Below are 115,343 nucleotides of genomic sequence, written 5' to 3' on the forward strand. Positions count from 1 at the left end.
AACCTCATTGTCTCCCCATTGCGCGAACTTACTAATCAATTCTTTATTGGATTCGTTTGATTTTTCACGCTTATTTTTCTCTATAACTTCTATAGACTGCATACCACCAAAAACACAGTTCGAGAAAAAAAGCAGCAATATAAAATTAAATTTCATAAAGTGCCTCAATTTCAAAATTCAAATTGATAACCTAGTTCTACAGTGTTATCACTTGAAACATCGAATGGTAATTTTCCAGATGAGTAAGAAAATACGATGCCTGTTGGTGACAAAATCGAATAAGTGATCAAGTGATTGGTATCAAGATTGGCATTCTGTACTATCTCTGATGGAGATAGTTCTTCGAAGTATCGATAAGAGTAAGTAAACTTATAAGGCTTCCCCACCAAATTAGCCAAACTGAATGATATGGCTAACTCGCCTGATGCTCGCTGAAAATTAGAATCATCTCCTGCTTGAGCTCTTGGGGTATCGGCATTAGGTGAAATGTCATCAAGGGCGAGCATAACAGTAGTTACTATTTCATTCTTTGCCCAAAAAGAGTTATCGATCTTTTTCAAATGAAAAACTGCGTTTAGTCCGATGACAGAATTCTTTGCTTCAAACTTCTGGTCAGATTCGTACCCTAAGTTCACGCCTGCCAAGTAATTAAATACCGTCCCTCCTACTTTATTTATTTGCGTCTGTCTTATCGCATCAGCGGTACAATTTGGAAAGTCGTTTTGGTCGGAGCTTGCACAAGGATCGTCTTCATCATTTACAATGGCTGCATTGTAGTATTTTGTTCTGAAGGATGAATAAAACCCGCTCAGTTTAGTTTCGATAAAATTTCTAGGATTTTCCTCAGCATTTAAAGTGGCAGTACCTTTCAGAAGAAAATCCAAAGCATAGTTACTACCACGCAATTTTTCCGGACTATTAGCCCCCGGTATTGATTTAATTACCTTCCTAAATGAAAAATCAGCACCAATGACAGAATCACCGTTTTCTAAATCGATCATATTAATCTCGACTTTGAACGGTTGTGCTTGGAAATTTTCATTAGTTTTTTTATCTGTTGGTTTTAAATCGCCACTATCCTGACTCATTGCAGGCGCTGCACAAATAACTAAAAGTAGGAAAGAGCTGAAAATAATTTTCATCAGATTTCTCCTATGCAGCGAAAAACTGCATCCATAACGTCCCCACAATCGGCTACCGTGTTCGCTGGTTTACTAAATTCGGACATAAGCGCTTCCATTGCTTTATCATAATCTAGGCCTTGCTCAAAAGTAGCCCCCTTTATACTCCACATCCAACTGATAAGTTCGTGGCAAAAACTTGATGCGTTTTGTTCTATAACCCGTTGACCAGCTCCAGCTGGAAGTGGAATTACATATTGCAATGTCCATTTACCTACGTCATCAAATGAAGGTTTAAGCCCATTCTTGTGAATAGTTTGTAAGTTTTTAACAACTACAAAAGTTGCGAGGTGTCTATGAGCGATATTATTGTATTGCCAAGACATGATTAACTCCTTCTTATATTAATAATATGAAACGAAGTCTACTTTCATACCACTGACTTCCAATGTCGACATTTTGTTACGTAAATGAAGTTTAATAGAGGATTTACAATTTTCCATCTTTGTTACAAGATTTTCTCGAATACTAATATCAATATTTCCGAGCAAAAAATTCATCATATCTAGCTCTGTCATTTTACCAGCAAGTCGCTGGCCAATCCTCAAATACTCCTTCTAATGTGTCTTAGGCTGACTTTCCAAATAAGCAAATGCTTGGGCTATCAGCGCATCTAGCAGTTTGATCATCTTTGTACCTACAATGTACTCCAATATGGAGTACCTAACATCGTTAATCCACGGCCCATCCGACTGAACTATCACCACCTTCGTAGCCGCGCTGCCAAAAGTGATTTCCCCACAGCTTTTTCTTACGAAGGTACGGAAATTTATTAAACAGCCTGATTGCCGTTCTTCCTTTGAGGACTCCCATCAATTCCGACACGCTGACATTCGGTGGTGTTCTCACGACTAAGTGCACATGATCTATCTGCACGTTCAGCTCTACTACCGTGCAGCGTTTCATCGAGCAATATACATAAATGCTGCGGTAAAGTTCTTTGCCAAGATTACCCGTTAAGAGCTTGTATCTGTACTTTGGCGTCCAAACGATGTGATACTGACAACGATAGAAGACGTGTGAAGCGGATTCATATCTACTCATGTTATTTACTTCCTCATTTGCTGGTTACAAACGAGCGAAGTATCTAACATGGGTACTCTACGGGCATAGCCCCGACTAAACGATCACCACCTCCATAGGAGGTGGTTTAAGGCTGACAACAAAAAGCCCACTAAAAGTGGGCTTTAACTTTTAAACGACTTATTTCCGTTAAACGACTTATTTAATCCCATTAAACGACTTATTTCATGGGATCAATAAATACTGTCAGCATGTAATTAAGTTTGTGACTACCGGCATATAAATATCAATAAGTTACGAAGCACGAAATTTAATTAAGTTTGTGACGTTGAGCAACTTGCAGACCATTTTCAGAAAACGCAATTTAATTAAGTTTGTGACTTCACTTTAATGAGTGGTGATGCATATCTTCCTTCAATGGTGATATGCAGCCCATGCCATGCGGCTCAATTCCATGCTGCTCAAGAAGAATTTCCAATCAAGTTCCAAAGTGACTACAGAGGTACATTTTATGAGAACTCCCATATCGCACTTCAGCAGCCTATGATGCTTTTCGAAAACAGCACTGCAAATAGATCATGTCCAAAGCCCGAACCAACAACTGAGAACACAGAAAATCCGACTATCGTGGTGCCTTACAACTAAAACTTATTCTTCCAGCTTAAACAACACCGTTACCCTATCATCAAGAAACTGGCTTTCGACATAGCCAATAGCATTGGGCGTACTGGCAACCTTGTCTAATAAGTCGGTTTGATCTTTAGCGATTGCCGGCGATTTGAATTTGCCACTGATGAGTTGTTTTTGCCGGTTCATCAGCACCTGGTTTTCCGTTCTTTTGATCACTGACTGGTACAGTTGATGGTTCAGCGGGTGACCACTACCGTATTCAAACAGTTCGGCACTGTAGCCGGACGACAGCAGCGTCGCTTTGCCTAAATAGAGATCAATAATTTGCCTTCTGCTGAGCTCAGATTTGATAGAGGGGTTGCCTACCACGACCAACTCCGCCTGCACTAAGGCTGGCAGCAGACAGCACAGAGTCAAAAGAAGATTTTTCATCGTAACTGTCCTCAAAAAATTACGTCCAGGCTAACGCTGGAAACAAACACCGAATCGTGCGGAATGCTGAAGCCGCTTAGCTGGCCATTGCTGTATAACGGTATGCTGTTATTGCGCAGCAAGCCTCTGCTACCTTCAAAACTAAACAGTCTGGACAATTCGCTTTTTAGGCTCATACCCCTGGCCAAATCCCAGCGCAGCCCCACTGATAATGTCTGACGTTTTGCCTCTAAAAACTGCTGCGCTAAAACGTCGGGGAAATCTGAGGCATTGCGTGCTCTTGCATAGGTCAGATACGGCATCCAGTCATTGAAACGGCGACCCAACGTCAAATACACCGAGCTAATTTCCGACATGTCCTGCGTATCAATTTCTGCCCTGACGATTTCGGCCACGGCCAGCCAGCTACCGTCATCGTATAAAGCGCCAAGCCCGATAAAGCTGGCATCGCCCTGATATAAACCGGCGGGAATAGCGCTGCCGGTGCCCAGGGTTAAATCAATATCCGCCGTGGCGTAACTGACTCTTAACATCAGGTTTTCACCGGCCAGGCTCAGCGTTGTTCCGCGCAGCTGCGTCAGCTTAGAGGTTGCGCCAGACACCAGTTCCTCAGGCTCTGCCTCTCCCAGATACACCTGAGCAGTGAAGTTAAAATCTCCCACCGCCTGCTCATAATTCAGTTCTACGCCGCTGTAACCTGAGGTTGGGATCACGCTGTAAACCTCTTGCGGCGGGCGTACCCAGGGCAGGGAAAATCTGGCATCAAGAAAATCAGAATAAATAAACAGCGGCAGGCGTAATTTGCCGCCTCTGATCTTAGTTGCGGGCGTAATGGCATAGCTGAGATAGGCCCATTCGACATCATTAGACCAGTTGTTGTCGCCTCTACTCAGCAACTGTACCGAGGCATCGACTTTGTCATTCACATCAAAGTCAAACTTAAAGCCGAACAGGCTGTCGGACTTATAGTGCAGGCCGCTGTCGGTAGCCAAAAAGTAACCACTGTCATTGGACACATGGTTGACGCCTACCGAAGCGAAACCTGACATTTTTAGCTGCGTTTCTGCTGCCTGTGCAAGCGCTGAACTTACTGAAAGCAGGGTAAACCCTGCCATTAACAGCGCAGAATTCGAGTAATTCATTGCAAAATCCTGTGTATAGTTAGCAAATGCCGGTTTAGTTCGTCGTTGATGCTGATGCAGTCTGCGTTGCTGGCGCATCTTCTGTACTGACTACCAGCCTGAATGCCAACGGATACATGCCGAGAATTTTTGCCGCCGCTTCACGTTGGCTGGCGTGCGTCAGTTGCACCGTGACGATAAAGCCAAGGTTTTTCTCTTCGTTTATCTCAATCGAAAAACTGTCGACCCCGCCATCGTGCAGCGCAGTTGTCAGTGCACAACGGATCTGAAGTTGCCGGAGCGCCGGTTTAAAAATTTTACCGACCGCAGTGAGTGGAATGGCGGCAATAATTTCAATCTGCTTGGGGACTGCGGCCCTTTCTTCAATATTGGCTTTAGCAAAAGCCAGTAAATCATCCGCACTGACACTGGTCCCCGGCTTTAGCTGAACATAAGCCACCGGCAGCTCGCCGGCATGCGGATCCGGCCGGCCTACCGCAGCCGCAAGCTGTACCGCAGGATGCAGATGCAGCGCCTCTTCGATACGGCCAGGGTCAATATTGTGGCCGCCGCGAATGATCAGCTCTTTATTGCGCCCGGTAAGCCAGAAATAACCATCGGCATCTTGCCGGCCCAAATCACCGCTGTTGAGCCACTTTCTGCCGTTGCCGGCGTCCAGCCACAGCTGGCTGTTTTGCTCCGCCAGCTTGTAACCGGCAAACACATTGGGGCCGCTAATGGCGATAACCCCTACTTCATTGACTTCACAGTCTCTGACGTAATTTTGCTGCTGATCCAACACCACCGCTTTCATCAACTGACCGGGAATTCTCAGGCCAATCGAGCCGCAGCGACGCTCACCGTGCAGCGGATTGACGCTACTGACGCAAGTAGCTTCGGTCAGACCATAGCCTTCAAGAATTTTAATACCGGTGCAGTCTTCAAAGCGCCGCATCACTTCAACCGGCATAGGTGCGGCACCGCATAAGCCATATCGCAATGACGAAATATCCCGCTCAGCAATAGGCACCTGCAGCAGGTTGGCGTACAAAGTGGGTACAGCGCTAAAAGAGTGGATTTTGTGATATTCCACCAGTTCCCAGAAACGGCTGACCACACCCTCTCCCCGGTAGCCTTGTGGCGTACCGAGAATAACATGCCCGCCAGTAGCAAAAGGTAACAGCCCCGTCACCAACACGGCATTGACATGAAACAGTGGCAGGCCGCAGAACACCGTATTGCCGCTATTTCCGTCGTGGCCAAAAAACTGCGCGGCGCTCCAGGCATTAGCCACTTCATTGCCGTGAGTACGCATAGCAATTTTTGGTGTACCTGTGGTACCGCCGGTACAAAAATACGAGCTGTAGTCTGTCGCTGCAAACTGTCTGGCCGAGTTTAGCTGGTGTTTTGCCTGACGACTGATAGCCTGGCTAAAATCATGTAATTGGATGTGGTCAGGTGTTAACTGCAATGCTTCGGTGGCACCGTCAATCCGCTGCATTTCCAGCTGTTGTAGTTCATTACCAGCAAGTTTTTCGGCCTGCACATGATCACACAGGCTAACCAGTACCAGATGCTGCAGAGCGGAAAGCTGCGGCAAAATCTGGCTGACTTTAGCGAACAACTCGGTGCCGGGAAAAGGTGCCAGCGTCACCAGAATTGATGCGCCCGCGGCATTGAGCAGCTCGGCCATCGCTTTGGGCTCCAGCAGCGGATTAATCGCAGCCACAATGCCGGTGGCCTGACCGCCCCAGATAATAAAGTGCGTTTCCGGCAGATTCGGCAAAATATAAGCAATAACAGTATCTTTACCGGCACCAAGTTGGTGCAGAAAATTTGCCGTTTGGTGTATTTTTTCTATCAGTGCCTGATAACTCCAGCGCTGCGCATTTTGATGCTCATTTGTGTGCAGAAAAAAAGACAGGGCGCAGGCCTGTGGGTTAAGCGCTGCACCCTGCAAAATCAAATCATAAGTGCTGACCGGCAACGCTGGTTTGCCGGCCGCTTCCAGTGCTAACAAGTCCTGATAGTTGGCAATGCCAGAATTAATGTTCATTTATTCCGCCTGTATCACGTGCGATTGCCAGCCAAGATCAATTTTGCCATCCGGGCTGACAATGCGGCTTTCTACTACGTCTAACGGCTTCAGATACTGCGGCCGGCGCTTTTGAGCGTTGACAAACAGCGCCCATTTTTTCGCTTCAGGTAGCAGAGCCATTAATCTGACCACCCAGGGCGCAGGTAAGCCCAGCGCACAACCACTGGGAGTGCCTGTCATTACTACATCACCGGGTTCAAAGTCATGGATTTTCGAGTACTCGGTTAGCGACTCTGCCGGTTTAAACACCAGGTTTGCGCTGCTGTCTTGCTGGCGGGTTGCACCATTAACCGTCAGCGTCAGTTGCAATTCATTCAGATAATGCATTTCGCCGGCATCCAGCAAACACAGCACTGGGCCAAGCGGGCAAAAGGTGCGATAGCTTTTACCCTTATGAAACTGCATCTGTGGAATTTGAATGTCGCGGGCAGAAATATCATTACCAATACAAATACCGGCAACAAACTGATGCAGGTTTTGCTCAGTGATCTCAACGGGCCCTTCAGTCCGCTTACCCAGCACCAGTGTCAGCTCAATTTCATAGTCGAGCAGCGCTACATGCTTCGGTTTCACTATCACCCCATGCGGCCCGGTAATCGACGCCGCAGACTTAGTGAAAAACATATTGAATTTCTTCGCATCAGGGTCCATCCCCGAGTCGATCATGTGCTGACGGTAATTTGCGCCCTGACACAAAATTTTGCCTGATGCCGTGATGGGTGACAGCAGCTCTATCTCGCCCAGCGCCAGCGCAGTGGGCTCCGACGCCGCTGTGAGCTGACGCCGATCCATTTCCAACAGCATCTTTGTGGTGCTGCAAGGCAGGTTTAATGGATACACCTGCTGTTGTTCCAGTATGCCCCAGCCGATCTTGTCGCCGTGCTGATAACGGACAATATGTAAAGCCATCTAAGTCTCCTGCTGTCAGCCAAACAGCTTTGCCAGCGTAATTAATTTGCGAAAGGTCAGATCCGGGCTATGCCGCAGATGATGAAAAATAGCCCTGATCCCAGCCAGGGTTAATTTGGGTTTGGTAAAATTGGCCGGCATCGGCTGGCCCCACTGCGACATCGCCTGACGGCTTACCGGATGCACGCCCATCGGCACGTCGCTGGTAAACAGATCTCCGTCACAGTAATGTTCCAGCTTAAAGCCCCAGGGATCGCGCCAGTAATCAAAAATCTGGCTACCAAGAATATGCCGGCCTATACCCCAACTGTGGCTCCAGCCTTTTTCCCGCATTAGCCGTTGCCCCATGCCTACCGCATCGGCATCTACCAGTTCGAACGCGCTATGGCTGTAGCACGGCATAAACCCTTGCGCTATCGCCAGCGTATGGTGATCAGAGGGCGTGTCAGCCAGATCCAGCCGCATAAACACCACTGCAGGCGAGCCATCCGGTAACAGCTGTACATCGCTGGGAATAAAACCGAAATGTTGGCAATACCAGGCGCAGCTGGCTTGAAAATCGGCGACTTCCAACACCAGATGCCCCAGTTTCAGTATCTCAGGCGGCAACGCAGGCGGACGCTGTGTGCTATTGATGCGGGCTGCTTTACCGTCGAAATTAAAATCCAATGCAGTCCTGTGCGTTAAGGCCTCAGATTGTTGCTGGCCAAACAGCGCCGTGACATTAAAGCCGGACGGATCTTGTAATTGCACGGCCCAGCCGCCGCCGGGAGAGCTCAGGGCTTCAATAGCAGAGGCGCCGGTTAACTGTGCCAGTTTTTCTAACGCCGCCATACTGTCGACCACCAAACCGAAGCCACTGAATTTCGGCTTTTCAGCCGGTGCTACGCGGTAACAAAAAGGCGCAGCATCCGTGCTGCGCAAGTACAGGAAGTGTTCATCGCGTTGCACCCGTATCAGGCCAAAGTCAGTTAAAAACTGTTCAGCCTGCTCAAGGTCAGGTAGTTCAAATGCCAAGTACGCCAGTTTTGTCGCCTTCACTGTCGGCTCAGGATGGCGCTGCGGCTGCTCTGTCTTCAGTTGAAGCATAATCTGCTGAACCTCTTAATTCGGATAAATCAGCTTGCATTTCGCACAAAATAAATCAATATTGATATTTGTGTCAATATTGATGCATAATTAAATTAATCTGTTCTGACCACAGCTTTACTGATACCGCTGTAACCAGGAGTTGAAACATCACTATGCAAGAACACGCTAACGGGTCGTCAGAGCACGTCTTTGAGGTACTAATTGTCGGTTATGGGCCTGTTGGCGCAGCACTGGCGGCGTTACTCGGCCGTTATGGTGTGCACTGCCTGGTAATAGAGCGTCTGGCCGAAATGGTAATGACACCCAGAGCCATAGTGCTGGACAACGAAGCACTGCGGATACTGCAGCTGGCCGGTCTGGCGCAGCAAAGTTTCGACCTCTATGGCATTCAGGAAGTACGGATGCACTGCCCGTACCTTGGCCAGTTTGCCCGCTTAAATACCAGCGGCATTATTGACGGCCATCCGAAACTGGTTACTTTCTATCAGCCGGCATTGGAGCAGGCTTTACGCTCACAGGTGCAAAGCAAAACATCGGTAACGGTTTGGACACAGACTGAATTACTCGATTTGCAACAACACAGCAAAGGCGTTGTTGCCAGCGTTAAAACCGCCACCGGCGAAATCAAAACACTGCAGGCGCGCTATCTGGTGGGTGCCGACGGCGCCAGCTCACGGGTACGTAACCTGATAGGGCAGGCCTTTGCCGGCGAAACCTATGCTGAAGATTGGTTGATTGTTGACGTCGGGCAGCGCCAGCACCTTGCCATCGATCATATTGAATTTAATTGCGATCCCCGTCGGCCGTCACCGCATATCCCCGCGCCGGGTGGCCGTGAGCGCTGGGAATTTATGTTACACCCGCATGAAACAAGAGATGACATGCTACAGCCAGCAAAAATTGCGCAGTTAATGGCCCCCTGGCTGAAACCAGACGAGCTCAACATCGAGCGCCAGGCGGTATACCGGTTTCATGCCCGCTGCTGCACGGCATTTCAGCGCGATAGCGTATTTCTGGTAGGAGATGCCGCTCATGTTACCCCGCCTTTTGTTGGTCAGGGGCTGGTCGCCGGACTGCGGGATGCCGCCAATCTGGCATGGAAGTTAGCCTGGGTCACCCATGGCCAGGCTTCGCCGGCGATACTCAGCAGCTACGATACTGAACGACGGCCACATGCCAGAAAGATGATCAATCTGGCAAGATTAATGGGCAAACTGGTAATGCCCAGATCCAAAGCTAAAGCCATTATTCTGCACGGACTGACCCGGTTACTAGGCGCCTTGCCGTTCAGCCGCACATTCTTTGAAGAGCTGCGGATAAAACCGGCTAACCGTTTTAAGCAAGGTTTGTTCGACAGCGGTAAAAGCCCTGCCGGTTTGGTACGGGGTGGGCAAATTGCCCAGGACTGGCTGCGCACCAGGCACGGCGTTCAGCTAAGTGATGATGTATTAGGCGCGCAATTACTGCTGGTAGGTATTGGCACCGAGCCGAAACAGCACCTGGATACGGCCAGCCAGCAGGCCTGGCAAGCTGCAGGCGGCAGCTATCTGCAGCTTGGTTTACCCGGCCAGCAACCGTCGGGCGACACGCCTTTCGCTGAGATGTTAAGCAACGCTTTCGTTATTGGTAAGGCCAGCGGCTGGCTGGTTGTCGTACGCCCTGACGGGGTGATTATGCAGGATGGTGCGCCAGAACATGCGGTAGTGCTGTTAAATCAGGCTTTGGCACTGCTGAATGCTTAAAATTGTGTCAATATTGGTATGATTTTATTTTTAGCCGGGATAACGCCATGAGTCAGGATACAACACCACAGGTAACACGGGGATACAAGAAAAAGGCCCGCACCCGCCAGGCACTGCTGGATGCGGCGTTAAATATTTACGCCGAAAAAGGCGTTGGCGAGCTGATGCTTAACGAGCTGGCTGAAAAAGCGGCCGTGTCCAACGGCACGGTATACAACTACTTCAACAGTCGCGAAGCCGTGCTCGAAGCTGTCGGTATGGAACTGGCAGATCAGTTTTCGCACCAGATCACCCGGCTAAGCCAGGGCATAGATAACGGTGCTGAGCGCTTGAGTGTCGGGGTACGGTTATTTATACAGCAGGCCAGAAAAGACCCGACCTGGGCCGGCGCTGTGGTCAGCGTGTTTCATTATGACAGCCGGATGCGCACTGCGGTGGCGGACAACTTACGCCGCGACCTGCAATTGGGCTTGCAGCAGGGCTGTTTCCATTACCGCAGTGAAGCAATAGCCCTGGCATTGGTGGCCTCAGCCACCACAGGCATGATGACGGCGATACTGGATGGCTACGATCAGCCAGATGGCGATGCCCAACTGGCAGAAATGTTATTGCTGGCGCTGGGCGTAACTGCATCAGAAGCCGACCGGATAGCCTATCAGGCGCTACCGCTGTCAGAGCAGGCACCTGCAGACGCTAACCCAAAGAAACGCCGGCGTGGCAGGCCGCGTAAGACAGAGTAAAAGGTGCTGGCAGCAAAGAATAAGCCGCCGGCGACATAACAACGCAACATTGATATTGGCACAGGTGGTCATTTTTTATGCTTATAGTTCTGGGTGCAACGGGTAATATCGGCCGTGAAGTGGCCAAATTGATGATAGATAACGCTGAGCAGGCGGTGTTTTTGTCGCGGCAGCCGCAAAAACTGCAGCCGCAATTAAACGGTCATTTGGTCAGAGCGGCCGATCTGGACGAACCGGCCTCACTTGAACGTGCCATGGCGGGTGGAACTAAATTGTTACTGGTGTCGCCCAATTCAGCAGCGATGCAGCGCCAGCAAAGCAACGCTATTCAGGCTGCCTTAAACAGCGGCATTCAGCATATTGTTAAAATATCCGGTACACCAAAAAGCGTGCGGCAAGATTCTGTATCTGCCGTAGGCCGGGCTCACTGGCACATTGAGCAGCAATTGAAGGCGCAAGCTCCGGCATACAGTATCTTGCAATGTAATTTCTTTATGCAGAATCTACTTGGGCTGCAAGCCGGCATGGTACGTAAGTCCGGCAAAATCACCCTGCCTTTTGCCGCTGACACGGTATTTCGTTTTATTAACACCGCCGACATCGCCGCCTGTGCTGTGCGTTTGCTGACCGACGATAAGGTGCAAAGCCAGACTTATAATCTCAGCGGTCAGGCATCGTCCTTCCAACAGTTAGCTGATGAACTCAGCCGGCTATTAGCCAGTAGGGTTAACTACAAACAAATCCCGCTGTGGCTAACCCAGCTGGTGATGCGATTTAAAGGTATGCCAAAGACTCAGGTACAGCATCAGTTGGAAATGACCCGGCTGTATCAACAGGGTATTTCTGACGATGCGTCCGATGCAGTGCAGCTACTTACCGGCCGCCCTGCCATCAGCCTGCCGCAGTTTCTTGAACAACACCTGGCTGAGTTTAAACAGCAGTAGCCTGTATGGATGCGCAGGCAGCCGCAGCGGCTGCCTGCAGCTTATTTACCCTTAGCCTGGTAGATCTCAACCCGGTCTCTGCCGCCTGTTTTTGCCTGATACAGCGCCTGATCGGCAATCGATACCCAGCTGTCAATACTGGCCGCAGAGGTCAGCTTCAGCTCAGCTACCCCGGCAGAGAAGGTGTAGCTTAAACCCGGTACTATGTGATCCAACTGTGTCTGTTTTAGCTGCTTGATAATCCGTTCAATCATGACAGCCGCTTCTGCCTCTGTTGTCTCTGGCAGTAACAGCGCAAATTCTTCACCGCCCAGCCGGCCCACCGCATCTTGCTTGCGTAACTGTTGCTGCAATAAGGTCGCAAAATGCCGGATAACTTCGTCGCCTACCGGGTGGCCCAGGTTGTCGTTTATCTTCTTGAAATAATCAATATCCAGAATGGCTAAGCTGATACGGCTGTCATATCGTCTGGCACGATTATATTCATAATGCACCAACTGCATAAAATGACGCCGGTTTGAAATGCCGGTTAACTCATCGGTCAGCGCCTGCTGTTTCAGGATCTCCTTCGCTGCTTTTAGCGCCTGTTCAGCTTGTTTGGCCCGGGTGATATCGTTGCCGACCAACACCACTTCGCCATTCTCATTAACCTGTTCAGTCATTAGTAACCAGCGACCATTCACCAGGTCCACTTCAAAACTACGGAACGGTTTTTTCCGATATTGGCTATGCACATACGCCAGCCACTCCGGCAGAGTTGATGACTTGCAGTTGGTGCCAACACCATGGCTAAACATCCGCGTCAGCATATCATCAAAGCTATGCCCCAATGTTAAGTAGTCAGCAATACCGAACATTGCCGTAAAAGCGGGATTAAAAAAGATAAAACGGTCATTGGCATCCAGTGCGGCGATGCCGTTCTCGGTGTGGCTGATATGTTCAAGCATGAGCGAAACTAACTGCTCGGTGAATACTGGCGTCATGTTCAATCACCTGCGTTCCATGCACATCAAACTAACTGTAGTTGAACGAAGTCCCTTTCGCCACTACGAAAAACCTCAGCAACCTTATGGCTAAAAAGCTAATTTCGCCTGCGCTAAGGCCAGAAATTGCTCCGCCGGTATCGGTGGACTAAAAAAGTAACCTTGTAACGTGTTTACCCCCAGCTCGCGTAAGAACGCGGCCTGCGCTGCAGTTTCAACACCTTCGGCCACTGTAGTCATCCCTAACGCCTGTGCCAGCGCGACGATTGAGCGTACTATCGCTACCGCATCGGCATCTGCCGGGGTATCGGCGACAAAGGAGCGGTCAATTTTCAGCGTGTCAATCGGAAACCGGTGCAGATAGCTGAGTGACGAGTAACCGGTACCAAAGTCATCCAGCGCCAGCGACAGCCCCAGCGCCTTTAGTGCTTGCAACTGGGCAATAGCCTGTAGCGGATCTTCCGCTACCGCCGACTCGGTAAGTTCAATAATCAGCTTGTGCGGCGGGCAGCCGGATGCGGTCAGCGCCGCCTGCACATTGGCCAGCAGTTCCGGGTTTTTAAGGTCAATAGCAGACAGGTTCACCGCAATAGTCAGCTCAAGCCCGGCATTATGCCAGGTTGTAGCCTGTTGCAGCGCCGCCGCCAGTACCCAGGCACTGATTTTGCCGATGCTACCGTTTCGCTCTGCCAGCGGAATAAACTCCGCCGGTGCGACTGTGCCCAGATGCGCATCATGCCATCTGACTAACGCCTCAGCGCCGAGAATATGGCCACCGGAAGCACATACCTTGGCTTGCAGTGCCAACGACAGGTTATCGCTGAGCAAGGCTGAACGCAGGCGCATCTCCACCTGATACTGATGCTCCAACCGCTGCCCCAACACAGCTGTAAACACGTTAATGCCGCCGCGGGCATTGTGGCTTAGCGCATCTTTTGCTGCGGCATAACCGGCCTGTAACAGGCTTTCTGCCGAGCCCGCATGTTCAGCACCATTAACAACACCGGCAGCGACTACTAACTGCAACGGCTCGGCATGCCACAGCAGCGGTTTGTTCAAAGCTTGCCACAATTGCTGCGCCAGTTGTTGCGGCGCTGCATTGTCGCTTACCGCAGCGAATAAGCCGCCCTGCATCCGCGCTGCTAAACCATAATCGCCCAACGTGTCTTTGATACGTTTGGCGATAGTGCGCAGCGCATACAGCCCAGCCGCGACGCCGTGATGCTCGCCAATATCATTAATGCCGGTGATCATCAGTACAACAAGATGGCATCGGTGCCCCCGGCTTATGCGTTGCTCTACGCGCTCAAGCAACAGGTCAAGATTGGCCAGGCCGGTTTGCGTATCGTGCGTCGCCTGGTAGCGCAGTAAATCCTGGATCATCGGACAGCTGCAGTTGTTTTCCTGCCAACGTTTCCGGTCATCATCATTACTGTTAATGCTTGCAGCGTCGGTCGTCGCCGGCAAACCTGCCTCATCAGTATACGGTTGAGTGTCAATCATTGGGTTGTGCCTCAAAGCGAATTTTCGAAACGGCTGGTCATTTGTTGCAGCTGATGCGCGGTGTCGCTTAACTGCGCCGACGCGGTACTGATGGTGCCAATACTGCGGCTGTTTTGGTCCATCAATTTACTGATTTGCTCGATGTTACCGGCTACCTCAGTCGCCGCGACTTCTTGCTGTTGCAACATGTCGGCAATATCACGCGAGGAGTCCTGAATGTCGTCGGCAGAGCGCTTAATCAGCTGGTAACTGCGCTGGTTCTGTTCCATCATAGCGTTACTGTGCTGCACTTCTTGCGCGGCTATAGCGATAGCGTGCAGCGTATTAGCGGTGCAGGTGCCGATGCGTTCAACGGTAGCGGTGATCTCCACGGTACTGCCACTGGTGCGTGACGCCAGATTACGGACTTCATCTGCTACAACTGCAAAGCCACGGCCAGACTCGCCTGCCCGGGCCGCTTCAATAGCCGCATTCAGTGCCAACAAATTAGTTTGATCGGCAATCTCACGGATGCTTTGTGCCAGCTGGCGGATCGAGACAATTTCTTTGTCCAGCTCCGTGATCAGGGCCTGGGCGCCGTCCATCCGCGCCACCACGCCGGTCGACACTTGCAAGGTGGTGACGATTTGCTCCACGCCCTGCTCCACTTGCTGCGCAGCAGCTGTCGCCTGCGCTGCGCTATGGCGGGTGAACTGCGCAATGTCACTGACCGAGGCAGACAACTGTTCGACAGCCGCCGCCATGGTACAAATATTTTCTGCCCCCTGCCGGCTACGCTCGGTTGCCAGCTCGACCTGAGCATTCAGGCCGCCGCACTGGGTATCAATGTCGCCACCAATCACCACCATGTCTGCGATCATCGCACGCAGATTCACCGACATAGATTGAAAGCCAATCAAAATAGCGGCAAATTCTGCCGCTGCCCGGGTATCAAGCTCTGCGCTTAAATCGCCGGCAGAGATCCGGTTCATCGCTGCGCCAAGCCGCTGCAGTGGTGTCACTATCCCCAAATAGGTCCATAGCCCCAGTCCGGCGGCTGACACTACGCCGGCCAGACTAACAACCCAGCGCCAGGAATCAACAGCAAATAATTCCGCGCCAAAACACAGCACCGGCACCATCACCAACAGCAGCAGCCGTGTTTTGAACGGCATATCGCGTTGATAGCGGGTTGCGGCAAAAGCGGCCTGTTTACTGCGCACAGCGGCATATAAAGCTTCAGCCTGCGCGACCTGTTGCGGCTCGGGACGCCGGCGCACCGACATATAACCGGTCTTTTGCCCGCGCTCAAAGGTAGGCGTAGCATAGGCGTCGACCCAGTAGTAGTCACCATTCTTGCAGCGGTTTTTAACCAGACCACGCCAGGGCAGATCAGCCTTTAGCGTGCGCCACATATCGGCAAAGGCTTCGGCCGGCATATCCGGATGACGGATAATGTTGTGCGGTTGGCCGAGCAGTTCGGCGCGGCTAAAACCGCTGATCTGGATAAAACTGGCATTGGCATGCACTATTTCACCGGCAAGATTGGTTACGCTAACCAGCGGACGCTTGGGATCAAGCTGATGTTCCACCCGGGTTAGCGGTTGATTGTTACGCATGCTTATCTCGCTCAAAAATGTAGTTATCTAAAGTGTTGTTTATCCACTGTTCCGGGCCAAAACCAGCCCGGAGCAGTCGTCTTACTGCTACCAGTGAGACTAAAACATCCACGACACGCCCACAGTGCCAAAATTGGTGTTTTGCCGCTGCGTTTCGAAGGTATCGGTAAAAAAGGTTTTCGAATAACTCAGGGTAAAACCGCGCCGGCGCAGGCAGGCGCCAAAAGACGCCATGCCAATTAGCGGCTCTGAGCTTACTGAACGGCTATGCCGGAACAAAGTGCCGTCCAAAGGCAGATAATGGACGACGCCATAGGCGGCAACGCCGCCGTAAAACGAGACAGACCAGTTATCTGATGCTTTCACCCCGACGGTAGAGGCGGTATTTAAACCTGAGCGCAGCGCCGTTACACCCAGCGCTTCCAGGAGATTCCAGCCGGTTTCTGCGTAGACTCCGCCACCGACACCAGTGAAATAGTTACCTATACCTGCGGTAGCCATTGGTACCAGCCGCCACTGCGCGCTCTGGCCGACACGGCCTGCGGCAGCAAGATGCGCGACGGTGTAGTCGATATTGACGACAGGTTCATTCGGTAACTGGGTGTGCCAGCCTTGTGGCTTGTCATCGCCAATCAGCTTATGAAACTCACGCTGCACATCACCCGCACCGGACGCCGGGCCAACCACACCCAGCTTAAGCTGCCAGGCATGCGTCCAGTTGCCCTGCTTAGCGTATAAGGTGCTGTCAACATACAGTACTCCGGAATATGGCTGGTCATCTTCGCTCGGGTTAGCCTCAGTGATGTCATCCGGCGTGTTCATTTCCTGCACTACAGACCAGGCGGCGTAAGTACGGTAGCCGTCGTCTGCGACATAGGGCAGAAATGACCAGAACTGCGTCCAGCGGCCAACAAAGCAATCCTCTTCGGCCGTTATTTCATCCGACACCCAGGCAACACCTATACCGTTGGTATAATTGTTGTCAGAGGCGGTGAAAAAGTCGTTTTCCACGGTAACGGTCACTGCGCCATCGCCTGCCTGCGCCTGAGCCTGGGCGACCAGCGCCCAGCCTCCGACTAACAGGGCCAAAGTTTTTCTGGCCATCACTATATTGCCTTATCTGCTAATGCAGTGTTTGTTACTGACCCGGCAGCGCTATACTGTGGTGTAGCAGACGGCACTATTCTGAACCAGGCTGCGTACAGTGCCGGTACAAAGAAGATGGTCAATAGTGTCGCAACCGTTAGACCGCCCATAATCGCAATCGCCATAGGGCCCCAGAATACACTGCTGGTCAATGGCACCATCGCCAGTACTGTCGCAGCGGCGGTCAGAACCACCGGACGGGCACGTTGCACAGCTGCTTCAACTACCGCATTCCAGGGATCGTTGCCATTGGCGGTTTCTGCCTGTACCTGATCGATTAGGATCACAGCGTTGCGCATGATCATGCCTGACAAGGCGATAATGCCGAGAATGGCGACAAAGCCCAGTGGTGCATTAAACAACAGCAAGGCAGCCACTACACCGATTAACCCTAATGGCGCGGTCAGAAACACCATTGTCATCAGCGAGAAGCTCTTTAACTGCAACATCAGGATGGTCAAAATGGTGATCAGCATCAGTGGCGCTACCGCAGCCAACGCCTCATTGGCTTTCTCGCTCTCTTCCACGGCACCACCGGTATCAATACGGTAACCAGAGGGCAATTTCGCCTTGATATCCCGTAACAGTGGCAAAATCTGCTGGGTAACACTAACCCCCTGCGCGCCGTCTACCACGTCGGCACGGACAGTGATCGCCATGTCACGGTTGCGCCGCCATAACACCGGCTCTTCCAGCACGTAACGGGTCTGCGCTACCTGCGACAACGGCACCACTACGCCTTGCGGGCTGTACAGGTTGATATCTTTCAGGGTGGCCACGTCCAGCCGCTCACCCGGCACGGCGCGGGCCATGATATCAATCAGCTCATTGCCTTCACGCAACTGTGATAGTGGTGCGCCGTTTAGCAGCGACTGGGACACTAAGGCAACATCCGCTGAAGACAAGCCGAGTGCACGCGCTTTATCCTGATCTAATTCCAATTGCAAACTACGCACCGGATCGTTCCAGTCTAACTGTGTATCCCGGGTCAGCTTGTGGCCAGCGACAACCTGCTCCACTTCACGGGCGATTGAGCGCACCACCTGAGTATCAGGGCCTACCACACGGAACTGTATCGGAAAGCCTACCGGTGGCCCCAGCTCCAGCCTGGTAACACGCACCCAGGTTGCTGGAAATGCTTCATCGGCCATCGCCATCAGGCGGCTACGCACACGTTCGCGGGCAGCCAAATCGGTTGTCATCACAATAAACTGAGCATAACCGGGGTTAGGCAGCTCCGGGTTCAGTGACAGTGAAAACCGTGGTGCCCCGGCGCCGATATAGGCGGTAAAGAACTTCACGTCTTCATCTTGCTTCAGGATCGATTCCATCTGCTGCACCTGTTTGGTGGTGGCGGCAAAAGAGGCGCCTTCTTTCACCCGCAACTCAACAATCAGCTCAGAGCGGGTGCTGTCGGGGAAAAACTGCTGCGGCACAAATTTCATGCCGATAACCGCCAACACCAGCAATACTGCGGTAGTACCGATAACCCACCAGCGGTGCGCTATCGTGGTTTCAACCCAGCACCGCAGCTTGCGGAAAAACGGCGTATCATACGGGTTGCTATCACCATGCTGATGTTTCAGCTGATCAGGCAACATTTTCATCGCCAGATAAGGGGTGAAAAGGCTAGAGCAGATCCAGGACAACAATACTGCAGCACCAACAATCCAGAAAATACCGCCAGCGTACTCGCCGGTAGAAGACTGAGACAAACCGACCGGCATAAAAGCGGCGACGGTAATCAGGCCACCACTCAAACGCGGCATGGCTGTCGCCGTGTAGGAATAGCTGGCTGCTTTAACTTTATCCCAGCCACTTTCCATTTTTACTACCATCATTTCCAGCGCAATAATGGCATCGTCCACTAATAGCCCCAGCGCAATGATTAGCGAGCCTAGAGAAATACGCTCCAGATTCCAGCCCATCGCCAGCATCACAATGGCGACCATACACAGCACCAGCGGTACTGACAAAGCTACAACCAGCCCGGTGCGCCAGCCCAGACTTAACAGGCTGACAATCACCACGATCACCAGCGCTTCAACTAACGCTCGTTCAAAATCCCACACCGCTTCCTTAACGGTAGTCGGTTGATCGGCAATCAGTTCCAGTTCAATACCATAGGCCAGTTCCCGCTGAATTTGCTCTACCGCCGCTGCCATAGCGGTGCCCAGTTGGACGACGTTACCGTCGTTAGTCATTACCACGCTTAACATCAGTACTTGCTGACCATTATGGCGCACGGTATAGCTTGCCGGGTCCTCGTAGCCACGCGACACTGTGCTAAAGTCACCCAGGCGGACCACCCGCTCACCGGCTGCGATGGGCAAATTGCGGATATCGTCAATACTGTCGAATTGCCCGCTTACCCGCACGTACAGACGATCACCCTGAGTATCAATAGAACCGGCCGGTACAATCGCGTTCTGGCGCTGCAGGCTTTCGACTATCTGAAGCGGCTGTATACCTAATGCAGCCAAACGTTGATGAGAAAACTCAATGAAGATGCGCTCTGCCTGCTTGCCAATCAGATCGACCTTTTTCACCATCGGCACTTTGAGCAGGCTGCTTTTGATGATTTCAGCCTGATCAGCCAGCTCCGCCAAACCAACACCATCACCTTTGACGGCGTACATCAGGCTGTATACATCACCGTATTCGTCGTTGAATATTGGCCCTACCACACCGTCAGGCATTTCCAGTTTAAGATCACTGAACTTTTTGCGCGCCTGATACCAGGCTTCTTGTTGCTGCTCCTTCGTAGCACTGCCTTTGACAGTAATCGTCATACCGCCAAATCCCTGACGGGCGAAGGTCACTACTTTCTCAAAATGATCCAATTGCTCAAATTTTTTCTCCATCCGGTTCAGCACCTGATCTTGTAACTGCTGTGCTGTGGCGCCGGGCCAGACCACCATAGCGGTCATAGACGGTACGGAGAAATTCGGGTCCTCCAGCTGACCGATACGGCCGAAGCCAAGCACACCCGCCAGGGTGACCGTCAGCATCATAAATAGTACAACGGAGCGGTTATTCAGCGCCCACTCCGTAAGATTGAAGGATTTCATTGCGCTACCTCATACTTGTCTTCGATAATCCGTTCGTGCTCCGGCAACGCGACCCGCAGGCCAGGCGACATCTTCTGTACTCCCGCTGTTACCACCAGGGTACCGGCGTCAGGCCCGGAGATCAGCACCTCTTCACTGCGATAGCTATGGATAGCAACATTCACCAGCTCAACGGTTCCTGAGCCGATCTGATCACGGTTCACCGCCCACAAGGCCGGTTGTCCCTGATGTTGTGTCAGCGCAGCAGCCGGTACCACAGCTAATGGTTTGCCTGCTGACATACGTTCGATAATTAACGTTGCAGTGGCACCCAGCGGTAGCTTTCGCTCTGACACAGGTTTGAGCCGGGCGCGATAAGTGCGGGTCTGGGCAGCAGCCTGAGCCGACAGTTCCCGCAGCTCTACAGTAAACTGCTCGTCCGGTGCACTGGCCAAAGCAGCGCGGTACTGTGCTTGTCGAAAGGTATGTAAATGATTTTCCGGTACATCAACGACGATTTCCGGTTCTGCTTCGTTGGCAATAGCAATCACCGGTTGCCCCGCCGCCACGACCTGGCCCGTCTCCAACCGCAGACTGGTCACCACCCCGTTAATGGGCGCGCGCAGTACCGTGTACTGCAACTGGTTTTGTGCCAGCTCCAGTTGACGGGCGTCCGCTTCGGCCGTCGCCTGAGCGGTTAGCAAATTACTGTGTGCCTGCTCTTCATGAGAGGCACTAACCGAGCCGTCGCGTTTTAATGCCTGCAGGCGCAACCAGTCAGACTCAGCCTGCCGGGCCCTGGCTTGTGCCGCCTGCAGCCGCTGTCCGGCGGCGGCTTCAGCCAGACGATAGTCGGCATCGTCAAGTAGTGCCAGCACATCGCCGGCTTTTACCTGATGGCCAATATCCACTTTACGTTCGCGTATTTTACCGCTGACACGAAAAGCCTGATCCACCTCGGTGCGCGAGGCGACCGTAGCGAAATAGCGGTGAGCATCGCGTGCACCTTCATAGCGCAGCTCGACTGTGCTTACGGGTCTAATTGATGGTGCCGCCGACTCAGGTTGGCTGCAGCCACTCAGCAGCGAAGCGATGGTAGCGGCGGCTACCGCAGTAATTGAGCCTTTCATAGCGATTCCTTATTAATAGATGTTTGGTGTTGAGTAACTACAGTATCTTTAGTGCTGGCAGGGGCAGCTTCAAATGCCTGCCAGCCGCCGCCAAGTGACTTAAACAGCTGCACACTGCTGAGCAATAACTGCGTCTGGCTGTCGTTGGCACTGATTTGCACACCCAGCCGTGCCCGTTGGGCATCCAGCAGCGGCAGCAAATCTATTTGTCCACGGTGGTAAAGTGATTCAGCATGTTGCAATGCGGCCTGGGCTGACAGCGCCGCAGTGTCCAGCACCTGCGAGCGATGCCGCTCGTCACGCAGTGACACCAGCGCGTTTTCGACATCTTCCAGCGCGCGCACTATTGCATCTTCGTAGCGCAGCAACGCTTCAGACTGGGCGCTTTGTGCCATATCATTAATGGCCGCAGTGCGGCCCCAATCGAATACCGGCATCGACAGCAGGCCGGCAACATTGCCAAAGCGCGCACTGCTTAAGTCCATACCGTTAATTTCCAAATTCTGTCGGCCAAACAAGGCATTAACGAACAGCTTAGGAAACCACTCTAATTTAGCCTGCTGACGGCGCCAATTCGCGGCGTCCAGTTGGGCGCGCTGCGCCAGAAGATCGGGGCGCCGTTCCAGCAACGCGGCAGGCTGACCGGCTATCACCTCAGGTACCTGTATCGCAGTGGCAGGGCTCAACGCCGCAGCCGCTGTTGGCAGATCGCCCATCAGCACGGCAATGCGGTGACGTGACACCGCCACCAGCGTTTGCAGTGGCGGAATGGCCGCTTCGGCGCGCGAGGCCTCAGTACGGGCCCGCTCAACATCAAACGGCGATGCCAGGCCAGCCTGTTGCCGGGCGGTCACCTGCTGTAAGGTTTGTTGCTGGGTTTGTGCAATCGCCGTTACGGTATCAAGTTGTCGTATCGCGCCCATCAGCGTGAAGTAATTGCTGGCCACTTCCGCCACCACCAGCAGCCGTACGCCACGCACATGCGCTTCACTGGCCCGGACGTCTGCCGCTGCCGCCGCTTTACCCGCGCGTAAACGGCCGGTTAGATCCAGCTCCCAGGCCACCCCCAGGCCGCCGGAGAAAGACGTTACCTCAGGGGCCCCCTGCCTGGCCTGCGCGCTGTAACCATTACTGTTAGTGTCAGCACTGGCTGTTGCACTAAGGCTGGGTAACATCGCAGCGTTACTGATTGCGACACCGGCACGGGCGGCGCGCACGCGCTCTTCGGCAATTTTAATGTCGCGATTTTCATTAACCGCGCGGGTGATAAGTTGCGTTAGTACCGGATCGGCATAACGTTCCCACCAGGCTAGCTCGGCTTCTGTGGTGTCCGAAATTGTGGTGAACTGTGGTGGTAACTCAACCCGGGATTGCAGCTGCGTTGTGGTACAGCCGCTTAGGGCCAGCGATGCCGAGATTGCCAGAGCAACCAGGCATTTTGCCGGCGGGCTGTACAGTTGTTTCATCGAGGCTATTGTCAGCATTATTTACTCTCGTTCAGGTTGCCAATGCAGGGTGCAGCGTACCAGCGCCCCCGCCGTAAGTGGTCAGCGAAAGGTCAGGCTTTGGTTGGAAAACCATAACGGCAGCCAGCTCAAACATGGGTTGCCCGACCTGGGTAGCATCAGCTTAATCGTCCTGTGTTGCTGGTACGTCGGCACGGGGCGGTTCTATATCGCTCAACATCAAGCGCAGCAATTGCTGGCCGGAGATAAAGTCCTGGTGCTTACCCGAAACCAGATTTTCCAGGCGGCCGCTCAATAGCTCCGGCGTGGCACTGCTGCTGAGCTTGACGACGTAAGTTCTGTCGATGGGGAATTTCGAATCAGTTCTGAGGATCATTACAGTTTGTCCGGTGTTGTTAGGTAGCCGGCAGTGTAAGCGTCCTGCATTGGCGAGTTGTCAGGGAAAGGTGGCTTTTTGGTAGCGATTAGCGGTAGTAACAGGCGAACGGTGCAACCCGGCGAAACACTATCCTGACCAATTACAGATGGTTCACTGACCACTATCTGGCGCTGAATCGTTATGCTGGCAGGCGAATTTCGGGCAACTTTTGTAGGTCTGTATGCAACAACATATTCAGCGGAGTAAAGCTCCGATACTAAGTAAAAACCAAATTGATCAGCTGGGCAGCAGGCTTCGGACTGAGGATTACTCAGAGGACGATTTACGTACGTTAGACCATTTCCGCCGTGCCTATGTGGCGTTATACGAAGATACCGTCAATACCATCAGGCAGACTTTGCATTTGGCACCAACCGGCCGACCGGCAAAATCCACCAGTGCAATTCGTGATAAGCTGTGCCGTTCATCTATGCGGTTGAGCCAGATGCAGGATATCGCCGGCTGCCGGATAGTGGTGGAGGATCACCGTTTACAGGATGAAGTCGTAACGCAACTGCAGGCGCTATTTCCTGCCAGTACGGTGGTTGACCGGCGTAAAACTCCGAGCCATGGCTACCGGGCTGTACATGTCATTGTCTGGCATCAGCACCAGGCGGTCGAAATTCAGATAAGAACCGAGCTGCAGCAAGCCTGGGCCGAATATGCCGAGAAGTTGGCTGACACTGTCGACCCGGCGCTGAAATACGGCGGTGGGCCGCAAGGCCCGCGCGATATTCTAAAAGCACTGTCCAAAGTGGGTGGCTTTGTAGAACAAATCGAACTTGAAGGCGCAGGACAACATCAACAATTTGCCGCCGCCCTGGCAGAAGTCGCCAGCAGGCTGGCGGACTTACATAAAGAGTAAAGCACATGTTATTTTTGATCGAATACAACCGCCAGCAAGGCGAGATTGTCAGTATGACGTCTTATGCAGATGAACAGCATGAACAGGTCTCCGATGCAAGACTGCAGCTCGAATTGCGGCTGCGCCGTGAAAGAGCCCAACGGGAAGTGGTGGTGCTGGTAGCTGAGAATGAAGAAGCCTTGCGTAAAACCCATGCCCGCTTCTTCAAGTCAGCTCAGGCATTGCTGCCTACGGCTTCCGGCGTTGATACTGCACCGTCCTGACGTTAGCAGTTATTGCTGTTAACGCTCAACATTACCACTGCATTTCGCCAGTATTAACTCTGGCACTAATCTGCATACCCTCGTCAACGGGTAATTCAGGATAGATAAGCTGTAGTTTGTGTATCAGCTGGGTAGCGTTTGGCTTTTCTGACAATAACTGCTCATATCTTGTCAGATAATCCCGGCTAAAAATCACAGCATTGTCGCCAGTTGGCATAGTACCCAGGTAGTGTCCAGGCACTACCACAGCTGGCTGTAATGCTATCATGCGATCAAGTGCTGCTAGCCACTCATTGCGCGCACTTGTGGTCTGGCTGTCAGCGGTCCATAAATGTATGCCACTGCTGACCAGTACGCCACCCAGCGCTGTTCTGATCGACGGCAGCCACAGATAAGCTTGATGTGTGTTGATTTCCCGAATTTCAATATGCTGGCCTTCCAATGTTAGCGTGGTGTCATCAAACACGGCAGGAACAATAATTTGCTGCGGCGCCTGCTCCGCTAAAATTGGTCCCCAATAAGCAAGTTTTGCCTGCTTCGTTTGTTCGATATGCGCCACCACTGCGCTGCTGGCAATGACTCTGGCGTTTGGAAAAGCCGCCACAACAGATTGCAAACCAAAATAAAAATCCGGATCACCACCACTGATATATATAGTAGTCAGGGTTTTACCGCTGGCTCGCACCAGTTCCACCACGGCATTCGCATCTGCCAAACTAAATTGTGCATCTACCAGAATGGCCTCTTTCTCACCACTGATCAACGACGAAGATACCGGGAATATGCCGCTTTCCGCCGGATTGTAATGGCTGACTTTCAGCTCTGCTGCGCTACTGTCATGAGCCAATATGAGCAAAGTAGTAGCCAGTAATAATGTGTGTAATGTCTTAAGCATGTTGATTACTCCGAAGTTGAAATTAGCTTGTCACCTAAGCAGTACACATTGTAATGTTTCACTTTACGTACATATACAGCAATAATCACACAACACTATTTCACCATATGAGCAAATAGTATGGATAAGATTACCGCAATGCGGGTGTTTTCGCAGGTTGCAAACAACGGCAGTTTCAGCAAAACAGCAGAACAACTTGAGATGTCACGGGCAATGGTGACGCGATGTATCAGCGTACTGGAGGATTGGTTAAATACCCGCTTATTCCAGAGAACGACCCGCAAAGTCACACTAACGGCTGCCGGCGAGCAATTTTTACTGCGTTGCCAGCAAATTCTGACACTGACGGATGAAGTAGAGGCAGAGTCGGCGACGCTTAACAGCGAGTTACGTGGCCAACTGCGCCTGACGTGCAGCGCGTCCTTTGGCTATGCCAGGATGGCCGGCGCAATCGCTGATTTTTTAGCACTGCACCCCAAACTTAAAATTGATATGAATGTCGGTGATACTATCGTTAATCTGATTGAAGCGCGTGTTGACCTGGCTATTCGGATCAGTAATAACCCCGACCCGATGCTGATCGCTCGTCGGTTGGGTAGCTGCGCTTCAGTGTTGGTCGCTTCGCCTGCTTACCTTGCGCAATTCGGCCAACCTTTGTCTCCCGAAGCATTGGTGAAGCATCAGTGCTTAAGCCATAGCATCGCCGGCAGGCAATTGTGGCAATTCCAACGTGACGGTGAAACAATAAAAGTGGAAATTGATGCCTGCTTTACCGCCAATGATGCCACGGTATTACTCTGCGCTGCTTTGGCTGGCGGTGGCATGACATTGCAACCGAGCTATTTAGTGCAGGATTACCTGGCAGCAGGTCAGTTGGTAGCCCTGTTACCAGAATGGTCATTGCCAGAACTTGAAATCAATGCCCTTTACTCTTCAAGGCGCCATATGCCGGTTGCGCTACGCGCTTTCTTAGATTTTCTGGTTGAACGCTTTGCTTCGAAGCACATGGTAAAGTCACGTTAAAGCCAACACAGCCAGACAGAGCAATAGCGTCACTATTGGTGCCACTACCGTGACGACAAAAATGTCTTTATAAGCCTGTTTATGGTTAAGCCCCATAATCATCAGCATCGCAATGACCGCGCCGCAATGCGGCAGCGAGTCGAACCCACCGGCGGCTATTGTAGCGACCCGATGCAGCAGCTCAGGTTCAATACCCAGCTGCAAGTAATGCGGCGCCAGCGTTTGTAAAAAAATTTGCAGGCCGCCGGATGACGAGCCAACGATACCTGACACCACACTCATCGATGCAAACACCGACAGCAACGGCGGTAAATCCAGCGTCAGGATCCAGTGTGAAAAGCTGGCAAAGCCGGCAGTTTTCGTTACCACGCCGCCAAAGCCAATCACCGCGGCGGTGCTGATCAATGGCAATATCGCATCGTCGGCGCCGCGACCGAGCAACTGCAACGTATCGCGCCGTAGCACCGGAAACAGCAATATCGCCAGGGCTGTGGCCAGCAACAACGCCATGCTTGGCCATAACACCGGTTGCTGCAGGCTCAGCTGCAATAATTCACCGATAATAGTGTCGTCGAACAGCTCAGTCAGTAGCAAAATACGCGGTAACATAATCAACGCTAAAACCAACAGAATCGGCAACAGTGCTTTGCCCCAATATGGCACGTCACCGGCCGCGGCGGCCAGTTGCGCCATCTGTGTATCCTGTACTGAGGCGACATAGCCTTCGGCAGTGCGCTGCGCCAGACGCCATTGCCATTGCAGATACGCCATACCCAGCCCCGCCATCAGCACCGATGCCGCCAGGCCTAAACCGGCAGCGGCAAATAAATCGGTGCCCAGCGCGCTGGCCGCCAACACATTATGGATAGACGGCGAGCCTGGTAGCGCTGTCATGGTAAAAGTCCCCGCTCCGAGGGCTATAGCCGCACAGAACAACCGTTTTGGCAAGTTAGCGGCCTGCATTAGCGCCACACCCAGCGGATACATGGTAAAGATCACCACAAACACCACCACACCGCCATAGGTTAGGACTGCACAAACCAGCATGGTAACCCACAAGGTGTTTTTTATGCCCAACCAGCGCACAATGGCCTGCGCTATACTGCTGGCAGCCTGGCTGGCCGCCATCACTTTGCCAAATATCGCACCGGCCAGAAACAGCAACAAAAACTTACCGGCAAAGCTAAAGGCACCCAGCGGCCCGAAGGTAAAATACTCGGTCAGCGTGGCAGCCAGACTGAGCTGATTGCTCAGCGCCACGACCACCGCCGCCAGCAATGCCGCCAGCAGAATGTTGGCACCGCGCAACGCCAACCAAATTAACAACGCTAACGCGGTTATTAGTCCGATATTTCCCAGCATATAGTGCTCCGGCTCTCAGGCTGTTGGCAGCAGGTTAAAACTGGTAACTCAGTCTTACTGTGACTAAGCGCGGCTCGCCATAATAGGCTGAGACAATCGGAAAACCACTGTCACGTAAGTCATAGCCGGTGGTCCTGTAATGCTTATCGGCCAGGTTCTTGCCCTCCAGCGCGATGCACCAGCGACTGTCAGCCGGGGCAAACATCACACTGGCCTGCCAGATGCCATAAGCAGGTTGGAGCAATAAATCGCTTTGATTGGTCACCGGCTGCACGGTATCACGCCAGCTAAAGCCGAGATTGGCAGTCAGTTCACCGGCTGAAAGTGGCCACAGATACCAGGCATTGACACTGGCCGCCAGTTTGGGAATATCGGTAAATTTACGCTGATCGGCTATATTAACGCCGCCCGACAAGTACTGCTGATAACTGGCATCCAGATAGGCAGCATTACCGGATAGCCGCAGCGCCTTGCTGGCGGCCCAGCTGAATTCAAATTCGGCGCCACGAATACGGCCTTTGCCGGCATTGGTAAAATCACCAAAAAATGCATCATTCACCCCATCAGCATCGGTATCTATGCCAGTAAAAATGCTTAACTGGATGTCGCGGTACTCACTGTGAAACAACGCCAGACTCAGCTGTAAACGGTTGGCAAAGCTGGGTTTAATACCCAGCTCATAGGTTAGTACGGTTTCCGGATCATAAGCTTCTGCCGAACGAGGCACCTGCATGGTATTGGCCCGTACATTAAAACCGCCACTTTTAAAGCCGCGCGATACTGAGCCGTACAGCAGCATATCATCACTGGCTTGGTAATCGAGCGACAGCCGTGGCGATAAATCGGTCCAGGACTCGCTGTTAATAAAATCTGAACTGACTACGCCACTGGGCTGGCTGAAGCTGTCATCGGTGTAGCCCTGATTCAGCACATCAGCCGTCTTTTTTTCGCGGCTGGCGCGCAGGCCGGCGCTGAGGCGCCAGTCATCGGCAAGTTGCCAGCTGCCATCGGCATATACGGCCAGCGCCTGGGTGTCGACCTGACCCGCACTGATGCCAAACTGGCGAAAAATAGGGCCGGGGATCAGTTGCGGCGGGGCTAAGCCTAAGGCCGCCAACGGTAAGCCAAAGCGGTTGCGTACTGTACCGCCGGCTTCACTGTCGAGCAGATACAGGCCAAACACGGCCTGCCAATTATCGCTGTGGTAGTTGGCCTGCATTTCCTGGCTCAGCTGGCGGTCAAAGTAGTCGGCATCAACATCGGCAATGGCATAAGGCCCCATATCAAAATCGATACTGCCGCTGGTATCGCCATCACGCCAGGCTGTGATCGATTTTAACTGCCAACTGGCCCCCCCATCCCAGTTTGCCGTGATTGATACCCCGCGGCTATCGGTGCGGCCGGGCAACTGAAAGCCATTGTCAGTATTATAGCGATGCGTGCTGACGGCTTTGGCGCTCAGGCCTTCAAAGTAGGGTTCATACTGATTGACGATCATACGCTGGGCACCGCGCACTGCTGACGTATCCCGGGTCTGATCGGCGGCAAGTTCAACATCCAGACTATCACTTATCAACCACAACAGACTGGCACGGCCGGTGATTAAATCTTTATTACTTACCTCTTTATCACTGTGCAGGTTGCGGCCAAAGCCATCGCGCATGAAGCTGCCCAGCGCCAGGCTGGCCAGCACAGTATCGGCAACTAAAGGCCCGGACGCAGCAAGGCGCATATTGCGCTGCTGATAATTGCCAATAGCCGCATCGGCCCGCACACTGAGATTGTTAGTCGGCCGGCGACTGATATATTTAATCGCCCCGCCTACGGTATTACGACCATACAGTGTGCCTTGCGGGCCGCGCAATACCTCAACCCTTTCCACATCGAGCATATCCAGCAGTGCCGCCTGGGGCCGGGCCAGATATACATCGTTCAGATAAATACCGACGCCGGGCTCAACGCCCCACAGCGGGTCGGACTGACCAACGCCGCGGATATAGGCGGTTGCCGTAGAGCTGGTGCCGCGCGCCGCATAGATGGTTAGCGACGGCACCTGGACCTGAATATCGGCCAATGTGCTAATGGCATTGCGCTCTATTGCCACTTTATCAACGGCGGTCACCGCCAGCGGAATATCCTGTAGCGTTTCGGCTCGCTTTCGCGCCGTTACCACTATAACTTCAAGCTCTGCTTCGCTGGTTGCGGTGCTATCGGTTTGCTGCGCCAGCACCAGAGCTGAGTGGCTGCAGCATGCTGCGATGAGCAGACTTAGTGTGATCAGAGGTTTTGCTTTATACATGTTGTTCTCCCCCGGAGGCTATGGTGTTGCTGGTTGTGCTCCGACCGGGTTGCACCACTTTGGCCAGAAAGCTCAGCAGCTGTTTATTCGTTGCTGCGGGCTGGTCTAATGGTGTGGCGTGGCGGGAGTTTTTAATTACGACTAATTCGGCATTGGGCAATGCTTTGACATAAGCGGCTTTGCTGGCTACCGGGCTGTAATCCTGATCGGCGGCAAGCACCAGTATCGGCAAGGTTAGACGGGCTAACTGCGACTGCACGGAAAACCGGCCGATAGCACGCAGCGTATGCCGGTAGCTGCGTACATCAGTAGCGGCCATTTGCCGGGCAAATAACGCCAGCAGATGTTGCTGCGTGGTGTCAGGAAATAATTTAGCGCCAATAATTTGCGCCAGCTTTCGCATGCCGAGCAAACGGATCACCGCCAGCCGGAACCACAGCAGCAAGGTCAGACGCCAGCCTTGTACCGCCAGTTGCGGGCCTGAGTTAATAATCACCAGACTTTGAATACAGTGCGGTGCCAGCAACGCCAGCTCAAACGCCACCATGCCGCCGAGCGAGAAACCAATAACCTGGCAGCGGCTGATATTAAGATGTCGCAACAACGCCAGCATATCTGCCGCCAGTTGCGACATGCTAAACGGCTGCAGGCTGGGGCTGCTGAGGCCATGACCACGCATGTCAGCGGCAATAACACGGTAATGCTGACTTAATACCGTCATTTGGGCCGACCAATGTTCCGCGCAGGATCCCAGACCATGCAATAGCAATACCGCCTCTCCCTGCCCTTGCTGCAGATAGTGCATACTGCGGTTTTGATAGTTAAATACTGGCATCGTCGCTTCACACCCCGGAATCGGTATATCCATTCCGATTCAGCATATGGAAGATTGATTCCGTTTTCAACTGTTTTCGTACAAAAAACAGCCTACACCGCAATCTATTAACTAACCATCTGAAATTACTATATAAAGTTGGAATTACTTATGGATATCAAGGTAAGCCAGTAAAATGCGGCTAAGCTCTTCGACCACTTCGCTGTTACTCAGGTGGCCCAGGTTGCCGGTAATGGTATGTTGATTGAGTGCACCCAATACTATATGCACAGCAGCCTGCATAGCTTTGTGTGGCTGCGGATGATGTACTTCGCCCTGATGTTGCTGCAATACCGCTACTATACGTTCGGCAATATACTCATTTAGCTGATGAACTTTGTCGCGAAACCCACTGTCACGCGAGGCGCGTAATATCAACGCCCGCAGTACACCGCGCCGGCCCTGATAGACCTCAACCAGCCGGGCTGTCAGCGTGTGCACAAAATCCGCCAGCGGTTTTGCGGCCCATTGCTCAGGCTCTGTTAGTTGCTCTATCAGGCTCACCGTCGTTTGAAAAAAGCGCTGCAGCAGTAACAAAGACAGGGTGTCTTTATCTCCCAGCACGCGGTAAAAGGTACCAACAGAAGACGACGCCAGGCCAGCAATTTGTGTGACACTGGCCTCTTCAAAGGCATTAGCTGCCAGCAGCTGCTCACCGGCGTCCAGCAAGCGTTGCAGCGCTTTCTGACTACGCAACTGGGTTGGCTCAGGTAACGTCGTCAGTCGCGTAAAATCAGGAATTGCAGAATTTGTCATAGCCGGCACCAGGTGCAATACAACACCGTTAATCGGAATCGTTCGTCCATTTAACCATGCTCAGTACACAAAGCCAAGTAGCACTGGCCTGTTAGCGCTGTCCAGATAGCCTCAACTGTTGCCGAACGCTGGCTGACAAAACTGCCGCTTTCAGTTAAGGTTGGCTCACTATAGCTGGAACCAACTCGGAAAGTACTCATAAGATGACTAACAAGATCAGTGCCGAACCGGTAAACCACCGCACCCGGGTGGGTATGCAGCGACGTGAACGTACACGGCGCAAAATACTGGAAGCGGCGTTGCGGGTATTTGCCCGCAAGGGGACCGACGCTGCCATGATCGATGACTTCATTGCCGAAGCAGGTATAGCCCGTGGCACCTTCTATAACCATTTTCGCACCACCAGCGAGCTGCTTCAGGCTACAGTAGGCTGGTTAAGCCATGACTTTGTCGAATCTATCACCAACGATATCAGCGGTATCAGCGATCCGTTGTTACGCCTGGCAACCGGCATTCGCATCTGGCTGGCCAAAGCCGAACAAGACCGGCCCTGGGCAGCCTTTGTAGCCCGGGTAGATTTTATCAGGGAGCTGCCGTTTGAACCGCTCAGGCGAGATTTGTCTGCGGGGCAACAGAGCGGACTGTTCCATTTTCCCGATGAGCGGGTAGCATTTGATCTGATTGCCGGGACTTTGATTATGGCCATGCACAGTTATGTTCAGGACAAGGTGCCTACAGATTACACTCAACATATAGTGCACATCGTCTTACAGGGGCTAGGGGTAGATTCACTACAGATCGAAACTGCATTGAGCCATCCGTTGCCGGCAATCCAATATCCCCCGCTGTCACTATCCTGCTGATATTTCCACACAACTGATCTTTAACACTAGTCGTGCTGCCAGCAATGGTATAGCGCCTGGCGTCACTTTGCCCGACCAAATTACAATCAATACAACATGCACCAAAATATCTCATGATGAACTTGTTTGTCATTTTGACGATTGTGTTCAATTTATAGTTGTGGTATTTAAATTGAACAATTAACAGGAGCAGAAGAAACGGAGTGCCAACATGACAAAGCGTAAATTATCCCTGGGGCTGGCAATGACGCTGGGCATCAGTCAGGCCGTCTGGGCGTCAGGATATCAGTTTGACCTGCAGAGCGTGCGGACCCAGGCTAATGCTAACGCCAATACGGCTGAGGCGTCCGACCCATCTACCATTTTTTATAACCCGGCTGGCTTAGCGTTACTGGACGGCACTCAGCTGACGCTGGGGAGCAGCATGGTGGATCCGCAGTCAACATTCAGCTACAGCGTTGCCACTACTGGCGGCGGCCAGACTGTAACACCGGGCAATACCGGCGGTGATTATGCCCGGCAGGCTGCCATTCCCCATGGTTATGTTTCTCAGAGGTTTAACGAGCAAGTGACGCTAGGTGTCGGCATCTTCGTACCCTATGGCGCGCCCATCGACTATGAAGAAAACTTTGTTGGCCGATACTATGGTAAGGGCATCGACTTTAAGTCACTGGCCATTAACCCGTCTGTCGGTATCCGCTTAACCCCACATCATAGCGTCGGCTTCGGGATCAGTGCTCAATATCTGGATATTGATATGGAGACGAGCGTAGATATCGTCTCAGTGGCGTTTGGTACCTGTCTCGCCGGTGGTGGTTCCCCTGAGATCTGCCAGCCTCTCGTGGTTGGCTATGGCAGCCAACCGGATGCCACGGCCAGCATTGCAACCAAGGACTGGAGTTACGGCTACAATATAGGCTATTTGTTTACCCCAAATGATAACACCAGACTAGGCTTGGCGTACCGCTCCTTTATTAAGCACGAGCTAAACGGCTCAGCCAGTTTCGACGTTCCGACTTCACTGCCGGGAGGTGCTGCCTCACCTATCAACGCCGGCATTGCAGTGGCGCTGGCTGACAGTGAGGCACAGGTCGACCTCGCCACGCCGGAAACGCTTTCAGTGAATGCCTATCACCTGCTGGATCGGCGCTGGGCACTGATGGCGGATGTCACCTGGAACCGGCAGAGCCGCTTACAACGTATCGACATTGATATTGCCACAGATCTGATTCCGGATCGTAGGATTGTGTATCAGACGGCCTGGCGCAACAGTTGGCGTGCCTCGATCGGATTCAGTTACCTGGCTGACGAAAACTGGACCTGGCGCGGGGGCTACATGTATGACCAGACACCGGTGGCTCATTCCAGTTATGCATTGACGGTACTGCCGGACGCCAGCCGCCAGATGTACTCACTGGGCGGCAGCTATCAGCTGAATGAGCAAACCTCAATAGACTTTGCTTACAGTTATCTGAAGTTTAGCGATGCCGCCATCAACCGCACTGATGATGACCATATCGCCGCCAATGGCAGCCCAGGTACGTTAACAGGCTCCTACCGAACCTATGTCAATCTGTTCGGCCTTAGTCTGACTTACCGGTTTTGATGACACTGATGCCCGGGGGAGTCCAACGGGAGTACTTTGGCCACAATACCAGCCAGGAGTTTGGCGGCTGGTTACAAAACCCTTTTAGGTCAATTATTGAGAGGCTTTGCTACATTACTTTGATTTAGATCAAGAACATAATACTGACGATAATATCAGAATGACATTGTTGTCATAGTGATTGGGCGTTATCACCATTGGGTGCAGCGTCAGCTGCTTACAACTATGTTTGTGCCATTCAAATAATGATGAGAGCTATTATGCAGAGCTTTATAGCCAGCCACGCATCTACACAATTACTGAACGCTGACCAGCAAGCCGTAATCTTGCTGCATAATCAACAAATCATGACTTTTAATGACGCAGCGGGCAAACTGTTTCACGCCAGCCCGGAACAATTAGCCAAAATCCATCACCCAGCCCAGTTATCTCCATTGCAGCAACCCTGTGGCAGCTCTTCGTTCGATAAAGCCGAGCAAATGCTGGCTAAAGCCATCGAACAAGGGCAACACCAGTTCCACTGGCTGCATCAGCGCATGAACGGTGAGCCTTTTTATGCCAGGGTCACCTTAACCATTGTCGCTGAAGCAGAGCAGGAAATATTGTGCGCCGTGGTACAGGACTTAAGCATAGAGACCCGCAACATGCTGAACATGGCACTGGGCCGACTGATGTTCAGCAAAAGTCACGATGCGATAATGATCACTGACCGCGATAACCGGATAGTCGACGTTAATCCGGCTTTTTGCCGGATAACTGGCTATCAACGGCCAGAAGTTATCGGTTTACCCGCAGGTTTTATGCGCTCAGGTGTTCACGACCAACAGTTTTATGCCCATTTATGGCAACAACTCAATCAATATGGCTGCTGGGAAGGCGAAATCTGGGATAAACACCGGCAGGGACATTTATTTCCGAAAGATTTGAAAATCTGCAGCGTAGCGGATCCTGATGGCTACGTGATGAATTACCTGGCTCTGTTTTCCGATATCTCAGAAAAACTTAACCACAAACTCGAACTGGAAAAACTGGCTTATTATGATGCCCTGACCGGCCTGCCAAACCGTACTTTACTGCTGGAAACGCTGGAACGTAACGTAACACGACTGAAGCTGCAGAACAGCGATCAGCAGTTAGCGTTAGCCTTGATTGATATTGATAATTTTAAAGCAATAAACGACACCCGCGGCCATTTATTTGGCGACCAGCTAATCAAAGCCGTGACCCACCGTATTGCCAGCCTGCTGTCAGCCGATGATTTTCTCGGCCGAATGAGCGGTGATGAATTTTTGCTGATTTTCAGGCCGCAACCGCAGCTATCCGCTATTGAGCAGCTGTTAAGCCGGATTATCGATTTTTCACTTGAACCCTTTGCAATTGACGATATCCGCCAGCAGGTCAGCGTTACTATCGGCATTGGAGTCTACCCTAAGGACGGTACCGACAGTAAAAGTTTGATCGCCAAAGCCGATATTGCCATGTATCACGCCAAACACAGAGGGGGTAATCAGTTCCTATTTTACTCGGCCGAAGTGGGAGCGCAGTTTTTTGAGAAAAGTGATATCGAACTCCATCTGGCTGATGCGATTCGTAAAGGCGACATCTTTCCCAAATTCCAACCAAAAATTGACCTGCATCAGGGTACTGTCATTGGTGGCGAGATCCTGGCCCGTTGGCAACGGGCAAACGGTGAATTTATTCCGCCAGACAAGTTTATTGCCATAGCGGAGCAACAACATCAGATCCAGGCGTTATCAGCCTCTCTGATCTGGCAAAGCAGCGCCCTGGCCGGCAATCACGTTAGGGCGCATTCGCTAACCCTGGCATTTAATGTCTCGGTGCAGGAATTGCTGGAACCCAAGTTCAGCCAACAATTTAGTGCAACCCTGGCGAAGTGCGGTTTAAGCCCGGAGCATTGCGAAATAGAAATCACTGAATCTTGCCTGATTGAAAACTTTGCCCAGGCAAAAAGCTGCGTCGACGAGCTGCGTCAGCTGGGTATAAAAGTCGCTATCGACGACTTTGGCACCGGCTTTTGTTCGCTGAATTACCTGCGTTCGCTGGCGGTTGATACCATAAAACTGGATCGCAGCTTTGTCGGCGAACTGGATGTCGACAACCTGAACAATATGATAGTGGTCAAAGCTATTATAGATTTAGCTCACCAGTTAGGGATTAAAGTTTTGGCAGAGGGCGTCGAAACGCAGACGCAATTGGCAATTCTCAAAGCGCTGCAATGTGATGAAGTACAAGGCTTTTATTTCTCACCTGCGTTGGCGTGGCAGGATTTCTGCCAGTTTGCCAGCCAGTTTAATGCCGAAGATATCTGCCGGCTAAACAAAATACCGCTACCGCCTGACATTGCTGCTTTACTGCAGAAAAATGCGCAATAACCACTGCTCTGAAAACTAAAACAATAAAGGGATCTTATGAGGAATAATCAACCTGTTACCGGCCGCAATGTGCCCCTGGCTGAGCACGATATTATCTTATCGACCACCAAAGCCGACAGCAGCATTAGCTATATCAATGCTGATTTTGTCCGCATTAGCGGCTTTTCCGCCGAGGAATTAATCGGCCAACCGCACAATATTGTGCGTCATCCCGATATGCCAGCACAAGCCTTTGCCGAGATGTGGGCGACTCTCAAAGCCGGCCGCAGCTGGATGGGGCTGGTGAAAAACCGTTGTAAAAATGGCGATCACTATTGGGTGAATGCCTATGTCACTCCCATTTTTAAAAACGGTCAGCTGGCGGAGCTGCAATCGGTTCGCACTAAGGCGGAACAGCCGCTAATCGCTGTAGCTGAGCAACTTTATCCAAAGCTGCAGCAAGCTGCTAAGCAACAAGATAAGGCAACTCTGAAACCAACGACATCATGGTCTGTTACCCACCGCTGCACCACCCTGCTCTGGGCAGGGCTGGCCGGCCTGACACTGATGCTGCAGCTGAGCGCTGCCAGTGGCGCTTTGTTGTGGCTGTTGCTGGCTGCAACCGGCATTGGCATCAGTGCCTTACAATACCGGCAGTTGCAGCCACTGCGCCAGTTAGACCAGATAGCCACCGCGATAGCAGACAACCCTCTTAGTACCCGGCTTTATACCGGCTGTAACGATGAATTTGGCCGCATTGAATATGCGCTGCGCATGCAACAGGCTGAAACCGCCGCAGTAGTTGGCCGGTTGAATGATGCCGCCGACCGTCTTGGCCAAAATGCCAGCGCCCTGCTGCAGAAAGTCGGCTCCAGCCAGCAAGCCAATAACCTGCAGCAGGCCGAAACGGATCAGGTGGTGTCAGCGGTCAGCCAAATGGCCACCAGCATTATCCAGGTGGCTGAGTCAGCCCAGACTGCCTCGCTAGCTGCCGGGCAGGCTGATCAAGCGGCGGTCAGCGGACATCATCTGGTAAACACCAGCAGCTCAGCCATCGGGCAACTGGCCGATAATATCATGCAGGCAACCGGCATCATGCAGCAACTGGCAAGGCACAGCAATGACATCAGTGTAGTGCTGGGCATTATTCAGGCGGTGGCAGAGCAAACTAATCTGCTGGCATTAAACGCAGCAATTGAAGCGGCAAGAGCCGGTGAACAAGGTAAGGGCTTTGCCGTAGTTGCCGCCGCAGTCAGAGAGCTGGCAGCGCGCACTCAGCAATCGACAGCCGATATTCAGCGTACCACTGCAGCCTTGCAATCTTCAGTACAACAGGCCGTAGCAGTAATGCACAGTAGCAGCCGGCAGGCAGGCCTCTGTGTTGATAATGCCATTCAAGCCAAAGCTGCCTTGCAAAGTATAGGTGAACAGGTTAACGCGATTACCAGCATGAATGCGCAAATTGCCAGTGCCGCGGTGCAGCAGCGCGACGCCAGTGCAGAGATCAGTCAGAGCATTGAACGCATTCGTCAAAGTACTGGTATTAATGTACAGCATGGATACAGCAACCTCACTACAGCCTCCGAAGTGGAAGGGCTTTCCGTATTACTGCGTGAACTGGCGCTGCACTTCTGGCAAACCAGACAGCACGCTCAAGCTGGCAAATAAGATTGTGCTCAGCGGGAAGCAAATTGCACAATACCGCGTGCTTGCTCCAGCAGATCTATATCATCTGAATCACTGAGAGTATTGAGCAGTTGTTCTAACGCAGACAGCTCGTCCGGCGTTGGCGTTCCGCGTTCACACCAGGCCGTCAGTGCCAGCAATTCCAGCCAGGCCGCACCTTGTGCTCTGGCTTCGGCAATAGCCAGTTGCAATGATTCAGCCTCCACTTTGGCGTCGCCGCGCAGATGGGCGATAGCCGCCTGGATTAACATTAATTGCGGCAAGTAAATCCGTTCGTCATAGCCATTCACAATTTCAAGCGCCTGATCCAGTTGCAGCTGTGCCTGTTGCCAGTCACCGGCCAGAATATAGGCTTCCGCCGCATAACCCAGCGTCTCGCTGCTACCGGCCAGCATACCCAATGCCCGGTTTTCCCCGTACGCTGCACAGATCTGTTGTGCTCCCGCTGCATTACCGCAGCGAGCATCGGCCCAGCCCAGAAACCAGCGGCATGCTGCCCTGCCCTGAGCCAGAGCATATTCATCAACTAATAATTGCATTTCTCTGGCCAGTGCAGCAACGCCAGCCGTGTCGCCACGCCGGATACGGCACAAGGCATCACACCAGATAGTTAGCAGCAACGCCATCGGCTGAGCGTGTTGCCGCGACTTATTATAGGCCTGCTGCATGTGCGTATGCGCCTCAGTGAACCGGCCCAGAAGTGATAACACCATACTGATCGTCGTTAACACGGTAACCTCAGGATCCACAATATAACCGGCAAGAATCTGGCCGTTAGCTGTCGTGTTTAACGCTAATAAAGACAAAGCTTGCTGCAATACCTCCAGCGCGACCTTATGCTGGCCACGGATCATCATCACCTGGCCTTTGATGATGCAGCCAGCGAGCGTTAACGAGCCATTCTCAGTTAGCGCAGCCATCGTTTGGGCACGTTCAGCAACCACCAATACTTCGTTGTACTCGGCGCGTAAATATAACAGGAAGCCTAAACCATACAGCGCAAGCCCGGTCATCGGATGCTGCGGAAATGTGGCAACTAGTTCAACCGCATGCTGATAAGCCTTTTTCGCATCATCACCTGCACCACGGGTGTGAAACGCGGCCACACCGCGCAGCGTTGCCAGGGTAATTTCATATGAAGTACGTTCGTCACTTGCCGCAGTCCGTGCCGCTATTTCCAACGCACGTTCAGTTAAACTCATGCAACTGGAGGGACTCAGGTGTTGCAGCGCAGTTTGTGCCGCTTCAGCATAATAACGCAATGCTTTTAACGGCATCCGTCCCAGATCAAAATGGCTGGCCAACTCTGCTGCTGCAATGTTTAGCCCTTGCTCCCTTTGCTGTTCCAGCACAGTACCAATTTTATGATGCAAGCCGCTACGATTGGCCGCGCTGGTGTTATCGTACAGCCGTTGCCGGTACAAGGCGTGGCGAAACACATAGCTATATCCGCGGTTATCGTTTTCATTACCCGCAGTAGCAGTAATCAGCCAGATCCGCTCACGCACCAGCGCATCACAGATATCTATGGTGTGCAATTCATCCCAGCCCAACACTCCTGCCAGAGTGCTGATATTCAATTCCATACCTGCAACGGCAGCACAGGTAAGCAATTTATGCTGTGATTCAGATAATCGGGCAATATAGTGGTCAATAAGCGCACCCAAGCTATCGGGTACCGTGGAAGCAGCCAACAGGGCCGGATCCTGATTGCCGGCATCGGCTAACTTGCACAGCACATCATTGGCAATAGACGCAACAAACAGCGGCACACCACCGGTGCGCTCATGCAATGTTTGCACAAAGCATTCATTCGACAGTAGCACTGAGCTGTGCGCCGCCATATACGCCGCCACCTCTTGTTCAGAAAATGAATCCAGCAGGATCTCGTCAGACAGCCCGGCTGGCCTCAATTCATGTCGGATCAAATTCAACGGATGCTCTAAAGCAATGATTTCGGTTAACCGGAAGCTGGATAACCACATCAGGCGCGGTCTGCCGCGCCTCCTGGCCATATAATCTATCAGCTGGATAGTGGACTGATCAGCCCATTGCAAATCTTCAGTCACCAGCAACAGAGGATGATGTTCGGTATAACGATCAACAAACTCGGCCATCTCGCGCAACATCCGCTGTGGATTGACGCCGACTAACTCATGCAGTAAGACTTCACGCTCTGAGGAGGTACAAAGCCACGGCAGTTGTAACAGCCAGGTCGGTGCCACATCACGCAGCAACACGCCGGCTGCAGGGTCTTTCCGGCACAGCTCTGACAGAGCTTCCAGCACCGGTAAATAAGGTTCACCGGCGCCATAATGCTGTACACACTGGCCAAAAATACAAACTACACCGCTAAGTTCAGACACAAATCGCTCAATCAGCGTTGTCTTACCTATGCCCGGCTCGCCGGCTACCCAGACAATGGCCCGGCTGCCCTGCAACGCCTTTTGCCAGGATTGATGCAGTCGTTTTAACGGTTCCGTTCTGCCAACAAACAAAGTTGCAGAGGCGGCATCGGCCACGGCTCCATTATGAAGAAGTACCTGCGGCGCAACCGGGTCTGTTTTAGGCAGCAAGGGCGCCGCACTTTCAGTTACCGTAGCGGTAGTCGCAATAAAGCGGTAGCCCCTACGTGCCAGGGTTTCAATATACAAAGGTTGGCGCGGGTCGTCACCGAGCGCCTTGCGCACATCGCTGATGGCACCTTTGAGCACAGAATCGCTAACGAAACGATGCCCCCAGACTTGATCCAGCAAAGCATGCTTGGATAACAAAGTGCCGGACTGGCGCAGCAACGCGCACAACAAGCCGAAAGGAACAGGCGGTAACGCTACAGAGTGACCGTTGCTCAATAGCAAGGCATTGCGCTCATCGACTTCGAAATCGCCAAAGCGGACATGAACTGGCTTTGATGAGACCTCAGGTTCAGGTTTTGACATTAATGAATTCGGATAGCATCAATTAGGAAGTAAGGTTATCAGTATATGCATACTGCCGCATAACTGCTAGTTAAATTAACAACTTAGCGCGGATAGCAAACATAAGTTACCACAGCTTCAGATTCGCCTGTTCCAAGTTTATCAGCATAATTCAAACTCTTATCGCTCGGATCTATTCCACTCAGATAAGACACCGTAATAAGCTCTAGTCTCACCACCATTAGCGGCGTTTACTATTTCGACAACTTCAATAATTGAATATGCATTCTCAATTGCTGGTGATATCTTTTTTCTCTCACTTTTTGTCTCAAAGGACAATATTTCTAACAGCGGGAGCGATTGCTCAGCGAAGTAATGTGCCAAACTAAACCCACCAATAATCTAGTGCAGCCACCTCTGCTCTCGCGGGGTTTCTGCCGGCAACTGCTGATATAGCCATTCGGAATCATTTTTATAAAGCCAGGTGTAAGACGCTCTGGCTGCTTTTTGCACGTCAGTGCGGCGCCATGTAGATTTGCTAATGAGAAGTTTTTGAATGGCATCACGGTGCTTCTGCCGTGTAACGGATACTCGCCTTTCTCTTCTTTGCTGAACAATGTCAGGGTTTTGCGCCAGAATTTGCTCTACCGCCGCAATACTGCATAACATTTTGAGGGCTATTTTCGCCGTGCTCTGCCCATCTGATAGCAACTGCGTAATGAGATCACGCTCTGCACCAAATAATGTTTGTGGCCGCCGCTCTATCAGCACACCCTGTTGCAACGCTATTTTTTTGGCAGTGGTCACAGAACAGTTTAGCCGCCTGGCAAAGCTTCGCAAGCTACCGTGTTCGTTAGGCAGATAACGTATTGATTTCGCTGTTGAGTTACACGTCAGAACTTGTTTCGGCATTTTGGTTTGATGGTTATCAAATTGCTGGTAAAACACCTTGAAATTTTTCCAGCTATCAAACAGCCCTGCTAAAACCAACAGATGTTTTAGTGGTGACAAAGTATTGTTTTCACGATGGAAAAACGCTTTCAAATAAAGATTAGTATTGTCATGCAGCAATGCGGCGATCTCTGTTATAGCCTCCGCTGGTAGCCAGTTATTTAAAAAATCGCTTTGCCATTTTTGTTGTCGAATTCGCCCACAATCAGTTACAAACCCTTCCTTGTTTAGTTTCATCCTGACACACTGACGAAGCCGCTGACCAGAATAATTGCTAAGCGGCATACGCCAAGCATCCTCTGTGAATTCAGCAAGATTCATTAATACTTCAGAGTACCCGGCTGGGTTAGGCTCGCCATTGCCCGGTAATACCAGCCTTTTTCGGTCGACGTTAACGGCAAAGAGTGGTTGTTGATGCTTCTGACAAATGTATACGCCAGATAACTGATGCTCAATACACCAGTACGGGTAGCCATGAGTATCTTGCTGTTCTGTATAACACTGAGGGCAATAGCGCATTTGGCCAGATAATTTCATTCTATTAGCTGAAGTCGACAATAATTTATCGAGTAATGTCGTGCGTCCATTAACCAATTCTGCCTGGGCCATCTGATAAACATCCTCAGAGACAAAGGAGCGGAATAACGGTAACACCGTGTGACGATCTATCAAAGTGTGTCGATCAATTCCGGTTAGTTCCGATAACTGGGGAATGACTGAAACAAACGCAGAGGGTAATTGCTTGTGCTGAGAACCTAAAAGCTCTTTAAGTGCCATACCTGCGGTTGGGTAGCCCATGTTAATGGCTATGCGGCTCAACCCACTGTACAAGGTTTCGTTAGACTGTAACGACAGATGGAATGTGATCATCTTGCAACACCAACTGATTAAAATCGCTTAATCCCAGAAACTGATACGCCAGCAAGTGACAGACCGGAGGAACAGTTTCAGCGTAACGAATTGCGCTATAGAGTCGTTTAACTCTATCGTTGCTCTCCATGACATCCGGTGTAAAGTAAATGCCTAAATCATTTATACGCAGCCATGCATCAAAGCTATTTTCTGCCTCATCAATACGCTCCCAACCAGAAATGCCTTTAACGCTGGCCATTAAGGAAACGCCGTATTTCATAGGATGGCCAAATCGAAGCCGGATCAAATCATCGGCTTCATACAATAATTTTAGACCCTGTGTCTGGACCCATTTTGTTACCTCATTATGATTGAAGATCTTGGCTTCAAGAGTAGCGCTGCACTTAGCGCACGATCCAACAACCGGAAGCGGCTGCTCAATTAAATCAGTAATACTTGAACCACAGTTTTCGCAGCCGCTGACCAAAAAAATTTCAGGGTGATGATTACAGGTTATTGATGACGGTATCTGATGACTCGTCCGCCAGTATGGCATGCCATATTGCAGCAAATCACTCTCTGCACACACTGGGCAGTATCGCCAAACACCTGCAAACTTTAACTTTGTTAATTGCGGAATTCGTGGCGTTGTTGCATCCCTCATTTCGTTGTTTAATGCAGCCTTTACAACCTTGTAAGGCAAACCATGGCTGTAGTAGCCCAACAGCGAATGTCGTAGTATCAACTTTTGCCTGTCAGGTTTAGTTGTCGCGTCTTTCAAATAAAACTCCATTGCAGAATGCACCAGAACCGAGTTGCTCAGCGGCACGCTCCGGCTAAACAGTTTCATTTGAGCGTCTTGTAAATTCTTATAGCCCACCAACAGTAGCATTCTCGCTACACCAGACAACATATGTTCGTCCGGCAATAGCTGTGGTTTAAATGGCAAGTTCATATTAAACAGTGCCTAATGTCAGTTTGGATGGCTGTTTTACCACTGAGTCATCGTTCTCTGATGGTGGAAACATGGCGTTGGTTACAGGAGTAACCGCCTTCGCATCCAAATCTCTCCGCTTCATTTTCTCTTTCTGGTTAGTAGACTTCCAGTCTTGTGGAATTTGCTTTTCATATTCGTCCGCAATTCCACGCCTCAGACAACTTAACGCTGGGTCTATCAATGAAAACTGATTCTTATAAACCGACAGAAGCAGCTTCACATCATCAGTAGACATTGAATCAGCGCCCTTTTTCTCTGCCCGCTGCATCAGAATTTCATGGTGCTGCTTGGCCAGACGCAGCATTATGGCCGGCAATCCACAACTCAACAGATAAAACCGGTCGATAAATTCTTCTGATAACGCTGTGCAGTTAAGCAGAATATCTCGTGGGAATAGCGCCTCAATAAAGCGCTTATATTGAGGCGAATCCTTGGTAAGCGGTTTAAACTGGATTGCACGGTCATTCAACATACGCCTGGCGATGGTAAAGTCTGCACTGCCATTTGCAGAGTAGTCTGCACGAAAAATTTCTAGGCCGGCTGTAGTGGTGCTGAGTAACATAGGGATCCCAAGCTTGTTAAAGATAGCCTCCAGCACTGTCATCGACGGTGTATCCTTACTTTTAGCGTACCCCTTCATGAACTGCATCTCATCGATATGCACCAAACCTAGCTCATGTGTTTGTGCGACCAATTGCATTCCAGTAATGTGTTGATCAACACTGTCCCTGTTGCGTTTTGACCATACAGTGTAGTATTCATCCGTTCCCAAAGCTTTATCTACCGCACGAAAGAAATTTAACGCCAATGCCTTGATACTTGGGGTCGCAGGCAAGTCCATACTGATCCATAACAGCTGCGACTGTTGGTATGGCTTACCTTCGTACTCCTGATGACATATGACTTGCGGTATAGCGTTTAAAATTGAAAGGATAGTTGTTGATTTCCCAGCTCCAGACACCCCATGCACCAACATGGTTGGTGCTGTAGTCATTGCTGCAGGAACCGCAGCTATTTTTTCATTGAGCGCAACAGCCAATTTATATTTTATCCGGTTTGAATTTGCGCGAAGCGGATTGCGCAAGCTATACGAATTGAGTAAATGGCTGACGATTTTCTCATATAGTATTTCCATCTGGGGCGCTGGTACATGGATCTGGTTTAACGCTTCCAGCACAGTAACTCGATAAATTTTACTGAGTTTCCAGTAATTTGGAGGACACCACTGATACTTGCCTGACACCACTTGTTCCTGGAACTCTGGGTCACACAAAAAATGTAATGCTTCCACCAATGGGTTGCCTTGTAAATTAGGCAGAGTTAAGAGTTTATATGTCGCATCCATGTCATACTCCGAATCAAAATAATTCACTATCGATGTCGTACAGATCACCATCTGCAATTCGTTCTTGTTGAGAATCACCAGGTTGCATTAGGGCCCTAGTCAAAACGGCCCCCTCAGCCTCCCGCAATTGCTTTTGTTGCTCTTCTTTACGCAGCTTAATTCCGGGCAGCATCGACTTTCTGGTCGACGCTTTAGCAGTAGAAAAAGTTGATTTGTCAGCAGCGTTACTAATCAATGCATCGATTTTGGTATCGCGTTCAGCACGAAGATAGCGTTCTTTATCTTTTGCGTCATGGGTGATAGATTTCTCTTCAAATAGCCGATGTTCGGCGATTTCCCACGGCTGACAGACATAGCGGCTATCATTATTAATCATCTTCAGCTCTAATCTGATAAACTCACCGTCGTCAGAACAGTGCCATATATGATTAACATAATCTTTTAACCGCTTAATCGGAATTTTTACGCGCTTCTTCGCTGCGGATTTGAACATACTAATAAGAATAGGATGATCGGAGATGTATTCTAATCCGCCAAAGTTAATCCCGTGATCAGTCACTGTGGCCTCTTCTTCTGGTAGAAACGCCCAAAATACTCTCGCTTGGTCTTCAGCTGTAGTTGGCCGCCCCCCAGCCATATCATTTTGCACGCTGTGTAAATAAATCGCTTCAGGATTTGTCTCACAGCCATCTATAGCAGCCTTGAAACCCAATCTTTTTAAGCGATCTGCGGATTTGTTTTGATAAATGATTTCGTGTATCAGTATCCCTACTACCTGTTGGTAAGTATAAGTAGCATCATTTGAAGGGTGGCTTTCAGTCCGTTCTTGCTGCTTAAAAATCGCCCCCGGTAAGTGATGAATAAGGTTGTCATTAACAATACCAAACTTGCGTTCTACCGTGCCCTTACAATCACCTCGGTAAGCTGCCGCAAGATTCACAGCCTTGATACCTAAAAGGCTTTTAAGAGCACTGGAAATCAAACAGTCCTTGTATTCCCGACCATTATCAATAGTGATTTCATTGGGGATATGATGAGCGGGCCAATCATCATTCGCTATATTCACGCCGTAACGACGAGCAAATTCAACTTTATCAAGACAGGCGTTTGCGAGCGCTTGAACAACTCCGGCCCAGTCTGGACCAGAGAACCCCAGATACATGCCAACAATCATTGATGACTGAACATCAATAACCAGATACAACACAGGACGCCCCACGCTCAATCCCGCTTCATAAGGATAAGCGACGTATATATCTAAAATTGTCGCATCGACTTCGTATCGATGCGTTGCCCCTAAAACGCCATCACGTGCAGAGCCTGTACGTGGGGCAATATCTTTTGCATATTTGAGATGACCATGCTGTACCTTCGCTAACGTTTCAGGGTTAATTAACCTCCTGAAATGATAGTAGAACTGGTCGTAACTGATACAGTCGCTTTTAGCATACGGTACAAGGATACTATGTTGCGTGCCATCGCCGAGATCTCGTAACATTTCTGTGCGTTGGTATTTCGCATCGAAAAGCTCGTATGCATTATGAATTGAAAACTTCCGTTTAGCCGATTTGAAGACGTTAATTACGGCGAGGATGTTTTTTTTGTCAGCTTCACATATTCCTCTGGTTTGCTTTTCCGTGAAACGCGGCTTGCGTCCGCGTTTTGTTCGTTGAGCAAATTGACTGTTAGTTCCAATGTGTTTCAACCCAACTGGAAGCAAAGCATTCTTCGTCATTCCCAGTGCAATGTATCGGTTCAACTCACGATAATATGCTGATTTGTTCGCCCAGCCCCCGCTGTCAACTTCTGCCAAGATTTCACAGTTTATTCCATCGCCGAATAAATACTGTTCAATTAAATCAGCAGATGTTAATGGTCGCAGTAAAGCCCACTTTTCGTCACGTCTCATTATCCACTCTGCCCGGCCCCTTGCCGTCAAAACCTTGTCGGAAAAACTTAGCTCAGGTGGTAGTGCATACTCTCCTGCCGTCAAACTATAAGCACGGCAATGTTCGATCAGTTGTTCTGACGTAAATATGACCGGTTTTTTAAAGTCGCCCTTTTTAATACGACCCATGTTAGATAGTGCGTAAAAGCGCCCGCATTTACTTATTGCACAGACCCGGAAAGACTCTGTATCGCTGAAATAACTACTCCCAACATGAGGCATAAAATGTCACTCCAGCTCAATCGGACGATATTTCTGCAACTTGCTGGAATGAACCAACTTAACCAGGTCGTGCAATACACAAAAGCAGAACAATTGCTCAGCATCATCCTGACCAATAGCCAATATCGTTGCACTCTGAATGAATAAATCCGACAAATGTGCGTAACGATTTTTTTCCCAGATGTCATAGAACACGGAGGGAAATTCCATGGCTAGACTCTTGTCAGCAACACCTTTAAAGCTATTCTTGCAAAACTGAATGTTCCAAGCCCGCTCTTTAGTCGCATGCAATTCTGTAATGACCCGGTATTCGATACCTCGGCGGTTCCAGTACTCCTGCTCGATTTCCAGCTTTTGTATAGTACGGGTGGCAGAAGGTAAGAATGCGGAACAGCTTTTATCCGTATAAAGATCTGAGCTGTATTTGAACGTATACGCCTTTGCCTTTAATAACAGCTTCTGGTTAACCAGCGACTGAGAGACTGTAATAAAGTCTGTAGTCATCACGATTATTTGTTTAGTTTTGTAGTTCCGCGGATGAACATAGCCGAGTTCATTCGCGATTGAGAGTGTTTCGCTAAAATCGAGGGCATACTGCTCTTTTACTTCTACCGTCGTTGGCCGACTAATCATTATTTCATAAGCTCGCCGCTCCGCGTCTGACAGGAGATGTACCTCTCGCTGTTGTTTGTCGCACCAGATCCAGTGACGCCGCCCAAATTTATTAACTGCACGCACGGTGAGAAAAGGGCGATACGTTCCTGAGTGAATGTCGAGAACCCATTGGTTATATTTTTTCAATGTAGAACATTTCAATAACTGCATATAACCTCCGAAATTCATAACGAATTAAATATCTAACACTCGAACCGCTCACAGTCAAACAACAAAAATGTTTATAAACAAAAGCTTAAACCTAAAAGCCACAACAAAATTGTTTTCTTGACACCTGGCTTTATTAACGAATTTGCCCTTAATGCACCATCATCGACAGTGGTGCACTGACACAAGGTTCCTGAAAAATATTTTTATTTTTTGAAAAAAAGATACGTTGACACATAAATTTATCAGCAGGAGCAGTGATCAAAGCACCTAACTCATACACTCCGTAAGGAGTCAATGCACGAGCAGATAACCTGTCTAATTGCAAAACTGGACCAACTTTCACCAGACAGGAACGTTTCTCTGTAATCTCAAGCACACCATATAAATATGGCAGGCCAATGGAGCCATCATGCTCAATGAAATATTGCGTCAGGCGTTGTGACGGAAATGCGTTGCTAATCATTCGATGTACTCCTGGCCGGTTTTCTCAATAAGAAACCGCAACAAATCTCTTTGCAGTTCGTGTAAACGGATAGTGCGAATACAACTTGCGCAGCAAGCGTAACGACGAACCCAATACAGCACGGCTTCGGTATTGTCTGATTCAGAACCAACACCACATACCGGTACCAACAAAACACCTAAGGGCTCAATTCGTAAGCTCGTAATCAAATTCAGCGCCATACTCCGGGTTTGACCTAAAAACCGCTTCCGCAAAATCTCGGCACGAACAGCAGAAGGAATGTTGTCCAATTCAGGAAATGAGCCTTGCAGACAAATGTTATCCGGGGTGTGAGCTTTTAAAGTCCAATGTGGCGCAGGTATTACGTTCAAAGATTTTTTCATAGAATTCCCGCCTACGGTGAGTTACCCTAAGTCACAGAATCACATTTGAAAGCTTAAAATGTCATCCTAAATGAAATTTAGCATCGCAAAATAACATTTGCAAGTGCTTTTTGTCATTTAAAATGAATTTTTTTTATCAGGAGTAGCAAAGTTGATTAAATGTCACCTGGCCAGACTAATGGGCGAACGGAAAATGAAAATCGTTGATGTCGCCAGAGAGACTGGCCTGCACCGTAATACGGTCACTCTCCTTTATAAGGAATCTGCTGTTAGAGTCGATTTTGACGCAATAGATAAGCTGTGCGACTTGTTTGGTTGCAAAGTGGAAGATTTGTTTGAGAAGGTTGATTAAATATTCAGCTTTTAACTGAAACTGGCCTGCAACAGTGATGGCAGGTTCCGCTGCATAGAGTTTTGTCTGGTTGCGCCTTCTTTTAACTAACAATCTATCGACAGTTGATGCTAACGCAGGAAATAACTGTTCTAGTTGGTCATGAAACCTGCCGATAGAAGCAGTCGCTAAAAGATTGGCGATTTAAAACAATTCTCTGTGAAAGACCGGCACCGCCCCCTTCTAAAACAACTGGGCGTGCCGGCCCACTGCACAGCAACCTGCTCTGCTGTGACCCAAGGTTCAGTATTCATCACACGAACTCTGAAAGCATTTATCATCAATTTGATTTTCAAAGCGTATGAGTTTATTTCTGCCAACAGTGATTAACAGCAACTCAGCTGCATACTGCACAACTTATTAATCGCAGAACGATGTCGTAAGCTCAAGCCAGGCTCTCAATGCATTATGTACCTCTGTTTCCGGCAAGTACTCTTGCTCTAAACGACCTTTCTGTTGTGTTAACAACCATTGATACAGCATCCCTTCAGTTTCGGATAATCCTTCAGGAGTGCTCGCACTCGCAGGCACTGCCTCAACCACCGCATTGCCGCGCTGATGTTTATGAAAAACTGCTTCGCTCATCAGTATTGGCTCTAAGTCAGGCCTATACAGCCTGGCGCGCGCGAGCATCAGCAGGCCCCAAGTATCGATGTCTCCCCAATAGCCAACTTGCTTGCCATCGAAACAGGGCGACTGCAACCATTGAAGATCTAGCCCCGCACCAAGTATGGCAAGCGTATCGGGTAATGACGGTAGCTGGTGTGCGCAATGTTCATTTTCAATGAGCAACAATCGTGAACCCGGTAATGAAGTTTCTGCCAACTCTGACGTCGTCAAACGTATACGTTTAAACGGCAATAGCCGTGGGTCCAGCGCTATGACTAATAGCCAATGGTCTTTTTCATTCAATGCATCCAGAAAGGTCTCCAGCCCCTGCTCGCTAGCTACAGTAGGAAAGCGCTGATCCAGCAATTTGGTTAACAGTATTCGGTTGCGTTCAAAAAACTTGGTATCTACGCCTTTCCCCGCTAACAGTCGCAGCGGTTTTCCTTGAGCACAACCGGGAGACAGAGAGTCTGCGAGTTGGGCGGCAGCTATGACTTCATCTACGTCTTTAATTCGCCACAGTGAGCGCTCTCGAATAAATAATGCGCGGTAGTATGATGGAATATGTTCTAGCAGATAAGAAAGTGACTGGAACTCTTTAGTAACTTGAAAGTCTTCCGCTGCTTCTATCCAATCTGATGGCTTATTAATCTGCCAATAAAGCGGTATAGATACTGCTTGCTCCCCGGCTCGATATCTAACCGCCTGCCATTCTACTTGCCCCGCTTTCACCGCCCTCCAACTTTCCAGATGTTGGCGCACCTTGGCCGGCTGGTTTGAGAATGCTTCTGCAGTCGGCTTGCCAATTGCTAGTTTCAAGGGCCAAGCTTCTGCTGAAAGTAAGCGTTCAACACGTAGCGCAGCCCTCTGCCAATCTCTCGCCAGTTTGGATGCAATCTCAGTCGGTGATTTCATCGTGGTCACTTTTTCGCTTGGGTTTGATTTGATCCAATTCTTGCCAACTCAGCGCAGCCATCGTAGAAGCCAGTTCTCGGCGATGCACTACAATCGCGGAACGAGTGTGGTTGCGCAACAAACGCATCTCCTTATTTGGTGTAATAAAAAGTGCATGTAAACCAAATTCTTTTAGCGCGGCAATTATACGCCCGGCAACCGCGGGTGAGCTGCGAGAAAAAGCTTCATCCAAAACGATGGTACCAAATAACGGTCGACTGCTGCCGTCAGGACAGAGCGCATAGCTGAGCGAAGCGGTAAGTACATAGGAAGCAATTATCTCTTTTTCACCACCACTGCCACCTTGTGAACCTCTACGCGTTTCAATGAGTTGACCGGTTTGTCTATCCAGTACGGAAATTTTGAATTCAAGACGAAATCGAGGATCAAGTAACGCTTTAGCCGCCAGAGTTCGTTGACGCTCGCAGGCATTGCGTAACTGTTCGATAATGTTCTGTAACGCTTTATATTGGCTCTCTCCCTCATCGTCGACGAAGCGAGCTGACGCCAAACGCTGTTGCGCTTTATGCAAACTACGCAGACTTTCATGCACTACTTTAGACGCAACTAACTGTAAATAACGCCCAGCCTGAAAATCTGTTCGGCGCAGAGTATTATTCACATCCTCAAGCCGCTCCTCAATCAGGCCCACTTCGTTATCGATGGTGGCCAACAGCTGCGTCACGCCTTCATCGGAGGAACGGTTTAGATAAGCTTTAAAGCGTAAACGTTTTTCCGGAAGAGCTTCCTCTGTCAAAAGTCTTAGTCGTTCCAGATACGCCGGCACATCCTCCAGCTCAGTCCCTACTTCTGCCAAGGCGCCATGGTCTTCTTTTTTAGCAGCCGCCATCAGTCTTACCAAACCGTTTGATAACTCATTCTTCTTTGACAGTAGTGACTCCAGTTCCTTTTGGAGATCAGCCGATGTCTGACGCTCAATTTCATCAACCTCAGCTAACTTTTCCATACTGACGGTCATCAGCGCATTAGTTGCCAATTGGCGTTGTGAGTCTGTTAATCCTGGTTCAGCACGTGCATATGCTTTGCTTTTTTGAGCTGTCGCCAATTCCAGATCTCGGGTGGCGTTAACATAAGCCACAGTCAGGTTGTTATGCTCAGCCGCCAGCTCTTTCAAATCAGCCTCAGCATGTTCCCACCGGTTTTTCGCAGCTGTTACATCTGACTCCGGTGCGGTGATTTGTGAAAGCTTGTCTAACTGGATTTTTAACTGCAGAGCTGCTTCTTCAACATTTACCTGCTCAAAGGTTGCCCTCTTCAACTCCTCCATAACAATTTGTTTATTAGAAATATTTTGTTCATCTGCGCGGGCTTTTTCCAACTGTGCAGCCAGTGACTTTTGCTGCAACTTACCCTCTTCCAGCTGTAATAAAAGTGCAGCCAGTCGATCGCGGTTATCAAAACCTGTTTGCCAGTCATCTTGCAGACGCTTTTGATCTTGCTTGTCATAAAACCGTGACTTTGACGACATGGTACCTTCACGCGTCATTGCATGCTGGATATGGCGTAAGGCTTCTGGAGAGTCGACACAGTGTCTGTCTATATCTGCAATAACTGATTTGACCGCCTCGCGATAGGGGTGCGGTTTATATTCAAGTTTGCGAGCAAAACCATCTTCAAAAAAGTGTGGTTGGGTATTCGGTTCTTTGACTTCCAACAGCCGCACATGCAACTGATTATCGCGCTGATTTACCCAATACAAGGCCGCCTCAGCCGCCTCTGGTGGAACCAAAAGGCGCAACCTATTGGCACCTATCGCACGCTCAATTGCCCCACGCCAATCCTGCTCAGTTTCTTTTACCTGCACCAACTCAGCAACAAACGGCAACTGATCCACATTCAGTAACATGGCTTGCGCCAGCGCGGTGCGGAAAAAGTGAAAACTGGCAGGAATATTTGAATCAGGACGCTGTTGTATTTCTTGATAATCTCTTTCAAGTACAATCAAGTTATCAGCAGCCTGTTTCAGAGCCACCCCATGCTCAAAACTCAACTCTTTGGCTTGGTGGAGTTTTGGTGTAAGTGCTTTCAAAAGTTGATCAACTGTTGCTTGGTTTGCAGCAAAACTTTGTTCGTCCGCTGGGATTGGTATATTTAGCTGTTTAGCCAGCAAAGCGTATTGATGAGCACTGGTTTCCTTACTCCTGAGGTTATTACGTTTTTCCAGAATCAGATCTTCCAGCACCTGAATATCCGCCCCGCCTAATTTCAAATAAGCTTCTTTCAAACTATCACGCAATATAGCTTGAGTTTGTTGCCGACTTTCAACTGCGGATTTGCTTCGTTCAGTTTGTTCAAACTCTGTATGCAAATGCTCGCTGCGAGCTTTCCACAGCTTAAAGGCCTGTTCCCCAAACCAAATCGGCAAGATATGCTTCAGTTCGTTTTTCTCATCAAGCACCTGTTGGTGCACTGTATATTTCCCCCAAGCGGATTTAACCGGCTCTAAAGAACGCTGCTGACGACGAGCAATCTCTAACTCGTCATGAATCGCACTGAGATCATCAAAGCTATCTGCAACCTCTTTCGCGCGTTCAAAGGCCGAAGTGTCATCCAACACCAGTTCACGAAAAATTTCATCAATGCTGTTCAGCTGTTTTAAGCCTGCAGCGCGATTCAGCAGGGTGAAGGCGTTTTCACGCACTTCAAAATAGTCACGTACTCGGGCCAGATAATCTTTTTTTGATGGATAAGTCCAAATACCTGTAGCGTTTTTTTCAATCTGGCGCAGCGCAGTCATTCCACCTTCATGCTGTGAGCTAAGCCACAGCTCTAACGTCTGGCTTTCCGCGGTGGCAAAAAACCAGAGGCGCTTTAAATCACTCGGGCTGGAACTGGTATCATCGAACCAGAACAAAGCACCTAAACGTACAACGTTTTCGCCATTATCCAGTGTGATTGCAATCCCCGTCACAGTTTTGCCTGTTCGAGCGATATGGGTGTGTTGATCACTACCATCTCCTGGCCCAGACACCCCTCTAACATAGGAAACCAGATCACGATCACTTTCATGACCTCCGGTTGAAGCCAGATTGTATTTAGGTGAGCTACAAATCAACGTCATAAATGCATCCACCAAGGTAGTTTTACCACTGCCCGTGGGCCCCACTACTGCTGTACCATAGATATCAATCGGCGCCCGGTGATGACCGCCGAAGCCACCCCAGTTAAAAAGCTCTATCTCACGAAGTGTATAAGTGGCGTCGTGATGCCAAATTGCGGCCTGCGTCATACGTCACTCCCGTCGGACATTGGCTCACCTTGGCTCTGAGCACGTACTTTTAGGCTATGAAGCAGAACCTGCAAGTTCTCAGGATTGGCAAGATGCGAAATAATCGGGCGAATCGTGACCCGATCATTTTTGTCAGGCGCCGTTACCAAACCATGGTCTTTCAACTGATCCAACAAATTGAGCATTCGGGTCCGTTCTCTTGCTTCACTACCTAACTCACCCAGATAAACTTGCATCTGCGGTATAAGCTCGTCCACAGCAACTACAGCCCTAGATGACCCACTCCCGGCTTCCTGTTCACTAGCTACGAAATATTGACGCAAGAGCGCTATCAGTAACGATTGTTCGAGATTTAGTCGCTGCTTGCGCACCAAAGTATGTGACCACTCATCTTCTGTTTCATTTATAACGTCACTTTTCATCACCTTGAGATATACCAATCCTCTTACATCATCCAGTTCCGCCAGCAAGTCCAGAGGTTCCAGCACATTATTCAATACGTTAAAGGATCTGACGGCATTGCGATAAAGGTTGGGTTTTAGACTTTCCTCCAACAAACCAAAACGCAGCAGTTCCTGAACCGCTTCGCGCACTCGCAGTTCAGTACGGTCGACGTCTGATTGTTCAGATTGTGTCGTTACAGCTTCATCTTCGAAGGTTTCGGTCCCAAACTTTTCTTCATTAACATCCTGGCCAGGGTCTTTTTGGGTAAGACGGTCAAAAATACTGTCCATCATGAAAACTCCCAGTCAATATCTTGCAGATCTTGTGCACTCATCGCGAGATAGGGCAGATTGAATAGCCAGCGGTTTTGTTCTTCGTCGGTCAGTTCAACCTGTTGATGGTGTTGCGCGTCGATCACAATGCCTGCTTCGCGTGCCATCTCTAACCAAAGCGCAAAGGTTTCTAAATCATGCACCGGCGGCAAATACGTCGCCAGTTCCAGCAGGGTCAAAGGCCGCCCCTGCTCTGTGAGCAACTGTAAAGTTTGTCGCAGAGTTGCTTCTCTATCCAGTCCATCCAAAGCGAGCCAGAATTCTTCATCAAGTGCCTTTAAATCAGCCTCTTGCGTAGTTAAATCCAATTCATCCTTACCCAAATTATCCAGAGCCTTAAAGCGCAAACGCTCAGCCACTGGCAATGTGCCAAGCGCAACACCAACAGGTGGGAGCGGAGAAACACTGCGGCGTATGGCTTGACGTTGCCAGTCCAGCTCCAGAGCAACTTGGAGAATTTCATTGAGTAACTGCCCAACTCGATGATGCTCAGCTGCCAAACCAGTTTTCAGGAAGCCTTTCACATCCCGCTCACTGCGCGCTCTCGCCTGCAGAACCGCCTGGCTTTCCTTAACAAGCCGCCGCGGCAACCCTTTAAGATCCTGCACCTGCGCCCGTTGCAGTGCTTTATCTGCAGCAGGGTGAGACAAAATCGTACGTAAACGCTCAACCATCACGTCCAGCTCGATACTTTGCCTTAGTTGCTCCTGAAAGCTTTCAAACACACGGCCCTCCGGTGTGTTTAATAATGCAGCCTGACCATCCAGCAACTGATCCACCACCTGCCCCCGATTCAACTGCTCTGTCATTATTGACTGACGTAACATCCGGTCAGCTTCGCGCCAGGAATCCTCCACCCGCCGAAAATCAGCTCGTAAGCCCGTTGCCAAACTATATATTTCACGGATCCTTTCTATCGCTTCTGACTCAGAAAGTACCGGAATATCTCCAGCCTCAGCTTCAGCCAACTCCCGTTGCAATGCTTTGATACGACCATGCAGAGATGCAATACGACTGGCGGGATTTGGGTTTAAACCGACTTCGAGATTTTCAATTTCTCGCTGCACCACTGACAAACGAGAAGCTGTAGAGGTCATAATGCGATTATCCAAAGATTCGATGAACCGAATCGCTGCCGACAAAGCATCCGTCGCATACAGCCTCTGCCCCCGCTCAATAACTAGCCCGCGCTTAATCCATTCTCTGAGCTCTCGTCCTGCCAATAGTCGTGGATTTTCACTATCAATATCGTACTCGTCATAAGCCGCGTACTCCGCCAGCATCTCTGTGAGTGCTTGCAGCGCATCTTCCTCAGCAATACCGTCTTCAGCCAGGTCAAATAAAACACTCAAACAACCCAACACCAAAGGTGAACGACGCGAAGCCAAAAGCACCCAAGCAGGATGCTGCTTTCGCGTAGAGACGTATTTTTGTGTACGTTGTTGAGCGGTTGCGTCCATAAATCATTCCTTGTTGTTGGGTAGCGCTTGAACTCATTTTTTCTTCCCTTGTTCGAGAATTCCCTTTCGTTGCATCTGCGACACTCTCACCTGTTGTTGTGATGTCTTAAGCAGCGACATGTCATCCCTTGTTGAATATCTTAGACAGTTTCTAAATTCACGCCATACTGTGCAAGCATTCAGTGTACATTTTTCAAGCATGTTTTCGTTAAGCATTGATATTGTTGTTTCCCTGCTGATGCCTTTGCTTTAAGTTTGTCGATAGCAACGTGATACGCAAAGCTACACATACGAACGCTTTGGATACAGATAAATGGGAAACATAGACATGAAAAACAGGGATGGCGTTGGAACAGAAGTAAAAGAAGGCTGGCCAATACGCTGGGAGCTGTTAATGCGCTACCGGCTAATTGAAATTGTCGCCCTTTGGGAAGGCCGCTTAACCACGAATCATCTTTGCAACAGCTTTGGCATTGCTCGCCAGCAAGCGTCGAAAGATATTAATGGCTATTTACGTGACATAGCACCCGATAACTTGGTGTATGACAGCAAACTTAAAGGCTATAAGCCCTCTGCGGTTTTTACACCCAAAGTCACCAGTGGCCTGGCTGATGAATACCTGCATGCCCTGGCCAGTATTAAAGACTTTGCCCACACTTTCAGCCAGCTGGATTTAGGCTTTGCCCATACTGAAATGCTAACGCCGCCACTGCGCCAGGTGAACCCGGATATTCTGCGTGCGCTGGTACAAGCGGCCCGTGATGGCAAAAAGATAGATATGGGTTATGTATCACTAACCTCACCAGATGAAGAGAGCAGGATCATCGCCCCGCACACTCTAGTATGTACCCCACTTCGTTGGCACGTGCGTGCCTACTGCGAAAAGAACCGTGAATATCGCGATTTTGTCTTAAGCCGGTTTCGCGGCATAAATGGCATCGAAGGCGATGCCGAGATGACAAAAGAGCAGGATGAACGCTGGAATACCAAAATCGATATCGTGCTGGTGCCGGACTCGCGATTAAGCGATTATCAAAAAGCTATTATTGCCGAAGATTACAATATGGCTGATGGCAAACGTGTTATCTCGGTACGCTCGGCGTTGGTGCCTTATGCCGTGCAGGCGCTAAACCTGGATTTAGCCAAAATAGAAGCGCGCGCAGAGGCGCAGCAAATTATGGTGGCAAATTTGGATGAAGTTAAACGGCATGCGTTTTGAGATGCCGTTAACTCGCATTCTTGTAAGCTGACAACGGAATACTGCCATCGCTTAACCATTCAACGCATAACTGACCAGCTTCGATTAGCAACCGCCCTTCCCGGTTTGGCCGGATTCGGCGTAGTTTGCGCTGTTCAACCAAGGTATCCAGCAATTCTAAAATAGCGCTTTTTGCACCCAGCTTTTTCAGCATCACGTTATCAGCTTTGGCTAAGTGCCATGCGGTCGCAGTTAGCATAGGCGAATCCGCTTCAGCCAAAAACATAATGCTGCCGCTGAGTTGTTGTAATTGTGGGTAGTTGTGACGCAGTGCTTCCAGGCACTGCTGCTCAAGCAGGATAACATCTTGATCCATAGCTTTTCTCCTTAGGCTCTGTTTCAGTGTAGCCAGATTAGCGGCTAGCAACAGCTCTGAACAGTGAGGATATTTCTGATGTGTACGCTAAGCATACGGATGCCAGATTTCATATTTTGTGTCAAATAAAGAGCATGGTTGGATACTACTTTTAAAAACCAAAGAGCGCTTCACCCTTGCACGTTTTGAATTGAAACATAGTCCACATCAGGTCCGACATGCAGCCGCAGACTTTTCACGATATTAAGCTGGGCTTTGTCGGCATGCTGCTGCCAGGACTTTTCGCTAGAAACATCTACCTGATGTTTAAAACTCAATGCCAGGTAGTAACGTTTATCCAGCGGCAGGCAGTAGTGATCTGTGCGGGTAGCGCTCTCTCCCCTCTGCTCCTGATAAAACACCCAGTCAAACCCATGCATTGAGACAACTTGTGCCGGCTTTAGCGGTGGAAAGCCGAAACTCTGAATTTGCAAACGGGCGTGCTCTTCCAGCCTGTCTTTTCTGCCAGTAGCCCCGCGTGACGCGGCTTCTTCCGCTTCTTCCTCCAGTTTCTTTCTTTGTTGCGTATTCCAACCCAAACCCTGGCTGTTGCCCTCCGGGCCAATCACCTCTGAATTGTAGTGTGCATCGTATTCATCTGTTACATGCTGCGCCAACTCGTCTCTGTTTAATGCATTAACGGTATCAGGTACTTTTTTGATTTTCAGCTGCAACCAAAGCACGCCATACTCGCCGCCGTCGAACCGCACAACGGGTGCCAGATAGCACCAGCCTTCGGTATGAATATGAACGCCGTAATGATGCCAGTCTTGCTGAGCATTTGCTTCAAACCAACCTTGCGCCCGGAACGGAAAGTTAATCTGCTTGGGTTGTTCTTGCGAGGCAATATTTGAGTAAGGCAGCATCAACTCCAGCCGGTATTCTTCCAGAGCGAATGTGAGTTTATGCAGCTTGCTAAAATCCGGGCCTCCGGCAAAGCCCTGCCACCAGTTTTTGAGCAACTGCATCAGCTGTTGCCAACATGTTTGTTGATGTAACGCTGCACCTGTGCTGCCTTTTTATGGTTACCAAACATCCGTAATTGCTCTTTGTAAGTTTCAATACCCAGGTACGGTAATGTATGTGGGCTGACGCCGGGCTCGGAGTCTCTACCAAACACCAAACCGCAAAACTTAATACTACGGCATAAGCTGCTGGTCGATAAGTCGTTACCGCCGGCCAGATTAGGCACTAGATCAAACGGGTTATTCCTGACCGCTACTATTTTCATTCCCAGCCCAGTGGCCAATTGCGATAGCTTCTCGACATTTGCACCACTGCCATGCAAAGCCAACTGCTGAGACGTTAATCTGCCGCCGTAGTTTGCCCGATAATGCAGTAACGCAGCATTAAATATGATAGCGCCCTGACTGTGCGCTACCCACTTTATCGCTTTTCCACTTTTTTGCGCATGAGACAGTATCGCCGCCAGATGCTGGGCGTTGTGCGATTTGGTTCTGCTGAGTTTATCAAACACACATTCGGCAAGGTCTAACTTCCAGCCGTCACTTGGGTTATGAAACAGCGTGTAACCGGTAATGCCATCTGCGCTGTATGCGGCTTGCGCATGCACACCCATTAGCCAGGCAGCTTTATTAAGTTCATTTTGCATGCCATTAACGGCAGCATGCTCAGTTTGTATATGCGGCACTGCTTCTCTTGCGATCCAGGCACCAGCTAATGTTTTAATACCGTCGCTGGGTGTCGGGCCGTTATAGTTGGCACTGCTTTCACGACTAACGTTGTATAGTGTGGTGCGTTCGTTGGCGATATTTCTCTTAGTACCAAGTACGTTCCTGTCGAAGTAGATGTCGTCAATGACAACCTGGCAAGCGCCATTAGTTTTATACTCAAGCAAATAGTGATAACTGCGAAATGGATAGCGTGTGCGATAAATTCGGCGAAACGGATTCAGACTGTGCTTTGTCGAATAGGTAGAGCTGGGGTAGCGGGTAACATAGTCAATTTCTTTCATGACCTGTTGCTGATCGTAATCATTAAGGCTGGCCAGCATTAACAGTGCCTGATGAGTCAATTGCCAGTTATTGTTCAGATACTGAGACGGTAAACGGATACCGTGTTCCTGTGCCAGATTCTTATCTAAACCGCTATGATTAAAAGCCTGAACTTTACCTGTGTGCATCCAGCTCATTTGTGAACTCCCTTTAGATTGTGCTCCCGGAAGATAGCACACAGATAAAAACATTTAAATCACAAATAAGCTCATTTAGTTAACATGAAATAAGCGGGGAGATCAAGGTTTAGTCTTTCCATTACTGCTGTACGGTTCAATTCCTTACACATACACTGCATGTAAGCTACTAATATAAAAGGGCCTTTCGGCCCTTTTATTAGGATTTTCGTTTAGTCACAAACTTAATTACACGCTGACAATGGGTACTCTACGGGCATAGCCCCGACTAAACGATCACCACCTCCATAGGAGGTGGTTTAAGGCTGACAACAAAAAGCCCACTAAAAGTGGGCTTTAACTTTTAAACGACTTATTTCCGTTAAACGACTTATTTAATCCCATTAAACGACTTATTTCATGGGATCAATAAATACTAACCGCTTAGCGATACGCTTCCGGGCTTGGGCAGGCGCAGATCAGGTTACGGTCGCCGTAAACGTCGTCGATGCGGCTGACGGTTGGCCAGAACTTGTTCTCTGCCACGTAGGCTACCGGGAAGGCGGCGTACTGGCGCTCGTAGGCGCGATCCCAGGCCGGGTCGAAAATGTCTTGCATGGTATGTGGTGCGAACGCCAGTGGGTTGTTGTCCACTGTCCACTCACCAGATTGCACCTTAGCAATTTCGGCACGGATGGTGCTCATCGCTTCAATAAACTTATCCAGCTCGGCTTTGCTTTCTGATTCTGTTGGCTCAATCATCAGGGTGCCGGCTACCGGGAAGCTCATTGTTGGCGAGTGGTAACCAAAGTCCATTAAACGCTTGGCAATGTCCATCTCGGTAATGCCGCTGGCTTCTTTTAACGGACGAATGTCGATAATACATTCGTGCGCTACCCGGCCGTTAGTGCCGCGGTACAATACCGGGAATAACGGGTCGAGCTTTTTCGCCATGTAGTTAGCATTTAAAATGGCGTATTCGGTAGCCTGTTTTAAGCCGTCAGCGCCCATCATGGCAATATACATCCAGCTGATTGGCAAAATGCCGGCGCTGCCAAAAGGCGCGGCCGATACAGCACCGTTGCTTACGCCGGTGCCGTCAATTTTAACCACGGCATGGTTAGGCAGGAATGGCGCTAAATGGCTTTTCACGCCAATAGGCCCCATACCCGGGCCGCCACCGCCGTGTGGAATACAGAACGTTTTGTGCAGGTTTAAGTGCGATACGTCTGAGCCGATAAAGCCAGGTGAGGTTACCCCTACCTGCGCGTTCATGTTGGCGCCGTCCATGTACACCTGGCCGCCATAGCTGTGTACGATGTCGCACAGCTCACGGATACTTTCTTCAAATACACCGTGGGTAGACGGATAGGTAACCATGATAGCAGCTAAGCGATCGCCTACTTCAGCCGCTTTGGCTTTTAGATCGCTCATATCGATATTGCCGCGCTTGTCGCACTCTACCAGTACCACGTCAAAGCTGGCCATTGCTGCTGTTGCCGGGTTAGTCCCGTGCGCCGATACCGGAATTAAGCAGATATTACGGTGCGCATCGCCACGGCTTTCGTGATACTTACGGATGGCCACTAAACCGGCGTATTCACCCTGTGCACCCGAGTTAGGCTGCATTGAGATATTGTCATAGCCGGTGATGTTTACCAGCCAGTCGCCCAGCTCGGTTATCATTTCGTAGTAACCATCAGCCTGATCACGCGGTACGAACGGGTGCAAGCTGGCAAATTCCGGCCAGGTGATCGGGATCATCTCGGCGGTCGCGTTTAGCTTCATGGTGCATGAACCTAACGAGATCATCGAGTGGTTTAAGGCTAAGTCTTTGTTTTCCAGCTTCTTGATATAACGCAGCATCTCAGTTTCACTGTGATACTGGTTAAACACCGGGTGGCCCAGCACGCTGTCGGTACGGGCTAAATCAGCCGGAATAGACTTACTGCCGTTGGCTACAATAGCGCTGTCCAGTGCATCGACGCTTAAACCATGTCCAGTACCCAGCACTATATCAAACAACTGGGCGATATCCGCACTGTTGCTGGCTTCGTTAAAGCTTACCGCCAGGCAGTCGGCCATATCGGTGCGCAGGTTTACACCGGCAGCTAAAGCACGGCTGATGACAGCAGCGCGGTCAGCCACACTGAAGCTTACCGTATCAAACCAGTGTTGATTTTGCAGCTTAACGCCTTTAGCCGTTAAACCGGCTGCGAAAATATCAGCACTGCGGTGTATACGCTGAGCAATGTTTTTCAGGCCTTGCGGACCGTGGTATACGGCGTAGAACGAGGCGATGTTGGCCAGTAATACCTGGGCAGTACAGATGTTAGAGTTGGCTTTTTCGCGGCGGATATGCTGCTCGCGGGTTTGCATTGCCATACGCAGGGCGCTGTTGCCACGACGATCTTTGGATACCCCGATAATACGGCCCGGCATAGAACGCTTATAGGCATCGCGGGTAGCAAAAAACGCTGCGTGTGGGCCACCAAAGGCCATAGGTACGCCAAAGCGCTGCGCCGAGCCCAGCACCACGTCGGCACCTAATTGACCAGGTGATTTTAACAGCATCAGAGCCATCGGATCGGTTGCCACGGCAACGATAGCTTTTTTCGCCTGCAGCGCAGCAATTAAGGCGCTGTCGTTACGAATATCGCCGTTAGTGGTTGGGTACTGAATTAAGGCACCAAACACATCATGGCTGTCGGCTTCTGCCGCCTTACCCACCACGATGTCAAAACCAAACATTTCGGCCCGGGTTTTTACCACGTCGATAGTTTGTGGGTGTACATCGTCGGCAATAAAATACAGATTAGATTTGCTTTTGGTTACCCGTTTGGCAAGTGCCATGGCTTCGGCAGCAGCAGTCGCTTCATCCAGCAACGAGGCGCTGGCCAGCTCCATACCGGTTAAATCCAGTGTCAGCGTTTGGAAGTTTAACAAGGCTTCTAAGCGGCCCTGGGCAATTTCTGGCTGATAAGGTGTATAGGCCGTATACCAACCCGGGTTTTCCAGCACATTACGCAAAATAACATTTGGCGTTAATGTTGGGTGATAGCCCATACCAATGTAAGATTTGAACATCTTGTTCTTGCCGGCCACCTGCTTTAGGTGTGCCAGCGCATCGGCTTCAGAGCGGGCCTGGCCTGTCGACAATGGCTTAGGCAGGCGGATATCCGCCGGAACGGTTTGTGCAATCAGCGTTTCCATGCTGTCAACGCCCAGCTCGCTTAACATAGCGGCGGTTTCGGCAGCGTCAGGGCCAATATGGCGCTGAATAAATTCTTCGTGGTTCGCAAGTTGCGACAGGGTTTTCACAGCGGAGTTGGTCATGCCTTGAATGTCCTGATAAGGTTTAGTTGTTACTAAAGTTAAGCCCCGTGGCTTGGTAACTCATTTGTACGGGCACGGGGCTTAAACGGACTTTTAGAAGCGGGCTTACTCGTCGATAGAGTTTTTATAGCCTTCGGCGTCTAACAGGGCTGACAGCTCAGCTTCGTCAGACACTTTAATTTTAAACATCCAGCCATCTTCGTACGGGCTGCTGTTAACCAGCTCTGGCGAATCCGTTAAGGCTTCGTTGACTTCAACAATTTCGCCCGACAGTGGCGCATAAATATCAGAAGCCGCCTTTACTGACTCAGCTACCGCGCAGTCATCACCCTGAGTTACCGAAGCGCCGACTTCCGGCAGTTCAACAAACACCATATCGCCCAACAGGCCCTGTGCATGCTCAGTGATACCGACGGTGAAAACACCGTTACCCTCATCGCGTGCCCACTCGTGGCTGCTGGCGTATTTTAACGTGTTAGGAATTGAGCTCATTGTTTAATCCTTAGCTGGCGTTCTTAATTAGTTTAGTTTTTAAACATTAAAACAGTTTAGATGACTTTTTTGCCCATGCGCACAAAAGCCGGTTTTACCACTTTTACCGCTACCATCTTACCGCGGATATCAACTTCAGCAGTGTCACCTACTGTCGCTGGCACCCGTGCCATGGCAATACTAAAGCCCAGCGTTGGCGAGAAAGTGCCTGAGGTAATTTCACCCTCACCGCCTTCTACCACTACGCGCTGGCCGTGACGTAATACGCCTTTGGCTTCCATCACCAAACCCACCAGCTTAGCGGTACCCTGAGCTTTATGCAGCTCTAACGCTTTGCGGCCGATAAAGTTGCGCTCTTCCGGCGCCCAGGCAATGGTCCAGCCCATATTGGCGGCTAACGGCGATACAGTTTCGTCCATATCCTGGCCGTATAAATTCATACCAGCTTCTAAACGCAGCGTATCGCGGGCGCCTAAACCAGACGGTGCTACACCGGCGTCCAGCAGTTTTTGCCAAAAATCAGCGGCTTGCTCGTTGGGTAAGGCAATCTCGTAGCCGTCTTCACCGGTGTAACCGGTAGTGGCAATAAATAAATCACCGGCCTGTACGCCAAAAAACGGCTTCATACCAGCAACGGCGGCTTGCTGCTCGTCGCTTAACAAGGTCGCTACCTTGGCTTTGGCATTGGGGCCCTGTACCGCAATCATGGCAAACTCCGGCCGTTCTGTAACCGTTACGTTAAAGGCCGCCGCTTCTTTATTGATGTGAGCTAAATCTTTTTCACGGGTGGCGGAATTCACCACCAGACGGAAGAAATCTTCCTGCAGGAAATACACAATTAAATCATCAATTACGCCGCCGGCTTCATTTAGCATGCCGCTGTACAGCGCTTTACCCGGCACAGTCAGCTTAGCGACGTCATTGGCCAGTAAATAACGCAAAAAGGCGCGGGTTTGGGCGCCTTTTAAGTCAACAATTGTCATGTGAGATACATCGAACATACCGGCGTCACGGCGCACGGCATGATGCTCTTCAATTTGAGAGCCGTAGTTGATCGGCATATCCCAGCCAAAGAAGTCGACCATTTTGGCACCGGCTTCCAGGTGCTTGCCATGTAACGCAGTTTGATTAGCCATTGTTATATCCTGCTTAATGTAAGGCCCGCCTGCGCTGTACAGCGCCACAGCCTGCTTTTTAACAGCTTATGCAGTGTTGGCGGATAAAAAGGCGACCGGATTATAACGCAAGGTGATGTCAGCAAACAGCCCCTGATTGATTAGTTTTTGTAATGCGACAACTACAATAACTAAAAAAACTAACTCAGACTGACACCTTATAACGGGATGCCGGCCGCGCCAGTTTTGGCAAGTCGCCACTGTTGCCAAGGGCTTGCGCGATGATCTGGCTTTTCAGCCAGGGCAATTTGTTCATGCCTGTCATGCCAACAGCTCTTACCAGCTTTAGTAATGGCTGCGAATTACTGAAACCACGTTTGAACACTTCCATGGCCGCGATCAGCGTTTGTGCTTCCGCCTTGCGCCAGCGCTCATATTGGCGCAGCAGCCGCTGCTCACAAAAGTCCTGGCCGTCTTCAATGGCTTGCGTTATTAGTTCTGCTAATGCAGCAACATCCATCAGGCCCAAATTCATACCCTGACCGGCCAACGGGTGTATGCTGTGCGCAGCATCGGCAACCAGTACCGTGCGGCCTTGCAGCCAACTGCTGGCATAACGCATGGTTAAAGCAAAAGCTTTTGGCTGGTTATGTAGCTGCAGCACACCCAGCACACTGTTACTGGCTGCAGTCAACGCCTGATTAAAGCCCTGCTCGTCCAGTGCCAGCAGCTGAGCGGCACGCTCTGGTTTACAACTCCAGACAATTGAACACTGTTTTGCTTGTGGCAGCGGCAGCAAGGCCAGTGGCCCGTCGGGTAAAAACACCTGCCGCGCCACATTATTGTGCGCCTCGGCAGTATTAATAGTGGCGACTATGGCTTGTTGCTCGTAATCCCAGTGCGTCAGCGGCAACTGCATGCTGCTGCGCACCATAGAATTTATGCCATCAGCGCCTACCAGCAGCCGGCTTAGCAATAATTGCTGCTGGTTTATGTTTACAAGCACCTCGCGCTCGCTCTGCACCAGGCTTTTAATGCTGCAGTTAAATTCAAACTTAACATTCGGCAGTTTGTGCAGTTGTTGATACAACGCCAGGCGAATTTGCTCGTTGTCGCAAATATACCCCAGCGCGGCTACGCCTTCGCTGCTTGCATCAAAGGCTATGCGGGCAAAGCTGTCGCTGTCCCACACCTGCATCTGTGTATAGGGTGCGGCCGACGCTGCAATGGGCTCCCAGGCGCCAAGGTGGCTAAGCAAACGCTGGCTGGCCAAATTAAGCGCACTGACACGTTGATGGCTTACTTTGCTAAGATCCGGCGCACTGCCCTGCTCCAGCACGACTATGCTCAGGTTTAACGGCGCCAGCAGTGCTGCCAGCGTTAAACCGGCGCTGCCAGCGCCAACTATGGTTATATCAACATTTTGCATTTAGCTGCGAAACCCCATTGCCTGTTCGGCCAAAGGCCGTTTTAACTCATCACATAAACTCATGGCGACCAGGCCGGCATTGCGCGCCAGTGCCACCAGGCGTGAGCGGTTAGAAAATAGCCGCACCAAAGCATCGGTTGCCGTGCTGACAGTTGCAATATCCTGACTACGCTGCTGCTGATACGCCCGCAGCATAGCGTAACTGCCAATGGCATTGGGCTGCGCCTGCAGCTGCGCTACCAGCTGGGCAATATCACGCAGCGCCAGGTTAAAACCCTGGCCGGCTATCGGGTGTAAATTATGTAAGCTGTTGCCAAGCAGCGCCACGCGATGGCGCACTATATCGCCGCTTAACCTTAAACTAAGCGGATAACAGGCCCGCTTGCCAACGCCGGTAAAAAGGCCGGCACGATAACCAAACGCCTGCTGCACCCGGGCTAAAAAAGCGGCGTCGTCTAACTGCATTAATGCTAAAGCATCGTTATCGGTTGCGGTATACACCAGTGAGTAGCGCTGCTCAGTAAGTGGCAGCAAAGCTATAGGGCCATGTTCAGTAAAACGTTCAAAGGCCCGCTGCCGGTGCGGCTCACTTAACGCCAGATTGGCAATAATGGCATGCTGGCCATACTGACGCTCGGTAACGGTAAATCCTGCCAGACTGCGGCTTGGCGATAACCCACCTTCGGCAATGACCAGCAGTTTTGCGCTAAGCTCAGTGCCGTCATTCAGGCCAATATGCTGAACATCAGCCGACGCATCTAAGCGGCTGATAACATTGGGCGCAAAATGTGTAATTTGCTGCTTTTGCGCCAGCTTCTGCGTTAGTAACGCGCCTAAATGCTCAACTTCTAACACATAGCCCAGTGCATCCAGCTGATACTCATCGGCGCTTAAGCTGGTTTTGCCGGCATGGCCACGATCCGACACCAGTATTTGTTTAATAGCGCAGGCTTTGGCTTTTAATTCTGGCCACAGTTGCCACTGCGCCAGCAGCTGGCAGCTGGCTGCAGCCAGGGCAATGCTGCGGCTATCAAAACTAACCTGGCTTACCGGTTCGGCCTGCTGCTCAATAATGGCAATACTCAGGCTGGGCAAGGCCTGCAGCAAGGCGTGCGCCAGAGTACTGCCGGCCATACCGCCACCGGCAATCACCACATCAAACTGGTTAGTCGTCATCAATGCAAGGTCTTATTGCTAACAGGACGGGCACTAAACTTTTGCCCTACCTCAGTAAAACAGGCCAGTACCATAATACGGATATGCTCAAGCACCAGAAAATACGCTTCGTCATTTTCGTCAGCACTGCCATCGTCAGTGGTGTAAATATCTATTTTGGTGACATCGGTCAGCTGTTCCAGCGCCTCGCGCACATCAGCCGACACCAGCGATAAATCGGTTTGTACTATGGCAAAGCCGACCAGAAACGCCTGAGTCCACTCAATCATGGCCTCCAGCCGCTCGGGCAGACTGTCGTCATCGCCTGGCAGCAGCAAGGCAAAACTAAAATCATTTTGCTTCAGTTCTTTATTGGTGTGCTCTATCAGTTCCAGCACATCCGCTTTTACCGACTGCGGCAAGGCCTGGCCGTCATTTAAAAAGTCGTGCAACACTGGCAACATTTGCTCGCCAGCCGGCTCAACCCCGGCACTTAGCAAGCCTGCGATCAGGCCATGCACCTCAGCTGCAGAGGCCAGCACAAAAGCTTGCTCAAGCCTGTGGCTCCATTCATCATAAGTCAGTAAAGTCTCGCCGCCCATACCTAAACACGCCCGTTCTAAAATTACTTTAATGCTACCACCAGCAGCGAGTTGCGCCAACTTTAGCAGCACAAAAGCTGATACAGCACAAAGCGTAAACAAAAGTTGCTGTAAAACCATGCAACTAGCACTAATCACCGTAAAACTGCGACGGATAGACATATACAGCGAGCAACGCAGTGTTATACTTAGGCCTGTTCTCTGAGTTGTTAGTGATCAGATAGATGTCCCTGAGCCGATAATTGTTTTTACCCAGGGATTCTTCTGCACTGCCAGTGTGCAAGCCCGGCCCGTACCGGGAAGCCTGAGGCAGTCATCTGACTCCCGCCTTGAACCTATGGTTCAAGGGCTAATATCAGACACGGCAATTTGGAGAACCTCTTTTCTTCTGCCCCGCTTCGGGCATACTAGCCGGTACTTTTTCCTGTAATCATTGTAATTGCCGTGCCAACTAAAACCGAACAACGCAAACTATTACGTCAGCACATTCGTCAATTACGGCAACAACTCAGCCCGGCTGTGCAGCAGCAAGCTGCCACAGCTTTAGCCACACAGGTGCTGGCGTTACCGCAATTGGCCACCTGCCAGCATATAGCGCTGTATTTAGCCAATGATGGTGAGCTGGATACCCTGCCGCTGATTCAGGCGCTGTGGCAACTGGGCAAAACCCTGTACCTGCCAGTGTTACATCCGTTTGCTGCGGGTTACCTTGTATTTGTGCAGTATCAGCAGCACACACGGCTGTATCCTAATAATTTTGGTATTGCTGAACCTTTACCTGAATGCCACCGCCTGGCGCCCGTTAAGCAACTGGATATGATTTTCACACCGCTGGTCGCCTTTGACGCAGCCGGCAACCGCCTTGGTATGGGCGGCGGCTTTTATGATCGCACTCTGGCGCAATTGCCAACCGACAGCCATTGCCAGCTTATTGGCCTGGCGCACGCCTGCCAGCAAGTTGACGACTTGCCCTGCGAAAGCTGGGATATTCCGTTACAGCAGATTATTACGCCGGAGCAAGTGTTAAAGTTTTAAGTTTCTCAAAGCTCATAGTATAAAATCCGGCCACAATACCCGCTCTGGCTCGGCACAGCAACTCGCTCTAAAGCCTGCGGCAGGGCTCAGACACTCTGTGCCGACCAGATCGCGTTTCTGGCCTCCTCAATAATGTGCAATTTAAAACCAGCAACAGTTTTCGCCTTTTTCTGCTTTTGCCCTTTTGTCGGCAAGGCCTTTCGATATAATATCCGTCTGTATGGCTAAATGACTTTGGATCTGCAATGACACAAGATGAAATGAAAAAAAACGCCGCCTGGGCCGCATTAGAATATGTGCCACGCCACACTGTTGTAGGTGTTGGCACCGGTTCGACCGTCAATCATTTTATCGATGCGCTGGCCAGCATTAAGCATGAAATTAAAGGCGCCGTGTCCAGTTCGGTACAATCGACTGCAAAGCTCAAAGCGCTGGGTATCGAGGTGCTGGATTTAAACAGCATCGACAGCTTTAGTGTGTACGTTGATGGCGCCGATGAAATTAACGCAGAAAAACATATGATAAAAGGCGGTGGTGCAGCCCTTACCCGGGAAAAAATTGTTGCCGCCGTCGCCGATACGTTTATCTGTATCGTAGACCAAAGCAAACAGGTCGAAGTGCTGGGTAAATTTCCGTTACCGGTTGAAGTTATCCCAATGGCCAGCAGCTATGTTGCGCGCGAGCTGACAAAACTGGGCGGCCGGCCAGTACTGCGGGATGGGGTTACCACCGACAATGGTAATGTCATTCTGGATGTGCATGATTTAGCCATTAGCCACCCGCTGCAAATGGAGCAGCACATTAATAATATTGTCGGTGTGGTAACCAACGGCATTTTTGCGCAGCGTGCTGCCGATATGGTGCTGGTTGGCACCAGCGCCGGCACTCAGGTTATAAAATAACAGCTTAAGTAAATAACAGCAGGGCCCACGAAAATATAATAAAAATAACAATAACCAATTGATTTTTTTTAATTTAATGAAGAGAGTGACATGGAAAAATTTTCGCTGGCCAAAGACAAGATAAAAATATTGCTACTGGAAGGCTTGCACCAAAGTGCTGTGCAAAGTTTTAAAAACCAGGGCTACAGCAATATTGAATATTTAAAAACCTCACTGCCGGAAGAGGAACTGATAGAGCGGATTAAAGACGTGCACTTTATCGGCATCCGCTCACGTACCCAACTGACAGAAAAAGTATTGGATGCCGCCGGTAAACTGGTCGCTATCGGCTGTTTTTGCATTGGCACCAATCAGGTTGACTTAACTGCGGCATTAAAGCGTGCCATTCCGGTATTTAATGCGCCATTTTCTAACACCCGCTCGGTAGCGGAATTGGTGCTGGGGCAAATTATAATGTTGCTGCGGGGTATCCCACAGCGCAACGCTGCGGCCCATCGCGGCGAATGGCAAAAAACCGCCAACAATTCGTTTGAGGCCCGCGGTAAAACCCTTGGCATTATCGGTTATGGCCATATCGGCACTCAGTTAAGTATCATGGCCGAAAATATCGGTATGCGGGTGCAATTTTATGACATCGAAGACAAGTTGGTATTAGGCAACGCCACCCAGGTAAATTTTGGCACTCTGCTAAAAACCTCAGATGTGATCAGCCTGCATGTGCCGGAAACAGCGCAAACCAAAAATATGATTGGCGAAGCAGAGCTGGAGCTGATGAAACCTGGCAGCATTTTAATTAATGCCTCCCGCGGTACTGTGGTTGATATTGATGCATTAACCGACGCGCTACGCAGCAAAAAACTGGCCGGCGCGGCTATTGACGTGTTTCCGGTCGAGCCCAAAGGCAACGATGAAGAGTTTATTTCGCCACTGCGTGAGTTCGACAATGTTATTTTAACGCCGCACATTGGCGGCTCAACCCAGGAAGCACAGGAAAATATCGGCTTTGAAGTTGCCGGTAAACTGGTGAAATACAGCGACAACGGCTCTACCCTGTCAGCAGTTAACTTTCCGGAAGTGTCGCTGCCTGAACATAAAGACCGCTCACGTTTGCTGCATATTCATAAAAACCAGCCTGGCGTGCTGACCAAGATCAACGAAGCCTTTGCCAAGCACAATATCAACATTGCCGGCCAGTACCTGCAAACCAATGCCGATATAGGTTATGTGGTAATTGATATCGATTCAGACGATGTTGAACAGGCACTAAACGAGTTAAAAGCGATTCCTGGCACGCTACGCGCCCGTGTATTGCACTAAGCTAATACCAATAAAGCAAAAGCCCGCTAATGCGGGCTTTTTTACTTATGCGTCGTCTTGCATTTCGTTAATCAAGGTTTCGGCCAGCTCATCCGGCAGTACTACTACGCCCGGGCCGTCTGTGTCTGGCAACACCGCAATCGCCAGTTCGTCGCCGTTTAAGCCTGAAGTCCACTTATCCAGCCAGGTATCCACATCTACCGCTTGTGCAGTACAATGTGACCACTCGCCTTCAATCCACTGCTCAGCCAGCTCGGCATGTGGCCAAACCGGAATACAACGCTCGTCTTCTGCGCTTACCAGTACGAAGCCATCATCATCTACCAAAATCCAGATTTTCTCCAGATCGGCCACCGCCTGCACAAAGTAAGCGTAACGCTGTTCGGCGTCTAAAGTGGTAATGCGGTTAAGTTCTTCAGCGGTTAATTGGTATTCCATAAAATAGTCCTGTTATGCGGCCGATAATGCGGCTAATGATGACGGATCTGCGGCCTTTTTACCAATGCTAATTATGTCAGGGCGGCATTTCCCAGCCAGATTAACAAGGCATAACGTACCGCTTTACCCAACAGCACCAGCAGCAAGAACGGTATAAAAGGGATTTTCATTACCCCGGCTACCAGAGTTAACGGGTCTCCCACCACAGGCAGCCAGGCAAATAACAAACTTAGCTTACCAAAACGGCCAAATTGCTGCTGCGCCGCCGCTATTGCCCTCGCTGACACAGGAAACCAGCGCTTATGCTGAAAATCAAGCAGCCGTAAGCCTAAATACCAGTTAACGCAAGAGCCCAATGTATTACCGGCGGTAGCGGCAACAAACAACCACAACGGCGTATAGCCTTGCGCCAACAGGGCCAACAGCAATGCCTCACTGGAGGCCGGAAACAAAGTAGCAGCAATAAAGCCGCTGCCAAACAGCGACAAATACGCCAGCATTAGTTAGCGCTTACGCGGCCAGTACCTGCCACACCAGTCGCAGCCATATAACCCATAGCACTACGCAGCCAAGTAAAAACACATTAAAGCGCAGCCGTACCTTGTTACTGCCAACATGCACCAGGGTATGCACTACCCTTAACAGCACAAAGGCTGCACCTAAGCCAACATAAATCACATCGGCAACACCCAACTGCAGGGTAAACAGCACGCTGAATAAATACAGCATCGGCATTTGAAACTGATTATCGAAATTGCGGCTGGTGGCAATAACCTGCTCGTTGGCGCCGGTTAAATTCATGGTGCGAAATGCCGACAGAGAAATTTCTTTGTTTTTTGCCGCCGCAATGCGCCGACGTCCCATCAACACCATTACCACGCTGGTTAGCAATACCTGCACGAACACCGGCAGTAAAATAAATTTTTCCATATCAGGCTCCTTATTAATTGCTGCAGAGCTTAATGCAGCTGCAATAAAGTTACCAGCGTCTTAATTCTGTCATCTGAGGCCTTTATATTTTATCCGTTGTTGTTGCTATACTGCGTGGTCTTTTTTCTAAGGTGACGCCATGGCGCAATTATATTTTTACTACTCGGCGATGAATGCCGGTAAATCGACCTCTTTACTGCAAAGTGCTTATAACTATCAGGAAAGAGGCATGACAGTGGCTATTTACACTGCTGCCCTGGATAACAGGTATGGCCTGGGCAAAGTGAGCTCGCGAATTGGTTTGGCCATGGACGCGCACGTCTTTAACGCCGAATTTGACTTTGTCGGCCACGTGCAGCAGCTAAAAGCGCAAGGGAAGCTGGATTGTGTGCTGATAGACGAAGCGCAGTTTTTATCCAAAGCCCAGGTGCGCCAGCTTACCAATATTGTTGATGAGCTGAATATACCGGTGCTGGCGTTTGGCCTGCGTACCGACTTTTTAGGCGAAACCTTTGCCGGCAGTGAAGCACTGCTGGCCTGGGCAGACAAACTGATAGAGCTGAAAACCATTTGTCATTGCGGCCGCAAGGCCAATTTTGTCGTACGGTTGGATGCGCAAGGTAAAGCCGCTACCGCCGGATCACAAGTGCAGATTGGCGGTAATGAAAGCTATGTCTCTATGTGCCGGGCGCATTTTAAAGCCCTGGTGTGGCAGGATACTAACAAGGAATAAACAATGAAAATTCTCTATGGTGTGCAGGCGACAGGTAATGGCCATATCAGTCGGGCCCGCGCCATGGGGAAGTATCTGGCAAAAGCGGCAGTGCAGGTAGATTATTTGTTTTCCGGCCGCGACGCTGCACAGCTGTTTGATATGCAGCAGTTTGGCCAGTTTCAGGTAAAGCGCGGCCTGACCTTTGTTACTGAAGCCGGCCGGGTAAATTACTGGAAAAGTGTACAACAAGCCTCATTGCGAGAGTTACGCCAGGATATCAACAGCCTGGATGTTAGTAGCTATGATTTAGTTATAACCGACTTTGAGCCTATAACCGCCCATGCTGCCCGTCGTGCCGGCAAGCGTAGCGTTGCCATTGGCCACCAATATGCTTTTTTGCATGCTATTCCACAGTGCCACAATAACGTCGTTACCCAGATGGTGTTTAAACATTTTGCGCCGGCGCAGATGCAACTTGGCCTGCATTGGCATCATTTTAACCAACCGATATTGCCGCCTATAATCGACGAAGAACCTCTGGATGTGGCGATACAACCACAACAGGTGCTGGTTTATTTACCCTTTGAAGATCAGCAGCAGGTGCTTAAGTTGCTAAAGCCGTTAACCGGCTACCAATTCTGCGTTTATGGTCCTGGCCTAGCCATAGATAGCGATGGCCATATCAGCACACATCCGCCGGCGTTAGCGCCATTTAAAGCCGATTTAGCCAGCTGCAGCTATGTGCTGAGCAATGCAGGTTTTGAGCTGATAAGCGAAGCCCTGCAGTTGGGCAAAACCATTATGGTTAAACCGCTGCAAGGCCAGATGGAACAACAGTCTAACGCGCTGGCGCTGACACAGCTTAAGTTGGCACTAAGCACAGAGCAACTAAGCACCGAAGTGATAGCGCAGTGGCTACAGCAGCCACATTCACTAAACCAGGTGCAATATCCCAACGTTGCCAGCGCTATCTGTGACTGGTTACTTGCTGGCTGTAATACCGATGTCAGCGCACTAAGCCAAAAACTGTGGCGATAAACTTCGCCACTTCGTTAGCTACATTTTGCCAAGCTGATTAAACCCGTTATAGTTAAACCATAATTGCTTTCGGGTTGGCTATGACTGAACAAACCTCGGCCCCGCACTTCTGGGCACTAATTGATGTACTGCCTTTGGCCGTGCTTTACAAAGAGCAGGCCAGGAAAGCCGTTTTCGCCAATCAGGCCGCGCTCAGGCTATTTGGCTTACCGGCGCAACAAAACCTGTTATCGCTTAGTGATATTCAACAGCTACCGCTCAATACTGCCGATAGCGATCAGCCCTTCAGCTTGCTGCAAAACCCGTTATTGCTGGCGCTGAGTGGCACTGAGCTGTGTCAGCCGCTTAGCATTGCCGGGCAAAAACTGATGCTGCAAAGCAAGGTTATCTCCTTATCGTTTACCTTGCACAGCAGTGTAGTGATCAGTTTATGCAGCAGTAGCCTGACACAACAGCGTTTACCAGCGGCCTCAGACAGTAACCAACTGCTGGCAGAGCTGCAGGAGGCGCTGGCATTTGACAAGTTAATTTCACTTATCTCCACTGAACTTATTAATGTAAAAGCCAGCAAGTTAGACCAACATATCGAGGATGCATTGGCAGCGGTAGGTGAGTTTTGCCATGCTGATCGCAGCTATATTTTTCTTTTTAATGGCGACGGCAGCATGATGAGCAACACCCATGAATGGGTGCGCGAAGGTATACGCGCTCACAAAGACAACCTGCAACAAATTCCGCAGCCGGCGCTGCCCTATTTTTTTAATATTATTAAACAGGATCTGGTATTTGCCGTTGATGAAGTGGCTAAACTGCCGCCGCAAGCCAGCGCAGAAAAACAAGAATTTGAAGCCGAAGACATTCAATCAGTGTTGTGCTGCGCTATGCAGGCTGAAGACAAGCTGCTGGGTTTTGTCGGCTGCGATATGGTGGCGCGCCAACGCAACTGGACCAGTAATGACTTACGCCGCATGAAACTGGTAGGTGATATGCTGGCTAATGCCCTGCAGAATGTCAGCTACCGCCAATCGCTGCAACAGGTTACTGAACAACTGCAACAGGCCAATGCTCAACTGCAGCAACAGGCGCATCAGGATGGATTAACCGGCATTGCTAACCGGCGCCATTTTGATCAGCACCTGGAGCAGGAACTGCAACGCGCCAGCCGCCATCAACAACAACTGGCATTACTGATGCTGGATATCGACTTCTTTAAAGCTTACAACGATCACTACGGCCATCAGGCTGGTGATCAGGCCCTGCAGCAGGTTGCCCAACTGCTGCAACAGCAATGCCGCCGTCAGGGCGAGCTGGCAGCGCGTTATGGCGGCGAAGAATTTGCCATTATTTTACCGGGGGCCGGCGAAAAAGAATGCCACACTATTGCAAAGCGTATCCAGCGCGATCTCAAAGCCCTGGCCATAATGCATCAGCAATCGGCAGTCAGCTCACTATTGACGCTAAGTGTAGGCTTTAGCAGTATTTGGCCAACCCAGGACCATAGCGCTGACAGACTGATTGCCAAAGCAGACAAAGCCTTGTATCAGGCCAAAGCTGCCGGGCGTAACAGCATTTATCACCTCAGTGATGTCGTGACAAGCTGACAGAATAAAAAAAGGGTAGCTACGCTACCCTTCTGCTTTAATCGTAAAACGGTGACCGCTGCTCTGTCATATCAATCAACGTTGCCGGTCGGTTAAGTGGCTGGCCACCATCGCGCGCAATGGGCACCCATGGCAGGCGGCCACGGCCTTTTGCCGGGCGCAACGAGAACAAATCAAACGGAATAGACAAATAAAAGCCTTTGGTAAAGCTGCCTTCGCCGTACTCTTCAGCCGACACATTGGTAAAGGCGGCATAAGCCCCTACTACTATGCCGCTGTTAAAGCGCTTGGCAAAATCAACATTTACACCTTTGTCCTTTGCCAGAAACTGGCCAATGTTAAAGGTTAGCTGCGTATCCGGCAAAAACTCAGGCTTCCAGTACACATTGATATGGCCGGTAAAGGTTTTATAGTCAAAAAAGTCAAACTCATTGTCATAAGAGCGCTGGCGCACATAGTTTAAATCAAACCCAACAGCGATATTAGAATCTACCGGCCGGTACAGCAATTCGGTACCAACGCCGCCGTACATGGTTTCCAGATAACCAGCATAAGCCTGAGCAAACCAGTTTGGCGCTATCTGATCTTGCCATCGCAGATACAGGTTCTCCATTGACACCACACTGCCGGTAACATACTCGCGCATATAGGTACGCACCCTGGGTAGCGGTGTCTGCTCGGCATCAACGGTGTAGTTAAATTTATCGAAGTTTTCCAGCACGGTAATTTTGGCTGTGCTGTTTAGCATCAGATTATTGCTAAGGCGATAACCGGCATTAGCAAACAGACCGGCCTGATACATGTAAAAAGCTTCCGGGTTACCAAAGGTTTGAATAAAAAACACCTCGGAGCCGGCAAAAAAGCCATTTTGCGACGGTATATCGCGATAAGCCAAAGTTTGCGCCGCCGGTTGCTGGCGTACATAGCTGGACTTAACCCGGTTATGCAGTGACTCGTAGCGCACCGCAGCTATAAAAGGCGCAGCCTCTATCACTGTCTCTACCGCCGCCAGATTACCAGCGTAATTTACGATACGGTAGCGCTGTATATGGGCCGGCACTTCAGTTGCCAATATCCGGCCAATACGCTCAACTGCCTCATCATGATCGCGATAGCCCATCTGATAGCCATAAATAACAAACTCGTCGTCGGTCATATGCGCAGTTTGCAAGGCAAAACCGGCCTCACGCAATAAGGCTTGCGGCAGCGCATCCCTATCGGTAATTGCTGTACGGTTTAACTGCTCTGGCACAATGCGCAGCGCTGGTTTGACCTTGTACTGGCTGACACTGTGTAAATTAAGCGCATAGTGCACACCAAAACCCAGTGTATTACCACGCTGATAGTTCAGGTCAAAGTTAAAATTACCCCAACGGTATACCGCACCAAAGTTCCAGTTTGAATCCTGCGTTAAGTTACCGGCAAAATCCTGCTGATAATTATTGCCTTCGTACTCCAGTTTCAGCCGCAGTGGTTGCCAGGGTGTCTGGTATTCTATACCACCAAACAGCGAGGCCGGGCCTTTAAAAAACTGGTCGTAATCTACCTTACCGCCCCGGCCGCCGTAACCTTCTGGCCGGTTGCAAAAACTGTCGCGCAGCTGACAAAACGGGTTTGTGATATTGCCACCCTGCCCCAAATAGCCCCAGCCTATACCAAGGTGAAAATCCAGATTATGCCATTTTTTACTCAGCGTCAGATATTCACTTTCAAACAAACCGGTGCCGCCAAAATCGCGAATACCTAAAGACACTTGCGGCAGGTAGCTGCTTTCTTGCAGCAGACGAAACTTAACATCTATACCTTTATCTTTATAGGTTTGATCACCGCTGAAACTTGGATCGTCGCTGTACAGCCGGGTGCGCACATCGGTATAACGAATGGTCGACTCCATCCAGTCAAACAACTGAATACTTACCGACCACAGCCGGTATTCTTCGTTGTCGGTATAGTTCATGCTCAAATCACCAGCTGGCGCCATGCGGGCAGTTGGCGTCTGGATCAGACCAACACCACCGTGTGCCATTTGTGATGCCCCGGCAGGCGGCAATTGCCAGTTGCTAAGATCGCTGGCACAGACTGCAGCCGGCATTAACAACAGTGATAGTATCGATAAGCGAAAAGGTAAACGAAACAGCGTCATGGCAAAATCCTGTGAACAGCCAGTTGTTGCAGCAAGGCATTTAATCTTGCAAAGCGTTTGTCCAGTAACGGCTGGGTAAACAGCACCAGAAGCTGAGCACCGGGCATAGCTTCAACATGCTGACTGTTCCAACTGCTAATGCCGGCGATCACTATGCGGCCATCCGGTTGTACCACCGCCAACTTGCTGGCGTCTGCGGCATAACTAAAATGATCTGGCTGGGCATAAACAGCGACATGGCTGGCACTGTTGTGCGGCACACTAAGTGCCCGCTTTACGGCACCGGCGATATGCACCACGCCAGGGCGGCGGCCTAACACAATACGGTAGTCGCCAGCATCGAAGCGCGGGTTAAGCGCTGCCTGCACCGTCGCCGCGTCGTAGTCCAGCGGGATAACAATGCGCTCAGCCAGCTGCCATTGATTTACCTGTGCCTGCATTAACGCCAGAGCGTCGCTAAGCGACTTATCATCGGTTTGCTGGGCAATTTCAGCGGCCAGACTAATCAGCTCACGGCGTAAGCTTTGTGCATACTGACTATCGGTACGGTACAGCGCGGCTGCCGGCCAGTACCATTGCTGTTTTAAGGCATAAGGCTGTAAAACCTCAGCCAGACGCGGTGCCTCGCTGTATTGCCGGCGCTCGCCGTTTATATCAACAGTTACTTTGGCCAGGCTCAGGTTGCTACAAAACAACAGGCCAAGTGTGAACAATAAAGGCTTATTCACTATCACCTCCTGCGTCAGCGGCTGCAGCGTCAGCCGGGATCAAACGGGCAATACGGCTGATATAGGTCATTTCAAATCGCTCGGCAAAGGGAGCCAATTGCTGCACGCTTTTAAGCAAAGTACCGGTTTGGCTATCAAACCAAAAGGTGTTTTGCCACGGCTTATCTAAACGCAGGTAGTTGGCCGGGCTGATGTAGCTAACCTGTTCGGTTATCTGGGTCGTTGTGAAGTTATGGCCAAAATAACGCAGCGGCTGATTTGGCTGCACACTAAAACGCGAGCTAAGCGCATAGCCGTATTCACCGTTTTGCCAATCAGCCAGGCGTAGCCATTCGATAGCCGGATTAATTGCCTCAGGCTGGCTAAGCTGATCAGCCTGTGTATTGGTTAAATAAAGTAAGTCGTTACTAAAACCAACAGTACGCACTATACGGCCCTGCTGCATAATCAATAGTGCATTATCGGCAGAGACCCATTTGTGCTGGCCGGCTTCTAAACGTAGTAGCGCCATCGCGGCCTGGCTGCGCTCACCGTGGCGCACATACATTAAATCTGAGCGTGCCTCACGCACCTGCTTTAGGCTAAGTTCAACGTCATCTGGCGTAGTAAACGCCAGCTGCAACGTATCGAGATAAGAATTATAAGTGCCGGAACACGCACTTAGTGCCAGCAGTACACCGGCAGCAAAAAGCGGCTTTATCGCTGTATTCACAAATTAAGGCTCATGTTGTTTGAGTAAACCGCTATGCCGTGTCAGATAAAAGCATATAAAAAACAACGGCAAAAGCCTGCAGCAATAAAAAAGCCGCCAGCAGGCGGCTTTATAGCAAACTTAAACTTACTGTGCAGCGTAAGTGTAAGTTGCAGTAGCTGTCATAGTGCCAGTACCAGTAACCTGCACACCAGTACAAACGCCATTTACCGGCGCGCCGTCACCAGCGTTACAACTTGCTGGTGGTGGTGGTGGTGGAGTTACAGAAGAACCACGGTTGTTAGAGATGATAGCTGCAGCAACTGCAACACCAACTACACCAGCTGCTACAGTAGTAGTAGCAACGCCGCCGATAGTACCGTAACCACCTGCACTTTCCTGGGCATTTACGTTAACAGCAAAAGCTAACGCTGCCGCAGCAACTAATAATTTTTTCATAGTCATTCCTTTAAAAGACATTGTGTAAAAAATTTATCCAAGACTATACCAAAATACTGCCAAACATCAAGCACTAAATAGTTAACTTTTGATTGATAACTGCCACCACTTGCTGCCACATCTGCTCGCTCTGTTGCTTCAGTAACGCCCGTTTTGCAGCGAGTTCTGCACTATCTACTGCGTAAATAGCCTGTTGCAATTTCTGTTTTAATTGCTCGATAGTGGTATCGGCAGAAAGCAATGCCTCTGTCTGACCATATTCTTCAAACAAACGTTCATATTTGTGGCTCCAGCTGGTACCCAGGCAAGGCACCCCCTGCGACAAAGCACTGACACAGCCATGAAAACGCGAACAAATAACCGCCTTGCTGGCGCCAATAATGCCTTTTACCAATAAAGGATCAGTCTCTTTGAACACAGCAATATCTGTTCCCTGCTTTACCTGTTGACAAATTTCGTCATCAGCAGCCCCCTCATGATTGAGCAAAACAGGGTTAAGACCAATATTTTTTACAACCTGAACTGCATTTTTCAATATTAGTATATAGTTTTGCTTCCATAACGTTTGTTTATTACGGCTACTTATCATATTGCTGTTCGGAACAATGAGTACTGACTCAGACATCGAACTATATTTGTCATTCAGTTTTGGTTGAACCAAGTTGGTAAAGTCAGGAAACTGTAGCAAATTCCCACTCTCACCTATTAATTCATAAACATGCTTCAAGCTACTTTGCTCACGAGCACATATTAAATTTGCCATTGGCAACGCAACCTTTAACCTGGCTATATCTGCCGGGCGTGTAAATGGTCCAAATGCCTGTGGTAACAGAATATATTTTTTGCGGTGCTTTCGTGCTCGAACGATCTCGCCGCAAAGTTGTATAACAGAAGCCTCTGGCCACTGATCGCTGTATGCGAAACCCGAAGCATCTAAAACAATATCGATGTCGGCTTCTGTAACTAATCCTAAGCGGGTTTTCAGCCAATTACGTAGCGACGCGGGTAGTAAATAACTAAAAGAATTTAACTCTAAACCAGCTTTACTTAAAGGTATCTTCTGATAGGCTCCCAGTCTTGCTCTTGCCTTATAAGATGAATTAGGTCCAGGAGCTAGTGCAATGTCAGCCTCAGGCCAATATTGCTGCAATTTTTGCAGAACGGCATGCAGCATCAATTCAGCGCCTTTATTGACAAACTGAACGCCTTTTACTTCTATCATCATCTAACTAATATCCCTGAAAAGTAAGCTATGTGATTTCTTTTGAGAATACGCAATCCCACCCTCAGGATCTGCATAGCCTATAGCCAGCAACATTACTGTACGTTGATGGTACTCTAGATTTAGCATTTTGCTTAACTGCTGCTCACGCTGCTCTATATCAGGCCAGTTAATCGGGCAGCTGGATAACCCCAGTGTTTCTAAAGCCAACATAAATTGCATAGCCGCCAGAGAAGCATCAATATAAATTACGTGCCGGTCACGTTCTGCCGGGTAAGACGACAGATCTCCTACAACGGCCACCACACAGGGAAAGTTATCAGCAAAGCCTATCGTTCCCATTGCGCACTTCGCTACGTCTACTGCCTCAGCGCCATGCATAACAAAAAACTGATAAGGCTGACGATTGCATGCTGAAGGAGCTGTCGTTGCTGCTTGACAAGCTAGATTAAGCAGTTCTTTATCAACAGCTTTTTGCAAAAACCAACGTACAGAGCGGCGTCGTTGCATTAACGTCATCAACTGCTGATAAGAGCAGTCTGCAACACCCAGCTCAGCATACGCGTAAGGCACAGCTTCAGTGCTTGTGGGGCGTTTTAGCTGTTCAAATTTACGCTTAGCAGCAGAAATAACGGGCTGTTCAGCTACAACCGAAAAATATTCCTCCAGTACATCATTGGCCCATTGCAATTCCTCACGGCAAAAGTCTGGTGTGTGTAGGGCTTTTTCAAAGCAACTAATGGTTTCATCAAGATAATCCAGAGCGAAGACCGGACGCCGTGGGCGCATAATTAAACCTTTTTCCAACCGGTGTATATTGCGCCTCAATAACGCAGAGCTTTGCTGCATATTGTTGACACTGCGTTGGTAAACTAACCGGCCGTGCAATACTGCTTTATGTTCCCGATAAAACTGACGATTAAAAAAAGTGTAATAAAGAGATGCCAAAAACCCGTTTTGGGAAAACATCCTGGCAAAGCCAAGCGTAGTATTGTTGGCGACTTGTCTAATTTTTAACTTAATGGGAACCGGTATCCGGCTGCTTAGCCAATATCTCATAATCAAACTGCTCTTAAGACTCGAATAACGCGTTAAAATAACACACATCTAAATAAATCAGACAGCGAGACAACAACCACACCCGGCCCTTCATCCCGAATCTTTGGTGCTGGAACCTGCCTGCCATAACTGCCTTAACTGACTTCGGGTACTGCTGGCAAAAAACAAAAAGAAAAACGACGCATAGGCATAAGAAATCAGCGTTGCCCAGGCCGCACCTACGATGCCCATCTTAGGAATTAACCATAAATTTAAGCCCACATTAAGCAGCGCGCTAATACCGTGGCTCAGCAATGACAATGGCTCTTGTTCAGTAATTAATAAATGCTGGCTAATCAGATAGCGCACAAACACAAAGCAACCGGCCCAGATATGAATTCGCAGCACCTGCACCGCAGCTGCAAAATCATCGCCGAATAATAAGCTGATAATCCAGGGAGCTGTTAGCGACATAACCAACGCAATACAAAGCGCTGAAGCTAAAAACAGCCCGGCGTAGCGGCGTAACTTTAGATAATATGGAGCCCAGCCCTGCTGGTGGGCTTTGATCATATCGGGGTAATAGCGCGCAGCCAAGGTGGCCGGAAATACATACCACAACTCAGACAGCCTGCTGGCAGCAGCGTAAATACCGGCTTGTTCTGTGCCCGCCATGGCACCCAGCATCACTATATCTATCTTAAGATAAATTACCGATACGATACCCGACAGCCACAACCAGGAAGAACGCTTAAGTAACAGCTTTGCCTGTTGCCAGTTAAACCAGCGCGGGTGATAACCCGGCCAGCGCTGCTCGCCCTCTTTGTAAGGTTGATGTTTAATGCAGTACAACCAATATTGCGCCAGGCCAACGACGAAAAACTCAATGCCGGTAAGCAGCAATAAACTGGCAATACCAAAGCCGCTGTACAGCAAAGCCAGTTTAATGGCAAAGCTCAGTAGCGAGATAACCGTTTTGGCATAGGCCGTACTGCGAAAAGTACCCTGAAAATTAAGATAAAACTCAAACAACAAAAAGCCAAAAAATGCCTGCAATAAAAACAACACCGGTATGGCAATGGCGGTATTGCCGCTAAACATAGCCGGATACAGCAGGTAAAACGCCAGCAACATAACACTGCCGCCAAGCAGGCCCAGCAATAAACGCAGTGTCACCGCGCTGTACAGCATAGTCATGGCGGCATGGCCGTTGTCATGCTTTACCATCTGGCGTACAACTATATTATTCAGGCCCAGGCTGGTTATCGGCACCAAAAAAGCACTCCAGGCCATTACTATAGAGTACACACCCAGCTCACTGGCACCCAGCATACGGGCAACAAAGACCGTAAGCACGGCACCGGCGGCAAGTTTAACCAGTTTATCGCCCAGCATGGCGGTAGCGCGGGCATAGAGTAGTTTTTTTATTAGTTCCACAGAAGGCCTGGTATGGCGGCGAAAAAAGTTGCGGGAAGTATATCACAGCACTATAGCGGTGCGGCAGCAATCACAGATAAGCAGTGTTAGCAAGGCTGCTACTACAAACATTATGCAGGCTACTCGCAATTAAAGCATGCTTATGCTAACGGGCAAAAAAAAGCCCAATGGTAATTGGGCTTAAAGTGTTTCATTTCAATGAATTCGGCTTTACTGCTGTCCGCCTTGCAGTATACGCGGTTAGAGTAAATAAAGCTGTAAAAATTCCCGACAAAAACAACTTATTTAGAAAAATATTGCTAAATCAGATTTTTACTATCTTCTACAAATAGAAAAGCGGGCATAAAGCCCGCTTAAGTAAAGCTAAACTAAATTAGTTTTTAGTTTGTACTTTAGAATCGTTATTTACGATTGCACGCTCGCCACCGTTCTGAGAATCAGTGTAAGCAGCGTAAACGATTACATCGTCTTCTGGTACGTTAGTAACGATCTGTACAGAGTACTTAGTAACCATTGTCAGGTCTTTACCCGCAGCAGCCAGAGCGTCTTTAGCAGCTTGAGCAACGCTGGTTACTGAACCTGGCTGTGAAGTACCAGCAGCATAGTTAGCCGCAACTTTAGTACCCATTTCGTCGAACACATCAATAGTAATAGCGCCGGCTTTAGTACCGTGGTTAGTTACGTTGATGATAGAGTTGAAACGGCCTTCTTGTACAACCAGGTATGGCACGCGAACTTGTGAACCGTTCAGGGTCCATGAACCAGCCGCAGTGTTGTTAAACACATTTTCAGTAGCAGCTGGAGTTGTATAAACTACAGTTGAAGTTGCAGTGAAAGACTGTGGGCTGAATACTGGAACAGCAGCTGCTGCCAGACCAGTTTTGTTTGCTTCTGCATCAATTACAATTGCAGTATTAGCAGCAACTTCATCACACTCTAAAGATACCGCAGTAGTGCTGTAAGTCCACGCTGGGTTAGTACAAGTACCAGTAGTAGTAAACACGCCAGCTTTTGGCTGCAAGCCAGCAGAAGCGCTGTCATCAGCTACCCAGCTGAAATCGCCTGTTACAGTGTGCTTAACGCCATCAGTACCGTTGATTGGACGTGCATAAATAACGCCGCCAGTTACTTCTGAAACGATGTTGAAAGTCGCAGTGATTTTCTTAGCGTTTACGTCAGCACCAACAAAGCTCTTACGGTCAGCATTTACATCAATCACTTTCGAGAACGAAGGTGCAGTTGTAGTGAACTGAGCAATAGCCTTAACTAAAGAAGCTGTACGAGCAGCACCGCCAGCAGTGTCTAAATCTAAGCCAGTGTTAGTTTTAGCAGCGAAAGTCACTGAAGCACCAGAAGTCAGGTTAGATTTTAAGAAATCTAACGCTGGAACTGTTAATGCTACGCCAGTAGTAACTGGGTTTGCACCAAGGCCAGTAGCATCAGTTGCAGTTAAACGGTAGGTAGCAACTTTAGAATCAGCAGATACGCTGATCTGGCTGAACGTCATACCTAAACGGTTATTAGGAACGTCTGGAGCAGCAGTGATTGTTACTGGCAGAGTAGAAGCTTTAACAGGTGTAGAGAATGTTAAAGTGATAGTATCGTTGATAGTGTATTCAGCGCCTAAAGTCAGAGCAACAGTAGCAGTTCTGAATTCAGTTGCTGCGGCACCAGTGTCTACGCCTGCACCAGCTAAGTATTGAGCAGTTACGCTACGCTCTGTACCAGCTAAAGTAGCTGCCTGAGCCGCACCGGCAAAAGCCAAAATTGCTGAAGCAACTAAGGTTTTTTTGAAAGTTGTATTCATTAGAACTATCTCCAATTTCATGAAATTGAAACACATCGGCGTCTTGCCTTAGTTTCTTGTTTTAGTAAGAACCTGGGTCGACCCAAAATTCTTCTAAGCATTCTATTACCGAAACAGCATTTGTCAACGCTATTTTTTTTTTAAATTACGCTTAAGTTATTTTATTTGCTTAAAAATTAATCCTGTAATTGCAAATTTTGCAACCCTGAGCGTAACTTTTGCTGAATTTGCTGCCAGTGCTCGGGCTGGTCTATTACTCTTGGCGTAATAAGGATCACTAACTCAGTTTTACTCACATTGTCTTTTTGGCCACGAAACAACGGCCCCAACAGCGGTATATCACCCAACAATGGCACTCTAGTGGTTGATTTAGTTGTCTTTTCAGAAATAAGCCCGCCTAACATTATGGTTTGGCCGCTTTGTGCCAACACTTCAGTTTGCAGGCTGCGTTCAAAAATAGCCGGGCTGCCCGCCACTGTGCTACCGTCGATAGTATTAGATATACTCTGATCGATTTGCAACACCACCAGCCCCTGCGCATTAATTGTCGGGGTAACAGACATGCGTACGCCGGTTTTACGATATTCAACCGTTGTACTTTGAGTCTCGGTACCCGGGTTTAAGGTAGTGGTGCCAATAGTGGGTATATCAGTACCGATATTAATATTAGCGCTTACACCGTCGCGAACTACCAGGCTCGGGTTGGATAATATATTGATATTGGTTTTGGCCGCACGCAGCCCGGCCAAAAGCTCTCTACCGGTGTCGAGGTAGGATAAACTTAAACCACCAAAATCTTTCACACCAAAGGCACCTTTGGTGCCATAACCAAATTTTCCGTTTTGAATAGCAAATTCCAATCCCATAGACAAATCATCTATCAAGGTCACTTCGGCGATAGTGGCTTCAAGCAAAATTTGTTTGGGCATCACATCTAAACGGCGGATCATCGGCAGCAAAGTTTGATAATGAATGCCGGTAGTATAAAAAATAATGGTATTGGAGCGCTCATCTACCGTCATGGTAATGTCTTCGCTTTGCACAGTAATAGCGCCCGGCGCATTATTGCGGCTACCTGCCTGGCCTGCAGTACCCTGCATGCCTGATGCGTTGTTAAAGGCACTGACGGTATCACGACTTTGATTACCGCCGATATTACCTGCTGAATGTTGCGGGTTAATCAACGGGGCGACTGAGGAGCCTAAATCGCTGGCGCGGGCAAATCGCGGGTGAAATATGTAATAGCGTTTTTGTGCGCCTTCACTGGGTTTATCCAATTGTTTTGCCCAGAAGTTTACCCGGTCTATATAAAACTGCTCGCTGGCAAACAACGCAACAGCACCTATTTGGTCCAGTGGTACCATAACAATATTCGACTTTGGATTTGCGCTGGTATCGGTTGGTATTCCTTCAGACAACAATAGCTTACTGGTTTGGCTTATAAACTCCTCGGCTGTCATATATATCAGCCGTAAAATACCGACGTTGCGTCCACGATTAGCAGGCATGTCCAGCAGATTCACCAGGTCCAATGCCCGTAAAATTTCGGCACGTTCTGCAGTAATAAACAACATATTTTTTTCAAAATCAGGTGTGATTCTGGCTGTAACCAGCTCGCGCAGTGTGCGTTCCAGGCTGGCAGTAATACCATATTTTATTGGCACTATCTGCATAACCGGCCCTACTACCTGAGGTACATCAGTCGCCGCCCTGCCAACGCCCAACGCCGTAACGCCGGTTTGGGAGCCTGGTTTAGCGTGGACGAAAAAGGTGCCGTCCCGCACAGTGATGCTGATGTTGTTGTCATCTAACAGTTGCGCCGTTAACAGATACAATGCTCTGCTTGATACCGGCTGTTGCAAATGTAAAGTGACAGGTTTAGTTATATCGGCTATTCCATCAGCCAGCACATAATTAAGTTTAAGTACATCACCTAAAACTGCGTGTACAAACTGTTGCGCGGGCATAGCATTGGCTGCAAAGCTTACTTTATCGTCATCGGTAAACCGGGTTGCGGCATCTTGCTGACTGCGTAAAACCGGGTTGTTATTCTGTAAGCTACTCAGTCTTTCAAAACTCTGTTTGCGTTCGCCAGCCGCATCTACCAATGGATCTGACGGCTGTAGCTCTTCAGCTTGCTCAGTTGCCGCGATACGTGAGCCCGGAACCTGATAAAAGTTATTATGGCTGGCACAGCTACCTAAAAATAGGCAGCTGACTATGCAAAGACTGAGTTTATTGATTGTTTTCATTGATGGTTATTACTCTTATTTTCTTACTCAGTGACCGCTGAGGCCGGGGTAAATAATTTCAACGTAACCTGCTTATCATTATAACTTAGGGTAATGTCGCGCCGGCTTATCTGGCTTAATGCTATATCACCACTGCTTTCCCCCACTAACAGCCGCACATACTTCACGCTCTGCCCAACTTGTTGTAGTGCCAATACGGCGGCTGGGTGTTGCTGCTGATAAATGGCTAACAGAGCTACTGTAGTGTCACCCAGCACCGTATTATCAAAACCGGCCAGCAACTCAGCGCTCTGTGTAGCTGCGGCAGCGGTATTCTCGGTCGGAACGAACCACTGTGCTACGGCGTTTTGTAGCTGTTCAGGTTGATAAGGTAACACATATGCCAAGGCGGGTATCTCGGGTACAGTTAGTACGCGTTGCTCACCCTGCACCGGCACATACACCGCACTAATAAAATGCAGGCCACATACCAAGGTGGTTACTATGCCAGTTATAGCAACAGGCCTGGTTAACATCATGATGCCTCCGCCAACTGATAGTCCGCTTCAAATAGCAAGGTTAATTCCACTTCACTTTGCGCGGTTAAACTACCACGCCAGCTGCCTCTGATATCACGCTGTATAAAATGCGGATATTGCTGCTCTATCAGCGCATGTACCAGCATCACTTTTGCCGCAGGGCCTTTAATACGCAATGAAATACGACCACGATGTAGGTTAAACACCTGCAGCGGCGTTTCGCTAAGCCAATCGAAAAACGTCACGGCTGCGCCCTGCGCAGCGGCCAGTTGCTGTAACTGCTGTTGCAGCTGCAGCCGGTACTGCGAGCTACTGCTTACCTTCGGGAACGGCAGCAACAATTGCGTTAACTGCTGCTGCTGCTCTGCTTGCAATAACTGTAATTGCTGTTGTTGTTGCAGCAAAGCCTCTGAACGTTGAAAGCGTTTATTAAGACCTTCTAATTGCTGATACAGCTCTTGCTGATGCTGTTGCAATGGCAACAACACAAAGCGTAGTAACGCCAGCACAACGATGGTGCCGATTAATAAAGACTTATTCTGTAACATCAGCGGCCTCCAGCTGCGGTGCGATCTGTAGTTGCACTAACTGCAAACTTATAACAAAGGCATCTTTATCACGCTGGCGACGTACTGGAGCATCAAAGCGCGCATCGGTAACTAACTCAGAGTTTTGCAGGCTAGTTAACACTTGGGTTGCCTGATTGGCTTCGCCACGCAACACGAAACGGGAGCTTTCGCTGGCCAAATTTTGCAGCTGCAAGCTAGCGTCGGCTTGCAATAATGTCAGTAACACCTGCCAAATGTGAGCTGAAGCTTGCTTTTGCTGACGTAACTCTACTAATTTATTAGCTGACTCAGCTATCTGTTGCACATTTTGCTGGGTATCTAGCAACTGGTTAACACTGTCTCCCAGTTGGGCAAGTTTGCCCTGCCGGTTGTCCAACATCAGATTGTAGTAACTGCTAACCACTGCAACGTAACTTAGCAATACAGCCGCAGCGGTAATGGCAATAGCTTTTAGCGGCAACCGGACCAACTGAAACCGGGGTTTAGCTACTACAGCTAGCTTATGGATATTGAATACCGAGCTCGCTAATGCCTTTACCAGAGCACTGGAATAACTTGTTTGGCTTAACTGGCGTTGCAGTGCTTGGTCCGGAATACCATTGTTCAAAGCAAATATGTTGAAGTCAGGGCAAAACGGGCCAATTTGTTGTGATACCGGCACCGCAGCGGCACAGTAAAGAAAATAACCGGCAAAACTATTGCACTGATACACCGCGTATTCTGGTTGTAATGCACGCCAAAGCAAAACTGATTCGGGTATCAACACAGTCAGGCGGTTAAATTGCTGCAACAGCTCGGCATTTAGCACCACAGTACAAACCGTCCGACGTTGATCTTGCTCTGGGCCGATATAATGTAACACACCAGGTTGCGGGTACTCGGTACGTAAAATTTGTTTTAGATCGCTTAATTGTGCTACCGGATACAGGCGGATAAACTCCTGATAATGGCTACGAGAAACTATAACCACAGTACCGCAATTTTCAGCGGGCTCGAACTGGTAACCGCTGTCGCTATGGCGAAAACGATAGGATCTTTGATGCCAGTAAGTTATATTTTTTTGCAGCAACCAGCGTAATGGCTTTACGGCTAGCTGCTTAATTATCTGCTGTTGCATGTATGGTATCCGTGGGCAGGGTTCGCAAGCGGTATTCGTAGACATCGAATGGCTGCTTTTGAAAAGGCATCAGCCGCAAAGTTAGTTCGCGGCTAAGTCTAACATCGGCATTTTTTACTGTGAAGTTTATTCTGTAACCTGGGCCAGTACTAAAGCGGGTAAACTCATCAATGGTGATACCGGTGAGTTGCTGAAACATTGAGGCAGTAAGTTCCCCGGCATTTCGCGCTCTTATCAGTTCGGTTACTTGTGCGGCAGGCAAATGCAGACGCCATAGTGAATCTGGCTGTTGATTTATATTTACACCTTGTGGAAACAACGTGAGTAACGGCGCGATCTGCTGATAGAGTTCGGCTGTAACCCCTTTTACAAACTGCCACTCTTCGCTGAACTGCAGTGGCCCGTTGCGAACCAAAATATTGCTATAATTCGCTTGCTCCGCTCCGTCAAGCCTTGGAGTATTATCTTTGTCCTGCCAATCGGCTAGTGCTGCAGCGATATCTTTGCCCAGCTGCGCAGAGCCCATAACCTGATGTGTAACCTGACTCAAAATATCACTATTCGGACTAGAAGCACTGATTAACCCAGATGTATCCTGAATTTGCAGCGTAACGTCATTTAGTAAAAACGGCTTACCGTGAAAATTCCACTTCGAGCCTGTTATGTCGGCATTTTTTTGCAAGGCCAGCGGTAGATTAGACAGCATGTTGAAGATAATTTCAGCTTCAGCACTGTGCAAAGCCATATTTGCTGAGGTGTATTGCTGTACCGCAGCAGCCAATCGGATATGCTGCCGGGCCTGATGGTTCATCGACAACAATACCACCATCAAAATGGTACTCAGTAGCAAAACCTGGATCAAGGCGATACCGCTTTGCTTCATATCGCCTCCTCATTTGCAAACAAAGCATTGATACGACTTCTGTCGGCTATAGTAAATTCAAGCGCGAAATCGTCTAACTTAATTTTTATCTTCTCTGGGTGTAACTTGCGACTAAGCGCATCATATTCGTTGTACCACTGCGGGACTTTATCAATACCTGTAGTAAAATCGTTTTGTGATGCAACTCTGGCGGTGAGACTTTCCCAGCCAAAGTAACTAAAAGTTAAGCTTGGAATGTCTTCAGCCACTATCTGCCGATAATTAAACGGCAATGTTTGACTAGCCTCTTTTAGCACCGTGTGTTGCAGCGTGGCTTCTTCATACACCAGCCGATAACGGCCATTTTCATTTTGTTCGCGAAACACCCTTACAACAGCCGGAAAACCGGTGTGGTAAATAGGTGCATAAGTTACAGCTGTAAAGCCTTCTGCACGACCAAGAAAATAATAAGCGTGCATACCGTTGTCCGTAACTGCCAGAGGTAATATTGCCTGCATTGCATCCAGCAATAGCTCTGAATAACGAAACTGCTGATAGGATGTTTCTAATTTTGATAGGTCTCTTTGCCAGGTTGCCGTGTAAAGTTGATAGGCTGTAGCTGATAAAACCAGCATAACCATCATAATGGCCATGGCAATAAGCAGTTCTACAAGGGTAAAGCCTTTTTTTAAAATACTAAAGGCAGCCATGCCAACTCCTTAAACTGCAGTTGTTCAGTGCGTCCGGCATAATGTAGCTCAAGCTCAACCTGATATAGCCAGAAGCGCTCTGGTGGCACTATTACACTACCAGTGTCCACGTCAAAGCTTTGTGGGGCCGAACCTTTACTGATAACGCTGGCTTGCCAAGTGTAACTTACTTCGCCCAGCTCACCGGCCCCAGACATAGTTTCTTCAGGTCTATTACGGATCTGTTGCTGGATGCTTAAAGTTATCATGCGTGCAGGCTGTAATGTTTTGACTATTTTTTCTGCCTGGGCGCTGTTTTGTCTTAGCGACTGAATGGTTAACGCACTTAAACTTAGCGCAGCAAATAAAATTACTGCAGCTACTAACACCTCAACCAGCGTAAGACCGCGTGATTTATTCACTTCTTCTCCGCCAATTCAATATGTTGTTGTTTATTACCAGCTACAACCGTGATCTGTGTCTTGTCGGTAAATCCATTAGCATTAATCTGAAGTTGCTGACTGGGGAAAAATAAATATTGAAACTCCAGCGTTACGCTATCGCTACCGATGTCCCGGCGAAGCTGCTTGCCTTCAAAAGTAAAGACAATAAGCTGACCTTTTAAAAACGCTACTTTCCGGCTGTCTGTCAGATATTGCCGGGCTTCGTGAAATTCGGCCGCCGCCTTGGTTTTATCAACCTGCTCTATCATCAATGGTGCAACCAAAGTTAACACCGTGGTCATAATGGCAATAACCACAAGCAGTTCGATTAATGTAAAGCCGTTTCGTTGTGTCATAGCAACGGCGTATTACAAACCTACATCGGTAGCAGAGGTAATACTTAGCATCATAATTACCACCACACCGCCGACAATACCGCCCATAACCAGGATCAACAGCGGCTCCAGTAAACTGGTAAAACGGGTTACCCAGTCAGTAAACTGCCGTTGACTACGCTGGGCAATTTCCTGGAAAATTCTCGCCAGCTCGCCACTTTCTTCGCCGACGCTGAGTAAAGAAGCAAAAAAGTCCGGAAACAGACGGGTTTGCCGTAACGCAGCAGACATCTGATCACCGCGCTTTATCTTGCTAATCGCTATTTGCATTTCTGCTCGCAGCTCTGCTTGCTTAATATTGCCGTTAGCCAGATCCAGCGCCTGATCTACGGCTACGCCGGCCTGTAACATCATTGCAAGACCACTGTTAAAACGAATGCGCTCTACCAACAAAATAGCTGAGGATACCGCTGGCAAACGGATAGCTAGCCATTGCCAGCGCTGCTGAAACCCAGGATGCTTACGGCCTTGCAGTACTGCAACTCCAGCCAGCAATAACACAATAAACAAGATCAATTGGTACTGCTGTAACCAGGCTGATGCACTTAGCAGCATGGTAGTGTAAAAAGGCAAATCTTGCTGGCGTTCAAACATAGTGGCCATATTGGGCACGACATAATTAAAAATAAATAACACCGATGCTATGCAAACAAACAATATCACCATAGGGTAAGTAAGCGCCTGGGAGATTTTTTTCTGCAGATCACGTTTAAATGCCAGCTCTGTGGCGAGCTGACGAAAAATATCGGCCAGCTTACCGGTTTTTTCACCTATGCTGACTAAATTGACATATAAGGCGTCAAAGTAGTCAGGAAAAACCGCGAGTACCTGAGACAATTGCTTTCCGCTGCGCAACTCTGCGCTAATTTTGTTTAGCAACCTTGCTAGGGCCGGCTTTTTATTCGCCGACTTTAACAATTCAATGCCTTTGTCTATTTTTAAACCGGAATCGAGTAATAATGACAATTCAGCAGTAAGAAACTCAATATCTGCAATTCCAACTTTGTCGCGACTAAAAATATCATTTTGCTGGTTAAGTTGCTCTTCTTTGACGGACTTGAGTAATAGACCTTGTTGTTTAAGTTGCAGCTGTGCATGCTGTAGCGTTGGTGCCTCAACAGTGCCGCTAACCCGAGCACCCGATTTATCGAAACCGCTATATTCAAACTGTGGCATTAACCTGCTACCCTCAGTACTTCAGCGATAGTTGTTGTACCTTGCATAGCTTTAAGCAATCCATCTTCAAGCAGAGTGCGGCCCTGCTGGCTTTTATTCGCTTTACGCGCTAGTTGAATAAAGTTTTGATCCTTAGGGATGGCTTTAATCACATCATTACAACGCAAATATTCAATAATAGCGACACGGCCCTTATAACCGGAATGATTGCAGTGCTCGCAACCAACCGCCTGACACAAATGAAGTTTGCCGCTATTTAACTCATCAGCGTAGTGTTGCAGCTGATACCGTTCGGTAAGTTCCGCGGCATCAAGCGCAGGCGCAGCACAGTGCTCACACAGGCGCCGAACAAGACGTTGCGCAACGATAGATACCAGTGCAGCATTGAGCAAAAACTCTTCAACACCCAGATCTAATAATCGGGTATAAGCACTTGGCGCATCATTAGTGTGCACTGTTGAGAACACTAAATGGCCGGTCAGCGCAGATTGCATAGCGATGGCTGCAGTTTCTTTATCTCGTATTTCACCCAGCATAATAATGTCAGGGTCTTGTCGCACTATACTGCGCAGACCGGCTGCGAAATCAAAACCAATATCGGCTTGCACCTGAACCTGATTAATACCGTCTAGCTGATACTCTACCGGATCTTCCAGCGTAATAATTTTTACGTCTGGTGTATTTAACTTATTTAAAAACGTGTAGAGGCTAGTGGTTTTACCCGAACCAGTAGGGCCGGTTAACAGTATTACACCAGCAGTCGTCTGAATGTCTTGCAATATTTTTTGTTCAATATCAGGCGCAATACCTAATACGGCCATATCGTAGCGGATAGCGTCTTTCCGTAAAAAACGCATCACTACGCTCTCGCCATCGTTAAGCGGCAGCGCCGACACCCGGATATCCAAATCGATGCCTCCGATACGCATTTCAATTTTGCCATCCTGCGGCCGGCGTTTTTCGGCTATATCCATATTACTCAGGATTTTTAACCGGGTGATCACCGGCAATACCAAGGCCGGCGGAATAGTGTCGATGTCCTGCAAGACACCATCGATACGAAATCGGACTCTCCCCTTACCATTTGATGGCTCTAAATGCATATCAGAGGCTCGCTGTCTTAAGGCTCGGGTGATTAAAGCATTGAGCAGATTAACCGTCGGCGCTTCTGATGCCAGCTCACGTAATCGAGCCTCTTCAACCGAAGTTAGTTCGCCATTTACTACACCATCGTCATTCTGCCGGGCTATAACAACTAACTTATTAAATAAGTCATTGCCAACCATTACTAGCGAACAGTTAACTCCCAGAGCAAATACTATTTCCTGTGCGTCTTTATTCAGCGGCGATATAGTGACGAAACACCACCCGCTGTCACTGACTGAAAAAGGTAACCATCCTTTCTCAATCAATTGGTCTAACGGGAACGTACGGGCCTGAACCGGTAGCTCCCATTGATCGACATCTTTATCGGTGTAGGTTGGTAAGTTCAGTAGTCTGGCATATAAGTCAGGCAAAATCTCTGAAGATAAACTGCCCATACTGATCAAAATTTGTTCCAGCTGTCCACCATACTTACGTTGGTAAGCAGTGGCTTTTTCTATATCGGCAGTGCCTACGGCAAAGCTGTCTTGCAACAACTGAGGCAGTTTACTCATTTGTGAACAATATCCGCATCGTCACCTTCACCACCAGGACGGCCATCACGACCATAAGACATTAGACTGAAACTTATCCCCGTTTCACTTTTATTGCTGTAAACATAGGGATTTCCCCAAGGATCAGCTGGAATATCTTTGGGTAAATACGGCCCATCCCAGTTTTTGTTTTCACTTTTTAGCAATAAATCAAGGCTGTCAGGATAATTCCCCAAATCTAAACGATAGGTGTTCAGTGACGTTTCTAGCAACTCCATTTGTGCTTTAGCTGTCTTAATTCTGGAAGAGTCAACCTTTGAGAACATTTCCGGGGCTACCAGTGAAGCGAGTAACCCAACTATTACAATAACAATTAGCAGCTCTATCAACGTAAAACCGCGAGTTTGTATAACCTTCATCTGTGATCCTGTGTTGTAAACTGAGTAATTACAATGCTGAGGCATCTTACCGTATGGCCCTGATATGGACAAGGCTGTGACAGCTGCATCAGACGTTGCAACAGCAAAATAGTTGCAATATTTGTAATGAGAAGTTGTTTATTTCTTTATCCGGCAGCTTTCTAAACTTTGACAAAAGCATACATTAAACGCCTAATATGTTTGCGGTGAAAAAATGTATCTGAGTTGGTATACTCGGCAAAAAAGCCGAACTTGTTTATGCCAGCAATAAGTATTGTCATTCCACTTTTCAACAAAGTTAACTCTATAGCACGCGCAATTGAGTCTGTTTTGCAGCAAACGTTTACTGACTTCGAACTTATAGTAGTAAATGATGGCTCGACTGATGGCAGCATTCAAGTAATAAATGAGCTTATTGAGCCCCGTATTAAGCTGATTAACCAGTTAAATCAAGGAGTCTCAGTTGCCAGAAATAAAGGTGTTTCGGTGGCTCAAAGTAATTATGTTGCTTTCCTGGATGCCGACGATTGCTACCATCCCGAGTTTTTACATCGAATAATTGAGCTTATAAGTTTGTACCCGGATGCCGCACTTTTTAGCTGTCGTTTTAATATTGCCAATGAAGCAGGCCAGATTTTTACACCTAAAGGTTTATTAGCTGACGGCGCTGTTGGTGAGTTGTCAACTTTTTTAACTGACTTCAAACGCGACAGAACTCTTATTCATCCCTCTTGTATGGCAGTAAATAAAAGCCTGTTTTTTGCTTGCGGCGGTTTTCCTGAGGGCAAGAAAGTTGGTGAAGACTTGCAGCTTATCCTTTGTATGTCTTTGCTCGGTGCCGTAGCGCACTGTCATATCGTGTCAGCAACCGTGCACCGGGATGCAGAAAACCGAACGCATCACCGGCTAAAAGCTGAGCCAGCCTGTCATTTGCAGTACTTTTTGTCCAGTGACGATTGGCAGAAAAACGTATCTAAAGATCAAATTGCAATGATGTCTGACTTTGTCAGGCACAACACTCTTTTACATATAGCCGGTGCAGCCTTGCTTGGACAACGCAACCTGGCGCTCTGCTATTCTGCAATGCTTTGGCGGCATCATCCGCTGCAAAGTATCGCCGGTTATTGCATATCCATTGCACCTAAAACCATCTTAGATTGGTTAAAACGGAGGCGTAACAGTGCTTAATCCTCTGGTTACCATATATATACCGACGCACAATCGCCCGCAAATGTTAGCCCGAGCGTTAGTCAGTGCAGTAGAACAAGATTACAGCAATATTGAAATTATTGTAGTAGATGATGGGTCGACGGAGGAAAACTTCGCTAAAGTTGCTGAACTGTGTAGCAATTACAGCAACGTATTATTGTTGCGGCAGAGCAAAGCAAGCGGCGCTTGTGCAGCTCGCAATTTAGCCATAAATAGCGCCCGAGGCCAATTTATCACGGGTCTTGATGACGACGACGAGTTTACCAGCGGCCGTATTACTGCATTTGTGTCACAGTGGTTTAAATTCAGCCAACCATCACTCCTATGCACAGGATATTGTTTTATCTTACGAGGCGGTTCTGCTATTCAAAGTGGGCGGCGAGCTATGCAAATTGATGCTGCTCGTGTATTACACGTCAACGATATTGGCAATCAAGTATTCACGCGAACTGACTATTTACAGCAGATATCGGGTTTTGATCCTGTTTTAGAAGCCTGCCAGGACTACGATGTTTGGATAAGATTGATCTTAAAATTCGGCATCGGATATCGATTAGCGCTGGTCAATTATATTGTTCACCAGGAGCATGATTCGCCAAGGATCTCGCAATTTGATAAAAGATTGCGAGGCCACAATCAATTGATAGAAAAGTACCGCAATGTTTTTACGCCAGAGCAGTTAAACAGTCAAAAATTTTTCTGTGCTTTATACGCAGGGGAAAAAAATTTATTCCGACTGTTAAAACTAGCTCGCTGGCGGCATATATTAGTTCTGATTAAAGTTCTGTATGCACGAACTATGATTAATAAATCTTCCGATTAATTACTAAACTGTATCAAACTACTCTGATATTTTTTAGTTTACCGCTTAGCAAAGGCTCTCTTTGATTATCCACCAGATCACAGTTTTCATCGGATGGCGCAAAAGCAATATGGCTGTTTAACAGCAAATCACGAATTGTATTGATATCGTAAGCATCACAGGCACTGTGCATCGCTTGCAATAGCTGCAGCATTTGTGGCCAATCAAGTGCCGACTCATTAGCTTTCATAATACGCGGATGTTCTGTTGGCAACTCTTCGCCACCAATCAGCAATTCTTCGTACAGTTTTTCACCAGGCCTTAACCCGGTAAAATGAATTTCGATATCACCGTTGGGGTGAATGTCGTCTTTTACTTCCAGCCCCATCAGGTGGATCATTCGCCTGGCGAGGTCGGCAATTTTTACCGGCTCGCCCATATCCAACACAAACACATCACCGCCCTTGCCCATAGCGCCGGCCTGGATCACCAACTGCGCGGCTTCGGGTATGGTCATAAAATAGCGGATTATATCTTTGTGGGTAACCGTTACCGGGCCACCACGGCGGATTTGCTCACGAAACAGCGGCACCACCGAGCCACTGGAACCCAGCACATTACCAAAACGCACCATGCAAAAGCGGGTGCCACTTTGGCGCAGTGACAAAGCTTGCAGCACTAATTCAGCCAGGCGCTTACTGGCACCCATGATATTGGTCGGCCGCACAGCCTTGTCAGTAGAAATTAACACAAAGGTGTCAACTCCGGCATTAATAGCCGCCTCTGCCGCATGCCAGGTGCCAAATACGTTATTACGTACGCCTTCAGCGACGTTAAATTCAACCAGGGGTACATGTTTATAGGCCGCAGCATGATAAACAGTGGTAACGTTAAAACTGGCCATTACCGATTGCAGCCGGTTTAAATCCTGCGCCGAACCCAGAACCGGCACTATACGGGTATGCGGGCTGCGTTGAGCAACCAGCGCTTTTAGTTCCTGCTCTATGTTGTACAGGGCAAATTCAGACAATTCAAACAGCACCAGTGCTTTTGGCTGGCAGATAACTATTTGCCGGCACAATTCTGAGCCGATAGAACCACCGGCCCCGGTTACCATGACCACTTTGTCCTGGGTATTAGCTTTAATTAGCCGATCAGACGGGTTAACCGGGTCGCGGCCGAGTAAATCTTCAATTTTAACGTCCTGCAGCTCGTCGATACGCATGGTGCCGCTAACCAAATCACTCATACCAGGCACCGACTGTACCGGTATTGGCAGCTCTTCCAGCGTGTCTAGTACTTCGCGCCGCCGTGCCCGGCTGGCAGAGGGTACCGCCAGTAAAATACGGCTGATATTAAAAGCTTTAATCTGACTGCTGATTTGGCTGGGGGCACCCACCGGAATACCCAGAATAGTAGAGCGCTGCAGCGTCGTATCATCATCAACAAATACCACAGGGTTGTACTGTTCGCCATTCATTAGCGCCTGTGCCAACTGGCGGCCCGATGAGCCGGCGCCATATATTAATACCCGCTCTTTGTGGCCATTATTGCGCTGGCCCAAAAACATCCGGGCTAACAGGCGTAACCCGCCAGAGGTCAACATAGCCAGCACTGCATATACAAATATCAGATTACCTTTGTCATGCACCCCGGTAATACTGAACAGCAGCATTAATACAAAGGCACTGCTAACTATACCGGTAAGTACAGCACCCAGTGCGTGCTGGCCAATGTAGCGGATAACGGCGCGGTACAACCCCAGCTTGGTAAAAATAAGCAGTGTGATAGGTAAGGTGATAGCGAAAGAGATGGCAATTTGCGAAATGTCAGTTTGGCCGTTCTGCTGGGTAAGAAAAAAAGCAGCAAATAACGAACTTATTAAAAAGCCAATATCAGCAAACACTGACAATAAACGTTTAACGGAACGGGGTAACCCCAGCATCCAGGTTAGCATTTGAAACTCCACTTGCCTGCCGGCATTACACCGGCTTGTGCGCATAAAACCCAGCGATTATAGCACTGCCTGCTATAAGCACTATGGCTAAAACCGGCGCTTTTATTGTTTTTGCATAATAGCATTAAGGCATTTACGAAATTCTGCCCCTAACTGCTTATCTCTTAACCCATATTCAACAAATGCCTGCATATAACCCAGCTTACTGCCGCAATCATGACTACGGCCTTTAATCTGGTAGGCGTTGACTTGTTCAGCTTCCATTAGCAATGCTATGGCATCGGTCAGTTGGATCTCATCACCGGCACCTATAGGTGTGCGCTTAAGGCAGCGCCAAATCTGTGAGCTGAACACATAACGGCCTACCACAGCAAGGTTGGACGGCGCGTGCTCAGCGTCGGGCTTTTCCACTATGGCCGACATCGGTGCAGAATCTCCCGGTTGCATAGTTTTTCCGCTAATATCCACCACACCATAGTTATGTACCTGCTGTTGTGGTACGGCTTCTACCATCACCTGGCTGACGCCACTTTGATGATACATTCGTACCATTTCAGCTAGGTTATCCTGCGTCAGATCGCTGTCATACCCATCAATTAAAACATCCGGCAGTACCACACAAAATGGCGCTTCGCCTACCAGGGGTAAAGCACACAGCACAGCGTGACCCAGGCCTTTGGCCTCGCCCTGACGAACGTGCATAATAGTGACGTCTTTTGGGCAAATAGCCTGCACTTCATCCAGTAGCTGGCGTTTTACCCGCTTTTCCAGCATGGACTCGAGCTCGAAGCTCTTATCGAAGTGGTTTTCAATTGAGTTTTTTGACGAATGGGTTACCAGCACAATTTGTTTAATACCGGCGGCAATGCACTCATTAACCACATACTGAATAAGTGGCTTATCTGCCACTGGCAGCATTTCTTTTGGTATTGCCTTAGTTGCCGGCAGCATGCGAGTACCCAAACCCGCAACAGGAATAACGGCCTTATAAACCTTATTATTATTTTGCATGTTGTTCCAGTCCCGACTTTGGTCTGCTAAGTGTTGCATGTTGAGTTAAGAAGCAAACACTATACATTTAGCACTACACACTCAAGATTAATTAAAAACGACGGCTTTCTGTTTCCGGAATAAGCACAACTCAGCTGGCAATCATAGCATTAATACCGGCTGACAAAAAAGCAGCCTGCAGCGCTTGTTTTGCGTCTTTGTCTCCATGCACTATGCGCACCTGCTTTGGTTTGCGCTGCATGCGGGCTACAAAGTTAAATAAGCCTGTTTTATCAGCTTGGGCTGAATAGCCGCTTAACGTAATAATTTCTGCTGCTATGCTCATGCGCTCGCCGTCAATATCAACATAACCGTTACCAGGGCCATAGCGCTGAATTGCTGCCCCCAGGGTGCCTCGCGCCTGATAACCGACAAACACCACCTGATGCGCCCTGTCACCCAACAGCGCTTTTAAATAATTCACTACCCGGCCACCTTCACACATACCACTGGCGGCGATGACGATAGCCGGTTGCCTGGTTCGGGCTAAAAATTGCACCAAATCTGTATGTTGCGCATGGCTGTCAACAGTATGTAGCTGGCTAAAACTCAATGGATGCCGTCCCTGTTTCAGCCGGGATTTTGCTTCGTTATCCCAAAAAGGCTGCAGCGCATTGTAAGTTTCAGTGAAGCGTGCGGCCAGTGGCGAATCAACAATAATTTGCAGTTGATCCCAGCGCAGCGTGCGGTGAATATGTTGCCCGCGCAAGCGATGGACGATAGCTTCAAGTTCATACAGCAGCTCCTGGGTACGGCCAATGCTGAAGGCCGGAAACAACACAGTGCCGTTATCCTGCAAGGCATGCAGTAATACCTGCTCCAGTCGCTTAATCCGCTCCCGGCGGTTGTCGTGCACTCTATCACCGTAGGTGCTTTCTATTACCACTTCATCAGCGGCATAAGGTGGTTTGGGCGCTGGCAGCAGCGGCGCATAGGGTGCGCCTAAATCACCGGAAAATACCGTCTTATAACCCGCTTTTGTCGGCGTATTATGACGTAACTCAACATAGGCCGAGCCGAGGATATGACCGGCAGGCTGAAAACGCAGCATCGGCTTAGCGCCAAGGAGTGCCGGTAAGGCTATCCACCGGTTAAAAACGCAAGGCACCAGCTGGCGGCGCAATTTATTAAGCACAGCCCGCACCAGTTTTTCATCACGGCTAATGCCCATTTTTACTGCATCTTCTATTACCAGCGGCAGCAGCACAGCCGATGCTTGTGTGCAATATACCGGCCCGTTAAAACCGGCGGCTAGCAGGTAAGGTAGCCGGCCAACATGGTCGATATGTACATGGGTAACAATAAGTGCCTGAATATGGCTGATAGCAAACTGTATTTGCGGCGTTGTCGCTGAGCCGCTGTCAGAGACTTCTGCCCCCTGAAACAAGCCGCAATCGATCAACAGGCCATAATCATCGCTAATGCGGTATTCGTGACAAGAGCCCGTCACGCCATCAACAGCACCATGGTGAACAAACTCAGGTTTGATATATAACGTCGACATCCTGTCTCCTGTTTTAATCCTTTGTTATTCGATCCCCACTACCCTTTCCGGCTACAGTCATAAAAATATACTTAAAGTAATGCGCCAGCGTCAGGTTGTGCAGCATTTTCGCATCGGTTTCGGCCAGTAATACCGGCGTTGACATATCAATATCATTTACCTGCGCCAGGCCGGTAATACCCGGGCGGGCTTTTAGTACACCACGCTGCTCACGTTCAGCAATTAACTCGTGCTGGTTAAACAAACACGGCCGTGGGCCAACTAAACTCATGTCGCCCCACAGTACATTCCACAATTGTGGCAGCTCGTCTAACTTGGTTTTACGTAAAAAACCGCCAAATGGCGTAATAGCACTGCTACTGGCCAAATGGCTGGCAACATGGGCCGTGTCTGGCTGCATGGTACGAAACTTAACCAGCGTAAACGGCTTTTTATTACGCCCCACCCGCTGCTGGCGAAAAATCGGTGAACCAGTATCAAATAGGCCAATCAGCGTCAGTATAACCAACACCGGAAAACCAAATAGCAAACCACAAAGCGAAAACAGGATATCTAACAGCCGAATTAACATATAACCTCTAAACTAAACTCTTATTCTTTCGCAGCGAAACAACGCTTAATCCCGTCTTCAACCGACAGCGGCGGCACCCAGCTTAAGGTCGCCTTAGTATGGTTGATATCCAGCTGCAAATCACCGCATAACCTTGATATCACCGCCTGCTTGCCGGTTAGCTTTGCCGCAAATTGTAACCAGTTAACCGGTACCGGCAGCAACCGGGGCTTATGTCCGGCGGCTATGGTAAGCAATTTCAGTAGTTCAGTGGTAGAGATATCTTTATCGTCACTGACTAAAAAGGTCTGATTGGCCGCTTTGGCGTGCGTTATACAGGTCACAATTAAATCAACCAGATTATCCAGCGCCACCAGGCTACGTTTATTAACTATAGCGCCAAGTGGTAATGGCAGGTTTTTTTGCGCCAGTTTAAGCAAAGTAGCAAAATTACCTTTTACGCCGGGGCCATAAACCAATGGCGGCCGAATAATAACTAACTCCATGCCGCTTTGCCCGGCGATTAGCTTTAAACCCGCTTCCGCTTCTGCCTTAGAAAGGCCATAGGCATCCTGTGGCTCTGGTGGTTGCTGGGCAGTGAAAGGTTGGCCAACAAAGGTTTGCTCTCCATTAACTTTCACTGAGCTGATAAAGATAAATCGTTTCACCCCGGCAGCAGCGGCCTGTCTGGCCAGATTTAGCGTCGCTGCCACATTCACATTGCGGTATTCAGCCAATGGGTCAACAACTTCGTCGTGCATAATATGCGCCCGGGCAGCAGCGTGAATAACCACTGTTACTCCGGTTAACGCCGGCAGAAAATCTGTATTATCAGTCAGTTCAGCCTGAAAAAAGCGGCTTTGCCTATCTGGCGCACGTCGCCCTACGCTAATAACCTCAAAACCACTGATAGCTTTTAATACTGCCTGACCGACAAAACCGGTGGCACCGGTAAGTAAAATCTTTTCTGGTTGGATCATTGTCGTGTTCTGCCAAGCTCGTTATACAAATTAAAATACGCCGCCACAGTTTGCTCAATACTAAAGCGTTGCTCAGCCAGCTTACGCCCGGCCTGACCAAGCTGTTGACGAAGTGCAGGCTGTTCAATCAGTGTAATCATAGCGTTTGCCAAAGCGGGGATACTTTTAACCGGCACTAACAGCGCCGTTTCATCAGCGATTACAGCATGGCGGCAGCCTGGTACATCGGTAGTAATCACTGGCCGGCCGCAAGCGGCAGCTTCAATCAACACTTTAGGCAAACCCTCGCGGTAAGACGGCAATACCACTACATGGCTGTGGGCAAACACTGTTGGCATATCCTCTCTGAAGCCAAGAAACTCGACCCCATCCTGTAATGACAGCTGCTGGATCTGCTGCTTTGTTACTGATGCCGGGTTACCTTCATCAATATCACCTGCCACCCAAAAACGTGTTTGCGGATACTGCTGTTTAACCCTTGCAGCGGCTGCAACATACTCGCCGAAGCCTTTATCGACTAATAAACGGGCGGCAAAGACAAAAATCAGCGGCTCAGCGGGTTCCGGTTTTGCCTGATATAAACTCAACTCAACACCAGCACCGTCAATAACGCGCGATTTTGCCGCACTGACAATACCATCAGTTAAAAAGTTTTCTTTATCGGATTCATTCTCAAACACCGCCAATAAATTGGGGTGGGCAAATACCGCTTTATACAGCTTGGACACCAAAGAACGGACAAAAAAGGCTCGCATTCCCTGATGAATAAATACATAACCCAAGCCGGTAACTACCGCTAACACACTGGGTACCCGGGTAATGCGAGCCGCTAAGCCACCATATATTACCGGCTTAATTGTCATTAAATGCACCAGCTCTGGCCGCAAACGCCGAAACAGCTGCACCATGCTGAAAAACGAACGCAGTTCTGAAAAAATGTTTTTCCCGCTGCGGCTAAGCGGGATCACATGATGAATCAGGCCTTGCGCCTCTATCTGCTTTACCTCATCACCCGGCATGGTAGCAACATGCACAGCATAACCGCGTGCTTTTGCTTCCAGTGCTTCAGGCAGCCAGTGCGATAAAAAGAACTTAGCAATATTCACCACAAACACCATACAAGGTTTATCGCCTGCATAGATACTAAGATGCCTGGCGACAACCTGGTTGATATCAAACGCCTGTTCTGCCAGTTGCCGGCCAGCAACGGCCAGCTGTTTACGCTGCGCCGGATTCTGCACCAGCTGCAAGATCGCTGAGACTAATCCGCCGGACTCCTTCACCGGCACTAACAAACCGGTTTCATTCGGTGTAATAGCGTCCCGGCAGCCCGGCACATCAGTGGTAATCACTGCGCGGCCACAGGCCGCAGCTTCAATTAAACATTTTGGCAGGCCTTCACGATAAGACGGCAGCACTATAATATTGGCCTGCGCCATCGTGCTATTAATATCTTTCTGGTAACCCCAATGTTCGACAATTCCTTGCTGTACCCACTGCTCAATATCGGCATTGTTTACAGACTTCGGGTTACCATCATCGGTATCGCCTACCAATACCATCCGCACTGCAGCACCTTTCTGCTGCAGCTGCCTGGCGGCGTCGACAAACTCCAGCACACCTTTATCAATCAAAAGTCTGGCTACCAGCATCACCACCGGCGTATCGTCCGGCTCAGGCTGTACCTGATACAGATTAAGGTTGACACCAGAACCGCGGATCATCACGGCCTGCTCTGGTGATATGGCGCCCATATCCAGCAACAATTGCCGGTCATCCGGGTTTTGAAAAATAACTTTGGTTTTGTCACTACGTAGCGCTAGCCGGTACATCAAGGATACAAAAAACCGTAACACTGACGCCTTAACACCACGGGCGATGAAGATGTAACCAAGCCCGGAAATCGACGCTACGCGTTGGCGGATGCCCAGCAAACGGCTGGCAAGGCCACCATACAGTACCGGTTTTATCGTCACCAAATGCACGATATCAGGCTTTACCTGACGTAGTACCTTAAAAAGGCTGGCAAAAGATCCAAGTTCTGACCAAAGCCGGGTACCGCTACGGGACAATTCAACCGGGTGTAAAATAAAACCCAGCTGGCGCAGGTAATCGGTCTGATCGGTAAATGAACAGGCAACATGCACTTCATAACCCTGCTGCTGTGCGGCCAGTGCAATAGGTAGCCGGTGCGAGACAAAAAACCAGTCGACGTTGACAACAAAAAGTAGCTTTTTCTGCATTAATGGTATCTCTGGTACCAGGCCTGGAACATCAGAATATCCCACAGCTGATACTGCCAGTTGCGCTTGCCTGACAAGTGCTCCTGCCACATATTACGCACGATAGCGACATCGAAAAAGCCTTCGCTTGCTAAACGCTGCTCTGCCAGCAAAGCTTCGGCCCATTGTTGCAGTGGTCCACGTAACCAGGCGTCTAAAGGTACAGCAAAACCCATTTTCGGCCGTTCAATCAGCTCTTTCGGCACATATTTGTACAAAATCTGCCGCAAACACCATTTAGACTGACCATCTTTTAGTTTCAGCGACTTAGGTAAACGCCAGGCATGCTCAAGCACGCTATGATCCAGAAACGGCACCCGGGTTTCCAATGACACTGCCATCGCAGCACGATCGACTTTTACCAGAATATCATCCGGTAAATAGCTCAAAGTATCTTGCGCCATCATTTGTAATATAGGGTCGGCAAAACCGGCTTTACGCTGTTCATCTGTCAACACAGTAGCAGGCTCTTTGCTATCCAATACCACCTGCTCAGGGTTTTGCCAGTGTGACACCAGCCCAAGGTACAATTGCTCTGCATCTCGACAAGCAAGTACGGCAGCAGCCTTATGTAGCTTATCGCCTAAATTACTTAACTGAGCGCGCGCTGGTAGCACCTTAGCTAAAGCATTCCAGCCTTTGACAGGTATTGCTGTCATCACGCTTGCAAGCATTTTTCGCAACAACACTGGCACCCGGTTGAGTTTATGCCACAGACGGGCCGTTAACAGGTAACGATTGTAACCACAAAATAATTCATCACCGGCATCGCCTGATAGCGACACCGTAACGTGCTGACGGGCAATTTGAGATACTAAATAAGTAGGTATTTGTGACGAATCGGAAAACGGTTCATCGTATATTTCCGCCAGCTTAGGCACTACAGCCAGAGCGTCATCTGCTGTGACATAAAGCTCAGTGTGCTCAGTGCCCAAATGCTTTGCTACTGCCTTGGCAAATTCAGCTTCGTTAAAACGTGGATCATCAAAGCCAATTGAAAACGTCTTAACGGGCTTTGACGATTGCGCCTGCATCAAGGCGACAATCAATGACGAGTCTACGCCGCCGGATAAGAAAGCGCCCAAAGGCACATCTGCCATCATCTGCCCGGCGACTGCCTGCTTAAGCGTCTGCTCTAAGGCGGCAATTTGCTGTTCTGCTGGCGCAACATCGGGGTTAGCTTCAGCTTGTGCCATCGCATCACGTACCGACCAATAGCTCTCAGTGTGCAGCTGCTGATCAGCGTTGAGCGTCAGTATGGTGCCAGGTAAGAGTTTATAGATTTGCTGATAAATTGAGTAGGGTGCCGGTATATAGTTATGACGCAACAATAAGGCTATAGCATTGCGGTTAATTTCCGGTGCAAATACCGGATGCGCGCGTAGCGCATTTAGTTGTGAACCGAACAGAAAACAGCCCTGCTGCCAGCCATAATACAATGGTTTTTCGCCAAAACGGTCGCGGGCCAATTGTAGCTGCTTTGTCTGATTGTCCCATAGCGCCAGCGCAAACATACCTGTAGCTTTTTGCAACGTAAGCTTAAGGCCCCACTGCTCTATCGCCGCTAACAACGTTTCGGTATCCGAATGGCCACGCCACTGCCGCGGACTAATTTGCTCCAGCTCGTTACGTAATGCCTGATGGTTATACACTTCACCGTTGTAGGCCATCATATAGCGGCCAGAACCTGAAGCCATAGGCTGATGACCAGCCTCTGACAAATCCACGATAGCCAGACGGCGATGCGCCAGCCCCACCGTATTATCTTCATTGGTCCAATAGCCCGCGCTATCCGGCCCGCGATGCGCAATAGCATCAGCCATGGCAACTAGTTGCTGCGACAACAGATTACCGTCGGGTGCTACGACTCCGGCAAATCCACACATTATTAAAATTCCTTTATAACTGCAACGGGCATTGCTAACCGTTAAAAATCAGCTTTGTAAACTACTGTACAATTGCTGATAACGCTTAACCATTTGATCTATAGAAAAGTGTTCCGACACCCGTTTATGTAAATTTCGCCCCAACTGTGCTCGATATTCTGCAGAGTTAGCCAGTACACTCGACAAACACTCCGCCAACGACGCACTGTCAGCAGGATTTGCTAATGTAACTAAATTACCTGTCATATATTCTACGTCGCCAACATTGGTTGCCACAACAGGCAAAGCTGCGCACATCGCCTCGCCTAAAGCCAGCGGAAATGCCTCAGTGCGCGACGGCATACAAAAAACATCAATAGCATTGAGCAAAGCTGGAATATCAGAGCGCTCACCTAGAGCAAGTATTTTCTCCGGATACGGACAAGCGTTAATTAATCGCGCCATTTCCTTATTATCTGCATCACAGCCTCTACCAACGAATAAAAATATGACTTCTGGGTTAGCTATCTGGAGACGCTTAATTGCCTCAAGCATGATGTCCTGGCCCTTATCAACATGCCACCGGGCTATTATTCCGACAGTGATAGCTGACAACGGCAATTGCAGCTCCCGGCGTAATGCCTGCCGTAAACCTGGTTCGGGAGCATACTCAGAAACCGCAAACCCATTAGGGATAACGGTAATTTTATCCGCTGCATAACCACTACGCACATGTAATTGCTGTGCAGCCTGGGCCACGCACACTATTTTATCTGGTACACGGTGAGACAATAATGCGCAGCATTTCATAATCAGCCAGGTTGCAGGCTTACCTTTAGGTAGCTGACAAGTATGAATACCCCAAACATAACGAATGTTTTTCAACCACAACGAGCTCAACGATGTAATAAAGTCAGCATGATACAACCAGCTTTGTACAACGTCAGGATTAATGACTTTTAGCAATTTAGAGAGTTTCATGACAGCAAATATCAACGACAAAAGGCCAGTGACATTTAATGAATACACTTTAAAACCAACCTCTCTGAGCTTGGCCGCAAGTACACCCTCAGGCCGCAAAGTTATAACAGATATGTCTTCTGCATTAATAAGCTGCGCAGATAACAGGCGGTAAAGCACAAGCTCAGCCCCACCAATGTCCAGAGATGTAATTACATGACAAACTTTCAAACAATATCCTGAAATATTAGTTATATGAGGAGCGTAGATGGCTAGTTAACTAGTTAACAAAAAACTGAACCTGTACTAAGCGATTTAATTAAGCCATAAATTTGTTTAGACATAAATGCCCCAAACGAGCTTTATCTGTTATCAACATTATTTAATACCTGCTCATAGCGCCGCAAAATGGCTATCTGAGTGAAAGGCTGAGCAGTCGCTTTAACTTTTAGCGCATCAGTGTAGCACGGTAGCTGCAAAACCGTACGAAGTGCCTGAGCTATCGACTCGCCTTTACGAACCAAGACTCCGTTGATACCTGGCTGAATAATCTCTGCCGGGCCACTTGGGCAGTCAACCGATACCACCGCAGTGCCACAACTAATAGACTCGACCAACACATTTGGAAACCCTTCATACAACGATGTTAATAATGTAAGTTGGGCATTTTTATAAAATGGCAGCAGCTGCTGATGAAAACCGGCGAAATCGACACGGTCAGCTATTCCCAACTGCTGCGCTTGCAGCTGTAATGCTTGTTCTAAACTGCCTTTACCAACAAACTTAAGCCTGAGAAGAGGAAATTCGGCGGCTATTTCGCTAAAAGCAGAGATAGCCTGGTGAAACGCTTTTTGTTGCTCCAGCCTGCCGACACATAAAATATAATGTTCAGCGGCTTTATCACTGAGTAAAAAATCATCGGATAAGTGTTCATATATCGGTGACACAGGGTTATTAATAACACTGCAACGGCCGGCAAACTGCGGCATACACGCAAGTAAATCCTGCTGCATACCCTGGCTTTGGTTAATAACAAAGTCGGCTTTTTTATACAGCGACTTTAACAAAATACTAAATATTCTGCCTTTAACCGAACGTCCGTAAGACTGCATATTTCGCGATATAGTGTTGATATTTCTCGCAATTAAGTCAAATTTAAAACCATAAAGCCCACGTATTAACACGGTAGCCATAGTTAACTCATAGTTAAACGCCAGTACTTTATCCGGTGCTGCAATACGCAGATACTGCCTTAACGGTTTAAACACATAGCGTGCCTGTAACACATTAAGATTTACCAGTGTAACCTGCTCAGAAACACGGGCTAAATGCACCGCATCGTTTAAATGCAGTACCACCAGCTCAACCTGCCAGCCCAGCTCCGCCAACCCATTAGCCACAGTGACACACACACCCTCAGCCCCGCCACCGCTAAGAGACGAAATTAGCAGGCTGCATTTTTGCTTATGGGGTTTAAGTTTTTCGCTATCTGTTGTCATTGTCTGTCTGCATAGTATCCATATAAGTGCTTAACTTTCAGCAAAGCCCATAAGTGGTTGGGTATAACTTACCAGCATTAACGCAGCATTAAATGCCAATATGGTGGTAAGCATAATAATGCGCCGCCAGCCCGTGGTGGCCAGTAAAGCCAGTAACACCAGCAGCACACCACTTTCAAATACCCGCCCAGCAATGGGGGTAAAAAAGTAGGCTGCCAGATAGAAAATTAATACCCCACTGGCAACGGTATACTGATGCAAAAAGCGCCGGCCCTGCAGCAGCATTAGCACCAGCATCATAGTCCAGAATATAAAACCAATACCTGAAGCCGCTTCCGCTGTAATCGCTGTTGTGGTCGCTTGCCTTGCCCCGACTATGGCGGCCAATTGCGCTACCAGCAACGCTAAAGACAGAGACACACAAAAATACAGCAGCAGCTTGATGTCCGGCGCAGTTCTGAGCTTTTTCAGCAACCAGCCACCGAGCATTATGGCAATAATGATAAAAAAGCTGGAATGTATAAACGGTGATAAGCCAATAAAAAATAACCGTTTTTTGTTGCCAGCACTAAACCAACCCAACAAAAATACCGCTATTGCCAGCCCCTGCCGGATGTGGATAACAAAATTTTTCATTACCTGCGGAAAAACCAGCACTAACATCAGCCAAAAGAAGTTTTTTGGGTTATTTAGCAGCAGCAAGTACGACACGACAAAGGCGCTGAAAAAAACAATAATGCGCACAACAACGGTATCGTCAAACAATAAACCCAACACAGAATTAAGTGCCAACCACACCGGCTCATTGGCCAACAGCGAATGCAACCCCTGTCCCAGATGCCGCGCCATGATAAGCGGTGACACCCGCGCCATTTCCAGATAGTTTGCTCTGTCTATTACGCCCTCCATCGGAAAGCTGCACAGCAAAGCCGCATAAAGCAAAGCCACCAGCAAACAGGCAAACTTTTGCAACTGGTTTACGTTTGCAGCTTGCGGAGACACTAGCATAGAGACCAACACTCAGTTAGCACGACTTTAAGATGTTGCTTGTTTGCAATAAAGTTCACCGCTTATTGCTCCTGCAGCCAGCTTTGGAACATGAGCAGATTCCACAGCGGATACTGCCAGTTACGGCCACCGCTTAAATGTTCATGCCAGTATTTTTTAACCGTGGCTACGTTAAACAGACCTTGTTGGCTTAGTTTATGCTCGTCCAGTAAGGCTTCAGCCCAGTCACGTAAAGGACCTCTGAGCCAATGGTCTACCGGCACACCAAAGCCAGTTTTTGGCCTATCCAGTAATGGTTTGGGTACATATTTATACAGTATCTGTTTTAGTGCCCATTTACCCGTACCACCACGAATTTTCAGGTTCAGAGGCAACGCCAGCGCCTGTTCAATAAAGCGGTGATCCAGCATTGGCACCCGTGTTTCCAATGACGCAGCCATAGCAGCTCGATCGACCTTCACCAGCACATCATCGGCCAAATAGGTTTGGCTATCCGCCAGCATCATCCAGTTAAAGCGCTCTTCTGACTCGGCTAAAACTTTGCAGTTAAGTAAAGTGGTAGGCTCAGCAGCAGACATTAGCACGTCTGACGGATGCTTCCAATCTGACACCATATAACGATATAACGCCGAAAAATCATTTAATTGAGAGAGATCTGCAGCACGGCCACAGGTATTGGAGAAAAGACCGCGGTGAGTTTGCCCGGTCAGACGATCAAGCTGCTGCCAGACATCAGCGTTCAGCAAGGGTTGGCACCATCCCAGCAGGGAGAAAAATGCTTGTGGCAGTGCCGATAATTTATCAGCCTTACGCACACAATCAAAATAACGGCTGTAACCGCCAAATAGCTCATCTCCGGCGTCACCAGACAACGCAACCGTTACATGCTTACGTGCTTCAGCAGCAATTAGGTAAGTCGGAATTTGCGAACTGTCAGCAAAGGGCTCGTCATACATAGTAGCCAGCTTAGGTACTACATTCAGCGCGTCCTTTTCACCAACATAAATTTCAGTATGATCAGTACCCAAATGCGCCGCTACCGCTTTGGCATGCTCAGCTTCGTTATATTCCGGTACGTTAAAACCTACAGTAAAAGTGCGTATCGGTTTGGTCGACTGAGCTTGCATTAATGCTGCTATTAAAGACGAGTCGGTACCGCCAGATAAGAATGCGCCCAACGGCACATCGGCCAGCATTTGTTCACTGACAGCCTGTTTAAGCTGGTTTTCTGCAGCGTCCAATGCCTCTTGCTCTGTACCGTTAAACGGGTTATTTCTTGCTTTTGCCGCAGCAGTTGTAAAACTCCAGTACGGCTTTATATCTGCGCCTTGCTGAAGCTTATCAGCTTGCAGCGTTAATAAGCTTCCTGGTAATAGTTTAAATAACTGCTGATATATAGTGTGTGGCGCCGGTATATATTTATGCCGCAACATCAGCGCCACGGCAGCAATATTAATACGGCTATCAAAAGCTGGGTGGGCTTTTAATGCTTTAAGCTCAGAGCCGAATAAAAATACGCCGTTGCAAAAACCATAATAGAGTGGCTTCTCTCCCACTCTGTCACGTCCTAGTGTCAAAGTACGCTCTGTGTTATCCCACAATGCAAAAGCAAACATACCGACACAACGTGATACGGTTGGCTCAATACCCCAGCACCTAATACCCTCTAACAGGGTTTCGGTATCAGAGTGGCCTCGCCACTGGCTGTCAAACTGTTGTTCCAGTTCACGCCTCAGCTCAAGATGGTTATATATTTCGCCGTTATACGCGATAACATAGCGCATATCGTTTGAAGCCATTGGCTGATGGCCTGCTTCTGACAAATCCAGAATAGCCAGTCGTCGATGAATAAATCCCAGGCTGTTGTCTGCCGAAGTATAGATCCCCTGATCATCAGGCCCACGATGCACTATGCTATCGCCCATTTTCTGCAGTAGGGCTGTATTAACCGCCAATGCTTGTTGTTCAGCCAGAATACCTGCAAATCCGCACACGTTTAGCTTTCCTTCTACTTTTTAAATTTGTCCTGAGTACCCACGTTCAAATGCAGCAACAAGATTACTGTGGCGACTGGCGTTGAACACTTTCCATATGATTAGCAGATCCCGCATTCTGGGCAATGCCCGACATTTTAAAAGCAGCTTAAAAAACCGCCATTTAAGCGGATGACGTAAGTAAGCCCGGGTGAAAATTTCAAAAATAAGCTGAGCTGCAAACTCCCTGCGCACCGGCGCATTCTCCGATAGCATGCGCTCAATAAAATCAAGCTTGGCTAGTCCGACATACATGTTGCCTTTTTGTCGGGTTAAAGTCTTATCTTGCTTAAAAAAGCGGTACACTCCGTAAGGTTGATTAATATAAGCAGCGTATCCGCCATTCTGGACAAAAGTCAGCGTCATATAATAATCAATAGTAGGTTTATCATAAGCAGTCAGTTTTTTGGCAGATTTCCGATACATACTGCCTGAATGGCAACCTGTCAGACCGTAATATTTTGCTAAATCAGCTAGATAAAACTTATTTATACCCAATTGTTCATCGACAGGTTGGACCGGCATGCCGACCGCAGTCTCGCCTTTTTCATTCAAAATAACCATACGATGCCAAACTATCTGGCAATCGTCGTTTTCATCTAAAAAGTCTTTCAACACCTGAAGTTTACCTGGCAACGCATAATCATCGCCGTCAAGGTGGCTGATGTATTCGCCTTGTGCCAGGTTATGTACAGAAAAGTAATTATTTATTGGCCCAACATTTTTTTCGTGTAGCACTAACTTGAGCTGATCTGAATAGTGCTGCTGCAAATCAAGCAGGACTTCACGGGTGCCGTCTGTTGAGCAATCGTCCGCAACAATAAGTTCAAAATCACAATCGACCTGTTGTTGTAAAATACTCTCAACACACTTGCGAATATAGTGAACCTGGTTATAAGTTACGACACACACGCTTATCTTAGGTACGCTCATAATAATCACTTAATTTATTTAGTAAAAAAGCCCTTGGCTCCGCTTTGGCCAACAAAAAAATAACAATCAGAATAATCCAACTGAACCCTGCCATTACAAATAGGCCGATCCTACTCTCAATCAATTGAAACACTGCTGGCAAATCCAGTACAAAACACGCAGCAGTCAGACATATACATAGCAGTAAGCGCGGCAGTATTGTACGTTGGACAAGATTTGGATACAGCGCAGAGCTGTGTTGGGACAAGAGTAGCGGCTGAGCGACAATAAAATACAGCACATTAATACCTAACCATACAAACGCCGCACCAACAGACGAGAAATAATAAAAGCTCAATGGATAAGCAACCAAAAGCAGAAGCAACATTGCTAGGCTAAAGTAATTACGCAGCCTGATTTTACCCGCAGCATAATCAAGAATATAGGAACACGAATTAATTGCCAGGACTGCGGTAGCTGCACTGTAGATCAAAAACACCTGATATGTACGCTCAGCGAAACCCGATTCACCATACCAGGCTCTCAACAGGCTAAAACCAAAAATGTACACCACAAGCACAGTAGACACTGACATAACCGTCATAAAGTCAAATAGTTGCCGAACGATATTTAACGCGGAGTCTAGATCACCTGTTGCCAGAAAAGTTGTCACTCTGGGCTGCATAGCTTGAACTAACGGCGCGGTGATTAGCGTAATCAAGCCGGCCGCCATAACTGCCACATGAAAATAACCATAATCAGCAAGGCTTAAAAATGTTGAAGCGAAGAATTTGTCAGCCTGTGAAATGAGTACCCAAAGTATAGTGGCGCCACCGGCAGCAAGTGTGAATTTTACCGGAGCTTTAA

The 115,343-nt window shown here is 49.1% G+C and carries 97 protein-coding genes, 1 other RNA gene and 1 pseudogene (2 of these 99 running past the window's edge); 21 read left to right on the plus strand and 78 right to left on the minus strand.

The window, feature by feature from the left end; translation table 11 throughout:
* From MN202_RS00770 to MN202_RS00810, 9 genes and pseudogenes are all read right to left on the minus strand, one after another.
* Positions 1 to 156: the 5' end (the start) of a hypothetical protein gene (locus MN202_RS00770; RefSeq protein ID WP_335734172.1), read on the minus strand. The gene continues 900 nt to the left of window position 1, outside the view; 156 of the gene's 1,056 nt are visible here — the first part of the coding sequence; its start codon is at positions 154 to 156; its stop codon lies off the left edge, out of view.
* 14 nt (positions 157 to 170) lie between these two features.
* Positions 171 to 1,142 carry a hypothetical protein gene (locus tag MN202_RS00775; RefSeq protein WP_335734173.1) on the minus strand — a complete coding sequence of 324 codons (972 nt, stop codon included), beginning with the start codon at positions 1,140 to 1,142 and terminating at the stop codon, positions 171 to 173.
* Positions 1,142 to 1,507 carry a hypothetical protein gene (locus MN202_RS00780; RefSeq protein WP_335734174.1) on the minus strand — a complete coding sequence of 122 codons (366 nt, stop codon included), beginning with the start codon at positions 1,505 to 1,507 and terminating at the stop codon, positions 1,142 to 1,144. The genes MN202_RS00775 and MN202_RS00780 overlap by 1 nt, the downstream gene beginning before the upstream one ends.
* A 385-nt stretch (positions 1,508 to 1,892) precedes the next feature.
* Positions 1,893 to 2,225: pseudogene (gene tnpA / locus MN202_RS00785) on the minus strand (IS200/IS605 family transposase); the annotation flags it as partial.
* Positions 2,226 to 2,852: 627 nt separating this feature from the next.
* Complete coding sequence (locus tag MN202_RS00790) at positions 2,853 to 3,266, minus strand: type 2 periplasmic-binding domain-containing protein (RefSeq protein ID WP_335734175.1); 414 nt, start codon at positions 3,264 to 3,266, stop codon at positions 2,853 to 2,855.
* An 11-nt stretch (positions 3,267 to 3,277) separates the two neighbouring features.
* A complete protein-coding gene (locus tag MN202_RS00795; protein ID WP_335734176.1) occupies positions 3,278 to 4,408 on the minus strand; it encodes a porin in 1,131 nt (376 codons plus the stop codon).
* A 34-nt stretch (positions 4,409 to 4,442) separates the two neighbouring features.
* Positions 4,443 to 6,443, minus strand: a complete 2,001-nt coding sequence (locus tag MN202_RS00800) for an acyl-CoA synthetase (RefSeq protein ID WP_335734177.1) — start codon at positions 6,441 to 6,443, stop codon at positions 4,443 to 4,445.
* Positions 6,444 to 7,394 (minus strand): fumarylacetoacetate hydrolase family protein, encoded by a 951-nt coding sequence (locus MN202_RS00805; protein ID WP_335734178.1) that lies wholly within the window; start codon positions 7,392 to 7,394, stop codon positions 6,444 to 6,446.
* 15 nt (positions 7,395 to 7,409) lie between these two features.
* Positions 7,410 to 8,483 carry a VOC family protein gene (locus tag MN202_RS00810; protein WP_335734179.1) on the minus strand — a complete coding sequence of 358 codons (1,074 nt, stop codon included), beginning with the start codon at positions 8,481 to 8,483 and terminating at the stop codon, positions 7,410 to 7,412.
* A 155-nt stretch (positions 8,484 to 8,638) separates the two neighbouring features.
* Between MN202_RS00810 and MN202_RS00815 the strand changes: the two genes are divergently transcribed.
* The 3 genes from MN202_RS00815 (at position 8,639) to MN202_RS00825 (ending at position 11,912) form a co-directional block, all read left to right on the plus strand.
* Positions 8,639 to 10,228 carry a bifunctional 3-(3-hydroxy-phenyl)propionate/3-hydroxycinnamic acid hydroxylase gene (locus tag MN202_RS00815; protein ID WP_335734180.1) on the plus strand — a complete coding sequence of 530 codons (1,590 nt, stop codon included), beginning with the start codon at positions 8,639 to 8,641 and terminating at the stop codon, positions 10,226 to 10,228.
* Positions 10,229 to 10,275: 47 nt separating this feature from the next.
* Complete coding sequence (locus MN202_RS00820; protein ID WP_335734181.1) at positions 10,276 to 10,968, plus strand: TetR/AcrR family transcriptional regulator; 693 nt, start codon at positions 10,276 to 10,278, stop codon at positions 10,966 to 10,968.
* 77 nt (positions 10,969 to 11,045) lie between these two features.
* On the plus strand, positions 11,046 to 11,912 hold the full coding sequence (locus tag MN202_RS00825; protein ID WP_335734182.1) for an NmrA family NAD(P)-binding protein: 867 nt from the start codon (positions 11,046 to 11,048) through the stop codon (positions 11,910 to 11,912).
* 41 nt (positions 11,913 to 11,953) lie between these two features.
* On the opposite strand, the gene MN202_RS00830 is transcribed toward MN202_RS00825, so the two are convergent.
* The 8 genes from MN202_RS00830 to MN202_RS00865 form a co-directional block, all read right to left on the minus strand.
* Positions 11,954 to 12,895: a GGDEF domain-containing protein gene (locus tag MN202_RS00830; protein ID WP_335734183.1), complete on the minus strand. Its 942-nt coding sequence runs from the start codon at positions 12,893 to 12,895 to the stop codon at positions 11,954 to 11,956.
* 90 nt (positions 12,896 to 12,985) lie between these two features.
* Positions 12,986 to 14,398: a putative bifunctional diguanylate cyclase/phosphodiesterase gene (locus tag MN202_RS00835; protein ID WP_335734184.1), complete on the minus strand. Its 1,413-nt coding sequence runs from the start codon at positions 14,396 to 14,398 to the stop codon at positions 12,986 to 12,988.
* Between the two features lie 11 nt (positions 14,399 to 14,409).
* On the minus strand, positions 14,410 to 15,996 hold the full coding sequence (locus MN202_RS00840; protein ID WP_335734185.1) for a methyl-accepting chemotaxis protein: 1,587 nt from the start codon (positions 15,994 to 15,996) through the stop codon (positions 14,410 to 14,412).
* Positions 15,997 to 16,095: 99 nt separating this feature from the next.
* Entirely contained in the window at positions 16,096 to 17,100 is a 1,005-nt protein-coding gene (locus MN202_RS00845; RefSeq protein WP_335734186.1) for a lipid A deacylase LpxR family protein, read from the minus strand.
* Positions 17,101 to 17,102: 2 nt separating this feature from the next.
* Entirely contained in the window at positions 17,103 to 20,213 is a 3,111-nt protein-coding gene (locus MN202_RS00850; protein WP_335734187.1) for an efflux RND transporter permease subunit, read from the minus strand.
* The gene (locus MN202_RS00855; protein WP_335734188.1) at positions 20,210 to 21,322 is read right to left on the minus strand and encodes an efflux RND transporter periplasmic adaptor subunit; all 1,113 of its coding nucleotides are present in this window, start codon (positions 21,320 to 21,322) and stop codon (positions 20,210 to 20,212) included. The genes MN202_RS00850 and MN202_RS00855 overlap by 4 nt, the downstream gene beginning before the upstream one ends.
* Positions 21,319 to 22,806: a TolC family protein gene (locus tag MN202_RS00860; RefSeq protein ID WP_335734189.1), complete on the minus strand. Its 1,488-nt coding sequence runs from the start codon at positions 22,804 to 22,806 to the stop codon at positions 21,319 to 21,321. The genes MN202_RS00855 and MN202_RS00860 overlap by 4 nt, the downstream gene beginning before the upstream one ends.
* 145 nt (positions 22,807 to 22,951) lie before the next feature.
* Positions 22,952 to 23,164 (minus strand): hypothetical protein, encoded by a 213-nt coding sequence (locus MN202_RS00865; protein ID WP_335734190.1) that lies wholly within the window; start codon positions 23,162 to 23,164, stop codon positions 22,952 to 22,954.
* Between the two features lie 223 nt (positions 23,165 to 23,387).
* On the opposite strand from MN202_RS00865, the gene MN202_RS00870 reads away from it, so the two are divergent.
* Positions 23,388 to 24,071, plus strand: coding sequence for a RelA/SpoT domain-containing protein (locus MN202_RS00870; RefSeq protein WP_335734191.1), 684 nt, complete (start codon positions 23,388 to 23,390; stop codon positions 24,069 to 24,071).
* A 5-nt stretch (positions 24,072 to 24,076) separates the two neighbouring features.
* Entirely contained in the window at positions 24,077 to 24,334 is a 258-nt protein-coding gene (locus tag MN202_RS00875; protein WP_335734192.1) for a hypothetical protein, read from the plus strand.
* A 31-nt stretch (positions 24,335 to 24,365) separates the two neighbouring features.
* Here MN202_RS00875 and MN202_RS00880 read toward each other — a convergent pair whose 3' ends face one another.
* Complete coding sequence (locus tag MN202_RS00880) at positions 24,366 to 25,229, minus strand: MBL fold metallo-hydrolase (protein ID WP_335734193.1); 864 nt, start codon at positions 25,227 to 25,229, stop codon at positions 24,366 to 24,368.
* Positions 25,230 to 25,349: 120 nt separating this feature from the next.
* Between MN202_RS00880 and MN202_RS00885 the strand changes: the two genes are divergently transcribed.
* Complete coding sequence (locus MN202_RS00885; protein WP_335734194.1) at positions 25,350 to 26,252, plus strand: LysR family transcriptional regulator; 903 nt, start codon at positions 25,350 to 25,352, stop codon at positions 26,250 to 26,252.
* Here MN202_RS00885 and MN202_RS00890 read toward each other — a convergent pair.
* From MN202_RS00890 to MN202_RS00905, 4 genes are all read right to left on the minus strand, one after another.
* Positions 26,244 to 27,614: a GntP family permease gene (locus MN202_RS00890; RefSeq protein WP_335734195.1), complete on the minus strand. Its 1,371-nt coding sequence runs from the start codon at positions 27,612 to 27,614 to the stop codon at positions 26,244 to 26,246. The genes MN202_RS00885 and MN202_RS00890 overlap by 9 nt on opposite strands.
* A gap of 34 nt (positions 27,615 to 27,648) precedes the next feature.
* Positions 27,649 to 29,913 carry a TonB-dependent receptor gene (locus tag MN202_RS00895; protein WP_335734196.1) on the minus strand — a complete coding sequence of 755 codons (2,265 nt, stop codon included), beginning with the start codon at positions 29,911 to 29,913 and terminating at the stop codon, positions 27,649 to 27,651.
* Positions 29,906 to 30,781: an alpha/beta fold hydrolase gene (locus MN202_RS00900; RefSeq protein WP_335734197.1), complete on the minus strand. Its 876-nt coding sequence runs from the start codon at positions 30,779 to 30,781 to the stop codon at positions 29,906 to 29,908. Before MN202_RS00900 ends, MN202_RS00895 begins: the two co-directional genes overlap by 8 nt.
* 111 nt (positions 30,782 to 30,892) lie before the next feature.
* Positions 30,893 to 31,543, minus strand: a complete 651-nt coding sequence (locus tag MN202_RS00905) for a TetR/AcrR family transcriptional regulator (protein WP_335734198.1) — start codon at positions 31,541 to 31,543, stop codon at positions 30,893 to 30,895.
* A 203-nt stretch (positions 31,544 to 31,746) separates the two neighbouring features.
* Here MN202_RS00905 and MN202_RS00910 point away from each other — a divergent pair, with 203 nt between their 5' ends.
* From MN202_RS00910 to MN202_RS00925, 4 genes are all read left to right on the plus strand, one after another.
* Positions 31,747 to 32,406 carry a TetR/AcrR family transcriptional regulator gene (locus tag MN202_RS00910; protein WP_335734199.1) on the plus strand — a complete coding sequence of 220 codons (660 nt, stop codon included), beginning with the start codon at positions 31,747 to 31,749 and terminating at the stop codon, positions 32,404 to 32,406.
* Positions 32,407 to 32,617: 211 nt separating this feature from the next.
* A complete protein-coding gene (locus tag MN202_RS00915; RefSeq protein WP_335734200.1) occupies positions 32,618 to 34,012 on the plus strand; it encodes an OmpP1/FadL family transporter in 1,395 nt (464 codons plus the stop codon).
* A gap of 260 nt (positions 34,013 to 34,272) precedes the next feature.
* The gene (locus tag MN202_RS00920) at positions 34,273 to 36,405 is read left to right on the plus strand and encodes a sensor domain-containing protein (protein ID WP_335734201.1); all 2,133 of its coding nucleotides are present in this window, start codon (positions 34,273 to 34,275) and stop codon (positions 36,403 to 36,405) included.
* A 36-nt stretch (positions 36,406 to 36,441) separates the two neighbouring features.
* On the plus strand, positions 36,442 to 38,052 hold the full coding sequence (locus tag MN202_RS00925) for a methyl-accepting chemotaxis protein (RefSeq protein WP_335734202.1): 1,611 nt from the start codon (positions 36,442 to 36,444) through the stop codon (positions 38,050 to 38,052).
* 8 nt (positions 38,053 to 38,060) lie between these two features.
* On the opposite strand, the gene MN202_RS00930 is transcribed toward MN202_RS00925, so the two are convergent.
* The 8 genes from MN202_RS00930 to MN202_RS00965 all read right to left on the minus strand — a co-directional run bounded on the left by MN202_RS00930 (position 38,061) and on the right by MN202_RS00965 (position 48,974).
* Entirely contained in the window at positions 38,061 to 41,009 is a 2,949-nt protein-coding gene (locus MN202_RS00930) for an AAA family ATPase (protein ID WP_335734203.1), read from the minus strand.
* Positions 41,010 to 41,390: 381 nt separating this feature from the next.
* Complete coding sequence (locus tag MN202_RS00935) at positions 41,391 to 42,809, minus strand: TnsD family Tn7-like transposition protein (protein ID WP_335734204.1); 1,419 nt, start codon at positions 42,807 to 42,809, stop codon at positions 41,391 to 41,393.
* Positions 42,778 to 43,746: a TniQ family protein gene (locus MN202_RS00940; RefSeq protein ID WP_335734205.1), complete on the minus strand. Its 969-nt coding sequence runs from the start codon at positions 43,744 to 43,746 to the stop codon at positions 42,778 to 42,780. Before MN202_RS00940 ends, MN202_RS00935 begins: the two co-directional genes overlap by 32 nt.
* A gap of 1 nt (position 43,747) precedes the next feature.
* Positions 43,748 to 45,133, minus strand: a complete 1,386-nt coding sequence (locus tag MN202_RS00945) for an AAA family ATPase (RefSeq protein WP_335734206.1) — start codon at positions 45,131 to 45,133, stop codon at positions 43,748 to 43,750.
* 13 nt (positions 45,134 to 45,146) lie between these two features.
* Entirely contained in the window at positions 45,147 to 47,210 is a 2,064-nt protein-coding gene (locus tag MN202_RS00950; protein ID WP_335734207.1) for a hypothetical protein, read from the minus strand.
* Between the two features lie 99 nt (positions 47,211 to 47,309).
* On the minus strand, positions 47,310 to 48,128 hold the full coding sequence (locus MN202_RS00955) for a TnsA endonuclease N-terminal domain-containing protein (RefSeq protein ID WP_335734208.1): 819 nt from the start codon (positions 48,126 to 48,128) through the stop codon (positions 47,310 to 47,312).
* Between the two features lie 148 nt (positions 48,129 to 48,276).
* Entirely contained in the window at positions 48,277 to 48,591 is a 315-nt protein-coding gene (locus MN202_RS00960; RefSeq protein ID WP_335734209.1) for a hypothetical protein, read from the minus strand.
* A complete protein-coding gene (locus tag MN202_RS00965; RefSeq protein WP_335734210.1) occupies positions 48,588 to 48,974 on the minus strand; it encodes a hypothetical protein in 387 nt (128 codons plus the stop codon). Before MN202_RS00965 ends, MN202_RS00960 begins: the two co-directional genes overlap by 4 nt.
* A 151-nt stretch (positions 48,975 to 49,125) precedes the next feature.
* Between MN202_RS00965 and MN202_RS00970 the strand changes: the two genes are divergently transcribed.
* Complete coding sequence (locus tag MN202_RS00970) at positions 49,126 to 49,326, plus strand: helix-turn-helix domain-containing protein (RefSeq protein WP_335734211.1); 201 nt, start codon at positions 49,126 to 49,128, stop codon at positions 49,324 to 49,326.
* 399 nt (positions 49,327 to 49,725) lie between these two features.
* Here MN202_RS00970 and MN202_RS00975 read toward each other — a convergent pair whose 3' ends face one another.
* The 4 genes from MN202_RS00975 to MN202_RS00990 are packed head-to-tail and all read right to left on the minus strand — an operon-like array spanning position 49,726 to position 56,414.
* Entirely contained in the window at positions 49,726 to 50,889 is a 1,164-nt protein-coding gene (locus MN202_RS00975; protein WP_335734212.1) for a DUF3322 domain-containing protein, read from the minus strand.
* The gene (locus MN202_RS00980) at positions 50,873 to 54,178 is read right to left on the minus strand and encodes an ATP-binding protein (RefSeq protein ID WP_335734213.1); all 3,306 of its coding nucleotides are present in this window, start codon (positions 54,176 to 54,178) and stop codon (positions 50,873 to 50,875) included. Before MN202_RS00980 ends, MN202_RS00975 begins: the two co-directional genes overlap by 17 nt.
* Positions 54,175 to 54,915 (minus strand): DUF4194 domain-containing protein, encoded by a 741-nt coding sequence (locus MN202_RS00985; protein ID WP_335734214.1) that lies wholly within the window; start codon positions 54,913 to 54,915, stop codon positions 54,175 to 54,177. Before MN202_RS00985 ends, MN202_RS00980 begins: the two co-directional genes overlap by 4 nt.
* The gene (locus tag MN202_RS00990; protein ID WP_335734215.1) at positions 54,912 to 56,414 is read right to left on the minus strand and encodes a DUF3375 domain-containing protein; all 1,503 of its coding nucleotides are present in this window, start codon (positions 56,412 to 56,414) and stop codon (positions 54,912 to 54,914) included. The genes MN202_RS00985 and MN202_RS00990 overlap by 4 nt, the downstream gene beginning before the upstream one ends.
* A gap of 328 nt (positions 56,415 to 56,742) precedes the next feature.
* On the opposite strand from MN202_RS00990, the gene MN202_RS00995 reads away from it, so the two are divergent.
* Positions 56,743 to 57,633, plus strand: a complete 891-nt coding sequence (locus MN202_RS00995) for a BrxR family helix-turn-helix transcriptional regulator (protein WP_335734216.1) — start codon at positions 56,743 to 56,745, stop codon at positions 57,631 to 57,633.
* Positions 57,634 to 57,640: 7 nt separating this feature from the next.
* Here the strand turns inward: MN202_RS00995 and MN202_RS01000 are convergent, their stop codons facing one another.
* The 9 genes from MN202_RS01000 to MN202_RS01040 form a co-directional block, all read right to left on the minus strand.
* Positions 57,641 to 57,988 (minus strand): hypothetical protein, encoded by a 348-nt coding sequence (locus MN202_RS01000; protein ID WP_335734217.1) that lies wholly within the window; start codon positions 57,986 to 57,988, stop codon positions 57,641 to 57,643.
* 170 nt (positions 57,989 to 58,158) lie between these two features.
* Positions 58,159 to 58,995, minus strand: a complete 837-nt coding sequence (locus MN202_RS01005; protein WP_335734218.1) for a hypothetical protein — start codon at positions 58,993 to 58,995, stop codon at positions 58,159 to 58,161.
* Positions 58,995 to 60,179, minus strand: a complete 1,185-nt coding sequence (locus MN202_RS01010; protein ID WP_335734219.1) for a hypothetical protein — start codon at positions 60,177 to 60,179, stop codon at positions 58,995 to 58,997. Before MN202_RS01010 ends, MN202_RS01005 begins: the two co-directional genes overlap by 1 nt.
* 423 nt (positions 60,180 to 60,602) lie before the next feature.
* On the minus strand, positions 60,603 to 63,494 hold the full coding sequence (gene gcvP, locus MN202_RS01015; RefSeq protein ID WP_335734220.1) for an aminomethyl-transferring glycine dehydrogenase: 2,892 nt from the start codon (positions 63,492 to 63,494) through the stop codon (positions 60,603 to 60,605).
* 105 nt (positions 63,495 to 63,599) lie between these two features.
* Positions 63,600 to 63,986, minus strand: a complete 387-nt coding sequence (gene gcvH, locus MN202_RS01020; RefSeq protein ID WP_335734221.1) for a glycine cleavage system protein GcvH — start codon at positions 63,984 to 63,986, stop codon at positions 63,600 to 63,602.
* 56 nt (positions 63,987 to 64,042) lie between these two features.
* A complete protein-coding gene (gene gcvT / locus MN202_RS01025; protein ID WP_335734222.1) occupies positions 64,043 to 65,122 on the minus strand; it encodes a glycine cleavage system aminomethyltransferase GcvT in 1,080 nt (359 codons plus the stop codon).
* Positions 65,123 to 65,306: 184 nt separating this feature from the next.
* Entirely contained in the window at positions 65,307 to 66,530 is a 1,224-nt protein-coding gene (locus MN202_RS01030; RefSeq protein WP_335734223.1) for an FAD-dependent monooxygenase, read from the minus strand.
* Positions 66,531 to 67,706, minus strand: coding sequence for a 2-octaprenyl-6-methoxyphenyl hydroxylase (gene ubiH / locus MN202_RS01035; RefSeq protein WP_335734224.1), 1,176 nt, complete (start codon positions 67,704 to 67,706; stop codon positions 66,531 to 66,533).
* Entirely contained in the window at positions 67,706 to 68,347 is a 642-nt protein-coding gene (locus MN202_RS01040; RefSeq protein ID WP_335734225.1) for a UPF0149 family protein, read from the minus strand. The genes ubiH and MN202_RS01040 overlap by 1 nt, the downstream gene beginning before the upstream one ends.
* Before the next feature lie 135 nt (positions 68,348 to 68,482).
* Between MN202_RS01040 and ssrS the strand changes: the two genes are divergently transcribed.
* The 4 genes from ssrS (at position 68,483) to serA (ending at position 71,541) form a co-directional block, all read left to right on the plus strand.
* Positions 68,483 to 68,667, plus strand: a non-coding RNA gene (gene ssrS, locus MN202_RS01045) — 6S RNA.
* Positions 68,668 to 68,731: 64 nt separating this feature from the next.
* On the plus strand, positions 68,732 to 69,322 hold the full coding sequence (locus MN202_RS01050; protein WP_335734226.1) for a 5-formyltetrahydrofolate cyclo-ligase: 591 nt from the start codon (positions 68,732 to 68,734) through the stop codon (positions 69,320 to 69,322).
* Positions 69,323 to 69,567: 245 nt separating this feature from the next.
* A complete protein-coding gene (gene rpiA / locus MN202_RS01055; protein ID WP_335734227.1) occupies positions 69,568 to 70,224 on the plus strand; it encodes a ribose-5-phosphate isomerase RpiA in 657 nt (218 codons plus the stop codon).
* Positions 70,225 to 70,314: 90 nt separating this feature from the next.
* Entirely contained in the window at positions 70,315 to 71,541 is a 1,227-nt protein-coding gene (gene serA / locus MN202_RS01060) for a phosphoglycerate dehydrogenase (protein WP_335734228.1), read from the plus strand.
* 45 nt (positions 71,542 to 71,586) lie between these two features.
* Here serA and MN202_RS01065 read toward each other — a convergent pair whose 3' ends face one another.
* The 3 genes from MN202_RS01065 to MN202_RS01075 all read right to left on the minus strand — a co-directional run bounded on the left by MN202_RS01065 (position 71,587) and on the right by MN202_RS01075 (position 72,909).
* A complete protein-coding gene (locus MN202_RS01065) occupies positions 71,587 to 71,979 on the minus strand; it encodes a DUF2750 domain-containing protein (protein ID WP_335734229.1) in 393 nt (130 codons plus the stop codon).
* 71 nt (positions 71,980 to 72,050) lie between these two features.
* Positions 72,051 to 72,479, minus strand: coding sequence for a YqaA family protein (locus tag MN202_RS01070; RefSeq protein ID WP_335734230.1), 429 nt, complete (start codon positions 72,477 to 72,479; stop codon positions 72,051 to 72,053).
* 10 nt (positions 72,480 to 72,489) lie between these two features.
* Positions 72,490 to 72,909 (minus strand): MAPEG family protein, encoded by a 420-nt coding sequence (locus MN202_RS01075; protein ID WP_335734231.1) that lies wholly within the window; start codon positions 72,907 to 72,909, stop codon positions 72,490 to 72,492.
* Positions 72,910 to 73,048: 139 nt separating this feature from the next.
* Here MN202_RS01075 and MN202_RS01080 point away from each other — a divergent pair, with 139 nt between their 5' ends.
* The 3 genes from MN202_RS01080 (at position 73,049) to MN202_RS01090 (ending at position 76,263) form a co-directional block, all read left to right on the plus strand.
* Complete coding sequence (locus tag MN202_RS01080; RefSeq protein WP_335734232.1) at positions 73,049 to 73,642, plus strand: thymidine kinase; 594 nt, start codon at positions 73,049 to 73,051, stop codon at positions 73,640 to 73,642.
* Positions 73,643 to 73,645: 3 nt separating this feature from the next.
* Positions 73,646 to 74,662 (plus strand): MJ1255/VC2487 family glycosyltransferase, encoded by a 1,017-nt coding sequence (locus MN202_RS01085; RefSeq protein WP_335734233.1) that lies wholly within the window; start codon positions 73,646 to 73,648, stop codon positions 74,660 to 74,662.
* A gap of 80 nt (positions 74,663 to 74,742) precedes the next feature.
* On the plus strand, positions 74,743 to 76,263 hold the full coding sequence (locus MN202_RS01090; RefSeq protein WP_335734234.1) for a diguanylate cyclase domain-containing protein: 1,521 nt from the start codon (positions 74,743 to 74,745) through the stop codon (positions 76,261 to 76,263).
* Between the two features lie 37 nt (positions 76,264 to 76,300).
* Here MN202_RS01090 and MN202_RS01095 read toward each other — a convergent pair whose 3' ends face one another.
* The 19 genes from MN202_RS01095 to gspG all read right to left on the minus strand — a co-directional run bounded on the left by MN202_RS01095 (position 76,301) and on the right by gspG (position 95,865).
* Positions 76,301 to 78,406, minus strand: coding sequence for a YjbH domain-containing protein (locus tag MN202_RS01095; RefSeq protein WP_335734235.1), 2,106 nt, complete (start codon positions 78,404 to 78,406; stop codon positions 76,301 to 76,303).
* On the minus strand, positions 78,403 to 79,134 hold the full coding sequence (locus MN202_RS01100; protein WP_335734236.1) for a capsule biosynthesis GfcC family protein: 732 nt from the start codon (positions 79,132 to 79,134) through the stop codon (positions 78,403 to 78,405). The genes MN202_RS01095 and MN202_RS01100 overlap by 4 nt, the downstream gene beginning before the upstream one ends.
* Positions 79,127 to 79,846: a YjbF family lipoprotein gene (locus MN202_RS01105; RefSeq protein WP_335734237.1), complete on the minus strand. Its 720-nt coding sequence runs from the start codon at positions 79,844 to 79,846 to the stop codon at positions 79,127 to 79,129. The genes MN202_RS01100 and MN202_RS01105 overlap by 8 nt, the downstream gene beginning before the upstream one ends.
* 126 nt (positions 79,847 to 79,972) lie before the next feature.
* The gene (locus MN202_RS01110; RefSeq protein ID WP_335734238.1) at positions 79,973 to 80,284 is read right to left on the minus strand and encodes a hypothetical protein; all 312 of its coding nucleotides are present in this window, start codon (positions 80,282 to 80,284) and stop codon (positions 79,973 to 79,975) included.
* Between the two features lie 73 nt (positions 80,285 to 80,357).
* Complete coding sequence (locus MN202_RS01115) at positions 80,358 to 81,509, minus strand: polysaccharide pyruvyl transferase family protein (protein ID WP_335734239.1); 1,152 nt, start codon at positions 81,507 to 81,509, stop codon at positions 80,358 to 80,360.
* Entirely contained in the window at positions 81,510 to 82,565 is a 1,056-nt protein-coding gene (locus MN202_RS01120; protein ID WP_335734240.1) for a nitroreductase family protein, read from the minus strand.
* Positions 82,566 to 82,655: 90 nt separating this feature from the next.
* Entirely contained in the window at positions 82,656 to 83,981 is a 1,326-nt protein-coding gene (locus MN202_RS01125; RefSeq protein WP_335734241.1) for a flippase, read from the minus strand.
* A 373-nt stretch (positions 83,982 to 84,354) separates the two neighbouring features.
* Positions 84,355 to 85,788, minus strand: a complete 1,434-nt coding sequence (locus MN202_RS01130) for a hypothetical protein (protein WP_335734242.1) — start codon at positions 85,786 to 85,788, stop codon at positions 84,355 to 84,357.
* A gap of 176 nt (positions 85,789 to 85,964) precedes the next feature.
* A complete protein-coding gene (locus tag MN202_RS01135; RefSeq protein ID WP_335734243.1) occupies positions 85,965 to 88,040 on the minus strand; it encodes a type II secretion system protein D in 2,076 nt (691 codons plus the stop codon).
* Positions 88,041 to 88,063: 23 nt separating this feature from the next.
* A complete protein-coding gene (locus MN202_RS01140; RefSeq protein WP_335734244.1) occupies positions 88,064 to 88,558 on the minus strand; it encodes a hypothetical protein in 495 nt (164 codons plus the stop codon).
* Positions 88,555 to 89,106 carry a hypothetical protein gene (locus tag MN202_RS01145; protein ID WP_335734245.1) on the minus strand — a complete coding sequence of 184 codons (552 nt, stop codon included), beginning with the start codon at positions 89,104 to 89,106 and terminating at the stop codon, positions 88,555 to 88,557. The genes MN202_RS01140 and MN202_RS01145 overlap by 4 nt, the downstream gene beginning before the upstream one ends.
* Positions 89,093 to 90,244: a hypothetical protein gene (locus MN202_RS01150; RefSeq protein WP_335734246.1), complete on the minus strand. Its 1,152-nt coding sequence runs from the start codon at positions 90,242 to 90,244 to the stop codon at positions 89,093 to 89,095. Before MN202_RS01150 ends, MN202_RS01145 begins: the two co-directional genes overlap by 14 nt.
* Positions 90,225 to 91,127, minus strand: a complete 903-nt coding sequence (locus tag MN202_RS01155; protein ID WP_335734247.1) for a type II secretion system minor pseudopilin — start codon at positions 91,125 to 91,127, stop codon at positions 90,225 to 90,227. The genes MN202_RS01150 and MN202_RS01155 overlap by 20 nt, the downstream gene beginning before the upstream one ends.
* Entirely contained in the window at positions 91,124 to 91,816 is a 693-nt protein-coding gene (locus MN202_RS01160; RefSeq protein WP_335734248.1) for a PulJ/GspJ family protein, read from the minus strand. Before MN202_RS01160 ends, MN202_RS01155 begins: the two co-directional genes overlap by 4 nt.
* Positions 91,795 to 92,217: a PilW family protein gene (locus MN202_RS01165; RefSeq protein WP_335734249.1), complete on the minus strand. Its 423-nt coding sequence runs from the start codon at positions 92,215 to 92,217 to the stop codon at positions 91,795 to 91,797. Before MN202_RS01165 ends, MN202_RS01160 begins: the two co-directional genes overlap by 22 nt.
* A complete protein-coding gene (locus tag MN202_RS01170; RefSeq protein WP_335734250.1) occupies positions 92,214 to 92,594 on the minus strand; it encodes a type II secretion system protein in 381 nt (126 codons plus the stop codon). The genes MN202_RS01165 and MN202_RS01170 overlap by 4 nt, the downstream gene beginning before the upstream one ends.
* Before the next feature lie 12 nt (positions 92,595 to 92,606).
* Positions 92,607 to 93,809 carry a type II secretion system F family protein gene (locus MN202_RS01175; RefSeq protein WP_335734251.1) on the minus strand — a complete coding sequence of 401 codons (1,203 nt, stop codon included), beginning with the start codon at positions 93,807 to 93,809 and terminating at the stop codon, positions 92,607 to 92,609.
* Positions 93,809 to 95,467: a GspE/PulE family protein gene (locus MN202_RS01180; RefSeq protein ID WP_335734252.1), complete on the minus strand. Its 1,659-nt coding sequence runs from the start codon at positions 95,465 to 95,467 to the stop codon at positions 93,809 to 93,811. Before MN202_RS01180 ends, MN202_RS01175 begins: the two co-directional genes overlap by 1 nt.
* Positions 95,464 to 95,865, minus strand: coding sequence for a type II secretion system major pseudopilin GspG (gspG, locus tag MN202_RS01185; protein WP_335734253.1), 402 nt, complete (start codon positions 95,863 to 95,865; stop codon positions 95,464 to 95,466). The genes MN202_RS01180 and gspG overlap by 4 nt, the downstream gene beginning before the upstream one ends.
* Before the next feature lie 258 nt (positions 95,866 to 96,123).
* On the opposite strand from gspG, the gene MN202_RS01190 reads away from it, so the two are divergent.
* Positions 96,124 to 97,053, plus strand: coding sequence for a glycosyltransferase family 2 protein (locus tag MN202_RS01190; RefSeq protein WP_335734254.1), 930 nt, complete (start codon positions 96,124 to 96,126; stop codon positions 97,051 to 97,053).
* Complete coding sequence (locus MN202_RS01195) at positions 97,046 to 97,897, plus strand: glycosyltransferase (RefSeq protein ID WP_335734255.1); 852 nt, start codon at positions 97,046 to 97,048, stop codon at positions 97,895 to 97,897. Before MN202_RS01190 ends, MN202_RS01195 begins: the two co-directional genes overlap by 8 nt.
* A 13-nt stretch (positions 97,898 to 97,910) precedes the next feature.
* On the opposite strand, the gene MN202_RS01200 is transcribed toward MN202_RS01195, so the two are convergent.
* The 13 genes from MN202_RS01200 to MN202_RS01260 form a co-directional block, all read right to left on the minus strand.
* Complete coding sequence (locus MN202_RS01200; RefSeq protein WP_335734256.1) at positions 97,911 to 99,833, minus strand: polysaccharide biosynthesis protein; 1,923 nt, start codon at positions 99,831 to 99,833, stop codon at positions 97,911 to 97,913.
* Between the two features lie 102 nt (positions 99,834 to 99,935).
* Positions 99,936 to 100,844: a UTP--glucose-1-phosphate uridylyltransferase GalU gene (gene galU, locus MN202_RS01205; protein WP_335734257.1), complete on the minus strand. Its 909-nt coding sequence runs from the start codon at positions 100,842 to 100,844 to the stop codon at positions 99,936 to 99,938.
* Between the two features lie 130 nt (positions 100,845 to 100,974).
* On the minus strand, positions 100,975 to 102,387 hold the full coding sequence (locus tag MN202_RS01210; RefSeq protein ID WP_335734258.1) for an MBL fold metallo-hydrolase: 1,413 nt from the start codon (positions 102,385 to 102,387) through the stop codon (positions 100,975 to 100,977).
* Between the two features lie 13 nt (positions 102,388 to 102,400).
* Complete coding sequence (locus MN202_RS01215; protein WP_335734259.1) at positions 102,401 to 102,958, minus strand: sugar transferase; 558 nt, start codon at positions 102,956 to 102,958, stop codon at positions 102,401 to 102,403.
* Between the two features lie 20 nt (positions 102,959 to 102,978).
* Entirely contained in the window at positions 102,979 to 103,917 is a 939-nt protein-coding gene (locus tag MN202_RS01220; protein ID WP_335734260.1) for a UDP-glucose 4-epimerase family protein, read from the minus strand.
* Positions 103,914 to 106,160 (minus strand): glycosyltransferase family 4 protein, encoded by a 2,247-nt coding sequence (locus tag MN202_RS01225; protein WP_335734261.1) that lies wholly within the window; start codon positions 106,158 to 106,160, stop codon positions 103,914 to 103,916. Before MN202_RS01225 ends, MN202_RS01220 begins: the two co-directional genes overlap by 4 nt.
* Positions 106,160 to 108,085, minus strand: coding sequence for an asparagine synthase (glutamine-hydrolyzing) (gene asnB, locus MN202_RS01230; protein WP_335734262.1), 1,926 nt, complete (start codon positions 108,083 to 108,085; stop codon positions 106,160 to 106,162). Before asnB (MN202_RS01230) ends, MN202_RS01225 begins: the two co-directional genes overlap by 1 nt.
* A 48-nt stretch (positions 108,086 to 108,133) precedes the next feature.
* Positions 108,134 to 109,255: a glycosyltransferase family 4 protein gene (locus tag MN202_RS01235; RefSeq protein WP_335734263.1), complete on the minus strand. Its 1,122-nt coding sequence runs from the start codon at positions 109,253 to 109,255 to the stop codon at positions 108,134 to 108,136.
* A 131-nt stretch (positions 109,256 to 109,386) separates the two neighbouring features.
* Positions 109,387 to 110,523 carry a glycosyltransferase gene (locus MN202_RS01240; RefSeq protein WP_335734264.1) on the minus strand — a complete coding sequence of 379 codons (1,137 nt, stop codon included), beginning with the start codon at positions 110,521 to 110,523 and terminating at the stop codon, positions 109,387 to 109,389.
* Between the two features lie 30 nt (positions 110,524 to 110,553).
* Positions 110,554 to 111,531 (minus strand): EpsG family protein, encoded by a 978-nt coding sequence (locus MN202_RS01245; protein ID WP_335734265.1) that lies wholly within the window; start codon positions 111,529 to 111,531, stop codon positions 110,554 to 110,556.
* Between the two features lie 62 nt (positions 111,532 to 111,593).
* The gene (asnB, locus tag MN202_RS01250; protein ID WP_335734266.1) at positions 111,594 to 113,525 is read right to left on the minus strand and encodes an asparagine synthase (glutamine-hydrolyzing); all 1,932 of its coding nucleotides are present in this window, start codon (positions 113,523 to 113,525) and stop codon (positions 111,594 to 111,596) included.
* A gap of 21 nt (positions 113,526 to 113,546) precedes the next feature.
* Positions 113,547 to 114,497, minus strand: coding sequence for a glycosyltransferase (locus tag MN202_RS01255; protein ID WP_335734267.1), 951 nt, complete (start codon positions 114,495 to 114,497; stop codon positions 113,547 to 113,549).
* Positions 114,484 to 115,343, minus strand: the 3' portion of a protein-coding gene (locus MN202_RS01260; RefSeq protein WP_335734268.1) for a lipopolysaccharide biosynthesis protein. 661 nt of this gene lie beyond the right edge of the window; 860 of the gene's 1,521 nt are visible here — the last part of the coding sequence; the start codon falls outside the window, past its right edge — the gene reads right to left on this strand; the stop codon is at positions 114,484 to 114,486. The genes MN202_RS01255 and MN202_RS01260 overlap by 14 nt, the downstream gene beginning before the upstream one ends.

Origin of the sequence: Rheinheimera muenzenbergensis (assembly GCF_036984005.1) — a bacterium.
GTDB classification, from domain to species: Bacteria; Pseudomonadota; Gammaproteobacteria; order Enterobacterales; family Alteromonadaceae; genus Alishewanella; species Alishewanella muenzenbergensis.

Excerpts from the sequence above, each read along its gene's own strand:
- MN202_RS00775 (WP_335734173.1), bottom strand. The coding sequence starts at position 1,142 with ATGAAAATTATTTTCAGCTCTTTCCTACTTTTAGTTATTTGTGCAGCG.
- MN202_RS00780 (WP_335734174.1), bottom strand. The coding sequence starts at position 1,507 with ATGTCTTGGCAATACAATAATATCGCTCATAGACACCTCGCAACTTTT.
- MN202_RS00790 (WP_335734175.1), bottom strand. The coding sequence starts at position 3,266 with ATGAAAAATCTTCTTTTGACTCTGTGCTGTCTGCTGCCAGCCTTAGTG.
- MN202_RS00795 (WP_335734176.1), bottom strand. The coding sequence starts at position 4,408 with ATGAATTACTCGAATTCTGCGCTGTTAATGGCAGGGTTTACCCTGCTT.
- MN202_RS00800 (WP_335734177.1), bottom strand. The coding sequence starts at position 6,443 with ATGAACATTAATTCTGGCATTGCCAACTATCAGGACTTGTTAGCACTG.
- MN202_RS00805 (WP_335734178.1), bottom strand. The coding sequence starts at position 7,394 with ATGGCTTTACATATTGTCCGTTATCAGCACGGCGACAAGATCGGCTGG.
- MN202_RS00810 (WP_335734179.1), bottom strand. The coding sequence starts at position 8,483 with ATGCTTCAACTGAAGACAGAGCAGCCGCAGCGCCATCCTGAGCCGACA.
- MN202_RS00815 (WP_335734180.1), top strand. The coding sequence starts at position 8,639 with ATGCAAGAACACGCTAACGGGTCGTCAGAGCACGTCTTTGAGGTACTA.
- MN202_RS00820 (WP_335734181.1), top strand. The coding sequence starts at position 10,276 with ATGAGTCAGGATACAACACCACAGGTAACACGGGGATACAAGAAAAAG.
- MN202_RS00825 (WP_335734182.1), top strand. The coding sequence starts at position 11,046 with ATGCTTATAGTTCTGGGTGCAACGGGTAATATCGGCCGTGAAGTGGCC.
- MN202_RS00830 (WP_335734183.1), bottom strand. The coding sequence starts at position 12,895 with ATGACGCCAGTATTCACCGAGCAGTTAGTTTCGCTCATGCTTGAACAT.
- MN202_RS00835 (WP_335734184.1), bottom strand. The coding sequence starts at position 14,398 with ATGATTGACACTCAACCGTATACTGATGAGGCAGGTTTGCCGGCGACG.
- MN202_RS00840 (WP_335734185.1), bottom strand. The coding sequence starts at position 15,996 with ATGCGTAACAATCAACCGCTAACCCGGGTGGAACATCAGCTTGATCCC.
- MN202_RS00845 (WP_335734186.1), bottom strand. The coding sequence starts at position 17,100 with ATGGCCAGAAAAACTTTGGCCCTGTTAGTCGGAGGCTGGGCGCTGGTC.
- MN202_RS00850 (WP_335734187.1), bottom strand. The coding sequence starts at position 20,213 with ATGAAATCCTTCAATCTTACGGAGTGGGCGCTGAATAACCGCTCCGTT.
- MN202_RS00855 (WP_335734188.1), bottom strand. The coding sequence starts at position 21,322 with ATGAAAGGCTCAATTACTGCGGTAGCCGCCGCTACCATCGCTTCGCTG.
- MN202_RS00860 (WP_335734189.1), bottom strand. The coding sequence starts at position 22,806 with ATGCTGACAATAGCCTCGATGAAACAACTGTACAGCCCGCCGGCAAAA.
- MN202_RS00865 (WP_335734190.1), bottom strand. The coding sequence starts at position 23,164 with ATGATCCTCAGAACTGATTCGAAATTCCCCATCGACAGAACTTACGTC.
- MN202_RS00870 (WP_335734191.1), top strand. The coding sequence starts at position 23,388 with ATGCAACAACATATTCAGCGGAGTAAAGCTCCGATACTAAGTAAAAAC.
- MN202_RS00875 (WP_335734192.1), top strand. The coding sequence starts at position 24,077 with ATGTTATTTTTGATCGAATACAACCGCCAGCAAGGCGAGATTGTCAGT.
- MN202_RS00880 (WP_335734193.1), bottom strand. The coding sequence starts at position 25,229 with ATGCTTAAGACATTACACACATTATTACTGGCTACTACTTTGCTCATA.
- MN202_RS00885 (WP_335734194.1), top strand. The coding sequence starts at position 25,350 with ATGGATAAGATTACCGCAATGCGGGTGTTTTCGCAGGTTGCAAACAAC.
- MN202_RS00890 (WP_335734195.1), bottom strand. The coding sequence starts at position 27,614 with ATGCTGGGAAATATCGGACTAATAACCGCGTTAGCGTTGTTAATTTGG.
- MN202_RS00895 (WP_335734196.1), bottom strand. The coding sequence starts at position 29,913 with ATGTATAAAGCAAAACCTCTGATCACACTAAGTCTGCTCATCGCAGCA.
- MN202_RS00900 (WP_335734197.1), bottom strand. The coding sequence starts at position 30,781 with ATGGATATACCGATTCCGGGGTGTGAAGCGACGATGCCAGTATTTAAC.
- MN202_RS00905 (WP_335734198.1), bottom strand. The coding sequence starts at position 31,543 with ATGACAAATTCTGCAATTCCTGATTTTACGCGACTGACGACGTTACCT.
- MN202_RS00910 (WP_335734199.1), top strand. The coding sequence starts at position 31,747 with ATGACTAACAAGATCAGTGCCGAACCGGTAAACCACCGCACCCGGGTG.
- MN202_RS00915 (WP_335734200.1), top strand. The coding sequence starts at position 32,618 with ATGACAAAGCGTAAATTATCCCTGGGGCTGGCAATGACGCTGGGCATC.
- MN202_RS00920 (WP_335734201.1), top strand. The coding sequence starts at position 34,273 with ATGCAGAGCTTTATAGCCAGCCACGCATCTACACAATTACTGAACGCT.
- MN202_RS00925 (WP_335734202.1), top strand. The coding sequence starts at position 36,442 with ATGAGGAATAATCAACCTGTTACCGGCCGCAATGTGCCCCTGGCTGAG.
- MN202_RS00930 (WP_335734203.1), bottom strand. The coding sequence starts at position 41,009 with ATGTCAAAACCTGAACCTGAGGTCTCATCAAAGCCAGTTCATGTCCGC.
- MN202_RS00935 (WP_335734204.1), bottom strand. The coding sequence starts at position 42,809 with ATGATCACATTCCATCTGTCGTTACAGTCTAACGAAACCTTGTACAGT.
- MN202_RS00940 (WP_335734205.1), bottom strand. The coding sequence starts at position 43,746 with ATGAACTTGCCATTTAAACCACAGCTATTGCCGGACGAACATATGTTG.
- MN202_RS00945 (WP_335734206.1), bottom strand. The coding sequence starts at position 45,133 with ATGGATGCGACATATAAACTCTTAACTCTGCCTAATTTACAAGGCAAC.
- MN202_RS00950 (WP_335734207.1), bottom strand. The coding sequence starts at position 47,210 with ATGGGTCGTATTAAAAAGGGCGACTTTAAAAAACCGGTCATATTTACG.
- MN202_RS00955 (WP_335734208.1), bottom strand. The coding sequence starts at position 48,128 with ATGCAGTTATTGAAATGTTCTACATTGAAAAAATATAACCAATGGGTT.
- MN202_RS00960 (WP_335734209.1), bottom strand. The coding sequence starts at position 48,591 with ATGATTAGCAACGCATTTCCGTCACAACGCCTGACGCAATATTTCATT.
- MN202_RS00965 (WP_335734210.1), bottom strand. The coding sequence starts at position 48,974 with ATGAAAAAATCTTTGAACGTAATACCTGCGCCACATTGGACTTTAAAA.
- MN202_RS00975 (WP_335734212.1), bottom strand. The coding sequence starts at position 50,889 with ATGAAATCACCGACTGAGATTGCATCCAAACTGGCGAGAGATTGGCAG.
- MN202_RS00980 (WP_335734213.1), bottom strand. The coding sequence starts at position 54,178 with ATGACGCAGGCCGCAATTTGGCATCACGACGCCACTTATACACTTCGT.
- MN202_RS00985 (WP_335734214.1), bottom strand. The coding sequence starts at position 54,915 with ATGATGGACAGTATTTTTGACCGTCTTACCCAAAAAGACCCTGGCCAG.
- MN202_RS00990 (WP_335734215.1), bottom strand. The coding sequence starts at position 56,414 with ATGGACGCAACCGCTCAACAACGTACACAAAAATACGTCTCTACGCGA.
- MN202_RS00995 (WP_335734216.1), top strand. The coding sequence starts at position 56,743 with ATGAAAAACAGGGATGGCGTTGGAACAGAAGTAAAAGAAGGCTGGCCA.
- MN202_RS01000 (WP_335734217.1), bottom strand. The coding sequence starts at position 57,988 with ATGGATCAAGATGTTATCCTGCTTGAGCAGCAGTGCCTGGAAGCACTG.
- MN202_RS01005 (WP_335734218.1), bottom strand. The coding sequence starts at position 58,995 with ATGCAGTTGCTCAAAAACTGGTGGCAGGGCTTTGCCGGAGGCCCGGAT.
- MN202_RS01010 (WP_335734219.1), bottom strand. The coding sequence starts at position 60,179 with ATGAGCTGGATGCACACAGGTAAAGTTCAGGCTTTTAATCATAGCGGT.
- gcvP (WP_335734220.1), bottom strand. The coding sequence starts at position 63,494 with ATGACCAACTCCGCTGTGAAAACCCTGTCGCAACTTGCGAACCACGAA.
- gcvH (WP_335734221.1), bottom strand. The coding sequence starts at position 63,986 with ATGAGCTCAATTCCTAACACGTTAAAATACGCCAGCAGCCACGAGTGG.
- gcvT (WP_335734222.1), bottom strand. The coding sequence starts at position 65,122 with ATGGCTAATCAAACTGCGTTACATGGCAAGCACCTGGAAGCCGGTGCC.
- MN202_RS01030 (WP_335734223.1), bottom strand. The coding sequence starts at position 66,530 with ATGCAAAATGTTGATATAACCATAGTTGGCGCTGGCAGCGCCGGTTTA.
- ubiH (WP_335734224.1), bottom strand. The coding sequence starts at position 67,706 with ATGACGACTAACCAGTTTGATGTGGTGATTGCCGGTGGCGGTATGGCC.
- rpiA (WP_335734227.1), top strand. The coding sequence starts at position 69,568 with ATGACACAAGATGAAATGAAAAAAAACGCCGCCTGGGCCGCATTAGAA.
- serA (WP_335734228.1), top strand. The coding sequence starts at position 70,315 with ATGGAAAAATTTTCGCTGGCCAAAGACAAGATAAAAATATTGCTACTG.
- MN202_RS01065 (WP_335734229.1), bottom strand. The coding sequence starts at position 71,979 with ATGGAATACCAATTAACCGCTGAAGAACTTAACCGCATTACCACTTTA.
- MN202_RS01070 (WP_335734230.1), bottom strand. The coding sequence starts at position 72,479 with ATGCTGGCGTATTTGTCGCTGTTTGGCAGCGGCTTTATTGCTGCTACT.
- MN202_RS01075 (WP_335734231.1), bottom strand. The coding sequence starts at position 72,909 with ATGGAAAAATTTATTTTACTGCCGGTGTTCGTGCAGGTATTGCTAACC.
- MN202_RS01080 (WP_335734232.1), top strand. The coding sequence starts at position 73,049 with ATGGCGCAATTATATTTTTACTACTCGGCGATGAATGCCGGTAAATCG.
- MN202_RS01085 (WP_335734233.1), top strand. The coding sequence starts at position 73,646 with ATGAAAATTCTCTATGGTGTGCAGGCGACAGGTAATGGCCATATCAGT.
- MN202_RS01090 (WP_335734234.1), top strand. The coding sequence starts at position 74,743 with ATGACTGAACAAACCTCGGCCCCGCACTTCTGGGCACTAATTGATGTA.
- MN202_RS01095 (WP_335734235.1), bottom strand. The coding sequence starts at position 78,406 with ATGACGCTGTTTCGTTTACCTTTTCGCTTATCGATACTATCACTGTTG.
- MN202_RS01110 (WP_335734238.1), bottom strand. The coding sequence starts at position 80,284 with ATGAAAAAATTATTAGTTGCTGCGGCAGCGTTAGCTTTTGCTGTTAAC.
- MN202_RS01115 (WP_335734239.1), bottom strand. The coding sequence starts at position 81,509 with ATGATGATAGAAGTAAAAGGCGTTCAGTTTGTCAATAAAGGCGCTGAA.
- MN202_RS01120 (WP_335734240.1), bottom strand. The coding sequence starts at position 82,565 with ATGAGATATTGGCTAAGCAGCCGGATACCGGTTCCCATTAAGTTAAAA.
- MN202_RS01130 (WP_335734242.1), bottom strand. The coding sequence starts at position 85,788 with ATGAATACAACTTTCAAAAAAACCTTAGTTGCTTCAGCAATTTTGGCT.
- MN202_RS01135 (WP_335734243.1), bottom strand. The coding sequence starts at position 88,040 with ATGAAAACAATCAATAAACTCAGTCTTTGCATAGTCAGCTGCCTATTT.
- MN202_RS01140 (WP_335734244.1), bottom strand. The coding sequence starts at position 88,558 with ATGATGTTAACCAGGCCTGTTGCTATAACTGGCATAGTAACCACCTTG.
- MN202_RS01145 (WP_335734245.1), bottom strand. The coding sequence starts at position 89,106 with ATGTTACAGAATAAGTCTTTATTAATCGGCACCATCGTTGTGCTGGCG.
- MN202_RS01150 (WP_335734246.1), bottom strand. The coding sequence starts at position 90,244 with ATGCAACAGCAGATAATTAAGCAGCTAGCCGTAAAGCCATTACGCTGG.
- MN202_RS01155 (WP_335734247.1), bottom strand. The coding sequence starts at position 91,127 with ATGAAGCAAAGCGGTATCGCCTTGATCCAGGTTTTGCTACTGAGTACC.
- MN202_RS01160 (WP_335734248.1), bottom strand. The coding sequence starts at position 91,816 with ATGGCTGCCTTTAGTATTTTAAAAAAAGGCTTTACCCTTGTAGAACTG.
- MN202_RS01170 (WP_335734250.1), bottom strand. The coding sequence starts at position 92,594 with ATGACACAACGAAACGGCTTTACATTAATCGAACTGCTTGTGGTTATT.
- MN202_RS01175 (WP_335734251.1), bottom strand. The coding sequence starts at position 93,809 with ATGCCACAGTTTGAATATAGCGGTTTCGATAAATCGGGTGCTCGGGTT.
- MN202_RS01180 (WP_335734252.1), bottom strand. The coding sequence starts at position 95,467 with ATGAGTAAACTGCCTCAGTTGTTGCAAGACAGCTTTGCCGTAGGCACT.
- gspG (WP_335734253.1), bottom strand. The coding sequence starts at position 95,865 with ATGAAGGTTATACAAACTCGCGGTTTTACGTTGATAGAGCTGCTAATT.
- MN202_RS01190 (WP_335734254.1), top strand. The coding sequence starts at position 96,124 with ATGCCAGCAATAAGTATTGTCATTCCACTTTTCAACAAAGTTAACTCT.
- MN202_RS01200 (WP_335734256.1), bottom strand. The coding sequence starts at position 99,833 with ATGCTAACCTGGATGCTGGGGTTACCCCGTTCCGTTAAACGTTTATTG.
- galU (WP_335734257.1), bottom strand. The coding sequence starts at position 100,844 with ATGCAAAATAATAATAAGGTTTATAAGGCCGTTATTCCTGTTGCGGGT.
- MN202_RS01210 (WP_335734258.1), bottom strand. The coding sequence starts at position 102,387 with ATGTCGACGTTATATATCAAACCTGAGTTTGTTCACCATGGTGCTGTT.
- MN202_RS01215 (WP_335734259.1), bottom strand. The coding sequence starts at position 102,958 with ATGTTAATTCGGCTGTTAGATATCCTGTTTTCGCTTTGTGGTTTGCTA.
- MN202_RS01220 (WP_335734260.1), bottom strand. The coding sequence starts at position 103,917 with ATGATCCAACCAGAAAAGATTTTACTTACCGGTGCCACCGGTTTTGTC.
- MN202_RS01225 (WP_335734261.1), bottom strand. The coding sequence starts at position 106,160 with ATGCAGAAAAAGCTACTTTTTGTTGTCAACGTCGACTGGTTTTTTGTC.
- asnB (WP_335734262.1), bottom strand. The coding sequence starts at position 108,085 with ATGTGTGGATTTGCCGGAGTCGTAGCACCCGACGGTAATCTGTTGTCG.
- MN202_RS01240 (WP_335734264.1), bottom strand. The coding sequence starts at position 110,523 with ATGACAACAGATAGCGAAAAACTTAAACCCCATAAGCAAAAATGCAGC.
- MN202_RS01245 (WP_335734265.1), bottom strand. The coding sequence starts at position 111,531 with ATGCTAGTGTCTCCGCAAGCTGCAAACGTAAACCAGTTGCAAAAGTTT.
- MN202_RS01255 (WP_335734267.1), bottom strand. The coding sequence starts at position 114,497 with ATGAGCGTACCTAAGATAAGCGTGTGTGTCGTAACTTATAACCAGGTT.